106 protein-coding genes, 8 tRNA genes and 2 pseudogenes (2 of these 116 running past the window's edge) are annotated in these 115,343 nt (G+C 55.7%); 73 read left to right on the top strand and 43 right to left on the bottom strand.

Translation table 11 applies throughout. The features are described 5' to 3' along the window. The 10 genes from nagD to MUU46_RS17240 form a co-directional block, all read left to right on the top strand. Positions 1 to 451: the 3' portion of a ribonucleotide monophosphatase NagD gene (nagD, locus tag MUU46_RS17285; RefSeq protein WP_110510123.1), read on the top strand. 302 nt of this gene lie to the left of the window's left edge; only the last 451 of its 753 coding nucleotides appear in the window; the start codon falls outside the window, past its left edge; the stop codon is at positions 449 to 451. A gap of 256 nt (positions 452 to 707) precedes the next feature. Continuing rightward, positions 708 to 2,372: an asparagine synthase B gene (gene asnB, locus MUU46_RS17280; protein ID WP_258966158.1), complete on the top strand. Its 1,665-nt coding sequence runs from the start codon at positions 708 to 710 to the stop codon at positions 2,370 to 2,372. 229 nt (positions 2,373 to 2,601) lie between these two features. After that, positions 2,602 to 2,678 (top strand) — tRNA-Met (locus MUU46_RS17275). A 9-nt stretch (positions 2,679 to 2,687) separates the two neighbouring features. Further along, positions 2,688 to 2,772: transfer RNA gene (locus tag MUU46_RS17270), tRNA-Leu, on the top strand. A gap of 22 nt (positions 2,773 to 2,794) precedes the next feature. Next, positions 2,795 to 2,869, top strand: a tRNA-Gln gene (locus MUU46_RS17265). Between the two features lie 36 nt (positions 2,870 to 2,905). Further along, positions 2,906 to 2,980: transfer RNA gene (locus MUU46_RS17260), tRNA-Gln, on the top strand. 24 nt (positions 2,981 to 3,004) lie between these two features. After that, positions 3,005 to 3,081 (top strand) — tRNA-Met (locus MUU46_RS17255). Between the two features lie 6 nt (positions 3,082 to 3,087). Beyond that, a tRNA-Gln gene (locus MUU46_RS17250) sits at positions 3,088 to 3,162 on the top strand. Positions 3,163 to 3,201: 39 nt separating this feature from the next. Then, positions 3,202 to 3,276: transfer RNA gene (locus tag MUU46_RS17245), tRNA-Gln, on the top strand. A 37-nt stretch (positions 3,277 to 3,313) separates the two neighbouring features. After that, positions 3,314 to 3,388: transfer RNA gene (locus tag MUU46_RS17240), tRNA-Gln, on the top strand. A gap of 90 nt (positions 3,389 to 3,478) precedes the next feature. Here the strand turns inward: MUU46_RS17240 and ubiF are convergent. Then, positions 3,479 to 4,654, bottom strand: coding sequence for a 3-demethoxyubiquinol 3-hydroxylase (gene ubiF, locus MUU46_RS17235; RefSeq protein ID WP_159754406.1), 1,176 nt, complete (start codon positions 4,652 to 4,654; stop codon positions 3,479 to 3,481). A gap of 143 nt (positions 4,655 to 4,797) precedes the next feature. Between ubiF and miaB the strand changes: the two genes are divergently transcribed. From miaB to MUU46_RS17190, 9 genes are all read left to right on the top strand, one after another. Continuing rightward, complete coding sequence (gene miaB, locus MUU46_RS17230; RefSeq protein WP_159754409.1) at positions 4,798 to 6,231, top strand: tRNA (N6-isopentenyl adenosine(37)-C2)-methylthiotransferase MiaB; 1,434 nt, start codon at positions 4,798 to 4,800, stop codon at positions 6,229 to 6,231. A 152-nt stretch (positions 6,232 to 6,383) separates the two neighbouring features. Further along, positions 6,384 to 7,439, top strand: a complete 1,056-nt coding sequence (locus tag MUU46_RS17225; RefSeq protein WP_258966157.1) for a PhoH family protein — start codon at positions 6,384 to 6,386, stop codon at positions 7,437 to 7,439. Next, a complete protein-coding gene (gene ybeY, locus MUU46_RS17220) occupies positions 7,436 to 7,903 on the top strand; it encodes an rRNA maturation RNase YbeY (RefSeq protein WP_159754415.1) in 468 nt (155 codons plus the stop codon). The genes MUU46_RS17225 and ybeY overlap by 4 nt, the downstream gene beginning before the upstream one ends. A 102-nt stretch (positions 7,904 to 8,005) precedes the next feature. Then, positions 8,006 to 8,884: a CNNM family magnesium/cobalt transport protein CorC gene (gene corC / locus MUU46_RS17215; RefSeq protein WP_159754418.1), complete on the top strand. Its 879-nt coding sequence runs from the start codon at positions 8,006 to 8,008 to the stop codon at positions 8,882 to 8,884. A 22-nt stretch (positions 8,885 to 8,906) separates the two neighbouring features. Next, positions 8,907 to 10,445: an apolipoprotein N-acyltransferase gene (lnt, locus tag MUU46_RS17210; protein ID WP_258966156.1), complete on the top strand. Its 1,539-nt coding sequence runs from the start codon at positions 8,907 to 8,909 to the stop codon at positions 10,443 to 10,445. A gap of 374 nt (positions 10,446 to 10,819) precedes the next feature. Continuing rightward, positions 10,820 to 11,731, top strand: coding sequence for an amino acid ABC transporter substrate-binding protein (locus tag MUU46_RS17205; protein WP_258966155.1), 912 nt, complete (start codon positions 10,820 to 10,822; stop codon positions 11,729 to 11,731). Between the two features lie 286 nt (positions 11,732 to 12,017). Then, positions 12,018 to 12,758 carry an amino acid ABC transporter permease gene (locus MUU46_RS17200; protein ID WP_159754427.1) on the top strand — a complete coding sequence of 247 codons (741 nt, stop codon included), beginning with the start codon at positions 12,018 to 12,020 and terminating at the stop codon, positions 12,756 to 12,758. After that, positions 12,758 to 13,432, top strand: coding sequence for a glutamate/aspartate ABC transporter permease GltK (gltK, locus tag MUU46_RS17195; protein WP_159754430.1), 675 nt, complete (start codon positions 12,758 to 12,760; stop codon positions 13,430 to 13,432). Before MUU46_RS17200 ends, gltK begins: the two co-directional genes overlap by 1 nt. Further along, entirely contained in the window at positions 13,432 to 14,157 is a 726-nt protein-coding gene (locus MUU46_RS17190; protein WP_258966154.1) for an amino acid ABC transporter ATP-binding protein, read from the top strand. Before gltK ends, MUU46_RS17190 begins: the two co-directional genes overlap by 1 nt. Positions 14,158 to 14,248: 91 nt before the next feature. Here the strand turns inward: MUU46_RS17190 and MUU46_RS17185 are convergent, their stop codons facing one another. After that, positions 14,249 to 14,731 carry a zinc ribbon-containing protein gene (locus tag MUU46_RS17185; RefSeq protein WP_159754436.1) on the bottom strand — a complete coding sequence of 161 codons (483 nt, stop codon included), beginning with the start codon at positions 14,729 to 14,731 and terminating at the stop codon, positions 14,249 to 14,251. Positions 14,732 to 14,945: 214 nt separating this feature from the next. On the opposite strand from MUU46_RS17185, the gene leuS reads away from it, so the two are divergent. From leuS to MUU46_RS17105, 16 genes are all read left to right on the top strand, one after another. After that, positions 14,946 to 17,528: a leucine--tRNA ligase gene (gene leuS, locus MUU46_RS17180; RefSeq protein WP_258966153.1), complete on the top strand. Its 2,583-nt coding sequence runs from the start codon at positions 14,946 to 14,948 to the stop codon at positions 17,526 to 17,528. A 14-nt stretch (positions 17,529 to 17,542) separates the two neighbouring features. Further along, positions 17,543 to 18,136: an LPS assembly lipoprotein LptE gene (lptE, locus tag MUU46_RS17175; protein WP_258966152.1), complete on the top strand. Its 594-nt coding sequence runs from the start codon at positions 17,543 to 17,545 to the stop codon at positions 18,134 to 18,136. Beyond that, on the top strand, positions 18,136 to 19,167 hold the full coding sequence (gene holA, locus MUU46_RS17170; RefSeq protein WP_258966151.1) for a DNA polymerase III subunit delta: 1,032 nt from the start codon (positions 18,136 to 18,138) through the stop codon (positions 19,165 to 19,167). Before lptE ends, holA begins: the two co-directional genes overlap by 1 nt. Position 19,168: 1 nt before the next feature. Next, positions 19,169 to 19,810 carry a nicotinate-nucleotide adenylyltransferase gene (gene nadD, locus MUU46_RS17165; RefSeq protein ID WP_159754448.1) on the top strand — a complete coding sequence of 214 codons (642 nt, stop codon included), beginning with the start codon at positions 19,169 to 19,171 and terminating at the stop codon, positions 19,808 to 19,810. A 288-nt stretch (positions 19,811 to 20,098) separates the two neighbouring features. After that, positions 20,099 to 20,416, top strand: coding sequence for a ribosome silencing factor (gene rsfS / locus MUU46_RS17160; RefSeq protein ID WP_110512402.1), 318 nt, complete (start codon positions 20,099 to 20,101; stop codon positions 20,414 to 20,416). 3 nt (positions 20,417 to 20,419) lie between these two features. Next, a complete protein-coding gene (gene rlmH / locus MUU46_RS17155; protein ID WP_110512401.1) occupies positions 20,420 to 20,887 on the top strand; it encodes a 23S rRNA (pseudouridine(1915)-N(3))-methyltransferase RlmH in 468 nt (155 codons plus the stop codon). Positions 20,888 to 20,914: 27 nt separating this feature from the next. After that, entirely contained in the window at positions 20,915 to 22,816 is a 1,902-nt protein-coding gene (gene mrdA, locus MUU46_RS17150) for a peptidoglycan DD-transpeptidase MrdA (RefSeq protein ID WP_159754451.1), read from the top strand. A gap of 1 nt (position 22,817) precedes the next feature. After that, positions 22,818 to 23,930, top strand: a complete 1,113-nt coding sequence (gene mrdB, locus MUU46_RS17145; RefSeq protein WP_110512399.1) for a peptidoglycan glycosyltransferase MrdB — start codon at positions 22,818 to 22,820, stop codon at positions 23,928 to 23,930. 16 nt (positions 23,931 to 23,946) lie between these two features. Continuing rightward, positions 23,947 to 25,101 carry an endolytic peptidoglycan transglycosylase RlpA gene (gene rlpA / locus MUU46_RS17140; RefSeq protein ID WP_258966150.1) on the top strand — a complete coding sequence of 385 codons (1,155 nt, stop codon included), beginning with the start codon at positions 23,947 to 23,949 and terminating at the stop codon, positions 25,099 to 25,101. Between the two features lie 138 nt (positions 25,102 to 25,239). Then, complete coding sequence (dacA, locus tag MUU46_RS17135) at positions 25,240 to 26,439, top strand: D-alanyl-D-alanine carboxypeptidase DacA (protein WP_159754457.1); 1,200 nt, start codon at positions 25,240 to 25,242, stop codon at positions 26,437 to 26,439. Between the two features lie 107 nt (positions 26,440 to 26,546). Beyond that, positions 26,547 to 26,810 (top strand): DUF493 family protein YbeD, encoded by a 264-nt coding sequence (gene ybeD, locus MUU46_RS17130; protein WP_097164602.1) that lies wholly within the window; start codon positions 26,547 to 26,549, stop codon positions 26,808 to 26,810. 89 nt (positions 26,811 to 26,899) lie between these two features. After that, positions 26,900 to 27,541, top strand: coding sequence for a lipoyl(octanoyl) transferase LipB (lipB, locus tag MUU46_RS17125; protein WP_258966149.1), 642 nt, complete (start codon positions 26,900 to 26,902; stop codon positions 27,539 to 27,541). Positions 27,542 to 27,842: 301 nt separating this feature from the next. After that, a complete protein-coding gene (locus MUU46_RS17120) occupies positions 27,843 to 28,796 on the top strand; it encodes a YbeF family transcriptional regulator (protein WP_258966148.1) in 954 nt (317 codons plus the stop codon). A gap of 209 nt (positions 28,797 to 29,005) precedes the next feature. Continuing rightward, positions 29,006 to 29,971, top strand: a complete 966-nt coding sequence (gene lipA, locus MUU46_RS17115) for a lipoyl synthase (RefSeq protein ID WP_159754466.1) — start codon at positions 29,006 to 29,008, stop codon at positions 29,969 to 29,971. Between the two features lie 248 nt (positions 29,972 to 30,219). Next, positions 30,220 to 31,590, top strand: a complete 1,371-nt coding sequence (locus tag MUU46_RS17110) for a uracil-xanthine permease family protein (RefSeq protein ID WP_159754469.1) — start codon at positions 30,220 to 30,222, stop codon at positions 31,588 to 31,590. 82 nt (positions 31,591 to 31,672) lie between these two features. Continuing rightward, a complete protein-coding gene (locus MUU46_RS17105) occupies positions 31,673 to 33,031 on the top strand; it encodes an 8-oxoguanine deaminase (protein WP_258966147.1) in 1,359 nt (452 codons plus the stop codon). Between the two features lie 128 nt (positions 33,032 to 33,159). Here MUU46_RS17105 and tatE read toward each other — a convergent pair whose 3' ends face one another. Then, positions 33,160 to 33,363: a twin-arginine translocase subunit TatE gene (gene tatE / locus MUU46_RS17100; protein WP_110512391.1), complete on the bottom strand. Its 204-nt coding sequence runs from the start codon at positions 33,361 to 33,363 to the stop codon at positions 33,160 to 33,162. Positions 33,364 to 33,490: 127 nt separating this feature from the next. Next, positions 33,491 to 34,279 (bottom strand): deaminated glutathione amidase, encoded by a 789-nt coding sequence (locus tag MUU46_RS17095; protein WP_159754475.1) that lies wholly within the window; start codon positions 34,277 to 34,279, stop codon positions 33,491 to 33,493. 87 nt (positions 34,280 to 34,366) lie between these two features. On the opposite strand from MUU46_RS17095, the gene crcB reads away from it, so the two are divergent. Beyond that, complete coding sequence (gene crcB / locus MUU46_RS17090) at positions 34,367 to 34,744, top strand: fluoride efflux transporter CrcB (RefSeq protein WP_159754478.1); 378 nt, start codon at positions 34,367 to 34,369, stop codon at positions 34,742 to 34,744. An 86-nt stretch (positions 34,745 to 34,830) separates the two neighbouring features. Here crcB and cspE read toward each other — a convergent pair whose 3' ends face one another. The 7 genes from cspE to MUU46_RS17055 form a co-directional block, all read right to left on the bottom strand. After that, complete coding sequence (gene cspE / locus MUU46_RS17085) at positions 34,831 to 35,040, bottom strand: transcription antiterminator/RNA stability regulator CspE (RefSeq protein ID WP_004100146.1); 210 nt, start codon at positions 35,038 to 35,040, stop codon at positions 34,831 to 34,833. Positions 35,041 to 35,231: 191 nt separating this feature from the next. Continuing rightward, complete coding sequence (pagP, locus tag MUU46_RS17080; protein WP_159755255.1) at positions 35,232 to 35,783, bottom strand: lipid IV(A) palmitoyltransferase PagP; 552 nt, start codon at positions 35,781 to 35,783, stop codon at positions 35,232 to 35,234. 174 nt (positions 35,784 to 35,957) lie between these two features. After that, a complete protein-coding gene (locus MUU46_RS17075; RefSeq protein ID WP_258966146.1) occupies positions 35,958 to 39,074 on the bottom strand; it encodes an efflux RND transporter permease subunit in 3,117 nt (1,038 codons plus the stop codon). Next, positions 39,071 to 40,306, bottom strand: a complete 1,236-nt coding sequence (locus tag MUU46_RS17070) for an efflux RND transporter periplasmic adaptor subunit (protein ID WP_258966145.1) — start codon at positions 40,304 to 40,306, stop codon at positions 39,071 to 39,073. The genes MUU46_RS17075 and MUU46_RS17070 overlap by 4 nt, the downstream gene beginning before the upstream one ends. Further along, positions 40,303 to 41,559, bottom strand: a complete 1,257-nt coding sequence (locus MUU46_RS17065) for a TolC family protein (RefSeq protein ID WP_258966144.1) — start codon at positions 41,557 to 41,559, stop codon at positions 40,303 to 40,305. The genes MUU46_RS17070 and MUU46_RS17065 overlap by 4 nt, the downstream gene beginning before the upstream one ends. Before the next feature lie 13 nt (positions 41,560 to 41,572). Continuing rightward, positions 41,573 to 41,902, bottom strand: coding sequence for a copper-binding protein (locus MUU46_RS17060; RefSeq protein ID WP_258966143.1), 330 nt, complete (start codon positions 41,900 to 41,902; stop codon positions 41,573 to 41,575). 56 nt (positions 41,903 to 41,958) lie between these two features. Beyond that, positions 41,959 to 42,354 carry a DUF2946 domain-containing protein gene (locus tag MUU46_RS17055; protein ID WP_309582944.1) on the bottom strand — a complete coding sequence of 132 codons (396 nt, stop codon included), beginning with the start codon at positions 42,352 to 42,354 and terminating at the stop codon, positions 41,959 to 41,961. Positions 42,355 to 42,684: 330 nt separating this feature from the next. Between MUU46_RS17055 and dcuC the strand changes: the two genes are divergently transcribed. The 12 genes from dcuC (at position 42,685) to ptsP (ending at position 56,959) form a co-directional block, all read left to right on the top strand. After that, positions 42,685 to 44,064 (top strand): anaerobic C4-dicarboxylate transporter DcuC, encoded by a 1,380-nt coding sequence (gene dcuC, locus MUU46_RS17050; protein ID WP_258966142.1) that lies wholly within the window; start codon positions 42,685 to 42,687, stop codon positions 44,062 to 44,064. A gap of 261 nt (positions 44,065 to 44,325) precedes the next feature. Beyond that, the gene (gene citC, locus MUU46_RS17045; RefSeq protein WP_258966141.1) at positions 44,326 to 45,393 is read left to right on the top strand and encodes a [citrate (pro-3S)-lyase] ligase; all 1,068 of its coding nucleotides are present in this window, start codon (positions 44,326 to 44,328) and stop codon (positions 45,391 to 45,393) included. Continuing rightward, entirely contained in the window at positions 45,390 to 45,686 is a 297-nt protein-coding gene (gene citD, locus MUU46_RS17040) for a citrate lyase acyl carrier protein (RefSeq protein WP_159754499.1), read from the top strand. Before citC ends, citD begins: the two co-directional genes overlap by 4 nt. Next, positions 45,683 to 46,591 carry an aldolase/citrate lyase family protein gene (locus MUU46_RS17035; RefSeq protein WP_258966140.1) on the top strand — a complete coding sequence of 303 codons (909 nt, stop codon included), beginning with the start codon at positions 45,683 to 45,685 and terminating at the stop codon, positions 46,589 to 46,591. Before citD ends, MUU46_RS17035 begins: the two co-directional genes overlap by 4 nt. Before the next feature lie 9 nt (positions 46,592 to 46,600). Continuing rightward, on the top strand, positions 46,601 to 48,028 hold the full coding sequence (gene citF / locus MUU46_RS17030) for a citrate lyase subunit alpha (protein ID WP_258966139.1): 1,428 nt from the start codon (positions 46,601 to 46,603) through the stop codon (positions 48,026 to 48,028). 47 nt (positions 48,029 to 48,075) lie between these two features. Further along, positions 48,076 to 49,539: an anion permease gene (locus tag MUU46_RS17025; protein WP_159754508.1), complete on the top strand. Its 1,464-nt coding sequence runs from the start codon at positions 48,076 to 48,078 to the stop codon at positions 49,537 to 49,539. Between the two features lie 113 nt (positions 49,540 to 49,652). Continuing rightward, the gene (gene rna / locus MUU46_RS17020) at positions 49,653 to 50,459 is read left to right on the top strand and encodes a ribonuclease I (RefSeq protein WP_258966138.1); all 807 of its coding nucleotides are present in this window, start codon (positions 49,653 to 49,655) and stop codon (positions 50,457 to 50,459) included. Between the two features lie 241 nt (positions 50,460 to 50,700). Beyond that, entirely contained in the window at positions 50,701 to 51,027 is a 327-nt protein-coding gene (locus MUU46_RS17015; RefSeq protein WP_110512408.1) for a PTS fructose transporter subunit IIB, read from the top strand. Positions 51,028 to 51,051: 24 nt separating this feature from the next. Beyond that, positions 51,052 to 52,302 (top strand): PTS fructose transporter subunit IIC, encoded by a 1,251-nt coding sequence (locus MUU46_RS17010; RefSeq protein WP_159754514.1) that lies wholly within the window; start codon positions 51,052 to 51,054, stop codon positions 52,300 to 52,302. Positions 52,303 to 52,315: 13 nt separating this feature from the next. Continuing rightward, the gene (ypdF, locus tag MUU46_RS17005) at positions 52,316 to 53,401 is read left to right on the top strand and encodes an aminopeptidase (protein WP_258966137.1); all 1,086 of its coding nucleotides are present in this window, start codon (positions 52,316 to 52,318) and stop codon (positions 53,399 to 53,401) included. Then, the gene (gene ypdE, locus MUU46_RS17000; RefSeq protein WP_159754520.1) at positions 53,401 to 54,441 is read left to right on the top strand and encodes an aminopeptidase; all 1,041 of its coding nucleotides are present in this window, start codon (positions 53,401 to 53,403) and stop codon (positions 54,439 to 54,441) included. Before ypdF ends, ypdE begins: the two co-directional genes overlap by 1 nt. Positions 54,442 to 54,463: 22 nt before the next feature. Then, complete coding sequence (gene ptsP, locus MUU46_RS16995; protein WP_258966136.1) at positions 54,464 to 56,959, top strand: phosphoenolpyruvate--protein phosphotransferase; 2,496 nt, start codon at positions 54,464 to 54,466, stop codon at positions 56,957 to 56,959. A gap of 6 nt (positions 56,960 to 56,965) precedes the next feature. On the opposite strand, the gene MUU46_RS16990 is transcribed toward ptsP, so the two are convergent. Both MUU46_RS16990 and MUU46_RS16985 read right to left on the bottom strand, forming a co-directional pair. Next, entirely contained in the window at positions 56,966 to 57,820 is an 855-nt protein-coding gene (locus tag MUU46_RS16990) for a helix-turn-helix transcriptional regulator (RefSeq protein ID WP_258966135.1), read from the bottom strand. Between the two features lie 88 nt (positions 57,821 to 57,908). Then, a complete protein-coding gene (locus MUU46_RS16985) occupies positions 57,909 to 58,739 on the bottom strand; it encodes an alpha/beta fold hydrolase (protein WP_258966134.1) in 831 nt (276 codons plus the stop codon). 283 nt (positions 58,740 to 59,022) lie between these two features. Here MUU46_RS16985 and MUU46_RS16980 point away from each other — a divergent pair, with 283 nt between their 5' ends. From MUU46_RS16980 to uspG, 3 genes are all read left to right on the top strand, one after another. Beyond that, positions 59,023 to 60,399 (top strand): GntP family permease, encoded by a 1,377-nt coding sequence (locus tag MUU46_RS16980; RefSeq protein WP_159754531.1) that lies wholly within the window; start codon positions 59,023 to 59,025, stop codon positions 60,397 to 60,399. A gap of 259 nt (positions 60,400 to 60,658) precedes the next feature. Next, complete coding sequence (gene rnk, locus MUU46_RS16975) at positions 60,659 to 61,069, top strand: nucleoside diphosphate kinase regulator (protein WP_159754534.1); 411 nt, start codon at positions 60,659 to 60,661, stop codon at positions 61,067 to 61,069. Positions 61,070 to 61,370: 301 nt separating this feature from the next. Continuing rightward, complete coding sequence (gene uspG / locus MUU46_RS16970) at positions 61,371 to 61,799, top strand: universal stress protein UspG (RefSeq protein WP_258966133.1); 429 nt, start codon at positions 61,371 to 61,373, stop codon at positions 61,797 to 61,799. Between the two features lie 83 nt (positions 61,800 to 61,882). Here uspG and ahpF read toward each other — a convergent pair whose 3' ends face one another. Both ahpF and ahpC read right to left on the bottom strand, forming a co-directional pair. Further along, positions 61,883 to 63,448 carry an alkyl hydroperoxide reductase subunit F gene (gene ahpF / locus MUU46_RS16965; protein WP_258966132.1) on the bottom strand — a complete coding sequence of 522 codons (1,566 nt, stop codon included), beginning with the start codon at positions 63,446 to 63,448 and terminating at the stop codon, positions 61,883 to 61,885. Positions 63,449 to 63,695: 247 nt separating this feature from the next. Next, the gene (ahpC, locus tag MUU46_RS16960) at positions 63,696 to 64,259 is read right to left on the bottom strand and encodes an alkyl hydroperoxide reductase subunit C (protein WP_159754543.1); all 564 of its coding nucleotides are present in this window, start codon (positions 64,257 to 64,259) and stop codon (positions 63,696 to 63,698) included. Positions 64,260 to 64,627: 368 nt separating this feature from the next. On the opposite strand from ahpC, the gene dsbG reads away from it, so the two are divergent. From dsbG to MUU46_RS16945, 3 genes are all read left to right on the top strand, one after another. Beyond that, positions 64,628 to 65,374 carry a thiol:disulfide interchange protein DsbG gene (dsbG, locus tag MUU46_RS16955; RefSeq protein ID WP_258966131.1) on the top strand — a complete coding sequence of 249 codons (747 nt, stop codon included), beginning with the start codon at positions 64,628 to 64,630 and terminating at the stop codon, positions 65,372 to 65,374. 210 nt (positions 65,375 to 65,584) lie between these two features. Further along, positions 65,585 to 66,808 carry a phosphoadenosine phosphosulfate reductase gene (locus MUU46_RS16950; protein ID WP_258966130.1) on the top strand — a complete coding sequence of 408 codons (1,224 nt, stop codon included), beginning with the start codon at positions 65,585 to 65,587 and terminating at the stop codon, positions 66,806 to 66,808. Continuing rightward, positions 66,793 to 67,419, top strand: coding sequence for an IbrB-like domain-containing protein (locus MUU46_RS16945; RefSeq protein ID WP_258966129.1), 627 nt, complete (start codon positions 66,793 to 66,795; stop codon positions 67,417 to 67,419). The genes MUU46_RS16950 and MUU46_RS16945 overlap by 16 nt, the downstream gene beginning before the upstream one ends. On the opposite strand, the gene MUU46_RS16940 is transcribed toward MUU46_RS16945, so the two are convergent. Continuing rightward, positions 67,420 to 68,580, bottom strand: a complete 1,161-nt coding sequence (locus MUU46_RS16940; protein WP_258966128.1) for a pyridoxal phosphate-dependent aminotransferase — start codon at positions 68,578 to 68,580, stop codon at positions 67,420 to 67,422. 121 nt (positions 68,581 to 68,701) lie between these two features. On the opposite strand from MUU46_RS16940, the gene MUU46_RS16935 reads away from it, so the two are divergent. Genes MUU46_RS16935 through MUU46_RS16925 form a run of 3 tightly spaced genes read left to right on the top strand, consistent with a single transcriptional unit; the run spans position 68,702 to position 70,541 of the window. Next, the gene (locus tag MUU46_RS16935) at positions 68,702 to 69,316 is read left to right on the top strand and encodes a methylthioribulose 1-phosphate dehydratase (protein WP_258966127.1); all 615 of its coding nucleotides are present in this window, start codon (positions 68,702 to 68,704) and stop codon (positions 69,314 to 69,316) included. Then, positions 69,313 to 70,002 (top strand): acireductone synthase, encoded by a 690-nt coding sequence (mtnC, locus tag MUU46_RS16930; RefSeq protein ID WP_258966126.1) that lies wholly within the window; start codon positions 69,313 to 69,315, stop codon positions 70,000 to 70,002. Before MUU46_RS16935 ends, mtnC begins: the two co-directional genes overlap by 4 nt. Beyond that, positions 69,999 to 70,541, top strand: a complete 543-nt coding sequence (locus MUU46_RS16925) for a 1,2-dihydroxy-3-keto-5-methylthiopentene dioxygenase (RefSeq protein ID WP_258966125.1) — start codon at positions 69,999 to 70,001, stop codon at positions 70,539 to 70,541. Before mtnC ends, MUU46_RS16925 begins: the two co-directional genes overlap by 4 nt. A gap of 37 nt (positions 70,542 to 70,578) precedes the next feature. Here the strand turns inward: MUU46_RS16925 and MUU46_RS16920 are convergent. Further along, a pseudogene (locus tag MUU46_RS16920) lies at positions 70,579 to 70,716 on the bottom strand (polyketide cyclase); the annotation flags it as partial. 41 nt (positions 70,717 to 70,757) lie between these two features. After that, on the bottom strand, positions 70,758 to 71,774 hold the full coding sequence (gene mtnA, locus MUU46_RS16915) for an S-methyl-5-thioribose-1-phosphate isomerase (RefSeq protein WP_258966124.1): 1,017 nt from the start codon (positions 71,772 to 71,774) through the stop codon (positions 70,758 to 70,760). 119 nt (positions 71,775 to 71,893) lie between these two features. Between mtnA and mtnK the strand changes: the two genes are divergently transcribed. Then, on the top strand, positions 71,894 to 73,093 hold the full coding sequence (gene mtnK, locus MUU46_RS16910) for an S-methyl-5-thioribose kinase (protein ID WP_258966123.1): 1,200 nt from the start codon (positions 71,894 to 71,896) through the stop codon (positions 73,091 to 73,093). Positions 73,094 to 73,139: 46 nt separating this feature from the next. Here the strand turns inward: mtnK and MUU46_RS16905 are convergent, their stop codons facing one another. Genes MUU46_RS16905 through MUU46_RS16895 form a run of 3 tightly spaced genes read right to left on the bottom strand, consistent with a single transcriptional unit; the run spans position 73,140 to position 76,756 of the window. Continuing rightward, entirely contained in the window at positions 73,140 to 74,207 is a 1,068-nt protein-coding gene (locus tag MUU46_RS16905; RefSeq protein ID WP_159754572.1) for a sugar ABC transporter substrate-binding protein, read from the bottom strand. Positions 74,208 to 74,258: 51 nt separating this feature from the next. Beyond that, a complete protein-coding gene (locus MUU46_RS16900) occupies positions 74,259 to 75,257 on the bottom strand; it encodes an ABC transporter permease (RefSeq protein WP_159754575.1) in 999 nt (332 codons plus the stop codon). Beyond that, the gene (locus tag MUU46_RS16895) at positions 75,254 to 76,756 is read right to left on the bottom strand and encodes a sugar ABC transporter ATP-binding protein (RefSeq protein ID WP_258966122.1); all 1,503 of its coding nucleotides are present in this window, start codon (positions 76,754 to 76,756) and stop codon (positions 75,254 to 75,256) included. The genes MUU46_RS16900 and MUU46_RS16895 overlap by 4 nt, the downstream gene beginning before the upstream one ends. 161 nt (positions 76,757 to 76,917) lie before the next feature. Between MUU46_RS16895 and MUU46_RS16890 the strand changes: the two are divergent. Both MUU46_RS16890 and MUU46_RS16885 read left to right on the top strand, forming a co-directional pair. Continuing rightward, positions 76,918 to 77,001 (top strand): annotated as a pseudogene (locus MUU46_RS16890) (hypothetical protein); the annotation flags it as partial. Between the two features lie 132 nt (positions 77,002 to 77,133). Continuing rightward, the gene (locus tag MUU46_RS16885; protein ID WP_258966121.1) at positions 77,134 to 77,877 is read left to right on the top strand and encodes a 3-oxoacyl-ACP reductase family protein; all 744 of its coding nucleotides are present in this window, start codon (positions 77,134 to 77,136) and stop codon (positions 77,875 to 77,877) included. Positions 77,878 to 77,879: 2 nt separating this feature from the next. Here the strand turns inward: MUU46_RS16885 and MUU46_RS16880 are convergent, their stop codons facing one another. Continuing rightward, positions 77,880 to 78,077 carry a YbdD/YjiX family protein gene (locus MUU46_RS16880; protein ID WP_110511097.1) on the bottom strand — a complete coding sequence of 66 codons (198 nt, stop codon included), beginning with the start codon at positions 78,075 to 78,077 and terminating at the stop codon, positions 77,880 to 77,882. Positions 78,078 to 78,157: 80 nt separating this feature from the next. Continuing rightward, complete coding sequence (gene cstA, locus MUU46_RS16875) at positions 78,158 to 80,263, bottom strand: pyruvate/proton symporter CstA (RefSeq protein ID WP_159754584.1); 2,106 nt, start codon at positions 80,261 to 80,263, stop codon at positions 78,158 to 78,160. 283 nt (positions 80,264 to 80,546) lie between these two features. On the opposite strand from cstA, the gene MUU46_RS16870 reads away from it, so the two are divergent. From MUU46_RS16870 to MUU46_RS16860, 3 genes are read left to right on the top strand one after another with little or no spacing between them, the layout of a single operon-like run. Next, on the top strand, positions 80,547 to 81,281 hold the full coding sequence (locus MUU46_RS16870; RefSeq protein ID WP_185153729.1) for a nucleoside recognition domain-containing protein: 735 nt from the start codon (positions 80,547 to 80,549) through the stop codon (positions 81,279 to 81,281). After that, a complete protein-coding gene (locus MUU46_RS16865) occupies positions 81,278 to 81,742 on the top strand; it encodes a YjiG family protein (RefSeq protein WP_159754593.1) in 465 nt (154 codons plus the stop codon). The genes MUU46_RS16870 and MUU46_RS16865 overlap by 4 nt, the downstream gene beginning before the upstream one ends. Before the next feature lie 13 nt (positions 81,743 to 81,755). After that, positions 81,756 to 82,868, top strand: a complete 1,113-nt coding sequence (locus MUU46_RS16860; RefSeq protein ID WP_258966120.1) for a M20 family metallopeptidase — start codon at positions 81,756 to 81,758, stop codon at positions 82,866 to 82,868. Between the two features lie 51 nt (positions 82,869 to 82,919). Here MUU46_RS16860 and entH read toward each other — a convergent pair whose 3' ends face one another. Genes entH through entC form a run of 5 tightly spaced genes read right to left on the bottom strand, consistent with a single transcriptional unit; the run spans position 82,920 to position 87,746 of the window. Continuing rightward, the gene (entH, locus tag MUU46_RS16855) at positions 82,920 to 83,333 is read right to left on the bottom strand and encodes a proofreading thioesterase EntH (protein WP_258966119.1); all 414 of its coding nucleotides are present in this window, start codon (positions 83,331 to 83,333) and stop codon (positions 82,920 to 82,922) included. Beyond that, a complete protein-coding gene (gene entA / locus MUU46_RS16850) occupies positions 83,333 to 84,088 on the bottom strand; it encodes a 2,3-dihydro-2,3-dihydroxybenzoate dehydrogenase EntA (protein ID WP_258966118.1) in 756 nt (251 codons plus the stop codon). Before entA ends, entH begins: the two co-directional genes overlap by 1 nt. After that, positions 84,088 to 84,939, bottom strand: coding sequence for an isochorismatase (locus MUU46_RS16845; RefSeq protein WP_258966117.1), 852 nt, complete (start codon positions 84,937 to 84,939; stop codon positions 84,088 to 84,090). The genes entA and MUU46_RS16845 overlap by 1 nt, the downstream gene beginning before the upstream one ends. Before the next feature lie 11 nt (positions 84,940 to 84,950). Further along, positions 84,951 to 86,561: a (2,3-dihydroxybenzoyl)adenylate synthase EntE gene (gene entE / locus MUU46_RS16840; RefSeq protein ID WP_258966378.1), complete on the bottom strand. Its 1,611-nt coding sequence runs from the start codon at positions 86,559 to 86,561 to the stop codon at positions 84,951 to 84,953. Positions 86,562 to 86,570: 9 nt separating this feature from the next. Further along, positions 86,571 to 87,746, bottom strand: coding sequence for an isochorismate synthase EntC (entC, locus tag MUU46_RS16835; protein ID WP_258966116.1), 1,176 nt, complete (start codon positions 87,744 to 87,746; stop codon positions 86,571 to 86,573). A gap of 175 nt (positions 87,747 to 87,921) precedes the next feature. Between entC and fepB the strand changes: the two genes are divergently transcribed. Further along, entirely contained in the window at positions 87,922 to 88,881 is a 960-nt protein-coding gene (fepB, locus tag MUU46_RS16830) for a Fe2+-enterobactin ABC transporter substrate-binding protein (RefSeq protein WP_159754614.1), read from the top strand. 91 nt (positions 88,882 to 88,972) lie between these two features. Here fepB and entS read toward each other — a convergent pair whose 3' ends face one another. Then, complete coding sequence (entS, locus tag MUU46_RS16825; RefSeq protein WP_258966115.1) at positions 88,973 to 90,208, bottom strand: enterobactin transporter EntS; 1,236 nt, start codon at positions 90,206 to 90,208, stop codon at positions 88,973 to 88,975. A gap of 111 nt (positions 90,209 to 90,319) precedes the next feature. On the opposite strand from entS, the gene fepD reads away from it, so the two are divergent. Genes fepD through fepC form a run of 3 tightly spaced genes read left to right on the top strand, consistent with a single transcriptional unit; the run spans position 90,320 to position 93,110 of the window. Further along, the gene (gene fepD, locus MUU46_RS16820) at positions 90,320 to 91,330 is read left to right on the top strand and encodes a Fe(3+)-siderophore ABC transporter permease (RefSeq protein ID WP_159754620.1); all 1,011 of its coding nucleotides are present in this window, start codon (positions 90,320 to 90,322) and stop codon (positions 91,328 to 91,330) included. After that, positions 91,327 to 92,319 (top strand): iron-enterobactin ABC transporter permease, encoded by a 993-nt coding sequence (fepG, locus tag MUU46_RS16815; RefSeq protein WP_258966114.1) that lies wholly within the window; start codon positions 91,327 to 91,329, stop codon positions 92,317 to 92,319. Before fepD ends, fepG begins: the two co-directional genes overlap by 4 nt. Then, the gene (gene fepC, locus MUU46_RS16810) at positions 92,316 to 93,110 is read left to right on the top strand and encodes an iron-enterobactin ABC transporter ATP-binding protein (protein ID WP_159754626.1); all 795 of its coding nucleotides are present in this window, start codon (positions 92,316 to 92,318) and stop codon (positions 93,108 to 93,110) included. The genes fepG and fepC overlap by 4 nt, the downstream gene beginning before the upstream one ends. A gap of 146 nt (positions 93,111 to 93,256) precedes the next feature. On the opposite strand, the gene MUU46_RS16805 is transcribed toward fepC, so the two are convergent. The 6 genes from MUU46_RS16805 to MUU46_RS16780 form a co-directional block, all read right to left on the bottom strand. Beyond that, entirely contained in the window at positions 93,257 to 93,898 is a 642-nt protein-coding gene (locus tag MUU46_RS16805) for a LuxR C-terminal-related transcriptional regulator (protein WP_258966113.1), read from the bottom strand. Positions 93,899 to 93,949: 51 nt separating this feature from the next. Beyond that, complete coding sequence (locus tag MUU46_RS16800; RefSeq protein WP_159754632.1) at positions 93,950 to 94,459, bottom strand: fimbrial protein; 510 nt, start codon at positions 94,457 to 94,459, stop codon at positions 93,950 to 93,952. A gap of 49 nt (positions 94,460 to 94,508) precedes the next feature. After that, the gene (locus MUU46_RS16795) at positions 94,509 to 95,513 is read right to left on the bottom strand and encodes a fimbrial protein (protein WP_258966112.1); all 1,005 of its coding nucleotides are present in this window, start codon (positions 95,511 to 95,513) and stop codon (positions 94,509 to 94,511) included. 10 nt (positions 95,514 to 95,523) lie between these two features. Continuing rightward, entirely contained in the window at positions 95,524 to 98,076 is a 2,553-nt protein-coding gene (locus tag MUU46_RS16790; RefSeq protein WP_374685014.1) for a fimbria/pilus outer membrane usher protein, read from the bottom strand. A 110-nt stretch (positions 98,077 to 98,186) separates the two neighbouring features. After that, positions 98,187 to 98,864, bottom strand: a complete 678-nt coding sequence (locus MUU46_RS16785; protein WP_258966111.1) for a fimbrial biogenesis chaperone — start codon at positions 98,862 to 98,864, stop codon at positions 98,187 to 98,189. A gap of 86 nt (positions 98,865 to 98,950) precedes the next feature. Continuing rightward, the gene (locus MUU46_RS16780; RefSeq protein WP_159754643.1) at positions 98,951 to 99,478 is read right to left on the bottom strand and encodes a fimbrial protein; all 528 of its coding nucleotides are present in this window, start codon (positions 99,476 to 99,478) and stop codon (positions 98,951 to 98,953) included. A gap of 680 nt (positions 99,479 to 100,158) precedes the next feature. On the opposite strand from MUU46_RS16780, the gene MUU46_RS16775 reads away from it, so the two are divergent. Further along, the gene (locus MUU46_RS16775; protein ID WP_258966110.1) at positions 100,159 to 100,551 is read left to right on the top strand and encodes a helix-turn-helix domain-containing protein; all 393 of its coding nucleotides are present in this window, start codon (positions 100,159 to 100,161) and stop codon (positions 100,549 to 100,551) included. Between the two features lie 63 nt (positions 100,552 to 100,614). Beyond that, on the top strand, positions 100,615 to 101,256 hold the full coding sequence (locus MUU46_RS16770) for a winged helix-turn-helix transcriptional regulator (RefSeq protein ID WP_258966109.1): 642 nt from the start codon (positions 100,615 to 100,617) through the stop codon (positions 101,254 to 101,256). A 409-nt stretch (positions 101,257 to 101,665) separates the two neighbouring features. On the opposite strand, the gene MUU46_RS16765 is transcribed toward MUU46_RS16770, so the two are convergent. From MUU46_RS16765 to fes, 4 genes are read right to left on the bottom strand one after another with little or no spacing between them, the layout of a single operon-like run. Continuing rightward, positions 101,666 to 101,860 (bottom strand): DUF817 family protein, encoded by a 195-nt coding sequence (locus tag MUU46_RS16765; RefSeq protein ID WP_258966108.1) that lies wholly within the window; start codon positions 101,858 to 101,860, stop codon positions 101,666 to 101,668. A gap of 22 nt (positions 101,861 to 101,882) precedes the next feature. Then, entirely contained in the window at positions 101,883 to 105,749 is a 3,867-nt protein-coding gene (gene entF / locus MUU46_RS16760; RefSeq protein WP_258966107.1) for an enterobactin non-ribosomal peptide synthetase EntF, read from the bottom strand. Next, the gene (locus MUU46_RS16755; RefSeq protein ID WP_110511116.1) at positions 105,742 to 105,957 is read right to left on the bottom strand and encodes an MbtH family protein; all 216 of its coding nucleotides are present in this window, start codon (positions 105,955 to 105,957) and stop codon (positions 105,742 to 105,744) included. Before MUU46_RS16755 ends, entF begins: the two co-directional genes overlap by 8 nt. Positions 105,958 to 105,983: 26 nt before the next feature. Next, entirely contained in the window at positions 105,984 to 107,189 is a 1,206-nt protein-coding gene (fes, locus tag MUU46_RS16750; RefSeq protein WP_258966106.1) for an enterochelin esterase, read from the bottom strand. A gap of 164 nt (positions 107,190 to 107,353) precedes the next feature. Between fes and MUU46_RS16745 the strand changes: the two genes are divergently transcribed. Beyond that, positions 107,354 to 109,579: a TonB-dependent siderophore receptor gene (locus MUU46_RS16745; RefSeq protein WP_258966105.1), complete on the top strand. Its 2,226-nt coding sequence runs from the start codon at positions 107,354 to 107,356 to the stop codon at positions 109,577 to 109,579. A 38-nt stretch (positions 109,580 to 109,617) separates the two neighbouring features. Continuing rightward, complete coding sequence (gene entD, locus MUU46_RS16740; RefSeq protein WP_258966104.1) at positions 109,618 to 110,280, top strand: enterobactin synthase subunit EntD; 663 nt, start codon at positions 109,618 to 109,620, stop codon at positions 110,278 to 110,280. Here the strand turns inward: entD and MUU46_RS16735 are convergent. Beyond that, positions 110,251 to 110,952 (bottom strand): GNAT family N-acetyltransferase, encoded by a 702-nt coding sequence (locus tag MUU46_RS16735; protein ID WP_159754667.1) that lies wholly within the window; start codon positions 110,950 to 110,952, stop codon positions 110,251 to 110,253. The two genes, entD and MUU46_RS16735, sit on opposite strands and share 30 nt — an antisense overlap. 172 nt (positions 110,953 to 111,124) lie before the next feature. Here MUU46_RS16735 and MUU46_RS16730 point away from each other — a divergent pair, with 172 nt between their 5' ends. Together MUU46_RS16730 and MUU46_RS16725 are read left to right on the top strand one after the other, a co-directional pair. Beyond that, a complete protein-coding gene (locus MUU46_RS16730; protein ID WP_258966103.1) occupies positions 111,125 to 112,240 on the top strand; it encodes a YbdK family carboxylate-amine ligase in 1,116 nt (371 codons plus the stop codon). Between the two features lie 80 nt (positions 112,241 to 112,320). Next, a complete protein-coding gene (locus MUU46_RS16725; RefSeq protein ID WP_159754673.1) occupies positions 112,321 to 112,569 on the top strand; it encodes a DUF1158 domain-containing protein in 249 nt (82 codons plus the stop codon). Here the strand turns inward: MUU46_RS16725 and MUU46_RS16720 are convergent. The 3 genes from MUU46_RS16720 to MUU46_RS16710 all read right to left on the bottom strand — a co-directional run. Next, entirely contained in the window at positions 112,555 to 114,120 is a 1,566-nt protein-coding gene (locus MUU46_RS16720) for an alpha/beta hydrolase (RefSeq protein ID WP_258966102.1), read from the bottom strand. The two genes, MUU46_RS16725 and MUU46_RS16720, sit on opposite strands and share 15 nt — an antisense overlap. 158 nt (positions 114,121 to 114,278) lie before the next feature. Beyond that, entirely contained in the window at positions 114,279 to 114,620 is a 342-nt protein-coding gene (locus MUU46_RS16715) for a RamA family antibiotic efflux transcriptional regulator (RefSeq protein ID WP_159754679.1), read from the bottom strand. Between the two features lie 32 nt (positions 114,621 to 114,652). After that, positions 114,653 to 115,343, bottom strand: the 3' portion of a protein-coding gene (locus MUU46_RS16710; RefSeq protein ID WP_258966101.1) for an MBL fold metallo-hydrolase. It continues 410 nt past the right edge of the window; the window shows 691 of its 1,101 coding nt (coding positions 411-1,101); its start codon lies beyond the right edge, outside the window; it ends in the stop codon at positions 114,653 to 114,655.

Raw genomic sequence — 115,343 nt, 5'->3', positions numbered from 1 at the left:
AGCCGGGTTTACCATCACCGATGTGAATCCCGATTTTGTTATCGTGGGTGAGACGCGTTCCTTTAACTGGGAAATGATGCACAAAGCGGCATTCTTCGTGGCGAACGGCGCACGTTTCATTGCCACTAACCCGGACACCCACGGCCGTGGATTCTATCCGGCCTGTGGCGCATTGTGTGCAGGGATCGAGAAGATTTCCGGGCGCAAGCCGTTCTATGTCGGCAAACCCAGCCCGTGGATCATCCGCGCCGCACTGAACAAAATGCAGGCCCATTCAGAGCAGACTGTTATCGTCGGCGATAACCTGCGCACCGATATTTTGGCGGGCTTCCAGGCCGGTCTGGAAACCATTCTGGTGCTCTCTGGCGTGTCGACCGTGGATGACATCGATAGTATGCCGTTCCGACCGTCGTGGATTTATCCGTCGGTGGCCGAAATCGACGTAATCTGAATGAAAACCACGTCCCCGGGCGTGGTTTTCTGTTTTACACACCGCAAAACAGAGTCACATCTAATAAAACACGCTATAAATTGCACAATCGTTAATCTTGATGGCAATTAACTACCTGTTTTTCACTATTCCCTAATCCTCATTGCATTATTTCCTGTAACTCCGGTAATTCTCTTGCGCACTCGCCCGCTTTACGGCATTTTTTAAGTCATGCAACGCCACAACAACACGCAACAGAATTAACGGAGAAGTCGCTATGTGTTCTATTTTCGGTGTACTGGATATCAAAACGGACGCGGTTGAGCTGCGTAAAAAAGCGCTGGAGCTTTCTCGCCTGATGCGCCATCGCGGCCCGGACTGGTCAGGCGTATACGCCAGCGATAAAGCAATTCTGGCCCATGAGCGTCTGTCTATTGTCGACGTCAACGCCGGTGCCCAGCCGCTGTACAACGAAAAGAAAACCCACGCGCTGGCCGTAAACGGTGAAATCTACAATCACCAGGCGCTGCGTGCAGAATACGGCGACCGTTATCAGTTCCAGACCGGATCCGACTGTGAAGTCATCCTGGCGCTGTATCAGGAAAAAGGCCCGGAATTCCTCGACGAGCTGGAAGGTATGTTCGCTTTTGTGCTGTACGACAGTGAAAAAGATGCCTACCTGATCGGCCGCGATCACATCGGGATCATCCCGCTGTATATGGGTCATGACGAACACGGCAACCTGTACATTGCCTCTGAAATGAAAGCGCTGGTGCCGGTTTGCCGCTCCATTAAAGAATTCCCGGCAGGCAGCTACCTGTGGAGTCAGGACGGTGAAATTCGTCCTTATTACCAGCGTGACTGGTTCGATTACGACGCAGTAAAAGACAACGTCACTGACAAAGCCGAGCTGCGTCAGGCGCTGGAAGATTCCGTGAAAAGCCACCTGATGTCCGACGTGCCTTACGGCGTGCTGCTCTCGGGCGGTCTCGATTCTTCTGTGATTTCTGCTATCACCAAGAAATTTGCCGCCCGCCGCGTGGAAGATCAGGAACGTTCTGAAGCCTGGTGGCCGCAGCTGCACTCTTTCGCAGTCGGCCTCGACGGTTCACCGGACCTGAAAGCCGCACAGGAGGTGGCAAACCACCTGGGCACCGTGCACCATGAAATTCACTTCACCGTGCAGGAAGGTCTGGATGCCATCCGCGACGTGATTTATCACATCGAAACCTATGACGTCACTACCATCCGTGCCTCCACGCCGATGTACCTGATGTCACGTAAAATCAAAGCGATGGGCATCAAGATGGTGCTGTCCGGTGAAGGTGCTGACGAAGTGTTTGGTGGCTACCTGTACTTCCATAAAGCGCCAAACGCGAAAGAACTGCATGAAGAAACCGTGCGTAAACTGCAGGCGCTGCACATGTTTGACTGTGCTCGTGCCAACAAAGCGATGTCTGCCTGGGGCGTTGAGGCGCGCGTGCCTTTCCTCGACAAAAAATTCCTCGACGTGGCAATGCGTATTAACCCGCAGGATAAAATGTGCGGCAACGGCAAAATGGAAAAACACATTCTGCGTGAATGCTTTGAATCCTATCTGCCGGCAAGCGTGGCATGGCGCCAGAAAGAACAGTTCTCCGATGGCGTAGGCTACAGCTGGATTGATAGCCTGAAAGAAGTGGCTGCAAAGCAGATTACTGACAAGCAACTGGAAACCGCGAGCTTCCGCTTCCCGTACAACACGCCGTCTTCCAAAGAAGCGTATTTGTATCGTGAAATCTTCGAAGAGCAGTTCCCTCTGCCAAGTGCGGCAGAATGCGTTCCTGGAGGCCCGTCAGTCGCCTGCTCTTCCGCTAAGGCTATCGAATGGGATGACGCGTTCAAAAACATGAACGATCCGTCAGGCCGTGCGGTAGGCGTTCATCAGTCAGCCTACAAATAACGTCACGCTTTTAACAATGGGCCCTTCGGGGCCCATTTTGCGTTATGGTCGATAATCGGACGGATAAAAGACGTAATAATCAATTATTGCCGATAAATTCGCCTCGCTGTTCGCAACCTAACCAAACAGTCACATTCCGGCCATTTTCCTTGAAAAAGAAGTTGACGCTCATTGGCTCAATACGCATAATGCGCCCCGCAACGCCGATAAGGTAACGCGAAAAAAAGATGGCTACGTAGCTCAGTTGGTTAGAGCACATCACTCATAATGATGGGGTCACAGGTTCGAATCCCGTCGTAGCCACCATCTTTTTTTGCGGGAGTGGCGAAATTGGTAGACGCACCAGATTTAGGTTCTGGCGCCGCAAGGTGTGCGAGTTCAAGTCTCGCCTCCCGCACCATTTCCAATAAGCGTTGCACGGATGGGGTATCGCCAAGCGGTAAGGCACTGGTTTTTGATACCAGCATTCCCAGGTTCGAATCCTGGTACCCCAGCCATTTTTTCCCAGACTAAGCGTTTTCACGTGAGTCAATTGGGGTATCGCCAAGCGGTAAGGCACTGGTTTTTGATACCAGCATTCCCTGGTTCGAATCCAGGTACCCCAGCCAGTCTCACTGGCAAAACAAAATTCAGGCTACGTAGCTCAGTTGGTTAGAGCACATCACTCATAATGATGGGGTCACAGGTTCGAATCCCGTCGTAGCCACCATATTTTTGGGGTGTCGCCAAGCGGTAAGGCACTGGTTTCTGATACCAGCATTCCGGGGTTCGAATCCCTGCACCCCAGCCATTTAGTAAACGATGTACAAATACTGAAAAGAACACCTGATGGGGTGTCGCCAAGCGGTAAGGCACTGGTTTCTGATACCAGCATTCCGGGGTTCGAATCCCTGCACCCCAGCCACTTTTCAATCAGCATCGTAAAGCATCAAGAATTCTGTTGGGGTATCGCCAAGCGGTAAGGCACTGGTTTCTGATACCAGCATTCCGAGGTTCGAATCCTCGTACCCCAGCCACATAAACAAAAAGCTCGCTTCGGCGGGCTTTTTTGTTTTTGTCATTCTGCTGATTGATGGTTAATCGCGGCCTTTCGACCGCATCAGTTCTCACAATCCTAATGCATACTTCAGTGCCTGGCGTTTGAGTACGCCCGCGCGTTCTGCGGCCATCAAGCCGACGTTTCGCAGCATTCTGAGCGGTGCAAGATTATTACTGAAGCTTGCATAGAACAGGTCCATGCCCGACTGCATCAGGTAATTATCCGCCATCCGGCGCGTCTGATAGCGCTTAAGCACCGGCAAACTTGCCCAGTCTTCACCCTGACTATGGGCATTCGCCAGCACGTCCAGCAGCGCGTCGACATCACGATAGCCGAGATTCACGCCCTGCCCCGCCAACGGATGAATGGTGTGCGCCGCATCGCCCACCAGCGCTAAACCTGGCAGCACGTAACGCAATGCGTGACGACGCGTGAGAGGGAATGCACCCGCCGCAACGGGTTTTATTTGCCCAAGACGCGCCGGGAACGTACGTACAATTTCCTGTTCAAGCTGCGCCATCGACAGCGACTGAAGCTGGCGAATGCGCGCCGGAGTGTCGTACCACACCAACGATGCCCAGCGGTCGAACAGCGGCAGGAATGCACGTGGCCCAGTGGGCGTGAACTGCTGCCAGGTACTGTCGCCCGGTTCGTTCTCGCACTTCACGGTAATCAGCATGCAGGACTGCGGATACTGCCAGGCATGAACGCCGATCCCAGCCATTTGGCGAACCTGAGAATTTGCACCGTCGGCCCCAATCACCAATTTTGCCTTCAGCTCACTGCCGTCGGTAAAGCCCAGTTGATAGCCTTCGCTACCGTGCAGCATCGTTTCCAGCGACGACGGCATGCACAATCTGACGTTGTCATGTGCCTCCAGTGCCTGCCACAAGGCGAGCTGTAAAACGTTGTTCTCCACCATATAACCGAGTTCGGGCAATTTGAGCTCCGCGGCGTTAAACACCACGTGTGCGTTTTCCCATTCCCAGGTTTCCAGCTGGCAATAACGGTGAGTGCGCATAGCCTGAATCGCCTCCCACACGCCAAGCCCGCGCAGTAAACCGACCGACGACGCGCTGATGGCGGAGATCCTCACGTCTGGGTGGCTGGCTGCATCAAATGCGGGCGGTGCCGCCTGTTCAATCACGGTTACGCTGAATCCAAGCTGTGCCAGCCCCAGCGCCAGCGCGCCCCCGACCATCCCACCGCCAACGACGGCGACATCAGTATGTTGATTGCTCATGGCTCGTTTCCTTAAACCTCAATCCCTTAAGTTTACCGGATTTTTTTGTCCTTTGGGCGCCGGGTGGGTCATACTGGTCACACTCGCTACAAAGCATTACAATACGCGCCCTGCGTTTCCTGAGCATGAGCAAAGCTAAGTCGATGACAAAAAAACTCCATATTAAAACCTGGGGCTGTCAGATGAACGAATACGATTCATCAAAGATGGCCGATCTGCTGGATGCCACTCACGGCTATCAACTGACTGACATCGCGGAAGAAGCCGATGTACTGCTGCTGAACACCTGCTCGATTCGTGAGAAAGCGCAGGAAAAAGTGTTCCACCAGTTGGGACGCTGGAAACTTATCAAAGCCAAACGACCGGACGTGATCATCGGTGTTGGCGGTTGTGTCGCCTCACAGGAAGGCAAACTGATCCGCCAGCGCGCCCACTACGTCGATATTATTTTTGGCCCGCAGACGCTACACCGTTTGCCAGAAATGATCAGTTCCATTCGCGGTATGCGCGATCACCGCAAACCGATCGTTGACGTCAGCTTCCCTGAAATCGAAAAATTCGACCGCCTGCCAGAGCCACGCGCTGATGGCCCGACCGCGTTCGTGTCGATCATGGAAGGCTGCAACAAATACTGCACTTACTGCGTCGTGCCTTATACCCGCGGAGAAGAAGTCAGCCGTCCGTGCGACGACATTCTGTTTGAATGCGCCCAACTGGCGGCTCAGGGTGTGCGCGAAATACACCTGCTGGGCCAGAACGTCAACGCCTGGCGCGGTGAGAACTACGACGGTAGCACCGGTTCGTTTGCCGAACTGCTGCGCCTTGTGGCGGCTATCGACGGCGTCGACCGCATTCGTTTCACCACCAGCCATCCGATTGAGTTTACCGACGACATCATCGATGTGTACCGTGATACGCCGGAACTGGTGAGCTTCCTGCATTTGCCGATTCAGAGTGGCTCCGACCGCGTCCTGAATCTTATGGGACGTACCCACACCGCGCTGGAATACAAAGCCATTATTCGCAAGCTGTATGCCGCGCGCCCGGACATTCAAATCAGCTCTGACTTCATCGTCGGTTTCCCTGGCGAAACCGATGAAGACTTCGAGAAGACCATGAAGCTCATTGCCGACGTGAATATGGACGTCAGTTACAGCTTTATTTTCTCTGCGCGTCCTGGCACCCCTGCGGCAGATATGATCGATGACGTCTCAGACGACGATAAAAAGCAGCGTCTGTACATCCTACAGGAGCGTCTCAACCAGCAGGCCATGGCCTGGAGTCGCCGTATGGTCGGCACTGTCCAGCGCATTCTGGTGGAAGGCACGTCCCGTAAGAGCATCATGGAATTGACCGGGCGTACCGAGAATAACCGTGTGGTGAACTTCGAGGGCACGCCAGAGATGGTCGGTAAATTCGTTGATGTGGAAATCGTCGACGTTTACACCAACTCCCTGCGCGGCAAGCTCATCCGCACCGAAGCGGAAATGGGTCTGCGCGTGGTGGAATCTCCGGAATCCGTGATTGCCCGTACCCGCAAAGAGAACGATCTCGGCGTGGGTATTTTCCAGCCGTGATCCTGTGGCCTGCCCCGTCGGGCAGGCCCTTGCATTTTCCCGCCCTGCCCCCACATCAATCGCAGTGCTTGCGCCTTTAATCACTGGCGTGAATAATTTCCGTATACACGTTCAAAAACGCCCACCATGGCGCCTGGTAAAAGAGGAACAGCTTGAATACAGAAACCCGTGAAGTAACCCTCGAGCCGGCAGACAACGACCGCCTGCTGAGCCTCTGTGGCCCGTTTGATGACAACATCAAACATCTGGAGCGACGACTGGGTATCGAAATCAACCGCCGCGATAATCATTTCAAACTCACCGGACGCGCCATCTGCGTAAACGCAGCGGCAGATATCCTGCGCAGCCTGTATGTCGATACGGCCCCAATGCGTGGCCAGACTCAGGATATCGATCCGGAACAGATTCATCTGGCTATCAAAGAAGCCCGCGTGCTGGAGCAAAGCGCCGATAGCGTGCCGGACTACGGTAAAGCCATCAATATCAAGACCAAGCGTGGCGTGATTAAACCGCGCACGCCGAATCAGGCGCAGTACATCGCCAATATTCTTGACCATGACATCACCTTCGGCGTAGGCCCTGCGGGGACGGGTAAAACCTATCTGGCGGTTGCAGCCGCCGTCGATGCGCTGGAGCGACAAGAGATTCGGCGCATTCTGCTGACGCGTCCGGCGGTAGAAGCGGGTGAAAAACTCGGCTTCCTGCCAGGGGATCTCAGCCAGAAAGTCGACCCGTATTTGCGTCCGCTGTATGACGCACTGTTCGAGATGCTCGGCTTTGAAAAAGTAGAGAAGCTGATTGAGCGCAACGTGATTGAAGTCGCGCCGCTGGCCTACATGCGTGGGCGCACGCTCAACGATGCGTTCATCATCCTGGATGAAAGCCAGAACACCACCATCGAACAGATGAAGATGTTCCTGACCCGTATCGGCTTTAATTCGAAAGCGGTTATCACCGGTGACGTTACCCAGATTGACCTACCGCGCAATATGAAATCCGGCCTGCGCCACGCCGTTGAAGTGCTGGCGGAAGTCGACGAAATCAGCTTCAATTTCTTCCACAGCGAAGACGTGGTGCGCCACCCGGTGGTCGCCCGAATCGTTAACGCCTATGAGGCGTGGGAAGAGGCCGATCAAAAACGTAAAGCCGAGCAGTCCGCCGAGCGGAAACGCGAAGCGCTGGCATCGCAGGAGCAAGAGCACAAATGAGTTCGGTAATTCTGGATTTACAAGTTGCGACCGAGGACGAAAACGGACTGCCGCAGGAAGCGCAATTTCAGCGCTGGCTGGACGCCACCATTCCGGCGTTTCAGGCAGAGTCGGAGGTGACCATTCGTCTGGTCGATGAGGCAGAAAGCCACGAGCTGAACCTGACCTATCGTGGTAAAGATAAGTCGACCAACGTGCTCTCTTTCCCGTTTGAAGTCCCGCCAGGCATTGAACTGCCGCTGTTGGGCGACCTCATTATTTGCCGCCAGGTGGTTGAACGCGAGGCAGAAGAGCAAGGCAAACCGCTGGAAGCCCACTGGGCGCATATGGTGGTTCACGGCAGTCTTCATCTGCTGGGTTACGACCATATTGAAGACGAAGAAGCTGAAGAGATGGAAAGTCTGGAAACAGAGATAATGCTTGCTCTGAACTATGATGATCCGTACATTGCCGAGAAAGAGTAACCTGTGCGGCGGCTTGCCGCCGCGCTGGCATTTTATGCCGCCTAAGGCTGAATTTACGCCAGGCTGCAATCATTCTATTAACATGAGACCCCATACGACGCCATGAGCGACGACAACTCACACAGTAGCGACACCTTAAACAGCAAAAAGGGATTCTTCTCCCTCTTACTGAGCCAACTGTTCCACGGCGAACCTAAAAACCGTGATGAACTTCTGGCGCTAATCCGTGATTCCGGGCAAAACGACCTTATCGACGAAGATACGCGCGACATGCTCGAAGGGGTAATGGATATAGCAGACCAGCGCGTCCGCGACATCATGATCCCCCGTTCTCAAATGATTACCCTGAAACGCAACCAGACGCTGGACGAGTGTCTCGATGTCATTATCGAGTCCGCCCACTCTCGTTTCCCGGTGATCAGCGAAGATAAAGATCACATCGAAGGGATTCTGATGGCTAAAGATTTGCTGCCGTTTATGCGCAGCGATTCCGAAGCTTTCAGCATGGATAAGGTGTTACGCCAGGCGGTGGTGGTGCCGGAAAGCAAGCGGGTTGACCGCATGCTGAAAGAGTTCCGCTCTCAGCGCTACCACATGGCAATTGTGATTGACGAATTTGGCGGCGTCTCGGGTCTGGTGACCATCGAAGACATACTGGAATTGATCGTCGGCGAAATTGAAGACGAATACGATGAAGAAGACGACATCGATTTCCGTCAGCTGAGCCGTCACACCTGGACCGTTCGCGCGCTGGCCTCTATCGAAGACTTCAACGAAGCCTACGGCACGCACTTCAGCGACGATGAAGTCGATACCATCGGCGGTCTGGTGATGCAGGCGTTCGGGCATCTACCTGCTCGCGGCGAATCCATTGACATTGATGGTTACCAGTTCAAAGTTGCGATGGCTGACAGCCGCCGTATCATCCAGGTACACGTCAAACTTCCGGAAGATGCGCCACAGCCCAATCTGGAAGATTAATTTTACGGGACGACAACGCTAAATGGCATTTGCCTCTCTGATTGAACGCCAGCGCATTCGCCTGCTGCTGGCGCTACTTTTTGGTGCCTGCGGAACGCTGGCTTTTTCCCCTTATGATTTCTGGCCAGCGGCGATCGTTTCGCTGATTGGGCTTCAGGGATTAACCCTTAACCGCCGTCCGCTGCAAAGCGCCGGGATTGGTTACTTCTGGGGCCTCGGCTTATTCGGCTCCGGCATTAACTGGGTCTACGTCAGCATCGCGCAGTTTGGCGGTATGCCGGGTCCGGTGAATGTGTTCCTTGTGGTGCTCCTCGCCGCCTATCTTTCGCTGTATACCGGGCTTTTCGCCGGTGTGCTTGCGCGTCTGTGGCCAAAAGCCAACTGGGTCCGCGTGGCGATTGCTGCCCCTGCGATATGGCAAATCACCGAATTCCTGCGCGGCTGGGTCCTGACCGGATTCCCGTGGCTGCAGTTTGGCTATAGCCAGATTGATGGCCCACTGAAAGGCCTGGCGCCAGTGATGGGCGTGGAAACCATTAACTTCCTGCTGATGATGGTCAGCGGTCTGCTGGCGCTGGCGCTGGTAACCCGTAACTGGCGTCCGCTGGTGGTGGCCGTAGTGCTGTTCGCGCTGCCGTTCCCGCTGCGCTATATCCAGTGGTATCAGTTGCTGCCTGAGCGCACGACCCAGGTCTCGCTGGTGCAGGGCAATATTCCGCAGTCGCTGAAGTGGGATGAGAAAGAACTCATCAATACGCTGAAGATTTATCTTGATGCGACCGAAAAAGTGATGGGTAAATCGCAACTGATTATCTGGCCTGAGTCAGCGATCCCAGACCTGGAAATCAATCAGCAGCGCCTGCTCAGTATGATGGACGATATGCTGCGCGCCAAAAACAGCTCGCTGATTACCGGCGTGGTGGATTCCCGTCTTAACGCGAAAAACCGTTATGACACCTACAACACCATCATTACGCTAGGCAAAGATAACCCATACAGCTACAACTCTACCGACCGCTACAACAAGAATCACCTTGTGCCGTTTGGTGAGTTTGTGCCGCTGGAGTCGATTCTGCGTCCGCTGGCACCGTTCTTCGACCTGCCGATGTCATCGTTTAGCCGCGGGCCGTACGTTCAGCCGCAGCTTTCTGCGCATAATCTGAAGCTGACCCCTGCTATTTGCTACGAAGTTATTCTTGGCGAGCAGGTGCGCGACAACTTCCGTCCGGACACCGATTTCCTGCTGACCATTTCTAACGATGCGTGGTTCGGTAAATCGATTGGCCCATGGCAGCACTTCCAGATGGCGCGGATGCGTGCCCTGGAACTGGCACGTCCGCTGTTGCGTAGCACCAACAACGGGATTACGGCGGTTATCAACCCGCACGGTGACGTGCAGGCGATAATCCCGCAGTTCACCCGCGATGTGCTGACCACCACGGTGACGCCAACGACCGGTTTGACCCCGTACGCGCGTGCCGGAAACTGGCCACTGTGGGCACTTACCGTGCTGTTTGGCTTTGGCGCACTGGTGATGAGTCTTAGACAGCGTCGTCGCTAACGCCCTTCTCACTTCATGAATCTAAACGGCAATCCTTCGATTGCCGTTTTCGTCTTCCCCCGCGCCCCAACGCCCCTTTTCTGGCACGCCAATTGCTTAGTTACTTCAGTGAGCTGCGTAATTTGCCATAGTGCAACCCGGTCGCACCAGCAGCGCTCAACGGTGGCACCATTTTGGTGCGGCAGAGCATTTTTGCCTTAAAACGGTGCGGCGCACTTCGCAAAAACAAACAATAACGCAGCAAAATCTTTACATTAAGCCAAACTAAATGTTAACAAACTGGCTTAACACTGCACACTAAAGTTGCAGGCAATAACAACACAACACTCACATGGGTATCCGTGCGTCCCTGACGCTACGATAAGGAGTTGGATATGCAATTACGTAAACTGGCCGCAGCAATGCTGGTGATGGGAATATCCGCAGGCGTGGCGCACGCCGACGACGCAGCACAGGCTTCAGGCCAGAGCACGCTGGATAAAATCGCCAAAAACGGCGTGATTGTGGTTGGGCACCGTGAATCATCCGTACCGTTCTCTTATTACGACAACCAGCAAAAGGTTGTGGGCTACTCGCAGGATTACTCCAACGCTATCGTTGACGCTATCAAGAAGAAACTCAACAAGCCGGATCTGCAGGTTAAGCTGATCCCAATTACGTCCCAGAACCGTATTCCATTGCTGCAAAATGGCACCTTTGACTTCGAGTGTGGTTCCACCACGAACAACCTCGAGCGTCAGAAGCAGGCTGCATTCTCTGACACTATCTTCGTGGTCGGCACCCGTCTGCTGGCCAAGAAAGGCGGCGCAATCAAAGATTTCGCCGACCTGAAAGGCAAAGCGGTTGTTGTGACGTCCGGGACCACCTCTGAAATTCTGCTGCACAAGCTGAACGAAGAGAAAAAAATGGACATGCGCATCATCAGCGCCAAAGACCACGGCGACTCTTTCCGTACCCTGGAAAGCGGCCGTGCAGTGGCGTTCATGATGGATGACGCCTTGCTGGCAGGTGAGCGTGCGAAAGCGAAGAAACCTGACAACTGGGAAATCGTCGGTACCGCGCAGTCCAAAGAAGCCTACGGCTGCATGCTGCGCAAAGACGATCCGCAGTTCAAAAAGCTGATGGATGACACCATCGCTCAGGCGCAGACCTCCGGTGAAGCCGCGAAGTCGTTCGATAAATGGTTCAAAAATCCAATTCCGCCGAAGAACCTTAACATGAACTTCGAGCTGTCTGACGACATGAAAGCGCTGTTTAAGACACCAAACGACAAAGCACTTAACTAACTAGAACAATAATGGGCGGGCTCGCCTGCCCTCTCGATTGCGAGGAAATACGGACAGACTATATGGTGAATGGTCGTTCCCCATTCACCATGAACAACTAATTACACAAAATCATTCAGGCTGTATCGCGGCGGCAACTAAGCGAATCCGCAGGAGCTTACATCAGTAAGTGACTGTGGTGAGCGAAGGCGGCCAACAAAGATACAGTGTGAAGGATGACGTGTAATCGTTTCCTTAGCAGTCTTAGAGGGTAGCGCTGCTACCCTTTTTTTTTCGGAGTCCATTTATGTCAATCGACTGGAACTGGGGTATTTTTCTGCAACAAGCCCCGTTCGGCAACACCACCTATCTTGGCTGGCTGTGGAGCGGCTTTCAGGTCACGGTGGCACTGTCCATCACCGCCTGGATTATCGCGTTCTTCGTCGGCTCACTGTTCGGCATTCTGCGCACCGTACCAAATCGGTTCTTATCCGGGATCGGCACGCTGTACGTGGAACTGTTCCGCAACGTTCCGCTGATCGTTCAATTCTTTACCTGGTATCTGGTGATACCGGAACTGCTGCCGGAAGACCTCGGCATGTGGTTTAAGTCTGAGCTTGATCCTAACATTCAGTTCTTCGTTTCCTCGATGCTGTGCCTGGGGCTGTTTACCGCTGCCCGCGTATGCGAACAGGTGCGGGCGGCCATTCAGTCGCTGCCGCGCGGTCAGAAGAATGCTGGTCTGGCGATGGGCCTGACGCTGCCACAAACCTATCGTTATGTACTGCTGCCGAACGCCTATCGCGTGATTGTCCCACCGATGACGTCGGAGATGATGAACCTGGTGAAAAACTCAGCCATCGCCTCAACCATCGGGCTGGTGGATATGGCTGCTCAAGCGGGCAAACTGCTGGATTACTCGGCGCATGCCTGGGAATCCTTCACCGCAATTACCCTCGCTTACGTATTGATTAACACGGTTATCATGCTGGTAATGAATCTGGTTGAACGTAAGGTTCGCCTGCCGGGCAATATGGGAGGCAAATAATGTACGATTTTGACTGGAGTTCTATCGTTCCGTCGATGCCTTACCTGCTCGCAGGTCTGGTTATCACGCTGAAGATTACCGTCACGGCGATAATCATTGGTATCGTCTGGGGCACCCTGTTGGCGGTGATGCGTTTATCCACCTTCAAACCGTTGGCCTGGTTTGCGACCGCGTATGTGAACGTGTTCCGTTCTATTCCGCTGGTGATGGTACTGCTGTGGTTCTACCTGATTGTGCCGGGCTTCTTACAGCAGGTCCTTGGCCTGTCGCCGAAAGCCGATATTCGCCTGATCTCCGCGATGGTGGCTTTCTCGATGTTCGAAGCTGCCTACTATTCAGAAATTATTCGCGCCGGTATTCAGAGCGTTTCTCGCGGCCAGGGCAATGCAGCCTTAGCTCTGGGGATGACTCACTGGCAGTCGATGAAGCTCATTATTCTGCCGCAGGCTTTCCGCGCAATGGTGCCGTTACTACTGACTCAAGGGATTGTCCTGTTTCAGGATACGTCGCTGGTGTACGTGCTGAGTCTTGCCGATTTCTTCCGTACCGCCTCTACCATTGGCGAGCGTGACGGAACCCAGGTTGAGATGATCCTGTTCGCAGGAGCCGTCTATTTTGTTATCAGTTTAAGCGCCTCGCTGTTGGTCAGCTATTTGAAGAAAAGGACCGTGTAATGATTTCCCTGAAAAATGTTTCGAAATGGTATGGTCACTTTCAGGTGCTCACCGACTGCTCCACGGAAGTGAAAAAAGGCGAAGTGGTGGTAGTTTGTGGCCCGTCGGGGTCCGGTAAATCCACGCTGATTAAAACCGTTAACGGCCTTGAGCCGGTTCAGCAGGGCGAGATTCTGGTTAACGGCACGCAGGTGACCCACAAGAAAACCGATCTGGCAAAACTGCGTTCACACGTCGGCATGGTGTTCCAACATTTCGAGTTATTCCCCCATCTGTCGATTATCGAAAACCTGACCCTGGCGCAGGTCAAAGTACTGCGACGTGATAAAACTGCAGCGCGTACCAAAGGGCTGAAATTACTGGAACGCGTCGGACTGACTGCCCATGCCGATAAATTCCCGGCGCAGCTTTCCGGTGGCCAACAGCAACGTGTGGCGATCGCCCGCGCGCTGTGTATGGATCCAGTAGCAATGCTGTTTGATGAGCCCACATCGGCGCTTGATCCGGAGATGATCAACGAAGTGCTGGACGTCATGGTCGAACTGGCGCACGAAGGAATGACGATGATGGTGGTGACTCACGAAATGGGCTTTGCCCGTAAGGTGGCGAACCGCGTTATCTTTATGGACGAAGGCAAGATTGTGGAAGACTCCGATAAAGACGAGTTCTTTAATAATCCGAAATCCGACCGTGCGAAAGATTTCCTGGCGAAAATCCTGCACTAATACTTCATGCTGTTCCGGTCTGATGCCCTCTCCCACAGGGAGAGGGCACAAACATTAAAACGGCAATCCAGGGGTTGCCGTTTGCATTTACCTAGGGCTCAAACGCTTTGCGCTGGAACTGATCGTGACCGCATTTCGGGCACAACGGCAGCACATCCGGCGAATACACCGCTAAGTGGAAGTGGCATTTCTCGCACACCAGATTGCCCAACCCCACCACTTCCCCGCTGTGATACACCCCGTGGTGATTCAAGTCCTGGAATACCTCCCGCCACTCCAGTTGCGTTTTGTCAGTGATGTCCGCCAGTTCCTGCCAGATGCTCTCTTTAATCACCCGGAGAAACACACTGTCTTTCAGCTCATCCTGGCTTTCGTTATAACTGATGGCGAACTCTTCCAGATCCCGACGAACGGCTCTTGTCAGCTCCTCCACTTCGGTTCGGGTTAACTCCCCGGTCTGGCTAACGCGCAGACGCGCCTGCTCGACCAACGCGTCAATATCGCGGTCTCCATTACGCAGGCGTTCGGTTAGCGTCGTCACCAGTTCACGATAATATTGAGCGACCTTGTTCATTGTTTCATCTCCCGGGCGGTTAACGTCCTCTAATGATAGACCTTATTTCCTTATCGCTTTGTCAGGTAAGCCACAGACACGGTAAATAAACGCCAGCCTGGTGTGTGCGAAAGGCTGTTTTGACGTGCCCGTTTGGGCTATGCTATGCGGATCTGAATGACCACATCCATTGGCTACGTTTGTAGCTGTATTGAAAACAGGACCACTGGCTGCCATGCAAGAGCAATACCGCCCGGAAGAGATAGAATCGAAAGTCCAGCAACACTGGGACGATAAGCGCACATTTGAAGTAACTGAAGACAACAGCAAAGAGAAATACTACTGCCTGTCGATGCTCCCCTATCCTTCTGGCCGACTACACATGGGCCACGTGCGCAACTACACCATCGGTGATGTGATTGCCCGTTACCAGCGCATGCTGGGCAAAAACGTGCTGCAGCCAATCGGCTGGGATGCATTTGGTCTGCCGGCTGAAGGCGCCGCGGTAAAAAACAAGACCGCGCCTGCACCGTGGACCTACGACAACATCGCCTACATGAAGAACCAGCTCAAAATGCTGGGCTTCGGTTATGACTGGAGCCGCGAGCTGGCGACCTGCACCCCGGAATACTACCGCTGGGAGCAGAAGTTCTTCACCGAGCTCTACAAAAAAGGCCTGGTGTACAAGAAAACCTCCGCCGTTAACTGGTGCCCGAATGACCAGACCGTACTGGCGAACGAGCAGGTTATCGACGGCTGCTGCTGGCGCTGCGATACCAAAGTTGAGCGTAAAGAAATTCCACAGTGGTTTATCAAAATCACCGCTTACGCTGACGAACTGCTCAACGACCTGGATAAAATGGATCAGTGGCCTGACACGGTGAAAACCATGCAGCGTAACTGGATTGGCCGTTCTGAAGGCGTAGAAATCACCTTCGACGTTGCAGATTACGCTGACAAGCTGACCGTTTACACCACGCGTCCTGACACCTTTATGGGTGCAACTTATCTGGCCGTGGCTGCAGGTCACCCACTGGCACAGCAGGCCGCACTCAATAATCCTGAACTGGCAGCCTTCGTTGATGAATGCCGCAACACCAAAGTTGCTGAAGCTGAAATGGCGACGATGGAGAAGAAAGGCGTCGACACTGGATTCAAAGCGATTCATCCACTAACGGGCGAAGCGGTTCCAGTATGGGCGGCTAACTTCGTGCTGATGGAATACGGCACCGGTGCGGTGATGGCTGTTCCGGGCCACGACCAGCGCGACTACGAATTTGCGACCAAATACGGCCTGACCATTAAGCCTGTGATTCTGAAGGCTGATGGTTCCGAGCCGGACCTGTCTGAGCAAGCCCTGACCGAAAAAGGTACTCTGTTTAACTCCGGTGAATTTAGCGGCCTGAGCTTCCAGGAAGGCTTCAACGCCATTGCCGACAAGCTGGCAGAACTGGGCGTGGGTGAGCGTAAAGTCAACTTCCGTCTTCGCGACTGGGGGGTTTCCCGTCAGCGTTATTGGGGCGCGCCAATTCCGATGGTGACCCTGGAAGACGGTACTGTGATGCCAACCCCAGAAGATCAGCTGCCGGTTATCCTGCCGGAAGACGTAGTCATGGACGGCATCACCAGCCCAATCAAAGCCGATCCTGAGTGGGCGAAAACCACCGTTAACGGCCAGCCAGCGCTGCGTGAAACCGACACCTTTGACACCTTTATGGAGTCTTCCTGGTACTACGCGCGTTATACCTGCCCTGACTATCAGGAAGGAATGCTGGATTCCGACGCTGCCAACTACTGGCTGCCGGTGGATATTTATATCGGCGGGATCGAGCACGCCATCATGCACCTGCTGTACTTCCGCTTCTTCCACAAACTGATGCGTGATGCGGGCATGGTGAACTCTGACGAACCGGCAAAACAGCTGCTGTGTCAGGGTATGGTGCTGGCAGATGCTTTCTACTATCTGGGCGAAAGCGGCGAGCGTAACTGGGTTTCCCCGAAAGAAGCCATCGTTGAACGTGACGAGAAAGGCCGAATCGTGAAAGCGAAGGACGAAGCAGGCCATGAGCTGGTATATACCGGCATGAGCAAAATGTCTAAGTCCAAAAACAACGGCATCGACCCTCAGGAAATGGTTGAACGTTATGGCGCGGACACCGTTCGTCTGTTCATGATGTTCGCGTCTCCAGCAGACATGACCCTTGAGTGGCAGGAGTCTGGCGTTGAAGGCGCTAATCGCTTCCTGAAACGCGTGTGGAAACTGGTTTACGAACACACCTCGAAAGGCCCAACGGTTGCCCTTAACGTCGAAGCGTTAAGCGAAGATCAGCAGGCGCTGCGTCGTGACGTTCACAAAACCATCGCTAAAGTGACAGATGACATTGGTCGTCGTCAGACCTTCAACACTGCCATCGCGGCCGTGATGGAACTGATGAACAAACTGGCGAAAGCCCCTGCTGAAGAAGAGCAAGATCGCGCTCTGCTGCAGGAGGCTCTGCAATCAGTGGTACGTATGCTGAACCCGTTCACCCCTCATGTTAGCTTCACCTTGTGGCAGCTGCTGGGTGGCGAAGGTGATGTCGATACCGCACCATGGCCGGTAGCCGACGAGAAAGCGATGGTGGAAAACACCACCCTCATCGTGGTACAGGTTAACGGTAAAGTTCGCGGTAAAGTGACTGTGCCGGTGGATGCAACTGAAGAGCAGGTTCGTGAACGTGCAGGCCAGGAACATCTGGTCGCAAAATATCTGGATGGTATGACCGTGCGTAAAGTCATTTACGTGCCGGGCAAACTGCTCAACCTGGTCGTTGGCTAAGCGCGGGAGGAAGCGTGCGATTTCTGACAACGTTATTGGTATCTCTGGCGGTGCTTGTCACCGCTGGTTGTGGCTGGCACCTGCGCAGTTCGACGCAGGTTCCGGACAATATGAAAAAGATGATTTTTATCTCAGGCGATCCTAACGGACCGTTGAGCCGCTCGGTACGTAACCAGTTACGCCTGAACGGGATTGAGATTGTCGAAGCCAGCTCTATTCGCCAGGATATTCCATCCCTGCGTCTGGGCGGTGCATCGATTGGTAAAGATACCGCGTCCGTATTCCAGGACGGCAGAACGGCGGAATACCAGATGGTCATGACCGTCCATGCCAGCGTGCTTATCCCGGGTCACGACATCTATCCAATCAGCGCCAAGGTTTATCGTTCGTACTTCGATAACCCACAACAGGCGCTGGCGAAAGATGCCGAGCAGGAGATAATCGTCCAGGAGATGTACGACAAAGCCGCTCAACAGCTGATTCGTAAGCTGCCAAGCGTCAAGGTGGCGGATGCTGAAGCCACCAAAGAGGACGAGCAGTCTGCTACGGATGCTAACGCAACCGAAGCACCGGCCGGAACTCGCGTCTCCACGACTCTGGGTAACTGATGATTCGGCTGTACCCAGAACAACTCCGCGCGCAGCTCTCTGAAGGGCTGCGCGCGGCGTATTTACTGCTCGGAAACGACCCTCTTTTGCTTCAAGAAAGTCAGGATGCCATTCGCCTCGCGGCAGGGGCTCAGGGCTTTGATGAACACCACACCGTCACGATAGACGCAAGTACCGACTGGAATGCGCTGTTTGCGCTTAGCCAGGAACGCAGCCTGTTCGCCTCGCGTCAAACGCTGACGCTGGTCCTGCCGGATAATGGTCCGAATGCGGCCATTAATGAACAGTTCATGGCGCTGATTGGCCTGCTCCACGACGAATTGTTGCTGATTATCCGCGGTAATAAACTGACCAAAGCCCAAGAAAATGCGGCCTGGTATAACGCGCTTTCCGGACGTGCAGCGCAGGTTTCCTGCCAGACGCCTGAACAAGCACAGCTCCCGCGCTGGCTCGCCACGCGTGCTAAACAGCTAAATTTGCAGCTCGATGACGCCGCAAGCCAACTGCTTTGCTATTGCTATGAAGGCAACCTGCTGGCGCTGGCCCAGGCGCTTGAACGCCTGTCACTCCTGTGGCCAGACGGTAAACTGACGCTGCCGCGGGTTGAGCAGGCGGTAAATGATGCTGCGCACTTTACACCGTTTCACTGGCTGGATGCGCTGCTGGCAGGAAAAAGCAAACGCGCATTGCATATCCTGCAGCAGTTACGCCAGGAAGGCAGTGAGCCGGTTATTCTGCTGCGAACCCTTCAGCGCGAACTTCTGCTGCTGGTGAACATGAAGCGTCAATCGGTCAACACGCCGCTGCGTGCACTGTTCGATAAGCACCGCGTCTGGCAGAATCGTCGACCGTTATTTACTGAGGCGCTGAACCGCCTGAGCCCGGAGCAGCTGCGCCATGCGGTGTCTCTTCTGGCGCGAACTGAGCTCACGCTCAAACAGGATTACGGTCAGTCGGTCTGGGCTGAACTCGACGGTCTGTCGCTGCTGCTGTGTCACAAAAATCTGCCCGACGTTTTTTTTGAAGGATGATATGACGGCGTTAAAGGCACTCTACGGCGGCACGTTTGATCCCGTACATTATGGTCACCTCAAGCCGGTTGAAATTCTGGCAAACCTGATTGGCCTGTCAAAGGTCATCATCATGCCGAACAACGTCCCGCCGCATCGTCCACAGCCGGAAGCGACCAGCGCCCAGCGAACCGAAATGCTGGAGCTGGCTATCGCCAATAAACCCTTGTTTGAACTCGATGAACGCGAACTGCGCCGTGATACGCGTTCGTACACATCGGAAACACTGCGCGAATGGCGACAGGAACAGGGTCCAACGCAGCCGCTGGCCTTTATTATTGGTCAGGACTCGCTGATCAACTTCCCATCATGGCACGACTACGAAAGCATTCTGGATAATGCGCATCTGTTGGTTTGCCGTCGTCCAGGCTATCCGATGGCGATGAAAGAGGAAATGCATCAGCATTGGCTGGATCACCATCTGACGAACTGCGCGGATGATTTACACCGCACTCCCGCAGGGAAAATTTATATCGCTGAAACACCTTGGTTCAATATTTCCGCCACGCTGATTCGCGAGCGCCTCCAGCAGGGAGAATCCTGCGACGAAATGTTGCCACAAGCCGTGCTGCGTTATATCCACCAACAAGGGCTTTACCAATAACTTTCCGGGGCTTACTGTGTGTAAACTCTGCGATATTCCTATTTTCATCGCCAACCTCCCTTCAGACCATTGACACCCCCTGACAGGCTGTTATTCTCCGCAGCCAGACTTGTCCCACCACACTGATTTACAGAAATTGTTTTACAAAAATGGCGATGCAATCATAGCCATTGGGTGGGATGATAGCGCGCCGGTACTGTCCGGCAGGCGACATTTGTCCGACTTCGTCCTGGTTTCAGGTATACTTACGGGCTGTTTATATTTTTCATCACCTGACCAGGGGGAAACTTGCAGGGTAAAGAACTCCAGGATTTTGTCATCGACAAAATCGACGATCTTAAGGGCCAGGACATCATCACTATCGATGTTCACGGCAAATCCAGTATCACCGACTGCATGATTATCTGCACCGGTACGTCCACCCGTCATGTGGTGTCCATTGCCGATCACGTTGTCCAGGAATCTCGCGCTGCCGGTTTATACCCGCTGGGTGTAGAAGGCGAAAACGTCGCTGACTGGGTTGTGGTTGATCTCGGCGAAGTGATTGTTCACGTTATGCAGGAAGAAAGCCGTCGCCTGTATGAACTGGAAAAACTCTGGGGTTAATGCGTGAAGCTGCAGCTCATTGCCGTGGGAACCAAAATGCCGGACTGGGTTCAGACCGGTTTCACGGAATACCTGCGCCGCTTTCCGCGAGACATGCCGTTTGAACTAGTGGAAATTCCTGCTGGTAAACGCGGTAAGAATGCCGATATCGCTCGCATTCTGGAAAAAGAAGGTGAATTGATGCTGGCTGCGGCCGGCAAAAATCGCATTGTCACGCTGGATATCCCCGGAAAACCGTGGGATACACCGCAGCTGGCCCATGAGCTTGAGCGCTGGAAACAGGATGGGCGTGACGTCAGTCTGCTGATCGGTGGCCCCGAGGGGTTATCCCCTGCCTGTAAAGCTGCCGCAGAACAAAGTTGGTCGCTTTCCTCGCTCACTCTCCCTCACCCGTTGGTACGTGTGCTGGTTGCAGAAAGCCTTTATCGGGCGTGGAGTATTACCACCAACCACCCATACCACCGCGAGTAATGATGACCAGGTTAGATTAAGCAGCGGATGAAATTACAGAATTCTTTTCGCGACTACACGGCTGAGTCCGCGCTGTTTGTGCGCCGGGCGGTAATCGCATTTTTGGGCATACTCGCGCTCAGCGGCGTGCTGGTTGTTAATCTCTATAATCTGCAGATTGTCCGCTTTACCGACTACCAGACCCGCTCCAACGAAAACCGCATCAAGCTGGTGCCAATCCCACCGAGCCGCGGCATTATCTATGACCGCAACGGCACTCCGCTGGCGTTGAACCGCACCATTTATCAGTTAGAGCTGATGCCGGAAAAGGTCGATAACCTCCAGCAAACGTTGAACGATCTGCGAAGCGTGGTCGACCTTACCGACGACGATATCGCCAACTTCAAGAAAGAGCGCGCCCGCTCTCACCGTTTCACCTCCATTCCCGTCAAAGTTAACCTGACAGAAGTTCAGGTCGCTCGTTTTGCGGTGAATCAGTACCGTTTCCCTGGCGTGGAAGTGAAAGGCTACAAACGTCGCTACTATCCTTACGGCTCCGCACTGACGCATGTGATCGGCTACGTCTCGAAAATCAACGACAAAGACGTTGAACGCCTCGATAAAGAAGGCAAAACCGCTAACTACGCCGCAACCCACGATATCGGTAAGCTGGGCATTGAGCGCTATTACGAAGACGTGCTGCATGGAGAGACCGGTTATGAAGAGGTTGAAGTTAACAACCGCGGCCGCGTTATCCGTCAGCTGAAAGAAGTCTCGCCAACCGCCGGGCATGATATCCATCTGATGCTGGATCTGCAGTTACAGCAATATATTGAAACGCTGCTGGCGGGCAGCCGTGCAGCTGTGGTGGTCACCGATCCTCGCACTGGCGGCATCCTCGCTCTGGTTTCAATGCCAAGCTATGACCCGAACCTGTTCGTGGATGGCATCTCCAGTAAAGATTATTCCGGGCTATTGAACGACCCGAATACGCCACTGGTGAACCGCGCCACGCAGGGTGTTTATCCTCCAGCGTCGACGGTAAAACCCTACGTTGCGGTCTCCGCATTGACGGCTGGCGTGATCACCCGCAATACTGGCCTGTTTGACCCTGGCTGGTGGCAGCTACCGGGCTCTGACAAACGCTATCGTGACTGGAAAAGATGGGGCCACGGCCACCTGAACGTCACCAAAGCGCTGGAAGAATCTGCGGATACCTTCTTCTATCAGGTCGCCTATGACATGGGTATCGACCGCCTTTCTGAGTGGATGGGCAAATTTGGCTACGGCCACTATACCGGAGTCGATCTCTCCGAAGAGCGCTCCGGCAACATGCCAACCCGTGAATGGAAACTGAAACGCTTTAAGAAACCGTGGTACCAGGGTGACACTATTCCGGTCGGGATCGGCCAGGGCTACTGGACGGCCACGCCAATTCAGATGAGCAAAGCGCTGATGATCCTGATTAACGACGGCGTGGTAAAAGTGCCTCACCTGCTGATGAGCACCGCCGAAAATGGGAAACAGATTCCCTGGGACCAGCCCCACGAAGCCCCTGTCGGCGACGTGCACTCTGGCTTCTGGGAAATTGCCAAAGACGGGATGTACGGCGTGGCCAACCGTCCAAACGGGACGGCGCATAAATACTTTGCTGGCGCACCGTATAAAGTCGCTGCGAAATCCGGTACCGCACAGGTCTTTGGTCTGAAAGCCAACGAAACCTATAACGCCCACCGCATTGCGGAACGCCTGCGTGACCACAAGCTGATGACGGCGTTTGCGCCATACGATAATCCGAGAGTGGCAGTAGCGATAATCCTCGAAAACGGCGGCGCTGGCCCTGCAGTCGGGACACTCATGCGTCAAATTCTCGACCACATTATGCTCGGTGATAACAACACCGTACTGCCGGCAGAAAACCCGGCGGCCGCAGCCGCGGAGGACCAATAAAATGACGGATAATCCGAACAAACGTTCGATGTGGGACAAAATCCACCTTGACCCGACCATGCTGCTTATCCTGCTGGCGCTGTTGACCTACAGCGCGCTGGTTATCTGGAGCGCCAGTGGCCAGGATATGGGCATGATGGAACGTAAGATCGGCCAGATTGCAATGGGTGTTGTAATCATGGTCGTGATGGCGCAAATCCCGCCACGTGTTTACGAAGGCTGGGCGCCATGGCTCTATATCTTCTGTATCGTACTACTGGTCGCGGTTGACGCCTTCGGGGCTATCTCTAAAGGTGCTCAGCGCTGGCTGGATTTAGGTGTCGTCCGTTTTCAGCCCTCGGAGATTGCGAAAATCGCCGTACCGCTGATGGTGGCTCGCTTCATTAACCGTGACGTCTGCCCGCCAACGCTCAAAAATACCGCCATTGCGTTGATACTGATTTTCCTGCCAACACTGTTGGTTGCCGCACAGCCGGACCTCGGTACCTCAATCCTGATTGCGCTGTCTGGCCTGTTCGTTCTGTTCCTGGCAGGTCTGAGCTGGCGTCTGATTGGCGTCGCCGTGCTGATGGTCGCGGCCTTCATCCCGATCCTCTGGTTCTTCCTGATGCACGACTATCAGCGCCAGCGCGTGATGATGCTGCTTGATCCGGAAACCGATCCGCTGGGTGCGGGCTACCACATTATTCAGTCTAAAATTGCTATAGGCTCCGGCGGACTTCGCGGTAAAGGTTGGCTGCACGGCACCCAGTCCCAGTTGGAGTTCTTGCCCGAGCGCCATACTGACTTTATCTTCGCAGTATTAGCAGAAGAACTGGGCCTGATAGGCTTCCTGGTGTTGTTGGCGCTCTACGTCCTGCTGATCATGCGCGGATTGTGGATTGCCGCCCAGGCGCAAACCACTTTCGGCCGCGTCATGGCCGGTGGCTTAATGTTGATTTTATTCGTTTATGTCTTCGTAAATATTGGTATGGTGAGTGGGATCCTGCCGGTAGTTGGCGTACCCTTGCCGCTGGTCAGCTATGGGGGCTCTGCCCTGATCGTACTGATGGCCGGGTTTGGTATCGTCATGTCGATACACACCCACAGAAAAATGTTGTCGAAAAGCGTATAAGAAGGGGTGCGCAAAGATGCGTAAACAATGGCTTGGGATCTGCATCGCAGCTGGCTTACTGGCAGCGTGTTCGAGTGATGATGGGCAGCAACAGCAGACCGTCACCGCACCGACACCGGCGGTCTGTAACGGTCCTGTTGTAGAAATAAGTGGTGCCGACCCGCGCTTTGAACCCCTGAATCCGTCGGTGAATCAGGACTATCAGCGTGACGGGAAGAATTTCAAAATTGTGCAGGACCCATCGAACTTTAGTCAGGCTGGTCTGGCCGCAATTTATGATGCCGAGCCGGGCAGTAACCTGACCGCGTCCGGCGAACCGTTTGATGCCACGCAGCTGACCGCTGCACATCCAACACTGCCGGTGCCGAGCTATGCGCGAATCACCAACCTGGCGAATGGCCGCATGCTTATCGTGCGCATCAACGATCGTGGCCCTTACGGCAACGATCGTGTGATCTCGCTTTCTCGCGCCGCCTCCGATCGCCTGAATACGTCGAACAATACCAAAGTGCGAATTGACCCGATTATCGTGGCGCAGGACGGTACCATGTCCGGCCCGGGTACCGCCTGTACTACCATTGCGAAACAAACTTACGCCCTGCCCGCTCGCCCGGATTTGAATGGCGGCATGGGAAGCGTATCGTCAACGCCACAGGATGCAACGCCGCAAAGCGACGTCCGTGCCATCAGTAATGACACGCTGAAACCGGAGGACGCCACTGGCGCACCTGTTAACAGCACCGGCTTCCTTGGTGCACCGACTACGCTGAACAACGGCGTACTGGAAAGCAGCACTCCGGCGGAACAGCCTGCCGCTCAGCAGGCAGCCCCGGCAGCCACTCAGCAGCCGGCACCGTCGCAAAGCGCACCGGTGACGGCCCCGGGTTCCACTCAAGGAAGTGTTGCACCAGCCACTGCCGCAGCAGCAGCCTCTACGGCCGCCAGCGGCAGCTATGTGGTTCAGGTGGGTGCAGTGAGTGACCAGGCCCGTGCGCAGCAATATCAGCAGCGTCTGAGCCAGCAGTTTTCTGTGCCCGGTCGCGTCATGCAGAACGGCGCCGTCTGGCGTATTCAGTTGGGGCCGTTCAGCAACAAGACCGAAGCCAACACCGTACAACAGCGCCTGCAAAGCGAGGCGCAATTACAGTCATTTATTACTCGCGCCAACTAAAACAGGGCTGGCATCCTCAGCGCACTGCGTATGTTAAAACCATTAACACTCTCATACGCATTGCTGGATGCCGGGTTCCCTTGCATTTGCTATAGTTAGGCACTTTTTTAACTCATCACGGATGTCGTTGTTCTGACCATGAAGACCTCTTTTTCTGCTCGTTTACTTATCACGGCTCTGTCCGTCGCGGCACTGACCTCCGCTGCCCACGCTGATGACCTGAACATCAAAACCATGATCCCAGGCGTTCCGCAGATCGATGCGGAATCCTACATTCTGATCGACTACAACTCAGGCAAAGTCCTGGCCGAGCAGAGCGCTGACGAACGCCGTGACCCAGCAAGTCTGACCAAAATGATGACCAGCTACGTCATCGGTCAGGCAATGAAAGCGGGTAAATTCAAAGAATCTGACCTGGTCACCGTCGGTACCGACGCATGGGCCACCGGTAACCCAGTATTTAAAGGTTCATCCCTGATGTTCCTGAAACCAGGCATGCAGGTGCCGGTTTCCCAGCTGATTCGCGGGATTAACCTGCAGTCCGGTAACGATGCCTGTGTTGCAATGGCCGACTACGTCGCCGGCAGCCAGGACGCCTTCGTTGGCCTGATGAACAGCTACGTCACTGCCCTGGGCCTGAAAAACTCCCACTTCCAGACCGTTCACGGCCTTGATGCAGACGGCCAGTACAGCTCCGCGCGCGATATGGCGATGATTGGCCAGGCGTTGATCCGCGATGTACCGAACGAATACACCATCTATAAAGAGAAAGAATTCACCTTCAACGGCATCCGTCAGATGAACCGTAACGGTTTACTGTGGGACAACAGCCTGCAGGTCGACGGCATCAAAACCGGCCATACTGACAAAGCGGGCTACAACCTCGTGGCGTCGGCAACCGAAGGTCAGATGCGTCTGATCTCTGCGGTAATGGGCGGTCGTACTTATAAAGGCCGTGAAACCGAGAGCAAAAAGCTGCTGACCTGGGGCTTCCGCTTCTTCGAAACCGTGAATCCGCTGAAAGCAGGTAAAGAGTTTGCCTCTGAGCCCGCCTGGTTTGGCGACAACGATCGCGCATCCCTTGGTGTAGATAAAGACGTATACCTGACTATTCCACGCGGTCGCATGAAAGACCTGAAAGCCAGCTACACGCTGAACAACGTGGAACTGCACGCCCCACTGCAGAAAAACCAGGTTGTCGGCACCATTAACTTCCAGCTCGACGGTAAAACTATCGAACAGCGTCCGCTGGTGGTGCTGCAAGAAATTCCTGAAGGTAACTTCTTCGGTAAGATCATTGATTACATTAAATTAATGTTCCACCATTGGTTTGGTTAAAAATTGCACACTTGAAAGTGTGATTTCCATCCCCATATACTTAGCATGACAATAACTGCTCCCGTGCCCTGCGCGGGAGCAGTTCTTTTTAAACCACCGGAGCTGACATGAAAACCAAACTTAACGAACTGCTTGAATTCCCTACTTCATTTACCTACAAGGTAATGGGTCTGGCGAAGCCTGAGCTGGTTGACCAGGTGGTGGAAGTGGTGCAGCGCCATGCGCCAGGTGATTACTCTCCGCAGGTAAAACCAAGCAGCAAAGGCAACTACCACTCGGTATCCATCACCATTAACGCCACCCACATCGAGCAGGTCGAAACCCTGTACGAAGAGCTGGGGAATATCGAAATCGTTCGTATGGTGCTGTAACCCTGTTGCCCGGAGCTCTCCGGGCAATTCCTTTCCCACGCTGTGATATACTCTTCGCCCATGTTTTCCCGTCCCGCGGAGATGTCGTTTTGGATCTGAACACCCTCCTCGTCCGCCAGCTTGGCGTACAACCCTATGAGCCTGTTTCTCAGGCGATGCATGACTTCACCGACCGCCGTGATGAAACCACTCCAGACGAAATCTGGCTGGTTGAGCATCAGCCCGTCTTTACACAGGGTCAGGCTGGCAAAGCGGAACATGTGCTGGTTCCCGGTGATATTCCGGTCGTTCAAAGCGATCGCGGTGGCCAAGTGACCTATCACGGACCCGGCCAGCAGGTGATGTACGTCCTGTTAGATTTAAAACGCCGTAAGCTTGGGGTGCGTGAACTGGTGACACTGCTGGAACAGACGGTGGTTAACACGCTGGCTGAATTTGGAATCGAGTCGCATCCGCGTGCCGATGCGCCCGGAGTGTATGTCGGTGAGCAGAAAATTTGTTCATTAGGGTTACGTATTCGAAAAGGCTGTTCATTTCACGGGCTGGCGCTGAATGTCGCCATGGATTTATCGCCCTTTCTACGTATCAACCCTTGCGGTTATGCGGGGATGGAAATGACGCAAATGCAGCACTGGCATGCAGATTCAAAACCGGAAAATATTTCCCCCGTTTTAGTGTCGAAATTTTTAGCACTGCTAAACAATCCACCCCATCAATATATTGCTGCTTAATATATTATACACTTGGGCCTGATATTTTGTCGGGTCCAGGGCTCTTTCAGCTCGTTTTTCTTTACATTATTCACAACTTTCTATATTTTTTCTGCGCTCGACGGATAAAAGACTTCTTCGCATACAAAGATTTACGTTAACACACCACCAAAACATAAGGTAGTTTCGCAGTTCGCGATCTAACTCATTGTTAAAAATGGTGTAAATCCTGCCTCCGCGTAAAGTCGCCTCTCAAATGCATAATAACAATAAATATTTTTTCAACTATCATTCATATTATGAATGAATACGGAGCACAAGTGTGGAATATAACGAAAAGCCGGAAAGCCGAATAAACCCTCGAGTTGAGAGTGATACACCGCAAATCTTCCGAACTCTGCGAAATATCGACCTCAATTTGCTGACGATTTTCGAGGCTGTATATGTGCATAAAGGCATCGTTAATGCTGCGAAAATTCTGAATCTCACGCCTTCCGCTATTAGCCAATCAATTCAGAAGCTGCGCACCATATTTCCTGACCCGCTTTTCATCCGCAAAGGCCAGGGCGTGACCCCCACTGCCTATGCCACGCATTTGCACGAATACATCAGTCAGGGTCTGGAATCGATCCTTGGCGCATTAGATTTGACCGGAAGCTTTGACAAACAGCGCACTATCACCATCGGCACCTCGCCGACGGTCGGAGCAGTGGTTATGCCCGCTATTTATCAAACCATCAAAGACAAATTCCCACAGCTGCTGCTGCGCAACATTCCGGTTACCGACGTTGGCCTTCAACTGAGCCAGTTCCAGACTGATTTGATCATCGACAGCAACCTGCATAGTGCGCGAGCGTTAAGCCATCATGTACTTTATAGCGACAAAGTGGTGCTGGTCGCTCGCGAAGGTCACCCGGTCCTGAAAATGCCGCCTACCGTAGAATCGCTGAGCCGCTACGAATATACGTTGCTGATGATGGAAGGTGCCTCACACACAGAACTGCGTAAACGCGTGCATGAGATATTCCCTGAGCGACGCATCAGCTTCAGCAGTTACAACCTTGTGACCATTGCCGCGCTGATTGGCAGTAGCGATCTTATCGGGTTAATGCCAGCGCGATTCTTCACGCTATTCTCTCGCTGTTGGCCGCTTCAGGTTATTGATTTCGCGCCACTGCGTGAAGAATCGGTCGAATTTTCACTGCATTACAACAAACTCAGCATGCGTGACCCGTTGCTACAAAGTGTTATCACCGCTATTCGACAGGCGTTCTGAGAGATCCGGGGGCCACCCCGTTCTGCTGCTTTGCTCGTCAATAAGCACATAAAGCAACATCTGGTTTACAAATTGCCGGGCTGGCAGGCTGCTTTATCGCCCTGATTAATGCTATACTGCCACCCGTCTAATTCAAAAATAGTTGATAAATACAACATTCCTTGAATTGAAACGCTTTCTTCGTTACCCGCAACTGGAACACGCACGCTATGAGTAAACCCATTGTGATGGAACGCGGTGTTAAGTACCGCGATGCCGATAAAATGGCCCTTATCCCGGTTAAAAATGTGGCTACCGAGCGCGAAGCGCTGCTGAGGAAACCGGAATGGATGAAAATCAAACTTCCGGCCGACTCGACCCGTATTCAGGGTATCAAGGCTGCGATGCGCAAAAATGGCCTGCACTCGGTGTGCGAAGAAGCCTCTTGCCCTAACCTCGCAGAATGTTTTAACCACGGAACGGCCACCTTTATGATCCTCGGTGCGATTTGCACCCGCCGCTGCCCGTTCTGCGACGTTGCCCACGGTCGCCCTGTTGCGCCAGACGCCAACGAACCGCAGAAACTCGCACAGACCATCGCCGATATGGGTCTGCGCTACGTGGTAATTACCTCCGTTGACCGGGACGATTTGCGCGACGGTGGTGCACAGCACTTTGCAGATTGCATCGACGCCATCCGTGAGAAAAACCCAACCATCAAAATCGAAACCCTGGTCCCAGATTTCCGTGGACGCATGGATCGTGCGCTGGAAATTCTCACCGCCACGCCACCGGATGTGTTCAACCACAACCTGGAAAACGTGCCGCGCGTGTACCGCCATGTCCGTCCGGGCGCTGACTATAACTGGTCCCTGAAGCTGTTGGAGCGTTTTAAAGAAGCGCATCCGGAGATCCCGACCAAGTCAGGGCTGATGGTTGGCCTGGGTGAAACCAACGCCGAAATCATCGAGGTTATGCGCGACCTGCGTCGCCACGGCGTAACCATGCTGACTCTCGGTCAGTATCTGCAGCCAAGCCGTCACCACTTGCCGGTTCAGCGCTACGTCAGTCCGGATGAGTTCGAAGAAATGAAAGCAGAAGCACTGGCGATGGGCTTCACCCATGCGGCTTGCGGTCCTTTCGTGCGTTCTTCTTACCATGCCGATCTGCAAGCCAAAGGTCTCGAAGTTAAATAACCTTTGCCGCTGAGCACCTAGGCCGCCGCGTTATCGCCGCGGCCTTTTTATTTTGGCGCAATCCTCATGCCCTTTCGCACCATCAGAGTGCAAACATTTGGTCACTGAAACTTTTGACTCACAGCCTGACGCCCGTTGTTTCCTTTAAATCAGCGAACATCACAGGTATTGGTTCATTTCACCCTCTCTTTTAATTTCTGGATCGTTTCATGCATTACCTTCTTATCGAGAAAAGAAGGAGTGGCACAATGTCCGCACAAGAACCTGGCGATATGATTTACGGTCTGGAAGATAAACCCGCCCCGCTTCCGGCATTTTTAACCGCACTCCAGCACGTGCTTGCGAGCCTGGTTGGGATAATCACCCCGCCACTCATCGTCGGTTCGGTGCTGGGCCTCAATGCTTATTTGCCGTGGCTTATCAGTATGTCGCTGATTGTTTCCGGCATCGGCACATTCCTGCAAGCGAGGCGCCTCTTCGGGATTGGGGCGGGCATGATCTGCCTGCAAGGCACCAGCTTTGCATTTCTGAGTGTTATTCTCGCCGCCGGGTTTAGCGTCAAAAGCAAAGGTGGTGGGCCAGAGCAAATCATGGCGATGATTTTCGGCCTGACGCTGGTTGCCGCATTTATTCCGGTGGTAGTCAGCCGTTTTCTCGGCCAGCTTCGCAAGGTTATCACTCCGCTGGTCAGTGGCACCGTGGTTTGTCTGATTGGGATCAGCCTGATTAAAGTCAGCATCACCGACTGGGGTGGCGGTCATAATGTGAAAGATTTCGGCGCACCGGGCAATTTGCTGCTCGGCCTGCTGACGCTCGGCACAATCGTGCTGTTCAGCCGCGCGCAGAGCCGCTGGCTGCGTCTGGGCGCAGTCATTCTTGGGATTGCCATCGGCTGCATTGCCGCGTGGTTCAGCGGAAAACTAAGCTGGCAGCCTTACAACCAGGCGTGGATTGCGCTGCCGCAGCCCTTCCGTTTCGGCTTCGATTTCGACTACAGCCTCTTTTTACCGTTGGCGCTGATCTCGCTCATCAGCATTCTGGAAGCGGTCGGCGATCTCACCGCCAACTGCCTGCTATCCCGCCAGCCGATTGAAGGCGAGCGTTACGTGGCGCGCCTTAAGGGCGGCATTCTTGCCGACGGCGTGAGCTGCATTCTGGCGGCGATGTTCTCTGCTCTGCCGAGCACCACCTTTGCCCAGAACAACGGTGTTATTCAGATGACCGGCGTAGCCAGCCGCCACGTTGGTATCTGGATTGGCGCCCTGCTGGCGTTGCTCGGGCTGTTCCCGGTGTTTGGTGCCGTAGTACAACAAATTCCTGCCCCGGTATTGGGCGGCGCGACGCTGGTGATGTTTGGCAGCGTTCTGGCCGCTGGGATCCGCATCATGACCCAGTCTCCGCTGAACCGTCGTGACATGTTGATTATCGCCGTATCGTTTGGCATCGGCTTGGGCGTGGAGGCCGAGCCGGAATTTCTGAGTCATCTTCCGCCGGTGTGCAAAAGCCTGTTTGGGTCAGCAATCACCAGCGGTGGCTTGATGGCGATGCTGCTCAATCTGGTTCTGCCCGCAGAGCGGAGTGACGCCAGCGCAGCCAATCTGCCGGTGGTCGAAAAATAGCACTGCGCACTACGCGCCCCTGGATCAGCAGACAGGGCATAACTGAGCTGACTCTCTCATTCATCAACAGGAGGAGTTAGCGATGTGCGCTAGCCGTATCTGGATCAAAAACCCGCAAGCCATTTTCACCCCGGACGACGTGGATGCCCGGGGTGGTATTATCGTCGAAAACGGTAAAATCAGTGCCCTTCTCGCGGCCGGAGAAACCCCGCCCCAACCCTGCGATGCCGTATTCGATGCGCGCGAGCACGTTGTACTGCCGGGGCTTATCAATACTCATCACCATTTTTATCAGACCCTGACCCGCGCCTGGGCACCTGTCGTCAATGAACCGCTGTTCCCGTGGCTGAAAACGCTCTATCCGGTGTGGGCACGACTGACGCCGGAAGCGCTGAAGCTGGCGAGCCAGGTCGCAATGGCTGAGCTGCTGCTTTCCGGATGCACTACCACCAGCGATCACCACTACCTGTTCCCTGAAGGGATGGAAAACGCTATTGATGTGCAGGTTGAAGTGGTGAACGAGCTGGGGATGCGCGCGATGCTGACCCGAGGCTCGATGAGTCTCGGTGAAAATGATGGCGGCCTGCCACCGCAGCACACTGTGCAATCGGGTGAAGCTATTCTCGAAGACAGTCTGCGCCTGATTCGTCGCTATCATCAGCGCGGCGAAGGGGCGCGCATTCAGATTGCTCTCGCCCCGTGTTCACCGTTTTCAGTCACCGAAGAAATCATGCAGGAAAGTGCACGTCTGGCCGCGGTGGAAGATGTCCGGCTACATACCCATCTGGCGGAAACCCTCGACGAAGAAGATTTTTGTCTGGCGCATTTTGGCCTGCGTACCGTCGACTATCTGGAAAAAGTCGGCTGGCTGAGCGACAGAACCTGGCTTGCGCACGGCATTCATTTCAATGCCGATGAAATTCAGCGCCTCGGCGCAGGGGGGGTCGGGATTTGCCATTGCCCGGTGTCGAATATGCGTCTGGCATCCGGCATTTGCCCAACGCTCGACCTGGAAGACGCAGGGGCGATTATTGGCCTCGGCGTTGATGGTTCGGCCTCAAACGACGCTTCCAGCCTGATGTTTGAGACCCGTCAGGCGTTGTATCTGCAACGTTTACGCTACGGCGCAAAACGCATCACCCCGCAAAAAGTCCTCGGCTGGGCGACAGAAGGTTCTGCTCGTCTGTTAGGTCGGTCCGATCTCGGGGAAATTCGTGTGGGCAAACAGGCTGATCTGGCACTGTTCCGTCTTGACGATCTGCGTTTTAGCGGCAGCCACGATCCGCTTTCTGCAATGATCCTATGTGGCGCCGATCGTGCCGATCGGGTCATGGTGGGCGGGGAATGGCGAGTGGTCGACGGTGAAATTTGCGGACTGGATTGCGAACGTTTGAAAGTACTGCACCGCGAAGCGGCGAAACAGTTGGTTGCAACTTTCTAATCAGGCGGACGCTAAAATGACAAGAGGCCGCAACGGAACCTGTTGTGGCCTCTCTGGCTAACTCGTTGACGTGGGCGAAATGACCTGCATGAGCAAACGGCTACTGCACGTCGTTTCTGGCTGCGCCTTTACTCTTTATGAGAGAGTTTTTCTGCCGGGACGTCATCTTCAGCGCTTTTCTTGGCACTGGTGTCGTCTTCGTTCATGGCTTTCTTAAAGCCTTTGATTGCAGACCCCAGGTCTCCGCCCAGCGTACGCAATTTCTTGGTACCAAACACCAGGACAATCAGTGCGGCAACCACCAGCAGTTTGGTAATACTAATCTCACCCATAGATACCTTCTTGATTAAAACAGGCTACAAAACGCGCCAACAAAACCGTAGCTAATTAACGGTCATTTAGCGAGGGCACACAATAGCAATCTGTAACAAGGTGAATCAAGCATTGATTAAAAAAACATCACATTATTTGCGGTGGCGCAAAGCGACGGTTTTTAAGTACCGGTAATTGCGCACGTACCTGTTGCAAAACCTCGAGACTGATGTCTGCAAAAATCAGCTGTTGGGCATAGCCCGCCCCGGCCAGCGTGACCCCCAGCGGATCAACCACGCGGCTCTGACCAATGTTCTTGTTGCCGCACTCCCCCGCCGCCACGATGTAACAGGTGGTATCCAGCGCTCTCGCCGCCAACAGCGTCGCCCAATGATGCTCCTTCAGCGGCCCACGCACCCACGCCGTCGGCAATACCAACAGCTCTGCACCCTGCAAGGCATGCGCCAGCGCGATTTCAGGGAATCGCAGGTCGTAGCAGGTCATCAGGCCAATCTTCACGCCGTCGACCTCAATCAGCGGCGGCAATGCGTTTCCGGCATCGACGCGCTTTGATTCCTGAATGTTGAACGCGTCATACAGATGCAGCTTCTGGTACTCGGCAATAATCTCACCGCTGCGCAGTGCCACCAGCGTGTTGGCCGCTCGCCCTTCGGTAGTGGGGACATGAACAGTCAGGACCGTGGTCATGGTGTTATGGCGACTTTCATCAAGCAATAGCCGTAAAAAACCGCCATCGAGCGTCTGAGCGGATTTTACCGACATATCCGGGTCATTATCGTCCCGGGCTAACAACGCCTCAGGCAGCACCAGCAGCGCCGTCTGCGCCCCCGCAGCCTGCTGCATTAATGATACGCAGGTCCGGGCGTTCGTTGGCCAGTCCGGGGTAACAGCAAATTGTCCTGCAGCAACGCGCATAGTGTCTCCGCATGTTTATTGCCGTAGCCATGAACCAAGCCCGGCGCTAAGATGATATCTTCAGTATTCAAATAGCAGGAATTGGCGGTGTTACAAATACTTTTAGCAGTTTTTATAGGTGGCGGAACCGGGAGCGTGCTGCGCTGGTTGCTCGGGATGCGCTTAAACCCAATGCATCATGCGATTCCTGTTGGCACATTAACCGCCAATCTGCTGGGCGCGTTTATCATCGGTGCAGGGCTGGCGTGGTTCAATCGGATGACGCACATTGATCCCATGTGGAAACTGCTTATCACGACGGGTTTTTGCGGCGGTTTGACCACCTTCTCAACCTTTTCGGCGGAAGTGGTGTTTTTATTGCAGGATGGGCGTTTTGGCTGGGCGTTGCTGAACGTGGCTATCAACTTGCTCGGATCGTTTGCCATGACGGCCGCCGCCATGTGGATTTTCTCGGCGGCACGCTAACGCTTTTCTGCCTAACTCTTTTGGTTAAGCAGCAAGCAAAAAAAAACCCGTCATTGACGGGTTTTTGTATTCTACTGTCGAAATGCTTAGATAGGCATTACGTTTGCAGCAGATGGGCCTTTGGCACCGTTAGTGATTTCGAACTCTACACGCTGGCCTTCGGCCAGAGTTTTGAAACCGTTGGACTGGATTGCAGAGAAGTGTACGAATACATCTTTGCTGCCATCTTCCGGAGTAATGAAACCAAAGCCTTTGGACTCATTAAACCACTTAACGTTACCTTTAATCTTAGACATCAATATTACCTTTACATGAAAATGGACACAAATGCTGTGTCGGCTAACAGTACAGCAATTGTGGTGCGTTTTGTCCAGCTTAACTTAACGAAAAAGTGATAAATGTCGCTAAATTTTATTGAAGCTGAGAGTTAGTCGTTGTTTTTGCATACGACGCAAACACCACCGCTGTGAATCACCTCTTTTGTACACTAAAACTGGAAACGCATCCACGCAAAATAGACGTTCCCATTGTTATAAGTCCCTGGAATGTAAGTCATCTGGAACGTAACCGGACCATAACCGACAGAAGCCAGCGGCAGCACCACCGGAATGGGAATATAGTTCCAGTTGTCACGCGCGGTGGCCCCAACGGTGTAGCCAAGCCCTAAATGGAAGTTATCATCCGATAACGGACGCCAGGTTTTCTCCCAGCCATAACCGCCAATCGGTTCCCATTTGTTGAACGAGTCCTTAAAGGCCATCAGATACAGGCCGTGCCAGTTGCCTTTATCATCCCACCGCGACTGACCAAAACCTGCGCCCCACGGACGCTCGTTATACGTGTCCGTCTTCTCTTTGTCATAGGCAAAACGCGCATGCCAGGTAACAGAGGGAACGTACAGATCGTAATGTTCAGGTGACGCCCAGGTTTGCGCAATATTATCCCCGAGTGTTGAAAAAGCCTCACTGACCGTTGAAGTCATATTTGCCTTTGCGCAAGAGGAAAATAACACTTGAGTGGTTAATACCCCTGCAAGCATTAGGAGTTTAATGATTTTCGCCACGAAAATAACCACTTGTCGTTCATAGCTGTACAGAGTAACAAGCGTAAAATTAATAAAACCTTAACAGGAGCGGAATCGTCCTTTATGACAACGAAAATTCAGCGCCGGATAGGCGCTGAATATATTTTTTCAAGACAAAAACAACTAAGATTACTCTCGTTTATCGCGGTGCAATAATTTATAAACCGCCGGAATAACCAACATCGACAGTAGCGGCGCGGTAATCATTCCTCCAATCATCGGCGCGGCAATACGACTCATGACTTCAGACCCGGTTCCACTTCCCCACATGATAGGCAGTAGTCCCGCCATAATGGTTGCAACGGTCATTACCTTCGGGCGAACGCGGAGCACTGCGCCTTCATGAATAGCCCGCAGCAGCGAACCGTTATCCATTTCATCGACATGGCCTCGATATTTGGTTAATGCGGTGTTGAGATACAGCACCATAATAACGCCAAACTCTGCGGCCACACCTGCCAGGGCAATAAACCCGACGGCACTCGCCACCGATAAATTATATCCCAGCAGCCACAGCAACCAGACGCCACCAATCAGCGAAAACGGTAACGTCCCCATGATCAATAACACGTCGGAAATACGACGAAAAGTCAGCCACAGCAGCACAAAAATAATCATCAGCGTCACCGGTAAAACTATTTCCAGTTTGGCTATTGCGCGCTCAAGATATTCAAATTGCCCGGACCAGGCGAGTGAAACACCCTGAGGCAGTTTTACCTGCCGGGCAACCCGCTGCTGCATCTCCTCAACGGCAGATTTAAGGTCACGCCCGCGCAGGTCGACATAAATCCAGTTCGACAGCCGCGCGTTTTCACTCTTAAGCATCGGCGGACCTTCGCTGATGCTGACCTCCGCCAGCTCCCCGAGCGTCACCTGGCTGCCGTTAGCCGTCACCACCGGAAGCTGGCGCAGCTTTTCCACGTTGTCACGCAAATCCCGCGGATAGCGAACGTTAATCGGGAAGCGCTCCCGCCCTTCAAGGGTCTGCCCGACGTTTTCCCCACCGACCAGCGTGCTGACTAACGACTGCAACTCCTGCACCGATACCCCATAACGTGCAGCCTGCTGACGGTTAATCGCGATATCGACATAGCGCCCGCCAGAAAGCCGCTCCGCCAGCGCCGAGGTCACGCCCGGCACGTTTTTCACCACCTGTTCAATCTCACGCGCCACCCGCTCAATATCAGCCAGATTGTTGCCGTTCACCTTGATGCCCACCGGGCTTTTAATCCCGGTCGCCAGCATATCCAGTCGATTGCGAATGGGTGGCACCCACACGTTGGCAATTCCCGGCACCTGCACCGTTTTATCCAGCTCTTCGATGAGCTTCGCGGTGGTCATGCCCGGTCGCCACTGGCCACGCGGTTTAAAATGGATGGTGGTTTCCAGCATCGTTAGCGGCGCGGGATCGGTCGCGGTGTCCGCCCTGCCCGCTTTGCCGAACACGCTTTCGACTTCAGGCACCGTTTTGATCAGGCGATCGGTCTGTTGCAGTAATCGACTGGCCTCGCGCACCGAAATGCCCGGCAGCGTGGACGGCATATACAGCAGGTCGCCTTCGTCGAGCGGTGGCATAAACTCGCTGCCCAGTCGACTCAGCGGCCACAGGGTCAGCGCCAGCAGCGCCACTGCCAGCATCAGCGTGGTTTTCGGTCTGGCCAGCACCTTATCCAACAGCGGCTCGTAGGCGCGGATCAGCCATCGATTAATCGGGTTGGCATTTTCATCCGGGATCTTCCCGCGGATAAAATAGCCCATCAGCACCGGGATCAGGGTGATCCCAAGCCCAGCAGCCATCGCCATTGACCAGGTTTTGGTGAACGCCAGCGGGGAAAACATCCGTCCTTCCTGAGCCTGCAGCGAAAATACCGGGATGAACGACAGCGTAATGATGAGCAGACTGCAGAACAGTGCGGGCCCGACTTCCACCGCCGCCTTCTCCGCAAGATGCCAGTAATCCGGCTGTTTACCCGGATTATCGTGTCGCCACTGTTCCAGCACTTTGTGCATATTCTCGATCATCACAATCGCCGCATCAACCATCGCGCCGATGGCGATCGCAATCCCTCCGAGCGACATAATGTTGGCGTTGATCCCCTGATAATGCATAACGATAAACGCGCCGAGAATGCCCAACGGCAATGACACAATCGCCACCAGCGCCGAGCGGAAATGGAACAGGAACAGCGTGCAGACCAGCGCCACCACGATAAACTCCTCAATGAGTTTATGGGTCAGCGTGTCGATGGCGTTTTCGATAAGTCCCGAACGGTCGTACACCGGCACAATTTCCACACCGTCCGGCAGCGTTTTTTGCAGGCTGGCAAGTTTGGCTTTCACCGCGTGCAGCGTGTCGAGCGCGTTCTTACCGTAGCGCATCACGATGATGCCGCCCGCCACTTCGCCTTCGCCGTTCAGTTCTGCCACACCGCGCCGGATTTCTGGCCCAATTTGCACCGTCGCCACATCTGACAGCATCACCGGCACGCCTTCACGGCTGGTAATCACCACATGGCGAAAATCGTCGAGCTCTTTCAGGTAGCCAGTGGTACGCACCATATATTCGGCTTCGCCCATTTCAACGACAGCACCGCCGCTCTCCTGGTTCGCCGCTTTTAGCGCCACCACCAGTTGCTGATGGGTCACGTTGAGCGCTCGCAGCCGGTCAGGATTGACCACCACCTGATACTGACGCACCATGCCGCCGACGCTGGCGACTTCGGATACATTCGGCACCGTTTTCAGTTCGTACTTCAGCGTCCAGTCCTGAAGCGCGCGCAGGTCCGCGAGGCTGTGTTTGCCGCTCTTATCAACCAACGCATATTCATAAATCCAGCCCACGCCGGTGGCATCCGGCCCCAGTTCTGCCTTCACGCCCTCTGGCAGTTGTGACTGGATCTGACTTAAATATTCCAGTACCCGTGAACGCGCCCAATACAGATCGGTGCCGTCTTCAAACAACACGTACACGTAGGCGTCACCAAACATCGAAAAGCCGCGCACGGTTTTTGCGCCCGGTACCGATAGCATGGTCGTCGTCAACGGCCAGGTGACCTGATCCTCAATCACCTGAGGCGCTTTTCCCGGGTAGCTGGCGCGCACAATAACCTGTACGTCCGAAAGGTCAGGCAAGGCATCGAGCGGCGCGCGCTGCACCGACCACACGCCCCAGACCGCCATGCCAATCGCCGCCATAATCACCAGCAGACGGTTGCGTAAAGCACCACGAATAACAGCTGCAATCATTGTCCTGCCTCCACGCTGTGATGGGCGTGCTCATCGGCAGGCGCAGTCGGAAGCGCGCTGCGCAGGCTGGCTTCTGAATCAATCAGGAATTGACCGGAAGTCACCACCCGATCGCCTGCTTTCAGACCGCGGCGGATTTCGGTCCAGCCATCGGCACTCAGGCCCGGCGTGACGTTCACCGCCTGGAAATGCCCTTCTCCAGTGGCAACAATCACTCGATTACTGCTGCCGGTGGCGATCAGTGCCTCTTCCGGAACTGCCAGCAACGGCGCGGAAGCTCGTTTCTGCGCCAGCGCAACGCGCAGATACATTCCCGGCTTCAGCTTCTGCTGCGGGTTATCCAACACGATGCGCGCTTTCAGGGTACGGGTCGTGGTTTCCAGCTGTGGGAGCAACTCGCTAACGCGGCCGTGGAAAACGTCGCCAGGCCAGCTGTCGGACGAGGCGGTCACATCGCTGCCGACCGCCAGCGAGGCGGCCTGACTTTGCGGGTAATCCACTACCAGCCACACCGGATCGAGACTCGCTAATTCAAACAGCGGCGCAGTGGCAGTCACCTGCGCGCCTTCACGGGTATCAAGTTTCGCCACGTAGCTTGCCTTTTCGGCGTGTAATGTGAGCCGCGTTTGCGGCTGCCCGCTGCGTTCAACCTGGCGCACGACAGACTCTGGCATAAACTGCAGCGCCAGCCGTTCGCGAGCCGCACGCGTCAGGGCCGCATCGCCCAACTGGCGCACCGCCAGATACTCCTGCTGCGCAGTGGTCCACGTCGGGATCCACAATCGCGCCAGCGGTTCACCGGCCTTCACCCACTGCTGCGGGGCGCGAACGAATAGCTTTTCAACCACGCCATTGGCGGGTGATGGAATAGTTTGCAGGCTGCGTTCGTCGGTGGTGACCGTCGCCCACGCCTGAAACGCCGGTGCCAGGCTGCGCATCTGTGCGGTTTGTATCACCATGCCCAGATTCTGCTGCTGTTGTGGGCTGATGCTCACCCCGGTTTGCGTCTGGCCTTCATCGGCATAGCGCGGCACCAGCTGCATATCCATAAACGGGGATTTTCCCGGTTTATCAAAACGTTGCCCTGGCACCATAGGGTCATACCAGTAGAGCACTTTGCGCGCCGCTTTTGCGGTGTCGACAGGTTGAGTCGATCCATGCGAACCGGCGTAATAACCACTTGTCGCCGCCAGAATGGCAACGGCCAGCGTCGTCAGAATAATTTTTTTCACTGAGCAGTCTCCTGGGGGATCAGGAAGTGGATCGCGGCCCAGCTACGGGCCACGGTTTTTGCCGCAAGATTTGCGGCAAGCGTGGTATCGAGCAGATCACGACGGGCAGCCAGCAGCGCGGTCAGGTCCGATTGGCCGGCACGATACTGGGCATTCAGCAGTTTCACCCGCTGTTGCTGCAACGGCAGAACGTCGTCGCGCTGGCGTAACCACAGGGTTTGCGCCGCCTGATATTCGGCAATCAGCGTGCTGAGCTGGGCCGCATGGGCACGGGTGGTCAGCGCCAGTTGGTCGTTCGCCTGTAGGGTGCGCGAGACGTCGGCCGCGTGGTCTTTGTCCTGACGTTTTGACTGGAACAGCGGCAAATCGACGGTAAACATCACCCCGGCCATGTCGTCGTAATCCTCAGAGCGGTGCGCGTAATAGACCTCCACATCCACATCCGGGATCGCCGCAATCGCTGATTCCGAGGAACGCGCTTTAGCGGTATTCGCCTGCCGCGCCGCCGCAATCACTTCCGGATGCAGGGCGATCCCTTCATTCAGACTGGCTTCATCGGCGGGAAGCCGCTGCCACGCGGGCATTGGCCCGCTGACGCCGCTCACCTGTTCGCCGGTTAGCTGCAATAATCGCGCCTGCGCCAGACGCACATCACGTTCCGCGACGGTCACTTTGTCGCGCATCGCAATCAGGCCAACCCGCAGCGTCAGCACGCTGTCAGCCGTCGACGACCCCGCCCCTACGCTGGATTTCTGCACACTCAGCTGGCGCTCAGTTTCGTTAACCAGCCTGCGGGCCGCTTTCAGCGCCTGTTCGGAGAGCGTCAAGTCCAGCCACGCCTGTGCGGTGTCGCGCTGGAGATTAGCCAGCAAGGTTTGCGCCTGGGCATTCACACTTTGCGACTGCGCCTGTAGCGTTTGCGCTTTGCGGTCGCGTTTCTCTTCGCTGACGTAGCGCTGCATGATGCCTATCTTCTGCATGGTCATGCCTTCCCGGGTAAATCGGGCATCGTTATTGCCCTGCACCGGAACGTTTTCAATACCAAATTTCAGCTTCGGATCAGGCAATTCGCGGGCCGAATCGGCCATCGATTCGAGCGCTTTGGCCTCATTACGACTGGCCGAAAGCTCGGCGGAATAATTGCGTGCGGCGGTCAGGGTCTGGGCGAGCGTCCACGTTTCTGCATAAGCAGACGCGTGAACGAGCGCGAACAGCACCCCGCCGAGCCACAGGCTCAACGTTGGTTTGTTCATGGATTTCCCCGGCTTAGTGACGAACGGTCAGCGCGATAATTTCGTAGCGGCCATCAAGTAAACTGACGTCGAAATCCACCGGGTCATTGACGCTGAGCGCTGGCAGCTCAAGATTTTTCGCCAACGCAAACGGCATGGTCATGGGCGGCCATTGCAGTTCGGGCACCGCGTCATGGGACAGCGTCAGGGCATGAGGGGAAATGGATTTGATAACGCCTTTCACGTGATACACCGGGGCCGGGACGGCCTGGTTAACAGCGAAAACGGAATCAGCGGCCTGCGCCGGGGAAGAGACGAAGACGAGCAGCGCGCCTAACAGCGCAGTAGAAAGCGGAAATTTCATGGTGTTCTCCAGATAATCGTTAATAAGTTGAAAATTAAGCGAGTTATCGGGAGTGTTTATTCTCTGAACCGGCAAAAACGGATCGTTGCCGGGGGGCCTGCGGCGGGCGGAGTGAGAGTCCAGTCAGAGCGGGAGACTGACGGGCACGGGGTTTCGATGACCGCCAGGGCGACGGTGGTCGGCAGCGCGATGACGGGCGGATGATCGCCGGTTTTTTGGACGTTGTCCGGCACGCAGTGTTTTTCGCACAGCGGCGTTTTCATCATCACCGACGACATGCTCTGATGCTCCACATGTTGGAGCATCGCGCTGTCACCCAGCGGATTCAGGTCACACTGATGAGAGGCCAGCGCCAGCTGGCTTTGCAGAACAAGCACGCCAAACGCCACCAGCAGCATCGCAAGATGCCGCCGGAAGAAACGCAGGCGATAAGTCCATTGAGCGTTCATCATCAGTGCCGAAGAGAAAAAGTGGCCTGAGTATACCCAGCAGAAAATTATCATCGATAGCGATTTTTAAACTTTTTACACTTCGGGCTGAAGCTGCTGATTTTGATTAACTTTTTTGCTTCATTTTCGTATCAACAGAACACAAACATTCATCAAATAAATATATATAATGTGATAGCCGATTTGGTTTGGCTTCAAGGAAGACCATGGTTGTCGGTTTATTGATTTTCGTCAGTAAGTTTTGACCGTTAATTGGGCACATTTTCAGACTTCTTTTTTTGAAAACATTTTTGACAGAATTTTCTTTGGGCATCAGGAAGACAGGAATCCATCATGCTAACGTTGTTTGAGCTCCTTATCGGAGTGGTCGTCATTGCGGGTGTCGCTCGCTATATCATTAAAGGCTATTCCGCAACGGGCGTGCTGTTTGTCGGCGGCCTGGCTCTGTTAATTGCCAGCGCCCTGATGGGCCATAAAATCCTGCCGGCCAGCGCCAGCAGCACCGGCTACTCCGCCACCGATATTGTCGAATATATAAAAATCCTGCTGATGAGCCGCGGTGGCGACCTCGGCATGATGATTATGATGCTGTGCGGTTTTGCAGCCTATATGACCCACATCGGTGCCAACGACATGGTGGTGAAACTCACCTCCAAGCCGCTGCGCTACATTAACTCGCCGTACATCCTGATGATTGCCGCTTATTTCGTGGCATGTCTGATGTCGCTGGCGGTTTCTTCTGCCACCGGCCTCGGCGTACTGCTGATGGGTACGCTGTTCCCGGTGATGGTGAACGTCGGTATCAGTCGCGGCGCGGCGGCGGCTATCTGCGCCTCACCGGCAGCAATCATTCTTTCACCCACCTCCGGTGACGTGGTGCTGGCTGCAAAAGCGGCCGAAATGCCGCTGATCGACTTTGCCTTCAAAACGACCCTGCCGATTTCGATTGCGGCGATTGTCTGTATGGCCGTGGCGCATTTCTTCTGGCAGCGCTATCTCGATAAGAAAGAGAACATTTCCCACGAGATGCTCGACGTCAGCGAAATCACCACCAATGCGCCATCGTTCTACGCCATTTTGCCATTCACTCCGATTATCGGCGTGCTGATTTTTGACGGCAAATGGGGCCCGGAGCTGCACATCATCACCATTCTGGTTATCTGTATGCTGCTGGCCGCGATCCTTGAATTCTTCCGCGGCTTTAACACTCAGAAAGTCTTCTCCGGACTGGAAGTGGCCTATCGCGGGATGGCCGACGCCTTTGCAGGCGTGGTCATGCTGCTGGTCGCGGCAGGCGTCTTTGCTCAGGGTCTTAGCACCATCGGCTTTATCGACAGCCTGATTTCCATCGCCACCTCGTTCGGCTCTGCCAGTATCATTCTGATGCTGGTCCTGGTGATCCTGACGATGCTAGCGGCGATGACGACCGGTTCCGGGAATGCACCGTTCTACGCCTTCGTCGAAATGATCCCGAAACTGGCGCACAGCTCCGGCATCAACCCGGCATACCTGTCGATTCCAATGCTGCAAGCCTCCAACCTCGGCCGTACCATTTCACCGGTATCCGGAGTGGTTGTCGCGGTTTCCGGGATGGCAAAAATTTCGCCGTTTGAAGTGGTGAAACGCACCTCCGTGCCTGTGCTGGTCGGTCTGGTGGTGGTGATTATTGCCACCGAACTGATGGTCGCTTCTGCGAGCGTCGTCGCAGGCTAATTCCGCGCGTGAACGTATTATCAGGGGAAGCCACGGCTTCCCTTTTTTATTTCGCTTCCCGACGCCCAATTGTAACCAGCTTGTTTATTTTATTTTTCCTTGATGTAAACAAAATAATTATTTCTGTCGCGTATTTCCGCAAATTAATTAAACCCATTAAAACCACAAAACCGTTTGTGAATCAGTTCATATCTCCCGTCGTCATTCCTCTTTACGATCCTTTCTAAATCTGAGAAACGTCAGCAGAGACAGGATCGACCTATGTTCAGCAATACCGTATTCACCCGGGTCAGGCGTGCGGAGAATAATAAAGTCGCCGTTATCACCCAATTTCTCCATGATAATTCGCTGAACATCGATACCACGGTTGAAATATTTATCACCGCCACCCGCAACGGCACAATGATTGCCTGCGGTGGGCTCGCCGGAAATATTATTAAATGCGTGGCTATCTGTGAATCAGTGCGGGGCGAAGGTCTGGCGCTGACATTAGCCACAGAACTTATACAACTCGCCTATGAATTAAATCGCCCGCATCTTTTCCTTTATACAAAAATAGAAAACGAAGCCTTGTTTTCCCAGTGCGGATTTTACCCCCTGACCCGCGTGCCAGGCCTGATGGTGCTAATGGAAAATAGTGCCACTCGTATTAGCCGTTATGCCCAGGAACTTTCACCCTTCCGTCGTTCGGGAAATAATATTGGCAGCATCGTAATGAACGCCAATCCTTTTACCAACGGGCATCGTTATCTGGTGGAAAAAGCAGCCGCGCAGTGCGACTGGCTGCATCTATTTCTGGTCAAAGAAGACACCTCGCGCTTTCCCTATGCCGACCGACTGGCATTAGTGCGGGCCGGAACGCGGGATATTCCCCGCCTGACGGTGCATCAGGGCTCGGACTACATCATCTCCAGGGCGACGTTCCCGTGCTATTTCATCAAAGAGCAGGCGGTGATTAACCACTGCTACACCGAAATCGACCTCAAAATTTTCCGCCAGCATCTGGCGCCGGCGCTCGGCATTACGCATCGCTTTGTTGGCACCGAACCCTTCTGCCAGGTCACCGCACAGTACAACTGCGATATGCGCCACTGGCTGCAAACCCCGGAACTGGCCGCTCCGCCCATTGAACTGGTGGAAATCGAACGGCTGCGCTACGGCGATGAGCCGATCTCCGCCTCGCGGGTGCGCAAACTGTTAGTCAAAAAAGAATTTGACGCCATCGCCCCGCTGGTGCCCGCCGACACGCTGGCCTGGCTGCGGGCGTTCTCCGCCCCGCGCCCGACCGCCTCACAGAATCTTCCCGAACTGGTTACAGGTGAAAAATGAAAATAACCCAACCCGCCGTTGCAGGCACGCTGGAGTCGGGCGATGTGATGATCCGCATCGCGCCGCTTGAGTCACAGGACATCGACCTGCAAATCCACAGCAGCGTAGAGAAGCAGTTTGGCGACGCCATTCGCGCCACGGTGCTGGAAACGCTGGCGCGCTACAGCGTGCGCGGCGTACAGCTGACTCTCGACGACAAAGGCGCACTGGACTGCGTGATCCGCGCCCGACTGGAAACGGTGTTAGTGCGCGCCAGTGACGTCACCGCCCTGCCCTGGGAGCGTGCCCAATGATGACCCTCTCCTTGAGCCAACGAAAACAGCGCACCCGCCGCAGCATGCTGTTCGTGCCTGGCGCTAACGCCGCCATGGTCAGCAACGCATTTATCTATCCGGCTGACGCACTGATGTTTGACCTGGAAGACTCCGTCGCCCTGCGCGAAAAAGATGCCGCGCGCCGCCTGGTATTTCACGCCTTGCAGCACCCGCTATATCAGGAGGTTGAAACTATCGTGCGCGTGAACGCACTCGATTCAGAATACGGCTTGCAGGATTTGAATGCGGTCGTGCGTGGCGGGGCGGATATCGTGCGCTTACCGAAAACCGACACCCCGCAGGATGTGCTGGATATTGAAGCGGAAATTCTGCGCATTGAGTGTGAATGCGGGCGCGAACCGGGCAGCACCGGTCTTTTGGCCGCCATCGAGTCGCCCCTGGGAATAACTCAGGCCACCGCCATCGCTTTCTCCTCTCCGCGACTGATCGGCATTGCGCTGGGTGCCGAAGACTACGTGCGCAATCTGCGAACCGAACGTTCAGCGGAAGGAACTGAACTGCTGTTTGCTCGCTGTGCCATTTTGCAGGCCGCGCGCGCCGCCGGTATTCAGGCGTTCGATACCGTTTATTCCGATGCCAATAACGACGCCGGATTCCTGCACGAAGCCGCTCACATCAAACAGCTCGGCTTCGATGGCAAATCGTTAATCAACCCGCGCCAGATTGATCTGTTGCACAACCTGTTCGCGCCGACGCAGCAGGAAGTGGATCACGCCCGCCTGGTTATCGACGCCGCTGAAGCCTCCGCCCGGGAAGGTCGCGGCGTAGTGTCGCTGAACGGGAAAATGGTCGACCAGCCGATTATCGAGCGTGCCCGCGTGGTGCTCTCGCGCGTCGCCCTTTCCGGCCTTCGAGAAGAATAAGGAATACTCATGACTGAAATCACACAGCCGAAACTTTGCGCCTCGCTGGAAGAGGCCATTCGCCGCAGCGGCCTGCGTGACGGCATGACCGTCTCGTTTCACCACGCCTTTCGCGGCGGGGATCTCACCGTCAATCAGGTAATGGACGCCATCGCCCGGCTCGGGATTAAAAACCTGACGCTGGCTTCCAGTTCGCTCAGCGACTGCCATGCGCCGCTGGTGGAACACATTCGTCACGGCATCGTTTCGAAAATCTACACCTCTGGCCTGCGGGGTCCCTTGGCCGACGCTATTTCCCACGGGCTGCTCGATGAACCGGTGCAGATCCACTCCCACGGCGGGCGCGTGCAGCTGGTTCAAAGCGGAGAACTGCACATCGACGTGGCGTTTCTCGGCGTACCCGCTTGCGATGATTTTGGTAACGCCAACGGCACCAGCGGCCCCGCCAACTGTGGCTCGCTGGGCTACGCCAAAGTCGATGCCGCCCACGCTGATTGCGTGGTTCTGCTGACCGAAGCACTGCGGCCATATCCCCACTATCCGGCGAGCATTTCCCAGGACGAAGTGAATTTGATCGTGCAGGTCGAACGCGTGGGGGATGCGGAAAAAATCGGTGCCGGTGCGACCCGCCTGACGACTAACCCACGCGAGCTGCTAATTGCCCGCCGCGCCGCCGACGTCATTGCTGAATCCGGTTATTTCAAGGACGGTTTCTCCCTGCAAACCGGCACCGGTGGAGCATCTTTAGCGGTCACGCGTTTCCTGCACGACAAAATGCGCCGCCAGAACGTGCACGCTTCGTTCGCGCTGGGTGGTATCACCGCCTCGATTGTCGACCTGCACGAAAAAGGCTTCATCACCACGCTGCTCGACGTGCAAAGCTTTGACCGCACCGCCGCAGATTCACTGGCCCGTAATCCCGGTCATCGCGAAATCAGCGCCAACCAGTATGCCAATGGCGATTCGAAAGGCGCGTCGGTCAACCGGCTCGACGTGGTGGTGCTGAGCGCGCTGGAAATCGACACGCAGTTTAACGTCAACGTGCTGACCGGCTCCGACGGCGTTCTGCGCGGCGCGTCCGGCGGACATTGCGATACCGCCGCCGGTGCTGCGCTGGCGATTATCGTCGCCCCACTGGTACGCGGGCGCATTCCAACTCTGGTCGACAAGGTCATCACTTGCGTCACACCGGGTTCCAGCGTGGACATTCTGGTGACCGACCACGGCATCGCCGTGAATCCAGCACGACCTGAACTTACTGAGCGCCTGTTTACTGCGGGCATTCCCATTGTGCCCATCGCCAAGCTTCGACAGCGCGCCCGGCTGCTCACCGGCGATCCACGCCCCATAGAAGTGACCGACAAGGTGGTGGCCGTGGTTCGCTATCGCGACGGATCTGTTATCGACAATGTGCTTCAGGTGAAGGAATCAACCTGAGGTTCGGCGTCGCCCTTACATAAAAAATGCTTACCGGAGAATCGGTTATGTCGATTACAAAAGATAAGATATGGAAGTTAATTGCGCCGCTGCTCGTGATGCTGGTGCTGTTCTTAATACCGGTTCCCGACGGGATGCCGCCGCAGGCGTGGCACTATTTCGCGGTGTTTGTGGCGATGATTGTCGGCATGATCCTCGAACCCATTCCGGCAACTGCCATCAGCTTTATCGCTGTCACCCTTTGCGTTATCGGCAATCAGTTTTTGCTGTTTGACGCCTCGGAACTGGCCAACCCCGATTTTGAAGCCAGCTCGCAGGCATTGAAATGGGGGCTGGCGGGCTTCTCCAGCACCACCGTCTGGTTGGTGTTCGGGGCGTTCATTTTTGCACTGGGTTATGAAGTCACCGGGCTGGGACGTCGTATCGCGCTGTTTATGGTCAAGTTTATGGGCAAACGAACCCTGACACTCGGCTATGCGATCGTTATCATCGATATTCTTCTGGCCCCGTTTACGCCGTCGAATACCGCCCGCACCGGCGGCACCGTTTTCCCGGTGATTAAAAACCTGCCGCCGCTGTTCCAGTCATTCCCCAACGATAAATCGTCGCGGCGCATCGGCGGGTATCTGATGTGGATGATGGTTATCAGTACCAGCCTGAGTTCCTCGATGTTCGTGACCGGCGCGGCACCCAACGTGCTAGGGCTGGAATTCGTCAACAAAATCGCCGGAGTGAACATCAGCTGGCTGCAATGGTTTCTGAGCTTTTTACCGGTAGGGCTGATTCTGCTGGTGGTGGCGCCGTGGCTGTCGTATGTGCTGTATAAACCGGAAGTGACGCACAGCGAGGAAGTCTCGGGCTGGGCGGCCAACGCGCTGCGTGAAATGGGCGCCCTGACCCGCAAAGAGAAAACCCTGATTGGCCTGGTGATCCTGAGTCTGGGGCTGTGGGTGTTTGGCGGGGAATACATTGAAGCCACCGCCGTTGGCCTGCTGGCGGTGTCGCTGATGTTGGCGCTACACGTGGTGCCGTGGAAAGAGGTCACCAAATACACCGGGGCGTGGAACACGCTGGTGAACCTTTCGACGCTGGTGGTCATGGCCAACGGCCTGACCCGTTCCGGTTTCATCAAATGGTTTGCCGATACCATGAGCATTCATCTGGAAGGGTTCTCGCCGAACGCCACAGTCGTGGTGCTGGTGCTGGTGTTCTATTTTGCACACTACCTGTTTGCCAGCCTCTCAGCGCATACCGCCACCATGCTGCCAGTGATTCTGGCCATCGGGAAAGGCATTCCGGGCGTACCGATGGAACATCTGTGCATTCTGCTGGTGCTGTCGATTGGTATCATGGGCTGCCTGACGCCGTACGCCACCGGACCCGGCGTCATCATCTACGGCTGCGGCTACGTAAAGTCGAAAGATTACTGGCGGCTGGGGGCGATTTTCGGGGTAATTTATATCTCCATGCTCCTGTTGGTTGGCTGGCCGATCCTCGCCATGTGGAGCTAAATGATTTTTCAGTGCTCACAGTCGCTATCACAATGCCAGTCAATTAAACCTGATTGGCATTTTTATGATTAAATAGAAGGTATTCGGCGTTTCAATTACCCACGGACCCTCCTATGAAAAGCTTATGGAAAATGCTGCCCATGCTGGCTGCGATCAGCCTCCCTGTGCTGGCCGCAGACAGCATGCCGTTACAACCTGCAAAGTACCCTGATTTCGACAGCTATGTGCTGGCGCTCTCCTGGCAAACCGGCTTTTGCCAGAGCATGCAGGATAATCACCGTAACGAACCGAGCGAATGCCGGACCCAGAAAGAAGTGGCCGATAAAACAAATTATCTGACGGTGCACGGCCTGTGGCCGAGCCTGCCTAAATCCATCGCCGCCCGTGGCGTGGACAATCGTCGCTGGATGCGTTTCGGCTGTGCGACGCGCCCGGAGCCGAACATGCCCGAAGTCCGTGGTAACCGGAAATGCTCGGCGGCAGAAACGGGCCTCTCGCTGGAAATGGCCAACAAGCTGAACAATGTGATGCCAGGCAGCGGCGGCGGCTCGTGTCTGGAACGCTATGAATACGCCAAGCACGGCGTCTGCTTTGGCTTCGATCCGGATGCCTATTTCGGCACCATGGTGCGCCTGAATGGCGAGATCAAGCAGGGCGCTTTAGGCTCTTTCCTCGCGCAACACTACGGCAAAACCGTCAGCCGGAGTGACTTCAACGCCGCCGTGGCCAAAAGCTATGGCAAAGAAGGTGTGAAAGCGTTCAAGCTAACCTGCAACGGCAAACCGGCCTACCTGACCGAAATGCAGATTGCTATCAAATCCAGCGCCATCAATGCACCGCTGTCAGAAGGCTCGCTGCTGCCACAGCCGCATCCGGGCAACTGCGGTTCTCAGTTCGTGATTGATAAAGCCGGAAACTAACCTCGACGCCGGGCATTGCATGTTTGCCCGGCTCGCTTCACCACCCGTACTCTCCCCTTCTCCTTTTAGCTTTCAGCACGTTAATCCTTCGTCTTATTCCATCGATTTTGCTTATAAGCGGACACGCATCACATTTCCCCGCTCGCGCATCAAAAATCCAGAAAATGCATTATTTGTCTGGTAACGGAACCCAGAAGGCTCTGAGCATAATCAGTTCCGACTTTAATAAATGGAGTTCACCATGGCGAAGAAACTGATTGCACTTTGTGCCTGTCCGATGGGACTGGCCCACACCTTTATGGCGGCGCAGGCGCTGGAAGATGCCGCAACCGAAGCCGGTTACGAGGTCAAGATTGAAACCCAGGGGGCCGATGGCATCCAGAACCGGCTGACGGCGCAGGATATCGCCACCGCCGATATCATCATTCACGCCATCGCTATTACCCCGGAAGACAACGAGCGCTTTGAAACGCGCGACGTATATGAGATTTCCCTCCAGGACGCCATTAAAAATGCCGCGGGCACCCTGAAAGAAATCGAAGAGCTGATAGCCGCCGAGCAACAATAATCCTCAACAGCAAGGGTGTGTGAAATGGCAATAAAAAAACGCAGCGCCATTCGTCCTGTCTCGTCTGACGGCGAGACCATTGCACTGGCAACAACGCCCGTAGAATCGGGCTCTTCCTTCTGGAAAGAACTCCCTCAGCATATTATGTCGGGCATTTCCCGCATGGTGCCGACGCTTATCATGGGCGGGGTTATTCTCGCCATTTCGCAGCTGATTGCTTACGTCTGGCTGGAAATTCCGCCGGACACCGGGATTATGGACGCGCTGAATTCCGGCAAATTCACCGGGTTTAATCTGTCGGTGCTGAAGTTCGGTTACCTGACGGAATCGTTCGGCGGGCTGCTGTTCAGCTTCGCCATCCCGATGTTTTCCGCCTTTGTGGCGAACTCCATCGGCGGCAAGCTGGCGTTTCCGGCGGGCTTTATCGGTGGACTGGTTGCCACTCAGCCGACGCTGGTGCTGAATTTCGACCCGGAAAAACTGAGCTGGCTGGCCAGCAAACCGGTGCCATCGACCTTTATCGGCGCACTGATTATCGCTATCGCCGCCGGGTATCTGGTGAAATGGTTGAACGCCCGAATCGCCGTGCCGCAGTATCTGCTGGCGTTCAAAAGTACCTTCTTAATTCCAATCCTCTCCGCGCTGTTCGTGATGCTGGCGATGTATTACGTCATCACCCCGATTGGTGGCTGGCTGAACGGCGGTATGCGTACGCTGCTGCTGGCGGCAGGTCAGGCTGGCTCAATGATGTACGCCATCGGCATGGCGGCGGCCACGGCCATTGACCTCGGCGGTCCGATTAATAAAGCGGCCGGATTTGTGGCGCTCGGTTTCACCACCGACCACGTGCTGCCGATCACCTCCCGCGCGGTGGCGATTGTGATCCCGCCGATTGGTCTGGGCCTTGCCACGTTGATTGACCGCCGTCTGACCGGCAAACGCCTGTTCAGCCCGCAGCTTTATCCGCAGGGTAAAACCGCGATGTTCCTCGCTTTTATGGGCATCAGTGAAGGTGCAATTCCGTTCCTGCTGGAAAACCCAATCGCCACCCTGCCCGCCTATATGACTGGAGCCATCGCAGGTGCAATGACTGCTTCGGCGCTCGGCGCGGTGCAATGGTTCCCGGAATCAGCCATCTGGGCGTGGCCGCTGGTGACCAACCTCAGTGCCTATATGCTGAGTATTGCGGTCGGCGCGGTGATCACCGCCTTGCTGGTGGTACTTATCCGCAACAGCCTGCACAAACGTGGCAAGCTGGCCATCGACGCGATGTAAGAGGAAAACGGATATGGCTTTACTGTCGGCGATACGTGACTGGATGACACATCAACGGATAGACGCGTTGCTCCTCTCGTCACGCCAAAACAAGCTCGCGCATCTGGGCTTTTCGAGCGGTTCGGGCTACGTGCTGGTGACCCGGCGACACGCGCACATTTTGGTGGATTTTCGCTACTACAGCGACGTCGTCACCCGCACTCACGGCTACCAACTACACCGGCTGGAAAGCGGTCGCCCGATGAGCGCCATCGTCAATCAAATTGCGGAAGAAGAAGGGTTGCAGCGCATCGGTTTTGAAGGTGAACAGGTCAGTTGGCAAACGGCGAGCGAATGGCATGATTCGCTGGGCACGACGCTGGTTAGTGTGTCGCCTGATACGCTGCGGCAGGTAAAAACCGCTGAGGAAATCGCAACGATTCGCGAGGCCTGTCGCATTGCAGACGCCACTGCCAGCCATATCCGTCGTTTTATCCAGCCCGGTATGCGGGAACGCGAAGTCGCCGCCGAGCTGGAATGGTTTATGAAACAACAAGGGGCGGAGAAACCCTCGTTCGATACTATCGTTGCCAGTGGCCCTCGCGGCGCGCTTCCTCACGGCAAAGCGTCCGAGAAAATCATCGTGGCCGGCGAACTGGTGACGCTCGATTTTGGCGCCCAATACCAGGGATATTGTTCCGACATGACCCGCACCTTTCTGGTCGCGGGCCGTTATTTCAACGTGGAAACGTCACCGCTGTACGCGGTGTACCAGACGGTGCTTGAGGCGCAACTGGCGGCCATTGCCGCCGTGCGTCCGGGTGTCGCGTGTCAGACCGTCGACGCCACCGCCCGGGAACACATTACCCAAGCAGGCTACGGGCCGAAATTTGGTCACAACACCGGACACGCAATCGGCATTGACGTGCATGAAAATCCACGCTTTTCGCCGACCGACACCACCCTGCTGCGCCCCGGAATGCTGCTCACCATTGAACCGGGCATTTACCTGGAAGGCGAAGGCGGCGTACGCATTGAAGACGTAGTGCTGGTCACCGAGGACGGTGCGGAAGTGCTGTATCACACCCCGAAAACGCTGCTAATGACAGGAGAAGCGTAATGGATTTCGCGTTACTGAAAGCGCTAAGTGAAGCCGATGCCATCGCCGCTTCCGAACAGGAAGTCCGACAAATTCTGCTGCGCGAAGCTGACGCATTGGGTAAAGAAGTGCAGTTTGACGGACTCGGTTCAGTGCTTATCCGCCTGAACGAAAGCCACGGCCCGAAGGTCATGGTCTGCGCGCACATGGATGAAGTGGGCTTTATGGTGCGCAGCATTTCATCGACCGGCGCTATCGACGTTATCCCCATTGGCAATGTGCGCATGACCGCGCGTGAACTGCAGCCGGTAAGGATAACCACCCGCAGCGGCGGCAAAATCAACGGGCTACTGGATGGCGAGCGTTACGGAAACGATGTGGCAAAACTGCGCGTCGATATAGGGGCCTGCAGCGCAGACGAAGTGGTCGAAGCAGGCGTGGAACCTGGCGATCGCGTCACATTCGCCACACCGTTTAGCGAATTGCCGCACAACCGCGTAATGGGCAAAGCCTTCGACGATCGCCTCGGCTGTTATCTGTTGATTACGCTGCTGCGCGAGTTACATTCCACGCCGCTGAATGCCGAAGTGTGGCTGGTCGCAAGCTCAAGCGAAGAGGTTGGCCTGCGTGGCGGGCAAACCGCCACCCGCAAACTTCAACCCGATCTTGCGCTGATACTCGACACCGCCTGCTGGGCGAAAAACTTTGATTACGGCAGCGACAACCATCGCCAGATTGGCGAAGGCCCGATGCTGGTGATGTACGATAAAACGCTGATTGCGCCACCGAAACTCACCGGCTGGGTAGAAGACACGGCTGCGCAGCAGGCCATTTCCCTGCAACGGGATATGTTCAGCAACGGCGGTACCGACGGCGGCGCGGTGCATCTTTGCGGCAACGGCATTCCAACGGTGGTGCTCGGCCCGCCAACCCGCCACGGCCACTGCGCCGCCTCCATTGCCGACGCCGGAGACATTGACCTCACCCACCAGCTGCTGGTGGCGCTGCTTCACGATATCAACGCCAAAACCGTTTCTCGTCTGATGGATTTCAGATGCTGATTTTGCGCTTACAGGAACCGCTATGCTGACTCTCGATTTTCTCTGTCCGTTGCCCAACGGCCTGCATGCTCGCCCGGCCTGGGCGCTGAAGGAACAATGTAGTGCATGGCAAAGCGATATTCGCTTTATCAACCACCGTCTGAGCACTCACGCCGACGGCAAAAGCTCACTGGCGCTGGTCAGCACCGGCACATTATTCAACGACAGCTGCTCACTGGAAATCAGCGGCAGCGATGAAGAACCGGCCCGCCGTGCGCTGGAAATTTATCTCGAACAGCACTTTATCGACAGCGATAGCGTGCTGCCCGCCGTGGCCTCGCCTACAGCGCACCCGCTACCGCGTTCGCTTTCGCGCCTGAATCCACGTTTACTGACCGGCAACGTACTTGCAAGCGGCATCGGATTTGGGGAAATCAACCTCTGGCGCAGTGACAGCCTCGATGGCTACCGCGCTATTGCGGCAAGCCCGGAAGACATGACCCGACTGGAGCACAGCCTGGCGGAACTCGCCGACAGCCTGAACCAGCAACTGCGGGTGCTCGGCGGCGAAAGCAAAACTATTCTCAGCGCCCATTTATCGCTGATTCAGGATGAAGAGTTTGCCAGCAATATCCGCCGTATTATGCGTGACAATAAGCAGGGCCTGGCGGCGGCGATTATCGATAACATGGACGCTATTTGCGACAAACTACTGGCATCGAGCAGCGATTATCTGCGTGAGCGCGCCAGTGACATTCGCGATATCAGCGAGCGCTTACTGCACATCACCTGGCCGCAACAGCGCAATCAGGACGTACTGCACCTGACCCAGCCGACCATTCTGGTGGCGGAAGATTTAACGCCCAGTCAGTTTCTCGGCCTTGACCTGACGCAGCTCAAAGGAATGGTGCTGGAGAAAACCGGTCGCACCTCGCACACATTGATCCTTGCCCGCGCCTCGTCCATCCCGGTACTCAACGGCTTTAGCATGGCGGAACTCAGCGGGCTTGAGCATCGCCAGGCGGTGCTCGACGGACAGTGTGGTGTGCTGGTTCCGGAACCGGACGACGCGGTAATGGGCTATTACTCCCTCGCACAGGAACTCGACGACAAACGCATGGCGCGCCAGACGCAGGACGCCGCGTTAACTGCGCTGTCACGCGATGGACAGCGCATCGAAGTGGCCGCCAACATTGGCAGCGCGCTGGAAGCGCCAGGCGCATTCAGTAACGGTGCGGAAGGCGTGGGCCTGTTTCGCAGTGAAATGCTGTACATGGACCGCCAAACCCCGCCGGATGAGCAGGAACAATTTGAGGCCTATCAGCAAGTGCTGCTGGCAGCGGGCGATAAACCGGTTATTTTCCGCACCATGGATATCGGCGGCGATAAGCCACTAAGCTATCTGAACATTCCGCATGAGGAAAACCCGTTCCTCGGCTACCGCGCGGTGCGGATTTACCCGGAATTTGCCGGGCTGATTCGTACCCAGTTGCGGGCTATTCTGCGGGCGGGCGCTTACGGAAACGCGCAGTTGATGATCCCGATGGTACACAGTCTCGACCAAATCCTGTGGATCAAAAGCCAACTGCAGCAGGTTAAAGCCGAACTTCAGGCGGAGGGATTGCGCTTTGCCGCCAGCCTGCCACTGGGGATCATGGTTGAGGTGCCGTCGGTGTGTTACATCATCGACCATTTCTGCGACGAGGTGGATTTCTTCAGCATCGGCTCCAACGATATGACGCAATATTTATACGCCGTGGATCGCAATAATCCCCGTGTGTCGACGCTGTACAACCCAATAACGCCGTCGTTCCTGCGGATGCTGCGCCAGATTGTCAGCGTCGCCCATCGACACGGAAAATGGGTTGGCATTTGCGGCGAGTTGGGCGGCGAAAGCCGTTATCTTCCGCTTTTGCTCGGGCTGGAACTGGATGAGCTGAGCATGAGCGGGCCGCGCATTCCAGGGGTGAAAAGCCTGCTGCGCCAGCTCGACAGCGCTGCCTGCCGCGAACTGGCCAACAAAGCCTGTGAATGTCGCAGCGCCGAGGACATTGAAGCTTTGCTACACGAATTCACACTGGAGGATGACGCACGTCCGCTGCTGGCACTGGAGAACATTCTGTTCACCGACCGTTCTTTGTGCAAAGAGCAGATTATCCAGCTGCTGTGCGGCAATCTGGCGATCAACGGACGCACCGAGCATCCGCTCGAGCTGGAAGAGGATATCTGGCAGCGCGAAGAAATCGTCACTACCGGCGTAGGGTTTGGTGTGGCGATCCCGCACACCAAGTCGGCATGGATCCGCCACTCCAGCATCAGCATCGCGCGGCTTCCGACGCTGACTGACTGGCAGTCGGATATGGGCGACGTTGAACTGGTGATTATGCTGACGCTTGGCGAGCATGAAGGCATTAACCATGTGAAAGTCTTTTCCCAGCTGGCGCGCAAGCTGGTCAACAAAACCTTCCGTCAGTCTTTGCTGGAAGCCACCGATGCGCAGGCAATTCTGACGCTATTGAGCGAAGAGCTGAGCCTGTAATCGCGCTTACTGGAAGCGTGCGCGGTACTCTCCCGGCGTCAGCCCAAACTGACGCCGGAACAATCGACTGAAATAGTCCCCATCCGGATAACCACAGCGCAGCGCCACATCGCCAATCGACAGCTGGTATTTCTGCAAAATCATTCGCGCTTTCGCCATTCTCACCCAGCGCAGATAATCGACAAAACTCATGGTGCCCTGCTGGCTAAACAGTCGCGACAAGTGATTTGGCGTGATATTGAAAAATGCCGCCACGTCTTCGCGCGTCAGGGGTCTGGCGTAGTTATCCTGGATCCAGTTGCAGATACTTTGATAGAGAAACTGCGTGCGTGACGGCACGGCATTCATTTCCGTGACCGTGCTTTTTCGACACAGATGTAAAAAGCTTAACATCAGCGGCTGGATAATTTGCTGCTCCAGCGGAGAACGGCTGAGCAACGTCAGCGCAGTCAGCATCGCCTCCCCTTCACCGTGCTGCTGATGCACAAACTCCACCTTACGCAGCGGCGCGGGCGTGTTGTCATTGCGGCTGTCGTAAAACGCCATCCCGGTCCACGCCGGGGCGAAAACCATACTTAGCACCATCGCCGAACGCCTAAAGATCGGCTGATTGGCGGCGCGCGGTGGAATGAACAACATTTCGCCCTGAGCCAGCGTATGCTGCGATTCATCCAGCGCATTGCCGTATTCTCCGCGCAGCACGATTTCAAGGCGCGGCATGTCCAGACACAACGCTCCTGCGGGCAGTGATTTCGCCGAACTGGCAAACCATATGCGGCCCAGACGCTGTGGATTGAGCACCAACCCACTGAGCAAATCAGCAAAGAAACGGCGGTCGGCTGGAAGGAGGGACACTGGCATCATCTGGCCCTGAAAAAGGGGAAAAGAAGAGTGTAACCCGATGGTGATAAATGTGAACGCCCGGCACGTCACGTACCGGGCTGAGTGATTACGATTTGAGGAACGTCAGCAAATTTTCGTTAATTTGCTGTTTATGGGTGGTGCAGATGCCATGAGAGCCGCCTTTGTAGACCTTAAGCTCAGCGTCCGGCAGAATTTCCGCCGCCACTTTGCCACAGGTTTCGAACGGCACAATCTGATCGTCATCACCGTGAATGACCAGCGTCGGGATGGTCATGCGCTTTAAATCTTCCCGCAGATCGGTTTCTGAAAACGCTTTAATGCAGTCATAAAGCCCTTTGATAGAGCCCTGTAACCCCTGCGCCGCAAAGCTCGCCCGCACCGCTTCCGAGACGCTTGCCCCTGAGCGGTTATAGCCATAAAACGCCATCGACAGCTCATGGAAGAATGCGCCGCGATCGTTCACGACGCCCTGACGGATACCGTCGAACACCTCAATGGGCACACCGTTGGGGTTAAAATCAGTTTTCACCATAATTGGCGTCACCGCGCTGATCAGCACCGCTTTTTCCACCCGCGCTGTACCGTGACGGCCAATGTAGCGCGCCACTTCGCCACCGCCGGTGGAATGCCCGACGTGTACGGCATTCTTCAAATTAAGATGGGCCGTGAGTTCCGCCAGATCGTCGGCATACTGATCCATGTTATTTCCGTCCCATGATTGCGAGGATCGCCCGTGACCGCGCCTGTCGTGGGCTATCACCCGGAAGCCTTTCTCGCCCAAAAAAAGCATCTGGTCTTCAAACGCATCCGCCGTCAGAGGCCAGCCGTGGCTGAATACCACGGGCTGCCCGCTCCCCCAATCTTTGAAATAGAGAGTGCTGCCATCTTTTAGGGTCAATTTGTCGTAACCACTCATGGGATCTCCTGCTTGCTGGTCATGCTGGCGCCGGATGGCGCAGCGGTGCTTAACAAGAATATGCCAGATTTGAAATCGATCACGTTTATCGAACAAATATTGTCCAAATCGATAATTCTTTCGGATATTTGAAGTGGCTCCCAAAGTGTTAATAAATGTGTCGAAGCATATTTACAACACCCGCTATGTTACCAGTATCATGTTACCGGTATCAGTGATAAACGCAGGGATTAAGCCAGACTATCACTACCCTTTTCGCTGTCACGTTACAGAGGATATAAAGATGACAGAAGTTACGAACGCATTGGGAGCCGGTACGCTGCTCGGCATCGCAGCAGGGGCAGTCGCCCTGTTGCTGGTCTTGATCATGCGCTTCAAAGTGCATGCCTTTTTAGCCTTAACCCTGGTCAGCATCGTGGTGGCACTGCTGACGAAAGTGCCTTTCGACAAAGTGGTGCCGACGCTGCTGACCGGCTTCGGCGGTACGCTGGCTGGCGTTGCGCTGCTGGTGGGTCTGGGGGCGATGATTGGCCGACTGCTGGAGGTCTCCGGCGGTGCAAAAGTGCTGGCTGATACGCTGATTAACAAATTTGGTGCGCACCGCGCGCCGTTCGCGCTGGGTGTGGCGTCGCTGCTGTTCGGCTTCCCTATCTTCTTCGACGCCGGTCTGGTGGTGATGCTGCCGATTATCTTCAGCGTCGCCAAACAGTTTGGCGGTTCTACGCTGAAATATGCCTTCCCGGCAGCGGGTGCGTTTGCGGTCATGCACGCGCTGGTTCCACCACATCCAGGCCCCGTTGCCGCGGCTGAACTGCTCGGCGCGAACATTGGCCTGCTGGTGATTGTCGGCCTGATTATCGCCCTGCCAACCTGGTACCTCGGCGCATACCTGTACGGTCTGTACGCCGGGAAAAAATTCGACATTAAACTGCCGTCTTCTTTCCTCGGTGCGGTCGAAGCCGATCCCAACCACAAGCCGCCTTCATTCGGTATGGTGCTGACCATTCTGCTGATGCCGCTGGTGCTGATTTTCCTGGAAACTGGCCTCAATACCGCCATTGTGCTGGGTTGGGTGGCGAAAGACGATACGCTGGTCAACTTCCTGCGTATGCTCGGTAAAACGCCGGTGGCGCTGCTGATTACCGTCTTCTTCGCCCTGATGGTATTCAGCCGTCAGCACAGTCGTAAGCATCTGGAAAAAATCTGTGATGGGGCATTAGGCCCAATCTGCGGCATCATTCTGGTCACGGGTGCAGGCGGTATGTTCGGTGGCGTTCTCCGCGCCAGCGGGATTGGCGATGCGCTGGCAGGCGTATTGTCCAATACCGGAATGCCGGTCATCGTAGCCGCGTTCGTGATTGCGACAGCGCTGCGCGTGGCGCAAGGTTCTGCCACGGTTGCGTTGACCACTACCGCCGCGCTGGTTGCGCCGATGGTCCACGCCACTACCGGTATCAGCCAGCTCGACCTGTGCTTTATCGTGGTCGCTATCGCCGGTGGCGCAACGGTGCTGTCCCACGTGAACGATTCCGGTTTCTGGCTGGTCGGTCGCTTCCTCGAAATGGATGAAAAGACCACGCTGAAAACCTGGACGGTGATGGAAACGCTGCTTGGCGGCCTCGCCTTCCTGTTCGCGCTGATTGGTAGCCTGATCTTCTAATGTGAGCTATACCCAAAATAATTCGAGTTGCATCGCGGCGGCAAGAGAATGCGTCCCGATGAACTTAGTAACCTAAGTGATTCGGGCGCGTGAACATAGCCAACAAAGATGCAGCTTGAAGAATGACGGGTATAAATCACTTCAAAGATCCGACCACAGTCAGTATCATGATCAGACCCTAAACCCTCGTCCTGTACGACGAGGGTTTTCTTTTGGAAACAAGTAGCTGGATCTCACCCTGGAAAACATGGAGTCAACAATGACCAGACCCGCCATCATCATTAATGAGTTAGATGCCGAACGCATCGACCGCCTGCTGGAACGACCAGAGTGGGCAACCTCCCCGGTTGCGGCTGCGCTGAATGACGAACTGGATCGGGCGCAAATGTGCTCCCCGCAGGAGATGCCGCACAATGTGGTCAGCATGAATAGCCAGGTCCGCTTCCGCGATTTGAGCACCCAGGAAGAACGCGTGCGCACGCTGGTATTCCCGGTCAATATGACCGACAGCGCGACGCAGCTATCGGTTCTGGCACCGGTCGGGGCAGCCCTGCTTGGCCTTCGCGTGGGCGATTCCATTCACTGGTCGCTGCCGAACGGCACCGAAACGCATTTAGAAGTGCTGGAGTTGCTGTATCAGCCCGAAGCCGCCGGTGAATTTAACCGATAAGCGCGTCTGACCCGCCTTTTTCAGAGGATGTTCCCCACATCCTCTTTCCGTTTTCCTCCCCCACAAAACTTTACCCTCCCAGCACCGTCTGAAGGTGATATTTGCGACGTGAATGGCACAAAGAAGTCGACGAATATGCTTGTATATACCCAAAATAATTCGAGTTGCATCGCGGCGGCAAGAGAATGAGTCCCGATGAGCTTAGTAAACTAAGTGATTCAGGCGAGTGACCGTAGCCAACAAAGATGCAGCCTGAATGATGCCAGGTATCTAAGCCGTATCGTTACATGGAGGCCATTGTATGTATAACACCATCATAATGCCGGTTGATGTCTTCGAAATGGCGCTGAGTGACAAGGCCGTACGTCATGCGGAATTTCTCGCCCAGCAGGAAGGCATTATCCATCTTTTGCATGTCCTGCCCGGTTCCGCAAGCCTGACCATGAGCCGCTTCGCCGCCGATTTACGTCGTTTTGAAGAACATCTTTACCATGAGGCGGAAACGCGCCTGAAAACCATGGTTGACCATTTCAGCATCGACCCTTCGCGGATCAAAACCCATGTGTTGATGGGCAACGTGCGTGACGTGGTGAACGAACTGGCCAAAGATCTCAAGGCCGACGTGGTGGTGATTGGCTCGCGCAATCCGTCAATTGCCACGCACCTGCTCGGCTCCAATGCTTCGAGCGTGATTCGTCACGCGCATGTGCCAGTGTTGGTAGTGCGGTAATCCCCTGCCAGTCCACGCGTAAAAAAAGAGGCTACCTTTCGGTAGCCTCTTTACATTGCAGGTGTGGTCTTACTTTTTTTGTATTACGCCGTTTTGGTGCGTATCAGGTAATCAAACGAACTCAGAGAGGCTTTGGCACCTTCGCCGGTAGCGATAATAATTTGTTTGTACGGCACGGTGGTGCAGTCGCCCGCCGCAAACACGCCTTTCACGCTGGTTTCGCATTTAGCATCAATGATGATTTCGCCCATGCGGTTGCGCTCAATCGCGCCTTCCAGCCAAGTGGTGTTCGGCAGCAGACCAATCTGCACAAAGATGCCGGACAGCGGGATCTGATGCGTGTCGCCGCTGACGCGGTCGCGATACTCCAGCCCAACCACGCGGGTACCGTCGCCTTTCACTTCAGTCGTTTGCGCGTTCAGAATGATGTCGACGTTTTTCAGGCTGCGCACTTTGTCCTGCAACACCTGGTCGGCTTTCATTTCTGGGGCAAATTCCAGCAGCGTAACGTGCTCAACAATACCCGCCAGATCGATAGCCGCTTCAACACCGGAGTTACCGCCGCCGACCACCGCCACGCGTTTGCCTTTAAACAGCGGGCCATCGCAGTGCGGGCAGTAGGTCACGCCTTTGGTACGATATTGGTCTTCGCCCGGGACGTTCATGTTGCGCCATTTCGCACCGGTGGCAATGATAACGCTGCGCGCTTTCAGCACCGCGCCAGACGCCGTTTCAATCTGATGCAAACCGCCTTCTACTGCCGCAGGCACCAGTTTACTGGCGCTCTGGGAATCAATAACGTCCACATCATAGTCTGAAACATGCTGCTTGAGCGCGCCCGCCAGTTTCTGACCTTCGGTTTTCGGCACGGAAATGTAGTTTTCGATGTCGACGGTGTCGAGCACCTGGCCACCAAAACGCTCGCCCATCAGGCCAGTGCGGATGCCTTTACGGGCAGAGTACACCGCCGCCGCCGCGCCCGCCGGACCGGAGCCAACAATCAGCACATCGTAGTTATCACGTTTGTTCAGCTCTTCCGCCGCACGTTTTTCCGCGCCAGTGTCCACTTTCGCCACGATGTCCGCCAGCGTCATGCGACCCTGACCAAACTCCTGACCGTTCACAAACACCGCCGGAACGCCCATCACATTGCGATCGGTAATTTCATTCTGGAACACGCCACCGTCAATGGCGGTGTGCTTGATCCGCGGGTTCAGCACCGCCATCAGGTTCAGCGCCTGAACGACATCCGGGCAGTTGTGGCAGGAGAGCGAGTAATAGGTTTCGAATTCGAAATCGCCGTCCAAATCACGGATTTGCTCCAGCAGCGCCTGCGCTTCTTTTGACGGATGACCGCCGGTCCACAGCAGTGCCAGCACCAGCGAAGTAAATTCATGACCCAGCGGGGAGCCTGCAAAGCGCGGCCCGTGGGTGGAGCCCGGGTTGGTAATCAGGAAAGAAGGCTTGCGCACCGGCAGGCTGTTATCTTCTTTGAAGGTTACCTTCGGGGAGAGTTCGGCGATTTCCGCCAGCAGTTCCTTGATTTCTGCCGATTTAGCGCTGTCATCCAGCGTGGCAATCAGCTCAACAGGTTTCGTCAGTTTCTCAAGGTAGGCCTTGAGCTGGGTTTTCATGGTTGTGTCGAGCATCGTTCTTCCCTCTCATAAAACATCATCATGCAAGCAGCCTTAAACGGGCAGCCTGAATGCAGCTTGCATCATGGGATTTGGATTGAAACGGGTGCATAACAGCACCCGTTTCGGAGAATCAATTTCCACGTATTTCGCGTCACAGGAAGGCGTCTAGCTTGTGAAACCCCGGGAGCTTACAAACAGTAAGTGACCAGGGTGAACACGTGACGCCAACGCATCTGTGCCGTGAAAGACACCGGAAATTTTAGATTTTGCCAACGAGATCTAATGAAGGCGCTAATGTGGCGTCACCTTCTTTCCATTTCGCCGGACACACTTCGCCTGGGTGGGAAGCGACGTACTGTGCCGCTTTCACTTTGCGCAGCAGGTCAGATGCGTCACGGCCGATGCCTTCAGCGGTAACTTCAATGGCCTGAATGATGCCCTGCGGATCAACGATGAAGGTGCCACGGTCGGCCAGGCCTTCGTCTTCACGCATGTTTTCGAAGTTACGGGTCAGGGCGCCAGTTGGATCGCCGATCATCGCGTATTTGATTTTGGCGATGGTGTCGGAACTGCTGTGCCACGCTTTATGGGTAAAGTGGGTGTCAGTAGAAACGGAGTAAATATCGACACCCAGTTTCTGGAATTCTTCGTAATGGTCGGCCACGTCGCCCAGTTCGGTCGGGCAAACGAAAGTAAAGTCAGCCGGATAGAAGAAGAACACACTCCAGCGACCTTCGGTGTCTTTCTCCGTGATTTCTACGAATTCGCCGTTTTTGAAAGCCTGGTTTTTGAAAGGTTTGATTTTGGTGTTAATTAAGGACATCTGTACTTCCTCCGTGTTGTCGTTGGGAAGTAAGGTAACTAACTTTGACTCAACGGGCTAATGCGTTTCCTTTATCAAATCAATAAGCGTTAGCTAACAAACCGCCACAACAATTTTAATGAACCCTGAACGTAAAAAGGCCACCTTTTCAGGCGGCCTTGTTACCTGAAAGCCCCTGGGGGTGTTCAGTGCCAGCAAGCTGGCTGTGCGTTGCGCTCTACAAAACCTCGTTAAAGGTCGTAATAGCAGGAAGGATTAGACCACTCCCCTTTTGTAAGAGCAATTGCACCACGCCTGGGTCTTATCTATGGTTGTGATAGGCTCTACCATTCATTGGATATCACCCACTTATTTTACAAGGAGTTACTATGCGTAAGCTCGCCCTGCTGCTCACTCTCGCCCCCTTTCTGACCACAGCTGAAGAGCTGCCCGCGCCGGTAAAAGCGATAGAGAAACAAGGGATTACGATAATCAAACCTTTCGACGCGCCGGGCGGTATGAAAGGCTATCTCGGTAAATATCAGGACATGGGTGTGACCATCTATGTCACGCCGGACGGCAAGCACGCCATTTCGGGTTACATGTATGACGACAAAGGCACTAACCTCAGTGAACAATTGATTCAGAAGGATCTTTACGCCCCGGCGGGCCGCGAGTTGTGGCAGAAGATGGAGAAAGCGAGCTGGATCCTTGACGGTAAAAAATCGGCGCCACGCGTGATTTATGTCTTCGCCGATCCGTTCTGCCCGTACTGCAAACAGTTCTGGCAACAGGCGCGTCCGTGGGTTGAATCCGGCAAAGTGCAACTGCGTACGCTAATGGTGGGCGTAATCAAACCAGAAAGTCCGGCGACGGCCGCCGCGATCATGACCAGCAAGGATCCGGCGAAAACGTGGCATGATTACGAACAATCCGGCGGCAAACTGAAGCTCGACGTGCCGACATCGGTCGATCCGGCGCAGATGAAAATATTGAACGATAACCAGAAAATCATGGACGAATTAGGCGCCAACGCCACGCCAGCGATTTATTATCTCAACGCGGATAATACGCTCCAGCAGGTTGTCGGCCTGCCTGATGCTGAAAACCTGAAAGCGATGATGGGCGAAAAATAAATGAAAGGGTAAGGCGAGAGCTTAATTGCCTTACCCTATTTACCTTCCATGCTATACATCTATTACCCTGCCCACCTTAATATTCATAAAGTGTATACTTAATAAATTATTATACAGACAATATATATTTAAAGTTGCAGAACACAATTTACTAAAATGCTTATTTTATATATATTGCTTTTATAAAAGGACACAAATAAAGGCAATTGAATGTCGATGTATAAATTCCCTCTTCAGCAAAACGTCTTAACCGCAGCAACAGACAGAATAAATTGGATGATCAATAATTTTGACCGTGTTTGCATCTCATTTTCCGGTGGGAAAGATTCTACGGTTATGCTGCACCTGGCCGGAATAATAGCCAGAAAACAGAATAAGAAGTTCAGTGTTTTATTTATTGACTGGGAAGCGCAGTTCAGCAGCACAATTCAACATTGTAAGGACATGCGGGCGGAATATGCCGATGTCATCGACACTTTTTATTGGGTTGCGCTGCCGTTGACGACCCCCAATGCTTTAACGCAATTCACACCGGAGTGGTGTTGTTGGGAACCCAATACGCCGTGGGTACGCCAGCCACCCGCCGATGCAATAACGGATCCGGCGTTTTTCCCGTTTTACCAATCGGGCATGACGTTCGAAGAATTTGTCACTCATTTTGCCGGTTGGTTCTCTCAGAATCGTCCCGCAGCAATCAGTATCGGGATCCGTGCTGATGAATCCTACACCCGCTTTTTAGCCGTAGCCGCAAAGGACAAACTGCGATTTGCCGATGACAAACCCTGGACCAGCATGGCACGGGGCGGCCACAGCTGGTATGTCTACCCCATCTATGACTGGAAAACGGCCGACATCTGGACATGGTTTTCACGCACCACGCTGCGCTATAACCCATTGTACAACCTGATGTATCAGGCCGGCGTCCCGCTGCGCTATATGCGTATTTGCGAACCGTTTGGCCCCGAGCAGCGCCAGGGGTTGTGGCTCTATCACGTTCTCGAGCCAGGGCGCTGGGCCGCTATGTGCCAGCGTGTCGGAGGCATCAACTGCGGCGGGATTTACGCTGGCCGCGACAATCAGTTTTACGGCCACCGAAAGATGGAAAAACCCGAAGGTTACAACTGGGAAACCTACGCCCTTTTTTTGCTCGAAACCATGCCGCCCTCAACCGCAAACCACTATCGTAATAAAATTGCCGTGTACCTTCAGTGGTACAAAAAGCATGGAATGGACGTCATCCCCGATACACAGCCGAAGGATATTGCGGCGAAAGATACCCCTTCCTGGCGACGGATCTGCAAGGTGCTGCTGAACAACGATTACTGGTGCCGAATGCTGTCGTTCAGCCCAACAAAGGCCAAACACTATCAGCGCTATAACCAGCGCATCGCGACTAAACGTCAGGAATGGGGAATTTTATGCAACAGCAAATGATTGAACAGATGACGGCCTGGCTGACCACGCTTCCGGAAAAAGCACGTATTGAGGCAATCAATAATGTCCGTCGAGCGCTGCATCGGGAAAGTCCATTCCGCGATGAGCCCGTGGACTGCGTATTATGGATAAAACAGGAGAACATCGCCCCGAATGATTACAACCCCAATAATGTCGCCCCGCCTGAAAAACGGCTGCTGCTGAAATCGCTGGAAACCGACGGATTTACTCAGCCGATTGTGGTGCATGGCCCGCATAATAATCAGTACGAAATTGTGGATGGTTTTCACCGACATCAGCTGGTGAAATCAAAACCCGTGCTCAAAAAGCGGCTGAAAGGCTATGTGCCCGTCAGCATCCTGCATTCAGAAATCGAGGATGAGCCCGCGCGTATGGCATCGACTATCCGTCACAACCGGGCGCGCGGCCGCCATCAAATCAACGCCATGGCAGAAATCGTGCGGGAGCTCACCCAGCTTGGCTGGACGGATGAAAAAATGGGGGTGGAACTTGGGATGGATGCCGATGAAGTCCTGCGCTTACGGCAAATTAACGGTCTGCTGGATATGTTCAGCGACCGCCAATTCTCCGAAGCGTGGACGGTAAAATAATCAGAGTTTGCACAGCCGTTCAGCGGCAGCCAGCAGCGTCGATTCCTGTTTAGCGAAGCACAGTCGGATAAGCTTGTGTGGGAAAGGATCGGCGCAGAATACCGACAGCGGGATCGCCGCCACCCCCACTTCTTTGGTCAACCACTGACAGAAACTCACATCATCGAGGCTGGAAATGGCGCTGTAGTCCGCGAGCAGGAAATAGGTGCCTTCGCAGGGCAGAATTTCGAGACGACTGCTGCCGAGCGCTTCAATAAACAGATCGCGACGTGCGCGGTAGAAATCCGGCAGTTCCCGGTAATGTTCCGGCTCGTTGCGCAGCATATCCGCCAGCGCCAGCTGTGCCGGGGTATTCACCGCAAACGTCAGATACTGATGCACTTTTCGCAGCTCGGCACTGATTTCCGCCGGAGCCACACAGTACCCGACTTTCCAGCCGGTCATGTGGAAGGTTTTACCGAATGACGACACCGCCACAGAGCGCTCGCGCAACTGAGGATGCGCCAACACGCTGGCGTGCCCTTCAGCGGCAAAACAGATGTGCTCGTACACTTCGTCGCTCAGGACGTAGATTTCATGCTCGGCAATCGCCTGCCACAGCGCCTCAAAATCACTTTTCTGCCAAACAGTGCCCGACGGATTGTGCGGCGTGTTAAGAATAACCAGCCGGGTTTTGTCGCTCAGCAGTTCGGCAAACGCCTGCCAGTCCACGCGAAAATGCGGTGGCTGCAGGGCAATACGCTTGAGAATGCCGCCGGACAGTTCCACCGCAGGCGCATAGCTGTCATAGCTCGGGTCAAAGCAGATAACTTCATCACCTTCACGCACCAGCGCGGTGATCGCCGCATACAGCGCTTCGGTCGCCCCGGCGGTGACGGTGATGTCGGTATTGGCATCCGGCGTGTGTCCGTAAAGCTCCGCCGTTTTCGCCGCAATCGCCTCACGCAGTGCCGGCACACCGGTCATCGGCGCATACTGATTTGCACCCTGAGCCACGTGGCACGCCAGGCGTTCTTGCAAATAGCGTGGGCCGTCGAAATCAGGGAACCCTTGAGACAGGTTAATCGCCTGATATTCGTGCGCCAGGGCGCTCATCTGCGTAAATATCGTGGTGCCCAAATTAGGGAGTTTACTCTGCGGAATCAGTCGGTTATGGATCATTATCGTTTTACCCGAATGTAATGCGGTTGTTGCTGACACTATAACACGATGTTAGTATTTGGCAATCAAGACGCTTAGACGTCTAAACAACAACGCACTCACCGGCCCGGAGAATGGCAAGATGATTGAAAACCTGCAACTCGATGCCCTCGTCGACGCCTGTCGTTGGATAGGCGCTAAAGGCTGGGCTCCCGCCACCGGCGGAAACATGTCCGTACGCGAAAATGCTAACCGGTGCTGGTTGAGCGAGTCCGGCAAAGACAAAGGCAGCCTCACTGGCGACGATTTTTTGCAGGTGGACATCGCCACTCATCAGGCGCCATCCGGGCGTAAACCGTCTGCCGAAACCGGGCTTCATACCCTGATTTATCGTCTGTTCCCGGAAGCCGGCGCGGTGCTACACGTTCACACCGTGAATGCGACGGTGCTGTCACGGGTCGAAAAATCTGCCGAACTGGTGCTTCGCGGCTATGAAATGCAAAAATCCCTGCGCGGTCAACGCAGCCACCTCGACGGCGTGGCGATCCCGGTATTTGATAACGACCAGGATATTGACGCCCTCGCCCGCCGCATCGAACATTACGCCACAGAGCGCCCGCTCAGCTACGGTTTTCTGCTGCGCGGTCACGGCCTGACCTGCTGGGGACGCGACGTCGCAGAAGCGCGTCGTCACCTCGAAGGGCTGGAATTTTTATTTGAGTGCGAACTGCGACTACGCCAACTGGAGAAACCATGATCCGCGCTATTGTGACCGACATTGAAGGCACCACCAGCGATATTCGCTTCGTCCATGACGTGCTGTTTCCCTATGCACGCGCGCGCCTGGCGGCGTTTATCAACGCGCAGCAGTTTGCCGAACCGGTGAAGTCAGCTCTCGACACACTGCGTGCCGAAATCGCGCAGCCCGAAGCCAGTGCGGAAGCATTGACGCAAACATTATTCGCGTTTATGGATGAAGACCGCAAATCAACCGCGCTGAAAGCGTTGCAAGGACTCATCTGGCGCGACGGTTATGTGAACGGCGACTTTACCGGTCATCTCTACCCGGACGTGCTGCCGACGCTCGAAAAATGGAAATCGCAGGGCATTGATCTGTATGTTTATTCCTCCGGGTCGGTGGCGGCGCAAAAACTGTTATTTGGCTACAGCGATGAAGGTGATATTACTCATCTGTTCAGCGGCTATTTTGACACCCACGTCGGCGCCAAACGCGAAGTGCAGTCTTACCAGAATATTGCACAGCAGATTGGGCAGTCGGCCGGGCAAATCCTGTTCCTCTCCGATATTCACCAGGAGCTGGATGCCGCCGAACAGGCCGGTTTCCGTACCGTGCAATTAATTCGTGGCGACGGCGACACCGCCAGTCACCATCATCAGGTTTCCCGTTTCGACGACATTCATCCGGAGCAGATCCCCTCATGAGCGCCCTGACTATTTTCTCTGCTAAAAACGCCAACGAGCCAACCTGGCACAGTACCGATGGCCATGCCATTCAGCAGCAGTTGAACGCCAAAGACGTGCGTTTTGAGCGCTGGGAAGCCGACCGGGATCTGGGCCTAAACCCGACGCCGGAGACGGTGATTAACGCGTATCAGCACGCCATCGACAAACTGGTTGAGGAGAAAGGCTATCAGAGCTGGGATGTGATTAGCCTGCGCGCCGATAACCCGCAGAAAGACGCGCTACGGGCGAAGTTTCTCAACGAACATACTCATGGCGAAGACGAAGTGCGCTTCTTTGTCGAAGGCGCGGGGCTGTTCTGCCTGCACATCGGCGATGAGGTGTATCAGGTGCTGTGTGAGAAAAACGATTTAATTTCGGTGCCAGCGGGTACGCCGCACTGGTTTGATATGGGTTCAGAGCCGAACTTTACGGCTATCCGCATTTTCGATAACCCGGAAGGCTGGATTGCGCAGTTCACCGGGAGTGAGATTGCGACCGGGTATCCGACGCTGGCTTAAGCTCTGCCTTTTATTTTGCCCTTTCCCCCGGGAAAGGGCATTCGACCACCTTATGCGGCACGAGAATGAAGACGTTCTTGATGTGCTCCGCCGTGGTCCAGCAGGTCGACAGCAGCTCGCGTGGTGCATCCACCACGCGCTCCAGCTTCAGGAAAGTATTCGGGTCAAGAGTCACGATAATCTCCTCTGTAAGGGAACCCCTTAAAGCGAGACGATTCAGGCGAATTTCCCTGCGGCGACCTCTTCTGGCGTGACCACCCCGATGTCCAGCACCCAACCGCTGATTAACGCGGCGGGAGTGACGTCGAACGCCGGGTTATACACGCGGGCATTTTCGGGCGCCCACTGCACATCGCCGAAACTACCCGCCACCCCGGTGACTTCCGCCGCCGCGCGCTGCTCAATCGGGATTGCCTCGCCGTTCGGACAGTTCGGATCAAGCGTGGTCTGCGGGGCGGCAACGTAGAACGGAATACCGTGGAATTTCGCCAGTACCGCCAGCGAATAGGTGCCGATTTTATTGGCCACATCGCCGTTGGCAGCAATGCGATCCGCGCCCACCCAAACGGCGTCGACCAGCCCTTTCGCCATCAGGCTTGCAGCCATCGAATCGGTAATGAGCTGATACGGCACGCCCAGTTCACCCAATTCCCACACGGTGAGCCGCCCCCCCTGCAATAGCGGACGCGTTTCATCGACCCAGACGTTAGCGACGTTGCCCTGCTGATGGGCAAAATTAATCACGCCCAGCGCCGTACCCACGCCCGCCGTCGCCAGCCCGCCGGTGTTACAGTGCGTCAGCAGACGGCTGCCAGGTTTTACCAGTTGGCTGCCCGCGATGGCGATGCGCTCGCAAAGCTGCTTGTCTTCCTCAATCAGTCGCAGTGCCTCGGCCACCAGCGCCGGAACGACGTCTTCCTGCGCCAGCGCAAGCTTCATGCGGTCGAGATTGTTCATCAGGTTGACCGCCGTCGGGCGCGAGGCCCGCAGCGTTTCCAGCGCATTGAGCAGCGCATCGCGATTCAGGCCGCGCTCAGCCAGCAGCGCCAGCAGCAGGCTGGCGGAAAGGCCAATCAACGGCGCACCGCGCACCCGCAAAGCATGAATATGGCCGACCAGCGCCTCAACGCTGTTGGCGTCCAGCCAACGTGACGTCTGAGGCAGCGCCTGCTGATCCAGAATAAAAAGCTGATTGTCGCGCACCCACAGGCTGGTGGTCTGTAATGTCTGCATATCGTTAAATCCCTGTTGCGTTGTTGTGTCACATTGTGTCAGGATGAATTACAGATGTATAGACGTCTGAATGGCTTTATTTCTGGCTATCTCATCACGAGAACATGAGGATCGAGGCAATGTCGCAATACCATACCTTCACAGCCCACGATGCCGTGGCTTATGCGCAACAATTTGGCGGACTCGACGACCCGTCCGAGCTGGTTTCAGCGCAGGAGGTCGGCGACGGCAATCTCAACCTGGTGTTTAAAATCTTCGACACCCACGGCGTGAGCCGCGTTATCGTCAAACAGGCGCTGCCGTACGTACGCTGCGTGGGCGAATCCTGGCCATTAACGCTGGATCGCGCGCGCCTCGAAGCGCAAACGCTGGTCGAGCATTATCAGCACGCGCCGGAACACACGGTGAAAATCCACCATTTCGACGCGGAACTGGCGGTGATGGTGATGGAAGATTTATCCAACCACCGCATCTGGCGCGGCGAGCTGATTCAGGGCGCATATTACCCACAGGCGGCGCAGCAGCTGGGGCATTACCTGGCGCAAACGTTGTTCCACACCAGCGATTTCTACCTGCATCCGCATCAGAAAAAGGCCCAGGTGGCGAATTTCATCAACCCGGAAATGTGCGAAATTACGGAAGACCTGTTTTTCAACGACCCGTATCAGGTGCACGAGCGCAATAATTATCCGGCAGAGATTGAAGCCGACGTGGCCGCCCTGCGTGACGATGCACAGCTGAAACTGGCGGTAGCATCACTCAAGCACCGCTTCTTCTCACAGGCGGAAGCGCTGCTGCACGGCGATATTCACAGCGGTTCTATTTTTGTCGCCGAAGGCAGTTTGAAGGCCATCGACGCAGAGTTTGGCTACTTCGGCCCGATCGGTTTTGACATCGGCACGGCGGTGGGCAACCTGCTGCTGAACTACTGCGGATTACCGGGCCACTTAGGCATTCGTGATGCCGCCGCAGGGCGCGAGCAGCGTCTGGTGGATATTCAGGAACTGTGGAATACCTTTGCCGAACATTTCCAGGCGCTGGCGACGGAAAAGACCCAGGATACCGCGCTGGCTTACCCGGGTTATGCGAGCGAGTTTCTGAAAAAGGTGTGGCATGACGCGGTGGGCTTCTGCGGCACCGAGTTGATTCGCCGTAGCGTCGGGTTGTCTCACGTGGCAGATATCGAGACCATCAAAGATGACACCATGCGCCATGCGTGTTTGCGCCATGCGATTTCGCTGGGGCGCGCACTGATTGTGCTGGCGGAGCGAATTGACAATGTTGATGAGCTGATTGCGCGGATTCGGCAGTACAGTTAACCCCCTGCCCCGCCTCTCCCGCGCAACGGGAGAGGCGTTTCTCACTTTATTGCTTGTTTTTCGCTTCTAGCGTCGCAAACCACGGCGCGACGAAATCTTCGGTCTGCCCCCAACCTGGAACGATTTTACCAAGGCTTGCCACGTTCACCGCCCCCGGCTGAGCCGCCAGCAGCGCCTGAGGAATCGCCGCCGCTTTGAAATCGTAGGTCGCAGGCGTAGGTTCTCCGGCGATTTTATTGGCAATCAGGCGCACGTTGGTGGCACCAATCAGCTTAGGATCCACCGCCACGCTCACTTTCCACGGGCTGTTCGCTTCACGCATCAGCTGTAAATCCTGGTTAGAGACATCGATGCTGTAGAGTTTAATTTCAGTGCGACCGTTCTCTTTCAGCGCCTTATACGCACCCTGGCTGAACGCATCCCAGGTGCCCCAGATAGCATCGATTTTGCCTTTCGGATACTTCGCCAGCACCGCACCGACTTTATTGGCGGTGTCGCCCTGCACATCAGAAGAGACCGCGCCGATAGACTCCAGTTCGTGAATGCCTGGATTCTGCTTCAGCAGCGTCTGGTACTGCGCCTGGCGGCGTTCCATCGGCGGGAATCCTGCCACCCACAGTTTGATGATGTTGGCTTTGCCGTTGAAATCTTTCACCAGTTGGCCGAAAGAGAGATCGGTCAGCGAGCCATCATCCTGCTGAGTGACGGTCACTCCCGGGATGTCGCCGTTCACCGCGGTATCGAACACCGCCACTTTGATGCCTGCATCGACCGCTTTTTTCACCAGTTCGGTGGAGTACGGATCGCGCCCCTGCGACAGGATGATCCCGTCATATTTCTGGCTGATGGCCTGGTTGACGAAGTCCTGGAATTTGGCGTCGTCGCCGTTGCTCAAAAAGGTACTGACTTTGAAGCCGAGCTTTTTTCCTTCCTGAATGGCACCGGAGACGAACTGTGTGGTGTTGTCGTCTGAACCGAGATTACGCACAATCGCGATGCGGATTGGGCCGCTGTGGTTGGCGATCGCCGCCGGAACTGGGGTTGGCGTTTCGGCATAGGCAGCGACGGAATTGAGCAACCCGAGCGCGATGAGTGACAGCGTGATTTTTTTCATTATGTTTACCCTGATTGTTGTTATGTCTGAACTTTTGTTATCTACCAATGGTTATGTCCGACGCTGGAAATAGGTCAGCGCCAACGCGCCAGCCAGCACCAGACCTTTGATGATGTCCATCGCGTAATACGGCACCGACAACATCACCAGTCCGTTTGACAGCACGCCGAGAATCACCGCCCCCACCAGCGTGCCGAGCGCGTTCGGTTTACCCGAACCTGCCAGCGAGAAGCCAATCCACGCCGCCGCGACCGCGTCCATCAGGTAGCCGCTGCCCGCATTCACCTGCGACGAACCAATGCGCGACGCCAGCAGAATGCCGCCCAGTCCGGCGAGCAACGAAGCAATCACGTAGGCTGCCACTTTGTAGCGCGTGGTGCGAAGGCCCGACAGGCGCGCCGCTTCCGGGTTGCCGCCAATCGCATACATCCGGCGCCCGTGAGTGGTCAGCGACAGCACCAGCTGCGCCACCACTGTAACCACCAGCATGATAATCACGATCGTCGGCACCTGGCCGAGCAGGCCAAACGCCGCTGGAATCGTGCCTTCCGCCATATCGCCGCTCGGAAGCACCATGTTTTCAGTTATCGAACCGCCGAAGCTGTAGGTCGCCGCCACGCCCTGTACCACGAACAGACTGGCGAGCGTCGCAAGCATGTCCGGAATGCGCAGAATGACAATCAAAAAGGCGTTAAACAGCCCCACCAGCGTGCACAGCAGCAGCGTGACCACAATCGCTTCGGTAGTGCCAAAGCCGTGCCAGACGAACAGCGAAATCACCAGCGCATTCGCCAGCGACGCGGTCGAACCGACGGACAAATCAAAACCGCCGACGGTGAGGGAAATCGACACGCCAACGGCAATTACCGTCACGATGGCAATCGAACGCAGAATGTTGATGATGTTGAACGGATCGAGGAAATTGTCCGACGCAAGGCCGAAAATGGCCACCAGCGCCACCACGGTCAGCAACATGCCCCACTTATAGAGAAAATCGAAAAACTGCTGACGGCCTGATACCGCCGCTTTAACTGTCAGGGCCTTGCTCACGACGCCGCTCCTCCGGTGGAGTAATAAAGTAGGGTTTCTTCACGGGCTTCAGCGCCCGCCACTTCTGCCACAATTCGTCCGTCCCACAACACGCAGATCCGGTCGCATAAACCGACCAGCTCCGCAAATTCGCCGGAGGCGTAAATCACCCCTTTGCCTTCGCGGGCCAGGCCGTCAATCAGATTGAACAAATCGGTTTTGGCTTTAACGTCCACGCCTTTGGTCGGCTCGTCAAAAATCAGTACGTTGGCGTTGCCGCGCAGCCATTTGCCAATCGCCACTTTTTGCTGATTACCGCCCGACAACCTGCGCAGCGTCTGCCCCGGGCCAGTGGTACGAATGCCGACGCGGGCGATAACCTCTTCCGCCCAGCGCCAGGCTTTTCGATGCCCGAACATGCTCCAGCGGGAAAAGCTGTTATCCGCCCCCACCGCCAGATTCATGCCGATAGACTCATCGATGAAAATACCCTCTTTGCGTCGCTCTTCCGGCACTAACGCCAGCCCGCGCAGCACCGAATCCGCCGGATCACGCGGCCGCCACGGTTGCCCGTTCAGCTCGGCGCGCTCAACGCGGCTTTTACTGGCGCCAAACAGCGCCTTGCACAGTTCGGTTTTCCCGGCCCCCGCCAGCCCGGCGATGCCCAGAATCTCGCCTTTGCGCAGCCGCAAAGAGATGTCCTGCAACCGCTGTTCGTCATGTAATCCGTCGACCTGCAACACCACTTCGTCGCTGTGAACCGGGCGCGCCGCCGGAAAAATATCGGTCAGCTCGTGGCCGAGCATTTTTTCCACAATCTGCTCGCCGCTCAGCGCCGCCATCGGTCCACTTTCGATTAAGCGTCCATCGCGCAATACCGTCAGGGTGTCGCAAATGGCTTTTAATTCGTGAATGCGGTGAGAGATAAACACCATGCCAATCCCCTGCAATTGCAGACGTCTGACCACCGTAAACAAGCGTTCGCTTTCGTGACTGTCGAGCGGGGCGGTCGGCTCGTCGAGGATCAGAAAACGGCAATGGTGCGACAGTGCGCGTGCCAGTAAAATTTGCTGTTTCTCTGCCAGAGAACAGCTGTCGATGGTGCGCTTCACATCGAGTTGCACGTCGAGCTGCGCTAACGCTGCTTTCGCCTGCTGACGCACCTGCCGCCAGCTAAAGCGGTATCCCGGCCCGGCCAGATGGTCGAGCATAATGTTCTCTGCCACTGACAGACCCGGCACCAGCGCCACGTCCACTTCCTGCTGCACCAGATGAATACCCGCTTTTTTTGCATCGCGCGGGGAGCGAATAATCACCGGCTCATTGTCGAGAAAAATCTCGCCGTCATAGTGGTCGTACGTGCCACACAACACGGCCATCAGCGTCGATTTGCCTGCGCCGTTGGCCCCCGTCAGGGCATGCACAGACCCGCCGGTGAGGGTAAAGGTCACCTGCGTCAGGGCCTTAAAACCGGAAAAGGCCAGGCTGATGTCGCGCATCTCGAGGCAATTGGCTGCCATTCGCTGAAAACCTTCTTGTTAATCGTCTGATTCGAGGACTCTTTCACAGCCGTACTTAACTGACAACGGCGTAAAAGGCATAAGATAAAGCAAAATAATATTAGCCATCCGGATGTCCAGACATACTATCCGGATAGCGATAATACACAAGAAAATAACAAATGAGCAACACCGATATTCGTGTGGTTGTTGGGCCAGCCAACCACTTCTCGCATCGCGGCAGCTTCCAGCGGCTGGCCGACTTCTGTCGACGCGCTAAGCGCTTCATTCTGAACGTCTCGCTTAATCTCCCCCGTCTGGCGCATTGACGGGGGAAGTTTGCCCTCTATACCTAATGATGACTCTCATCCATGTTCATCACTCTCTCTGGGGCAACTATGCATATCTCTCTGACAGGTAAACGCGCGCTGGTGACCGGGGCCAGCCGCGGGCTTGGGCGTGCTATCGCGCTTTCACTGGCGAACGCTGGCGCTGACGTGGTTATTACTTACGAAAAATCAGCCGATAAGGCGCAGGCGGTGGTGGAAGAAATCCGCGCTCTGGGCCGCAAAGGCCATGCTATTCAGGCAGACAGCAGCAATGCACAGGCTATCGTGCAGGCGGTTAATGCGTCAGCCGAAACCCTGGGCGGGCTGGATATTCTGGTCAACAACGCAGGGATCGCCCGCGACGGCCCGCTGGAATCGATGTCGCTGGAAGATATTGATGCGGTGATTGGGGTGAATATTCGAGGCGTGGTGATTGCGACCCAGGCCGCGCTGGCCCATCTAGGTCAGGGGGGACGAATCATTAATATCGGCAGTTGTCTGGCGAACCGCGTGCCGTTTGGCGGCATCTCGGTCTATTCGATGAGCAAATCGGCGCTGAACTCGTTCACCCGTGGGCTGGCCCGCGATTTAGGCCCGAGAGGCATCACCGTCAATCTGGTGCATCCTGGTCCGACCGACAGTGACATGAACCCGGCCGACGGCGAACAGGCAGAGGGCCAGCGCCAGCAAATTGCGATTGGTCATTACGGTAAACCGGAAGATATCGCCGCCGCCGTTACGTTCCTCGTCAGCCCCGCCGCCGGGCAAATCACCGGCACTGGACTCGACGTTGATGGTGGTCTGAACGCCTGACGCTAACAGCACTTCGCGCCGCCTTTGCCGCCGTAGCGTGCATCCTGGCGTTCACGGAAAAATTCTTCATAAGTCATCGGCGTCTGATCCGGATGGGTCAGGCGCACATGTGCGACGTAGTTGTCGTAATCAGGTACGCCAATCATCATTTTGGCTGCCTGCCCGAGGTATTTACCGGCTTTTGAGAGGGTGTCGAACATGGTAGCTCCTGTGCGGTTTGCCCCTCACCCTAACCCTCTCCCCAAAGAGGTGAAGGCCGGGATGAGGGGCGTTAAACGACTTAATGCGCGTTTTTCGCCTGAGCGACAATCTGCCCGACGTTCTCCGGCATCGGTTCATACGGCGTCTCTTTCGCGGTCGGTTTATCTTCCTTCAGCGCCGCCAGTGCGGTTTTCACCGAATAGAGCGCCAGCACCACGACCACCACCATAAAGAAGATAGTCAGCCCGGCATCGAGCCGGTTATTGAACACCAGCTGTGAGAGCTGAGATTCAGTGTATTGCGCCGGAATTTTACCACTGTCGATCATCGCCTGGAACTTGTTCGCAATCGCGAGGAAGCCCACTTTGGTATCCGCACTAAACGCTTTCTGCCAGCCCGCCGCGAGGGTACAAATCAGCAGCCACGCGGTCGGCACCAGCGCCACCCAGGCATATCGCTGACGTTTCATTTTGAACAGCACCACCGCGCAAAGCATCAGCGCCATTCCGGCCAGCATCTGGTTGGCGATGCCAAACAGCGGCCACAGGGTATTAATGCCGCCTAACGGATCAACCACGCCCTGATGCAGGAAGTAACCCCAGGCCAGCACGCACAGCGCTGTTGCCAGCAGGTTCGCGGGCAGCGAGTCGGTGCGTTTCAGGTTCGGGCTGATAACGCCGAGTAGATCCTGAAGCATAAAGCGGGCCGCGCGCGTTCCGGCATCGACCGCGGTGAGAATAAACAGCGCTTCAAACAGAATCGCGAAGTGATACCAGAAGGAGATGTCCATCAGCCCGCCAAGCGAACCGTGCAGGATGTACGCCATGCCAACCGCCAGCGTCGGCGCCCCGCCCGCGCGGGAAATAATCGACTGCTCACCAACTTCTTTTGCAATCTGCGTAAGCGTATCCGGCGTGACCACAAAGCCCCAGCTACTGACAACCTGTGCGGCTGACGCCACCACATCCGTGGTTCCGGCCGGCGCCAGCACCGCCATCGGGCTGTTCATCGCGAAGTAAACGCCCGGATCAATAATACAGGCCGCCACCAGTGCCATGATCGCCACGAAGGATTCCATCAGCATCCCGCCGTAGCCGATAAAGCAGGCCTGGCCTTCATTCGCCAGCATCTTCGGCGTGGTCCCGGAGGCAATCAGCGCGTGGAAGCCCGATACCGCCCCACAGGCGATAGTGATAAACAGGAACGGGAACAGGCTACCGGTCCAGACCGGGCCGGTGCCGTCGATAAATTTCGTCAGCGCAGGCATGGTCAGCGTCGGACGCAGGATCAGAATGCCGATTGCCAGGCCGAGAATGGTGCCGATTTTCAGGAAGGTAGACAGGTAATCACGCGGGGCCAGTAGCAGCCACACCGGCAGCACCGCCGCCACGAAACCGTAGCCCACCAGCATCCAGGTCAGTTGCACGCCGGTGAAATCAAACCACGGCGCCCACGTCGGGCTTTCCGCAACCCAGCCACCCGAAATAATGGCGAACACCAGCATCACCAGGCCAATCACCGACACTTCACCAATGCGACCCGGGCGCAGATAGCGAATGTAGATCCCCATGAAAATCGCCAGCGGTATGGTGAAGATCACGGTATACGTGCCCCACGGGCTATGAGTCAGGGCTTTCACCACGATCATCGCCAGCACCGCGAGGATGATCACCATAATGATAAAAGTGGCGATTAACGCGATAACGCCCGCGGTGGCCCCCATTTCCTCTTTTACCAGTTCGCCGAGCGAACGCCCGTCGCGGCGCGTGGAGACAAACAGCACCATAAAGTCCTGCACCGCCCCGGCCAGCACTACACCCGCCAGGATCCAAATCATCCCCGGTAGATAGCCCATTTGTGCCGCCAGCACCGGGCCGACCAGCGGTCCCGCTCCGGCAATCGCCGCAAAATGGTGACCGAACAGCACTTTTTTGTCGGTCGGAACGTAGTCGAGCCCGTCGTTATGGCGCACCGCAGGCGTCATCCGCGTCGGGTCAACCTCCAGCACTTTTTTAGCGATGAACTGGCCGTAAAAACGGTAGGCAATGAGATAAATACAGACTGCCGCCACGACAATCCATAAGGCATTTATCTGTTCACCGCGGTTAAGCGCAATATAGCCAAGGGCGAAGGCTCCCACGATCGAGAGAACGGCCCATATCAGGTATTTCCCTGGGTTATTCATGGTCTAATTCCGTCAGTGGAGGGGAAGTTGTTACATTTTGTATCTATAACACCCCTTCCGGATTTAACAACCTGATAACCGAGGAAAACAGAGATAATGGGGGGTATTTACATGACATTGTTAAGTCGATCACTCTCCGCCGCTGCGCTTCCCCTTCCGGGAAAACTCTGAACATCACACTTTTCGCATTTGCTTTCTCTCCCGCCATTATCAAATGATTTGTATCATTTTTTTTCAGCATCTTATCGCCAGAATGAAGCGGCAACATACACACTACAAGGAAATGGAGATGAGTTCACAAGCGCAGGAAAACAGAGTTGGACCCGGTGCGTACTTCGCTCTGGCTTTTGCCGCCGTTTTTTTCTCAGGCTTGCTCGGCGGTAAAGAATGGTATGGCGTGTTTGATTTCACCACTCTCAACGGCGCCTTCGGCAAAGTCGTCAGCGGGGTGAATCAACAAGGAGAAACGATAACCACAACGACTTCCGCGTTTCGCGGTAGCGGCGGTCATGGCGCAATGGACGGATTCCTGTTCGCTCTGGGGCTGATCCCCGCCGTGATGTTCGCCCTCGGCATGATCAACGTGCTGGAACATTACGGCGCGCTGCGGGCCGCGCGTCGCCTGCTGACCCCGCTATTACGCCCGCTGATGGGTATCCCCGGCACCACCGGGCTGGCGCTGATTGGCAGCCTGCAGAGTACCGATGTCGGCGCCTCCCTGACCCGCAATCTTGCCGATGAAGGACAGATAACCGAGAAAGAGAAAGATATCTTTGCTATGTTCCAGTTCTCTGCTGGCGCGATGATCACCAACTTTTTCTCCTCAGGTGCGATCCTGTTTACCCTGGTCGCTCTTGACGGTAGCTCAGCAGTTCCCACCTCGATTGGCGCCTGTGTCGCCGTGATGTTCATTATGAAAATTGTCGGTGCCAATATCATGCGGCTGATCCTGACCTTTACAGAGAAGAAAGCCACAACCCCAACTAGCGCGACCGCCGCACAAGGAGAAGCCTCATGAGCGCCCCCACTGCAAACCCGGTCATTACCGATGTATTCGTCGCTGGCGCCCGCAAGGGCTGGAATATCGCGACAACCAGTACCCTGCCTAATGTGGTGATGGCGTTCATCATCATCAAAGCGCTCGAAATCACTGGCGCACTGAAGGGGCTGGGGATCGTCTTCGCACCGCTGATGGGGTTGTTTGGTCTGCCAGGAGAAGCCGCCGCAGTGCTGATTGGCGGCTGGATGTCGATGGGCGGCGCTATCGGTGTCGCTATCGGGCTATTTGATAAAGGTATTCTCACCGGCGAACACCTGGCGATTCTGGCCCCTGCTATCTATCTGATGGGTTCGCAGGTTCAGTACCTGGGCCGCATTCTCGGGGTCATAGGCACCCGCGCCAAACGTATCCCTCTGATGATTGCTATCTCGGTCATCAATGCCTTTTTAGCCATGCTGCTGATGCGCATTATTCTCTGAACAGGACGTCACAATGAATCTGAATCAATACATTGAAGAACTGAAAACACTGGTAAATGTCGATTGCGGCACCCGCACACTGGACGGTGTCGCCACGGTAGCAGGGATTATGCAATCGCTCTGGCAGGCTGAAGGCTGGCATACCAAGCGCGTGGATTTGGGCGATAAAGTCGGCCCGGGCCTGTTTGTCAGCAACAAGCCACACGCTGAGCAATTCGATGTCCTGCTGGTGGGCCACCTGGATACGGTTTTTGCCGCCGGTACCGTCGCCGAACGGCCAATGAGTGCAGATGAGAACCGCCTGTACGGCCCAGGCGTTTCGGATATGAAAAGTGGACTGCTGAATATTCTGTGGGCTATGCGCGGGCTGAATGAAGCTGATAAAGAAAGGCTGGCAATTGCAGTGGCGATGAACCCGGATGAGGAGACCGGGTCAGTCTGGTCGCATGAATGGATAGGCTCGCTCGCCAAACGCTCACGCTGCGTGCTGGTGTGCGAAGCTGCTCGCGCCGATGGGTCGCTGGTGAAAGCACGTAAAGGGATGGCCGGTTATCACCTCACCTTTACTGGCGTGGCAGCGCATGCGGGCAACGAACCAGAGAAAGGCCGCTCGGCCATTAACGCTCTTGCCCAAAGCATCCTCGCCATCAATGCGCTGGCAGACACCGCTCGCGGCACCACGCTCAATGTTGGCGTGATTCAGGGGGGCAGCGCAGCAAATGTAGTTGCGGACAGCGCGGGAGCGGAACTGGATGTCCGCTTCTGGGAAAACGACGAATATGATCGGGTGCATTACGCCCTGAGATCACTGTGCGAAAAAGGGTTTCTCGACGGTGTAACCACCACGCTGACCCGCGTGAACCATAAACCGGCGATGGCGGCGAGCGAGGGGACGCAATACCTGATGCAGCATGTTGAAGCGGCGGGAAAAGAGGAAGGCATCGCCATTAGCTGGCAGGCCGTGGGCGGCGGCAGTGATGCCAACCATACCGCAGCACTCGGTATCCCAACGCTCGATGGTTTAGGGCCGATTGGTGCAGGTTTCCACAGCCCGGCAGAGTGGCTGGATAAAGCGTCGATTGAACCACGAATTCGCTTACTGAAACGGGTGGTCTCAATGCTGTAAAGTTCTGTCCCGGCCCTTTTACTTATGCGTATGGAGCCGGGACCGTACAGGTTACCCCAATACCCGGGTACTCAACCGGCAGGTACAGCAGCGCCGCCCTTGCTCGTCGAACACCACAATCTCCCAGCTTTGGGTCTGCTTACCGAGGTGTAGCGGCTGGCACACGCCGCGCACTTTCCCCTGTGACACCGCGCGATGATGGGTGGCGTTAAGCTCGGTACCCACGACACACTCACCTTCACGGGTCATCAGATAACCCGCCATCGACCCCAGCGTTTCCGCCAGCGCGGCTGATGCGCCGCCGTGCAGTAGACCAAACGGCTGATGCGTACGCGCATCCACCGGCATGTCGGCCTCCAGCGTGTCGTCGCCGAGCCGGGTATACACGATGCCCAGATGTGCCACCATCGTCGCCGCACTGGTGGTGTTCAGCTCTTCAAGCGATAAATGTCGAATCCAGATCATCACGCCCCCAGCGTCGAGCCGCCGTCCACCACGATATCCTGCAACGTGATGTGGCTGGCGCTATCCGAGGCGAGGAACAGAATGGTACTGGCAATCTCCTGCGGGCGCGCAATTTTACCCAGCGGAATGCCGAGCTTAAACTGCTCGCCGAAGCCGCGAATACGTTGCTGTTCCGCGTCGTCACTGACCCACAGCGTACGCTGCATATCGGTATCGGTCGAACCCGGTGAAACCAGATTACAGCGCACGCCGCTGGCCGAAAGCTCCAGTCCGACGGTCAGCGCGAGGCTTTTCAACGCCGCTTTTGACGCGCCGTACGCGCTCATGCCGATGCGTGGCGTGTGTGCGGCATCCGACGCCACGGTAACAATCGCCCCGCCCTGCTGCTGGCGAAACTTCGCCATCGTCTGCTGGAACAGGTTGAACGCCCCGCCGACGTTAACCGCAAACGTCTGCTGCCAGTCGGACAGGCTCAGGGTATCCGTGTCACCCATGCGCAAAATCCCGGCGGCATTCACCAGCACGTCAAGGCGCGCCAAATCATGCAGCAGCGGCGCGCAAACCAGCATCACCTGCTGCGAGTCCGCCACGTCCATTTTTATCGTGGTGAACGGATAGTCGGCCTGGTCGAATGCCAGATCAAACCCGGTCACCTCTGCGCCCGCCTCAGCAAACGCCTGCGCAGTGGCGAAGCCAATGCCTTTGCCCGCGCCGGTGACCCATACGGTTTTGCCGTGAAAATCGAATCCGGCCATCACTTAACCTCGCGGGACAGCAGCGCCCACCAGGCATCAATCGTGGGTTTTTTGGCTAACATCACAAAGTCGATATCCGCATGGACTTTGCGCCAGCGCGTCGCCAGGGCCATCATCCGCACTGAATCCAGACCGTAATCAATCAGGTTTTCGTCATCCTGCGGCTCGTCGGATTCATCCAGCAGCGGCAGAATGGCAGCCCGCAGCGCCGCTTTTGACGCAGGCAACGGCAGCAGTTCTTCGGTCATCACTACCCGACCGGAACGGCCCGCGACGTATTTCAGCGACATCAGATGTTCTTCGCGGCTGAAATCCGCCAGCGCATCGGCAACGAAAAACGGTTTGATGTCGCGCATAAACGCGTCGGTGGCGGTCGTCATGCAGCCGATGTGCGCGTAAACGCCGGTGATAATCAGCTGATTACGCCCGGTCTCTTTCAGCATTTCTTCCAGCGGCGAACGATGGAATGCGCTGTAGCGCCATTTCACCAGCACGGTGTCGGCTTCATCCGGGGCGAGTGCGGTAATCACGCGCTGCTGCTCCGGCGAGCGGGTCAAACCCGGCCCCCACATGTCGTTCAGCAGTGCCCGGTCTTCGTCGCTCTGCTCTTTCGGCTGGGCGGTGTAATAGACCGGAATGTTGTTCTTTTTGGCGAAGTCGCGCAGGGCTTTGATGTTCGCCACCACGGTTTCCATCATCGCGCTATTTTCACCCCAGAAATTGAGGAAATACTCCTGCATATCGTGGATCAGCAGCGCCGCACGGGCAGGTTCAAACACCCAGTTAACTTTGTTGGCCGGAATATCAGCGGCGGTTGGCAGTGCGTAGGCCTGCAGTTTTGGAATTGCCATACTCTTCTCCTTCAGGCCAGGGTGCGGTTCGCAATCCACTGACGTAATTGTTTTTTATCAACTTTCCCGACCGGCGTCAGCGGCAGTGCGTCCACGCACTCCACGCGATCCGGCAGTTTGAATTCTGCGACGCCCTGTTCACGCAGGAAGCGGCGTACCGCCACCGCCCGTAATGGCGTTTTGGTCACCAGCCAGGCGCAGCTCTTTTCGCCGAGCAGGCTGTCTTCCATGCTGACCAGCGCCGCATGAATCACCTCGTCGTGGCGCAGCAGCAGGTTTTCAACCTCTTCGGCGGCGATCTTTTCACCCCCACGGTTGATCTGATCTTTCTCGCGGCCCTGCACGGTGACGTAGCCGTGTTCATCGATCGAAATCAGATCGCCGGAGCCGTAAAATCCGTTGGCATCAAAGGCGCTGGCGTTGTGCTCCGGGCTTTTGTAATAGCCACGGAAGGTGTACGGCCCTCGGGTCATCAGGCGACCCACTTCGCCGCGCGGCAATGGATTACCGTCAGCATCGGCCACCCACACTTCGTCGTCGGGCGACATCGGGCAGCCCTGGGTGTTGATAATGCGTTCCGGAGGATCGTCGAGCCGGGTATAGTTCACCAGCCCTTCCGCCATGCCAAATACCTGCTGTAACTGACAGCCAATTTCTGCTGGGATACGCGCCGCCAGCGTGGCCGACAGACGCGCGCCGCCCACTTGCAGCAGCGTCAGCGAGGCTAATGCCGCATTGCTGTTCCATTCGTGAATCGCCTGTAGCCACAGGCTTACTGCCGGAGGCACCAGCGCCGCGACGGTAATCTGATGCTGTTCAATCAGCGGGAAACAGAGTGTGGCGCTTGGGTCCGCCGCCAGAATCACGCAGCCCTGGGCGAGGAAAACGCCGAGCGCACCAGGGGAACTTAACGCGTAGTTATGCGCCGCAGGGAGCGCACACAGGTAGCGCGTGTTCTGGTCAAAGGCGCAAATCTCATTGCTGCGACGAATGCTGTAGGCGTAATCGTTGTGGGTGCGCGGGATAAGCTTCGGCGTCCCGGTACTGCCGCCGGAGAGCTGGAAGAATGCCACTTCACCCGCGCCGGTCGGCGTCGCCACGAAGTTGTCAGCCGGATGCGCTATCGCCGCCGCCAGATTGTGCTCGCCGTCGTCATTATGCAGCAAAACCGCTCGCACGGAACGGTGCGCATCGACGAAGGCGTTGAGGAACACGTCGTCGGCAAACAGCGCATGCTGGCGGTCAGCAATCAAAATGGCCGGTTCGATTTGCGCGGCATAGGCCTGCAGTTCGCTGCGCTGATGGCTGAACAGCGCATTCACCGGCGCCACGCCGATGCGCAGTAAAGCGAAAAAAGTGACGTAAAATTCTGCCACGTTGCCCAGTTGCACCAGCGCGGTATCGCCCGTTTTCAGCCCCTGACGCTGCAACGAAGACGCGAGGTTATCCACTCGCTCGTTGAGTTCGCGATAGCTAAAACAACGAGCGCCGTCGATCACCGCCACGCTTTCGCAGTCTGCATGACGCGTCAGAAAATCGGTCAGCGGTCGATCCTGCCAGTAGCCTTTCTCGCGGTAGCGGGCCGCTAAATCGTCCGGCCAGGGCGTAAATGCAACACTCATCATTAATCCTTAATTAAGGCCAAACACATTCAGCATGGTGGTGAGTTTGACGCCGGTTTCGCGCCATTCACCGAGCGGTGAAGAGGCAGGCACAATGCCCGCGCCAGCAAACAGACGAATGTGGTTGGCGCGCACTTTCGCGCAGCGGATGGTGACCACCCATTCGCCGTTGCCTTCGGCATCGCACCAGCCGACGATGCCGCCGAAAAGCTCGCGTTCGAATGGCTCCAGTTCGGCGATCAATTGTTTGGCGACGTCATGCGGGAAGCCGCTCAGCGCCGGAGTCGGGTGCAGCAAACAGGCCAGTGACAGCGCGTTTTCATCCGCTTTCGCTTCGCCTTCAATCGGCGTCGCCAGATGCCACAGCGTCGGGGTGGTGATGAGCTGCGGTGAGGACGGCAGCGACAGCATTTCACTGCGCGGCGTCAGGACGTTCTTCATCGCCTGGGTCACTAAATCGTGCTCATGGCGATCTTTCTGTGAAGCCAACAGACGGTTGCCCGCTTCCCGGTCCAGCACGTTATCAGGCTGACGACGGGCAGAACCCGCCAGCGGCAGCGAGCTGAAATGCGCCCCCTCTTTGCGCAGCAGCAGCTCTGGGCTCGCGCCCAGCAACACACCGCCGTCGGGCAGCGGCACGTGGAAGTTGAAGCTCGCCGGGTTCTGCGCAATCAGGCGTTCCAGCAGTGCGCCGGTGTCCACATTCACGTCGGTGGTCAGTTCAATCAGACGCGACAGCACCACTTTGTCAACTTTCGGGGTGGCGGTCAGCTCCGCAGCGCTCGCCACCATTGCCATAAACAGCTCCTGCTCAGGAATGTCCTGACGCGCCTCTACCTGCATCGGTTTCATGCTGGCGGCATACGGCGCGGAGTGCTGCTTAGCGGTGCGGGAAAACGCCGCGCTGCGTTGGGGAATAAACAGCGCGGAAGGCTGAGTGGTATCAAACGGAATGGCACCGACCAACATCGGGCGGGCGATACCGGCCGCTTTGGCGTCAGCAAAGGCGCTGGCGAGGGTGCGCTGGAACGCGCCCGTCAGATCTTCACCGCCTTCCACGGGCTGTTCGATACGACGAAAACAGCCGGAGGTGGTGAAACTGCGGTACGGCGACATAAAAAAGAAGCTATCAGGTGACAGCGTTGGTGCGACTTCCTGCCCGGCGTCGGCCAGTGACGTTTCCATATCATCCTCCAAAACGATAAAGATATTACGAATAATTATCATTTATATTTTGGTTCGGTAAGCTAAAAGTAAAACGCCCCCTTGTCAACTTCAGACTGATCATTCGGCTTGCATCTGTGGCACACTGAAGTGAAAATGAGATTCATTAACATCAACCAAACAGGACTTTGACGTCGTGAAATTCCCCGTTTTCCTCCGTAATACCCTGCTGTTTTCCGGGCTTTGCCTTTTAGGATTAACCTCATCCTTCGCCGCCGACTGGCCGCGTCAGGTCACCGATAGCCGAGGCGCGCATACGCTAGAGCACAAACCACTGCGCATTGTTTCCACCAGCGTAACCCTCACCGGCTCGCTGCTGGCGATTGACGCACCGGTTGTAGCCAGCGGGGCAACCACCCCGAACAACCGCGTGGCCGACGAGCAGGGTTTTCTGCGTCAATGGGGCGAGGTGGCGAAACAGCGCAAACTCACCCGGCTGTATATCGGTGAGCCAAACGCCGAAGCGGTTGCCGCGCAAATGCCGGATTTAATCCTCATCAGCGCCACCGGTGGGGATTCTGCGCTGGCCCTGTACGATCAGCTGTCGACCATCGCCCCAACGCTTATCATTAACTACGACGACCAGAGCTGGCAGGGTTTGTTGACTCAGCTTGGGACCATCACCGGACAGGAAAAACAGGCCACCCAACGCATTGCGCAATTTGATAAGCAGCTCGCGACGCTCAAACAGCAGATGAAACTGCCGCCGCAGCCGGTCAGCGCGCTGGTGTACACCGCCGCAGCGCACAGCGCCAACCTGTGGACGCCGGAATCCGCGCAGGGAAAATTGCTCGAACAGTTAGGCTTTACCCTTGCGCCGCTGCCTGCCGGGCTGCACACCAGTCAGAGTCAGGGCAAACGGCATGACATCATTCAGCTTGGCGGGGAAAATCTGGCGGAAGGCTTGAACGGTCAGTCGCTGTTCGTGTTTGCCGGGGATCAGAAAGATACCGACGCCATCGAAGCGAATCCGCTGTTGTCGCACCTCTCCGCCGTGCAAAACAAGCGGGTGTATGCGCTCGGCACCGAAACATTCCGCCTCGATTATTACAGCGCGATGCGGGTATTGCAGCGCCTGGAAACCTTATTTGGCTGATGACCGTGCCCGGTGGCGCTACGCTTACACGGGCCGACAAGACACCTTCTGGAAGCCCGGCAGCTGGCGCCGCCGGGCAAATATCCGCCATTCAGGCCGTTGCCGTTTGCTGGCGGAAGCGGCGCAACTCACCCAGCAATAGCACCAATATTACGCCGACAATCGCTAACGCCCATCCGCTGGCGGATGCCGCCGCGACCGGTGTGAGCATTGCGCCAAACCCGCCTAAAATCGCCGCGCCGATGGCATCGCCGGTGACGTTCTGCGCCGTCCACAAACCGTTAATTCGGCCGAGCATCGCTTCCGGGGTTTGCGTCTGAATCAGGGTGTATTGCAGCAGCGAACTGATGGCGCTCAACCAGCCAAACAGCGCCAGACACAGCGCGCCCAGCGCCCACACTGGCATCAGGCTGAACATCCCAATCGCCACAAACGAGCCCACCGTGGTGAACAACATGATTTGCCCCGGCTTTTCGCTACGCGCCAGATTGCCGCTGGTCAAGGCGCCAAACGCCGCGCCGAGCGGGATCGCCGCATACAGCAAGCCAATCTGCGCCGCCGACATCTGCCAGCTCATCGCCAGCGCCGGATACAGAACGCGTACCGCGCTGGCCATGGTCACAAGAGCGCCGAGCAGCGCGATACCGCCAATCAGCGGGCTGTTAAACAGGAAACGCAGCCCGGCCATAAGGGATTTCAGCGGATGCTCTCGCGGCGATGGCGGCGGGGGCAACTGCGGCAGGCGCAGTAATGTCAGGGTGGTGATAAAGGTGCCGAGCGCGGCCAACAGGTAGTTCCAGGAGAAACCGCCGCTCGCCAGCAGCAGCCCGCCGACCATCGGTGAAATCACCGAACCCAGACGCACGGTGAGCATCGTAATCGCCCCCGCCTGCATCAGGTTCTCGCGCCCGACCAGCGCAGGCGTCGCCGCCAACAGCGCGGTCACGCCAATCGATGCAAACAAGCCGTCCCAAATGCCAAGCAGATAAATCGCCAGCAGCGACGGTTCAGGCAACAGCGCATTGAGCCACAGGCCTAGAAAACCAATGCCGCAGGTGCCGCGCGCCAGCAGAATCAGCTTTTTGCGTTCGTAGCGATCAGCCAGCACGCCGCCAAGCATCAGGCCAATAAACATCGCCGCGCCGGTGAGCGTCACCGCCAGCCCGACGTGCCAGGTGGAATGGGTCAACGACTGGATTTGTACCGGCACGGCAACGCCGAGCAGGCCAAGAGAAAGAATGGAGATAAAACGGGCAATAAAGACGGCGCGAAACGCCGGATGAGTCTTGAGCAGGCTGAGATTCAACAGCCAGGATTGTCTTTGCATGACGGGGCCTTCAACGAACTTTCGGTACCATTTCCGGGGCCGCACATGCTAACATAGGCGAATAAGATCGAGAACGATAATTACTATCATTATCACATCATGGACGTTGCTATGTCGTTTTCTCCCGCCGCGCTGCGCGCCGTCGCCGTGCCCGGATTACTCATTCTGCTTATTGTCGCTGCCGCGATCAGCCTGCTGATTGGCGCTAAACCGCTGCCGCTGAATGTGGTTTTCGACGCCCTGTCCGGCAGCTGCCAAAGCGCCGATTGCACCATTGTTCTCGAGGCACGATTACCGCGCACCCTCGCCGGTCTGTTAGCGGGCGGAGCACTCGGCCTCGCGGGGGCGCTGATGCAAACCCTCACCCGTAACCCCCTGGCCGACCCCGGCATTCTTGGCGTTAACGCCGGAGCCAGCTTTGCGATTGTGCTGGGTGCCGCACTGTTTGGTTTCACGCTGCCGCAGGAACAGCTACTACTCGCCTTTTGCGGCGCGCTGATTGCCTCGCTGCTGGTGGCGTTCACCGGCAGTCAGGGCGCTGGCCAGCTTAGCCCGGTACGTCTGACACTGGCGGGCGTTGCGCTCGGCGCGGTGCTGGAAGGTCTGTCAAACGGCATCGCGCTGCTCAATCCCGATGTCTACGATCAGCTGCGTTTCTGGCAGGCCGGGTCGCTGGATATTCGCTCCCTCGACACGCTGAAAGTGGTGCTGGTGCCGGTGGTTATCGCCACCGCCGTGGCGCTCGCTTTAAGTCGTTCACTGAATAGCCTGAGCCTCGGTGCGGATACCGCCACCGCACTCGGCAATAAAGTGGCGCGCACCCAAATTCTTGGCCTGCTGGTGATAACCGTCCTGAGCGGCAGCGCCACTGCTCTGGTGGGGCCAATTGCGTTTATCGGGCTGATGGTGCCGCATATTTCGCGCTGGCTGGTTGGGGGCGATCACCGTTGGTCACTTCCGGTCACACTACTCGCTACGCCTGCCCTGCTGTTGTTTGCCGATATTATTGGCCGTCTGCTGGTGCCGGGTGAGCTGCGCGTGTCGGTGGTGAGCGCCTTTATCGGCGCGCCGATGCTTATCTGGCTGGTGCGCCGCCAGCCGTCGCGCGGAGGTGTCGCATGATGGCCCCTTCCCGCCGACTGGTTGTTAGCATTGGGTTGCTGATTGTGGCGAGCCTGGCTATCAGCCTCTGGAGCCTGCGCAGCGGCGTGGTCACGCTGGATTTCAGTCAGGTTATCGCCGCCCTGTTCGGCGACGCGCCGCGCAACGTGACGATGGTCGTCACCGAATGGCGTTTGCCACGGGTGCTGATGGCGCTACTGGTCGGCGCTGCACTGGGCGTCAGCGGCGCAATTTTCCAGTCGCTGATGCGCAACCCGCTTGGCAGCCCGGACGTAATGGGCTTTAACACCGGCGCCTGGAGCGGCGTGCTGGTGGCGATGGTGCTGTTTGGTCAGCATCAGACAGCGATTGTTTTCGCTGCGATGGCGGGTGGAATTGTCACGTCTTTGCTGGTCTGGCTGCTGGCGTGGCGCAACGGAATTGATACCTTCCGGCTGATCATTATCGGCATTGGCATCCGCGCGATGCTGATGGCGTTCAACACCTGGCTGTTGCTGAAGGCCTCACTGGAAACTGCGCAGTCTGCCGGGCTGTGGTTCTCCGGGTCACTCAACGGCCTGACGTGGGCAAAAACTACTCCCGCAGCGCCCATTCTGCTGGTGATGCTGGTCTTTTCCGCGCTGCTGGTGCGCCGTATGCGGCTGCTGGAAATGGGCGACGACAGCGCCTGCGCGCTCGGCGTACGAGTCGAGCGGTCGCGCTTATTGATGATGCTGGTGGCGGTCATACTGACCGCAGCCGCCACCGCGCTGGCGGGGCCAATTTCCTTTATTGCGCTGGTGGCCCCGCATATTGCGCGGCGCGTCAGCGGCACCACGCGTTGGGGTTTGACTCAGTCGGCGCTGTGTGGCGCGCTGCTGCTAACGCTTGCTGATTTCAGCGCGCAGCGGCTGTTTATGCCTTACCAGTTGCCAGTGGGTGTGGTGACCGTCAGCCTGGGCGGTCTGTATCTCATCGCCTTGCTTATTCAGGAGTCCCGTAAAAAATGACCGCTTCCACCGCCCGCCTGCGTGGCGAAGAACTAACGCTGAGCTACGGCAAAAAAGTGATTGCCGAGGGGCTTAACGTTGCCATTCCAGACGGTCATTTTACCGCGATCATTGGTCCCAACGGCTGCGGAAAATCGACGTTGTTGCGCACCCTAAGCCGCCTGATGACGCCGCAGCACGGCCAGGTTTTTCTCGACGGCGAACAGATCCAGCGTTTTGCCAGCAAAGAAGTGGCGCGGCGAATCGGCCTGTTGGCGCAAAACGCCACGACGCCGGGAGACATCACGGTGCAGGAGCTGGTGGCACGCGGCCGTTATCCCCACCAGCCGTTGTTCACCCGCTGGCGCAAGGAAGACGACGACGCGGTGAACCATGCGATGCAGGCCACCGGCATGGTAGAACTGGCGAATCAGAGTGTGGACACGCTGTCGGGTGGCCAACGTCAGCGGGCATGGATTGCGATGGTTCTGGCGCAGGAAACGGCGATCATGCTGCTCGACGAGCCGACGACCTGGCTGGACATCAGTCACCAAATTGATTTACTGGAACTGCTGAGCGAACTCAATCGTGAGCGCGGATATACGCTGGCGGCGGTGCTGCATGATCTCAATCAGGCGTGTCGCTATGCCACGCATTTGATTGCCCTGCGTGACGGGCAGATTGTCGCCGAGGGTGCGCCGAAAGAGATTGTGACTGCGGAGCTTATCGAGCGGATTTACGGTTTGCGCAGTCTGATTATTGAAGACCCGGTGGCAGGTACACCCCTGGTTGTACCGTTGGGAAAACGGTAGTCCCTCAACAGAACCTTCATCCCGGCTCTCTCCTCAACGTGGCGAAGAAGAAAAACAGCGCTCCGGTATCCGGGGGAGAAAGCCGTGACTCATCGCGAGCGTGAAAAACGGCACCGGGCGATCCTTTCCCCTTTTCATTCCGTGAATTAAAATAAGCACTCGTTGCCTGCCAGACACTCTGAAAATAAATTCTGGGTCAGCTTTTGATCTTTTAATCCATTGAGGAAATGCAGTAATTCACAATCGGAATAAAGATTAAATTTGGTCATGATCATCCGTTTATGCGCGTATACGGTTTTCACGTTGAGCTGCAAATCGCTCGCGATTTTTTCCGTATTATACCCGCGATAAAAATGGGCGGCGACTTTAACCTGCTGCGGCGAGAGCGTTCGGTGCAGGCAATACTGGCAATTACGCCTGATATTTTTACAGCCAGCCAGAGTGCTATCCCCCCAGCCACGGACAATTGCCGCCCGGGTTTTAATCAGGCTTTCGGCCCGGTTGATAAACACAATATTATTGACGCATAACGGCAATTCACCAATATGTGGGTTGGTATTCCCTTCATAAATGCCGAGCAATAAACTGTCTGGTTTGCGCTCGCGTAATATCGGATTGCAAATATAGCTCTCTCCTGGTTCAAAGTATTTCACGATAATATCCGCGATGGCCACGTGCGCTTCGGTCAGGGTCAGGAGTTCAATCAGCCTACCTTCTTCATGCAAAAAAATCTGTTCAAGAAAATTCTCCATTCCTTTTTGGTATAATGTGTTTTTATCGCCTATCACTATCTGTAACATTTCCCCCTCCTTACAAACAGCACGATCAAATAAGACCCATTATTGATAAACAAATGTCGCCTGAAGTGTCGCGATAATGGTTCCCGACGTCGATTGCCCCTTGGCATACACCCGACTTTGTAGATTAAAGGTTGCGGTACGGTCCGCCTGAATAGGCAGTGTTATTGTGGTGCCAGGCCCTTGTAAGGTGCTGGCTTGAAAAACTTCTACCGCAACGTTGGTTGCCGTCCCGGTGTTCAGATAGCGGCCTGGCGCGTCAGCATCTTCTGTTCCACCAAAGGTCAATATCGCGTTAGTGGTGGCCGCCGGGCAAGACTTCACAACGAGATGAAAAGGAACCGCGGTCGACACCTGCCCGGGAGTCGCGAGATCGGTAGATGGAACAGCCCCCAGATTGACATTCTGGTCTGAGTTGGCTGTATCCAGAGTGCAAGGCGAGGCAAGGACTCTTCCGGTGATATTCACCACCACCGTATCGGCATACGCCATTGAACTCAGACAACTTAGTGTGAGCAGTGCTACCCCGACGAATAAACAGCTATTTTTCATCACTCTTTCCTTTGTTCTGTCTGGTCCGTCATAGCTAAATCCATCAATCTTACTGATAGGTCATCGTTAATGTGGCGGTAGCATTAGCGCTCCCCGCAGCCATATTTGCAGTTGTACGGAAATAACGTGCCGTGAAAGGTAAATTTTCCGTCCCACCATTGGAAAACCTAACGGGCATATGCGTACCCAGTGGCATAGGGGTCGTCCCATTTAATATTTGAATTCCCACCCCCTGAGAAGCACTGGCGGTCCCATAATTATCTATTTGCAGCACACCATCCGCTGTGGAATTATTATCCTGAACACCATTGAGCTGAGCGTAAATATACACCCCGGACTGACAATTCAGCCCCACATTAAATAATTGTTCTTTTGCAGTGCTTCCTGTTACGGGCAAATCTTCTGGCGAGACGTCGGCCAGTCTAACATTCAGGCTTGCCGTTGTTACATTACAAGTACTGGCTGTTATATTTAATGTAAAACTGCTGGACTGAGCAAACCCTTGCCCCATTTTCGTACCTATCGAATCTAACATATAAGCACCGACCAGATACAATGGTGGAATAGTATATACTCCCGGAGTTAACGTTCCCGTGGAGATGAATTTTATTTTTACATCAACATTAATAGCATTGCCTTCAGACTGCCCGGTGTTAGATAAAAGCGTAAAAGTGCCAGTCCCTGGAATGGGCACAAAAACACCGCTGGTGCCTGCTTTAATAGCAGCAATAAATCCTACCCCCGTAACCCCTGAAACTAAAACAGGATAGGTGATCCCATTTTCAGTATAGGTCATACCGGTTGATGAATTATAGGAATTAGCGCTAATCGAATAGATAGGCGAAGGGCAATTAGATGCAAAAGGCGAATTCATTTCAATCCAGTCACTAATAACAGCCCCCATTGGCACACCCGCAGATGGCATATTATAGGTTTCGGTAGGCACGGTAACTAATGCTGTATTTGCTGTGCAGCCTTCAGCCTGGGCTATATTTACAATCAGCCCACCACTCAGTAACACGAGAACAAATATAAAATGTATTAATCGTTTCACACTCTCGACCTCAGTGACAACGCGCTGTCAGCGTCTGAACACTCGCAGCATCAGTTGTTGTTTGCGCCAAGGTGAAGCTCACTTGGCATTTTTGATCCGCGCTGTTGCCCCATTTCGCCGCCAGCGTTCCGCTGTTCGCGAGCCCGGTCAAATACACTTGCCCCGCGTCTCCGACGATAAATCCCTGCGCATTATTTTGTGCCAGGTCCGTCACCAGGGTGCCAAAGGGAACCGGCATACCATTTGGTTTTAACAACGTCATCAGCGCCCGTTGTCCAACATTGGCAATGTAGCGTGCCCGGACGACAGCCCCCCGCGTGGGCACTACGCTCTGGGTGGTCAATGTGAGATCAACGTTATCGGGCAGCGTTTCCGTATTGAGCTGTATGGCATTCCGGCGATATGGGCTGGTGTAAGGCACAATGGCATAACCTCTCCAGTCCGTTTTCACCCCAGTCTGGTTAACGATGCCAATTGCTTTTGCACCCGGAGCCTCAACTAGCGTCACGGTCTCACCCATCGGTTGGCCAAAGGTCACGCCATTCTCGTGCACCACAATTCCACCCTGTAAGCCGTAGTTAACGCGCTGTGTATTGTTGTCGTAGGCGTATCCACCGGTTACTTCGCCATAAGTAGCCCGATAATCAGCATTGAGGTTGCCGCTATTGCCCACGCCCTGGCTGCCGTACCCTTCCTGAACGCTCCAGCTCAAATTCTTGTCTTCCAACGCCGTGCCATTCAGACCCACGCTTTGGGTCGTATTGCCCTTTTTGCTGGTGTTGAGTGTATAGCTGGCATAGGTATTCGGCATAAATGCGCTGAGCGGCACGTTAATATTGAGGCTAAAGACCTGATCGCGGTCGTACACGCGACTGACTTGCGTCCCGTCGGTGGTGACCGAGTTCTCGTTATAGCTATAGTTCAGGCCGTAACTGACGCCGTTCCACGAATTGTTGTACCCCGCACCGATCGAACGCATGGTCCGGTCGCTATTCCAGTAGTTTTCGCTGATCCAGCTCACGGATAACGAACCGGCGTTTTCCCACAGGTTCTGACTAATGGTCAGCTCACTGCGGTTGCGTCGACGCTCCGGTAATGACAGCGCGTTATTGCCTTCGTCACGCCAGGTATTCAGCACTTCCTGCAGGCTGTAGAAGCCACTCGTCGAGTAGCGATAACCCGCAATCGCAAAGTTAGTGCCGGTCTGGACGATATTTTTGCTGTAACGCACCCGCCATGACTGACCGCTGTCTTTGCCCTGATCGTGTAAATCGGACCATGCCTGAGTGACATCGGTGGACAATGCCCCGAAGTCACCGAGGTTTTTACCTACGCCGAGCGCCATGGAGCGATAGTGATTTGCGAACTGGCTCCCACCGTAGGCGGTAAACCCTTTCGGCAAACCATAAATTAATGTGGCCTGGCTGAAAGACGTATTGTCGACGCTGTGGTCATAGGAACGATACTGTCCACCGGTGATGCTGTATTTCAGGCGACCTTCGCGTTGCAATACCGGCAGTGAGGCAAACGGCACCACGGTGATATGTTCGCTGCCATCTGCTTCTTTGATGGTCACGTACAAATCGCCGGAGCCACCGGTCGGGTACATGTCGTTGATTTCAAACGCACCGGGCGACACGTAGCTTTGGTAAATGATGTAGCCGTTCTGACGGATGATGACCTGCGCGTTAGTACGGGCGATGCCGCGCACCACAGGGGCATAACCTTTCTGGCTGTCAGGCAACATATCATCATCAGAGGCAAGCTGAGCGCCCCGGAAAGGCACGCTGTCAAACACATCAGACGGTGATGTGCTGTCGCCCATCACTAGCTGACTTTTCAGCGAAACAATGCTGCGTGCGGCATAGGTATAAACCGTATCCCACTTGTCCTGACCACTGCTGTCGCGACTCCAGGTGGTGTAGTTTCGCAACCGCCACGGACCGATGTTGATACCTGGACGCAGGTTGGCATATTGGCTGTCGTTATCCCGCCCGTTACCGCTTCGGGCATAATTATTCGCCCCGCTCACACTGTAATTGAGCAAAAAAGCGGGGATGCCGTTGTCCCATTGCGTTTCAGGCACGTAGCCGCGAGCACTCTGTGATACCGCCATCTGCGGAATACTCAGCAACAGCTGCTGGCCGCTGAAGCGGAACTCCGCTTTAGCCTGGGGAATCGCCCCGAGCTGAGCGCATTTGGCGCTGTTATCGCCCAATCCCGGGAATAACGCGGTTTTGACCCCCATCTCATTCAGTTCAGCCACGCTCAGGCATGGCTGCAAACTCGTGTTACCCGAGATGTCTTTTTGCAGGCTGAATTCAACGTCACGTGTATCCTGAAAATCGTTGTTCAGATAAATATCGACGTGATAAATACCCGGCGGCTGGCCTGCTCCGTTTTCAAAAACGGAGAGATCCGTCGTCCCCTGGTGAGGCGCGTCCACTTCCAGCAGCGCCGGGTTAAATACATCACGCGCCAGGGCGCTGAACGGAAAACAGCCCATCAGCACAAACTGCCCGGCAATCAAATACGCCAGCTTGCTTACTCTGAGTTCGGGCATGTGCCTGCCCTGTTTAATATTGCTATTCATCCATTCACTCCTGCCCCGCAGGGACTGTCCTGACAAAACATCTTTTGCTTTTCAGCTGTGTTTTTATGGGGTCGTTGCTTTTACATTGAGCTCTTGTGTTCCGGGCCGATGGCGCCGTAATCACTGATAATTTTCCAGCTGACGCTGCCGCCGCTAACGCCGGATGGCAGATCAAATTTCGCCGTACTTTGAGGGCCGACCCACGTCACGTTTTTCAGCGCCTTCCCCGCCACGCTGATTTGCATAAAGTTCATGTAAAACGGCGTTGGGTTGGTGACCAGCACGCTGTCACCGCTGTGCTGCCATGTGAGCTGGTGGGTCACGTCTTCAGGCGTGCCTTTCAGACCTGTCGGGCGGTAGATGAGCTTGATTCGCGTTTTGACCGCAATTTGCAGGGTGTTCTGATTAGGAGTGACCTCTGCGGCAGGAATCGCTTTGATGTTCATCCAGTACAGGGATTCTCTGTCGTTTGGCAGATTGCCGCCCGCACGGACCACGCGCAGAACGTTCTGCTGTCCGCCATCCAGACGAAACAGCGGAGGGGTCACCATAAAGGGGGCTTTCTCAACGCCACCGGAGGTGGTATCAACCCAGGACTGCACCAAATAAGGTGCCTTGTCGGGGTTACTGACGCTCAGTGAAGACTCCTTCTTACTCCCGTCATAAATCAGACGTGTGCCGCCCACAATCACACCCGCCTGCGCGAAGGTTGATGTGACCAGCAGTGCCGTCAGTATCAAACCCGTAAAAATTTTCATATCCGTTTCCTGTCGAGGAGATAAAAAATGGCCGGCACTGTTACCGCCGGCCAGTGAACTAATCTCCAGCCCTGACGGGCGTCGTATTAGTTGTAAATAACGCTGAAGTTAGCGACAGAGTTGGCTGGGCCTGCGGTTACGGTCGCGGCTACGGATTTGTAGCGAGCGGTGAACGGCAGGTTATTCATGGTGCTGCCAGACTGCAGCGAGTAGGCCATTGATTGCTGGGCCAGAGGCAGTACCCCACTTTGGTCAGAGATCTGGATGCCCACGCCCGTTGCCACTCCTACGCCTTGAGTCAGCGCCAATACGCTGTTATCGCCATTCAGCGCCGCGCCGTCGAACTTGATGCTGGCGGTAGAAACGGAGATCGGGCAGTTTGTCAGCTGAATGTTGAAACCTGTCACTGCGGCGGTATCGCCGGCGTTCACAAACTCAGATTTAGCCACCTGCCCCAGGTTCACCTGCAGTGGGTTAGAGACGGTGTTGATAACATCGCAACCCGCATCGATAATTTCGCCAGTGAAATTAACCTGGCCAGACGTAGCGAATGAGTTAGCCGCAGACAGCACAGCGGTCGCCGCGATAGCCATAGCGATTACATTATTTTTCATAATAATTTCCTTTATTGTATAAGTTGTGCCAACGAATTCAGGCAATACAATGCCGTTCAATTACAGGAGAGTAATTGACCATTATGTTGAGCACTTCCTTGCATCATCAATTGAGGCGTGCAGCAAACCCTTATTAATGAGAATAAAATAAACCTACCGCAAAATACTTTCAGCCGGTCAAATAAGAACCTTTGGCGCAAACTGATATGCATTCAAGATTAATCTAACTCACCAATCACTAATTCACCGCATGAATCAATTTTCATTAAATGGCACAATAAACTCAAGGTATTTTTCGGTGTAATTTTACACCGCAACATTTATTCACTTAATAAAAGTTCTTTACCATAATGCAGCCACTTATTAACGTCGAAAGAATGTTCCTGGGTTTGCGAGAGGTGACATAAATGACTGTAAATGAACAACAAAAGTTCTTTTTCTCTGATGATGCGTATCTCAGAAACAAAAAGCCCACCGCTGAAATAGAAAAAATGCTTTATCACCTCACGCCATTTTCTAACAAATTTGAAACACAAGATCGCCAGATAATTAACTATGTGGATGACGAAAAGCGTAAATGCTTTTTGTTGCATAAAGGTTGCGTGTCGCTTTACCGTAGCGTTGATGGGATGGTACTGAATACCGAATCTGCGCCCTTTATTTTCGGAATGAGTACGCAAATGACGGATCCTGAATATCTTTTCATTCGCACCCATGACGTGTCCGAAGTGAGCTGGATGCCGCTGGAGGTTGCCAATCAGATTATTGCCGACAATAATCTCTGGCGATCATTATCGCAGATGCTGATATATACCGTGACGCGGGTTTACGATCACTGCACTAAAATATCGTCACTGTCGTCATACGATATTATTCGTTATCAGCTGTATGAATTAATGAGCGAACCGGAAGTGATTCGCCAGAGCGTGACTATCGCTAACTATGTGCAAAGCAGAACCTTTTTGTCGCGCAGTAGCATCATGAAAATCCTGGCGCAGTTGAAAACCGGGGGCTACATCACGACCGACAAAGGGTTACTGCTGGATATCCATAACATTCCGCTGAAGTATTGATGTACGCAAGCGCACGCTGTTGCTAAATTTAAGGTAATAAATTGCAACCTGATACGTGCTGATATGAAAGAGTCTTTTCTGCAAGGCATGACGACGCAGGCAAAGTCGCAGGCAACGCATGATCTCATCGACCTGATCACGCCCTATGTCGTGTTTGAAGATGTTCCGGCCCGCACACAGCTGCACTTTTCCGTTAATAACGTGAATATGTGCTACATCCTGCGTTCTGGTCTCGTGAAGATGGGCAGAAGCACGGATGACTTTGTTCTCTCGTCAATCCCAACGCCAAACATCATAGGCATTACTGACCGAGTTCCGCATGAGTCAGGCCTGTTTCTGGAGACGCTGAGCGCCGCTCAGATAGCCACCCTGACCACAGAAAGGGCGCATCACATCATTGGGCAAAATAACGCCTGGGAGCTGTTGGTCAAACACATGACCGCCGTCGCCACCAATCTCTTTAAAAAAAACGTAATTATGACCGCCCCCAGTACCTACGACGTGATGAAGTTTCAGCTGGTGACGCTGATGCGGGAGCCCGCAGACCTGCGTGAATCGATCTCAACGGCAAAATACATTCTCGAAAGAACGCGTCTGTCACGCAGCACGGTGATGAAAATGCTCTCACAGCTTAAGCAAGGTGGATATATCGAAATGGAAGACGGTGTACTAAAAGCGGTGCATCGTTTGCCGGATAAGTATTGAGCCCTTTGCCCCTCACCCCGGCCCTCTCCAGGGGGCGAGGGAGAAAGCCAGCGCCGAGCGGTCCTCTCTCCAAAGGGCGAGGGAGAAAAGCAGTATCGAGCGGTCCCCTCTCCAAGGGACGAGGGAGATAACCAGCGCCGAGCGGTCCCCTCTCCAAGGGGCGAGGGGAAAACCAGTGCCGAGCGGTCCCCTCTCCAAGGGACGAGGGAGAAAGCCAGCGCCGATCGATCCCTCTCCAAGGGACGAGAGAGAAAGCCAGCGCCGATTGATCCCCTTTCCAAGGGGTGAGGGAGAAAGCCAGCTCCGGTCGGTCCCCTCTCCAAGGGACGAGGGAGAAAGCCAGCGCCGAGCGGTCCCCTCTCCCTTTTAGGGAGAGGGTTAGGGTGAGGGTAAAGGTCTGATGAATGGCTCAATCCCCACTACTGCGCCACATGGATCCGCTGAATAATGGCACGCCGCCCATTTTACTCCAGCCCGCCTGCAGGTAACTCCACGATCCAATCGTCGACGAGGTTTTGAATAATTCCAGCCCATAACGCTTCACGCCAGTCAGACGCGTAGCGGGTTGGTGCCATAAGGGCAATAGAAGTATAGCGGGCAGCATACTGGCTACCCGCCGTTTCAGCCTACCCCAATATTTCCCTCAGCACCGGGCCGATGGCCTCAAACGCCTGCGGGGAGATGATGTCCACGTGAGCGCAGTTCTGGCGATAAACCTCAAGTTCTTTCACCCACGGGCCCCAGGCGCGATGCGGGTCCTGTCCCGGCGTCAACGTTTTTTCCGCCACAAACAGTGTCGCTTTGCCGTCGAACGTCACGCTGTGTGCGGTGGTTAACAGGCGCACCGCATCGGCGTAATTGCCTTCAATCGCATTGAACAATTCACCGGACGCTTGTCCCTGTTGCGCCGCCAGAAACGCTTCACGCTCGCGGTTAATTTCCGCCAGCACTTCCGGATCCAGGCCGTTGGCTTCCTTTTCCGACCAGTTCTGCGTTTCCGGCGGCCAGGTATCCAGTAACCCGAGGAACGCCACCGCTTCACCGCGCTGACGTAAACGCGCCGCAATACCCTGCGCCAGCGTGCCGCCGAGCGAGTAGCCGAACAGATAATACGGGCCGTGCGGCTGCTGTTGCAGTAGTGTCGTCAGATGGTGCTCGCACAGCGCATCCAGATTTTCTGCGCTGACCATTGGTCCTTCCGGACGAGGCGATTGAATGCCAGTTATCGACCAGTGCGGGCTCAGCCAGCGGGCCAGCACGCTGAACTGCCAGGCAAAACCGGACGCCGGATGGAAACACCACAGGGTTGGCCCACTGCTTTCACGCAGCGGTAGAATCGCCTCATAACCCAGACGCTGAGCCTGCGCATCGTTCACCGAATCCAGCAGATGACTGAGCTTACCGACTGTCGAGGCGACCATCACCTGTCCCGGCGTGACCTGACGCGCAAAGGTTCGGCTGAGCTGCGCCGCCAGACGCATCGCCAGCAGCGAATGGCCGCCGAGCGCGAAGAAATCAGCATCGACGTCGCCAATCTCACAGCCCAGCAGCGCTTCGAACGCTTTAGCCACCGCGTGCTCAGTGGTGCTTTCCAGCGCACGCCCCGGTGCTTTTTGCGTCAGTTCCGGCAGCGGCAAGGCTTTACGGTCCAGTTTGCCGTTGGCGCTCAGCGGTAGCGAGGCCAACGAGATAATCGTGACCGGCACCATGTGTGGCGGCAGTTTGTCACGCAGACTTTCCAGTAGCAGGTCACACACTATCGGCAACCCGGAATCGGACACCACATAGCCCACCAGTTGACGCGCATCGCCTCCCACCGCCGCGGCCTGATTCAACACACAGGCATGTGCCACAGCCTGAGCCACGCCCGGCAAACTCAGCATCATGCGCTCAATTTCACCGAGCTCTATACGTTGCCCGCGAATTTTGAGCTGATCGTCGCTGCGGCCCAAATATTCCACCGCGCCGTTATCGAGCCAGCGCGCCACGTCACCGGTGCGATACATGCGCTCACCCGGCGCAAACGGATCGGCGATAAAGCGGCTGGCGGTCAGGTCCGGACGCCCCATGTAGCCCTGCGCCAGCTGAATGCCGGTGAGGTATAAATCTCCCGCCACGCTGAACGGAACCGGGCGCATTTGCGCGTCGAGAATGCGTAACCCGGTATTCCACACCGGGAAACCAATCGGCACACTATTGCCGCTGACCGCCACCAGTTCAGGGCCAAATGCCGGATACCAACTGACGTCCACTGCCGCTTCCGTCGGGCCGTATAAATTGTGCAGCGGCGCATGAGTGAGCGCTTCCCATTCGCGGCACAGCGTGGTTGGCAGCGCTTCGCCGCTACAAAAGACCTGCTTCAACATGCGGCACGATGCCACGTTTTCGTCCGTTAATGAGGCCACGAACGCCGCCAGCATCGACGGGACAAAGTGGGTGGTGGTCACGCCGAAATCAGCGAAGAACCGTTGCAGCGCCTGCGGATCGCGATGGGCGTCCGGCTCGGCCATCACCAGTTTTGCACCGGTGATAAACGGCCACCAAAATTCCCACACCGAGACGTCAAAACTGCACGGCGTTTTCTGCGCTACCACGTCGGCGGCAGTCAGCGGATAGTGATCCTGCATCCACAGCAGGCGGTTGACGATCGCCGTCTGCCCAACCATTACCCCTTTCGGGCGGCCGGTCGATCCGGAGGTAAAGATAATGTAGGCGGTGTGATCTGGCTGCGACAACGCCAGCGGTGTGTCGTTCCCCGCGGCCAACGGCGTGCTGTAGCACAGCGTGTCGATCCCGGGAAAACGGCTGAGCTGATCCTCAGACGTAATAAGCAATGACGGCTGCGCATCTTCGAGCATCATGTGCAGACGATCGTCCGGATAGCCGGTGTCGAGCGGCAGCCAGGCCGCGCCCGCTTCCACGATCCCGTGCAGCGCCAGGGTCAAAAAGACCGAACGGGGCAGCGCCACCGCCACGCTGTCGCCGGGTTTGACTCCGCGCTCACGCAGCAGATTCGCCAGGGCGACCACCTGCTGGCGCATTTCGCGATAGCTGAACTGCAGCCGGGCATCTGCCAGCGCGGGCGCGTCAGGCGTTTTCACCGCCTGGGCCGCCACCAGCGCACTGAGCGTGCTTTCCGGTAGCATCATACCGGTTTCATTAATCTGTTCGAGGCGCTGATATTCCGTGTCTGACACCAAATCCACGTCGCCGCAGCGAAGCGCAGGATTGGCGGCAAACTGTGTGAGCATCGCACTTAATCGCGCCATATGCTGGCGTAACGTCAGCTCGTCGTAGCGCTGTTGGTTAGCCAGCACTTCAATGGTCAGGCCGCCCTCTTCGTCCGGGAACAGCGCCAATTCCAGGTCATTCACCGGCCCGGTGGCGAGTGTATGCGTGGTGGTGTGAACGCCGTCGATCTCAAGCTGATAATCGAACACTTTGACGTTAAAAACGGGGCCAAACAGGGGGGCGTCACCCGCAACCTTTCCGGCATCGCGTACGATTTGTTCAGCGTCATAGCGCTGATGGCGCCGCATTTTTTTCAGTTGCGCCCCCAGACGATTGGCCAACTCGGACAGGGTTTCTTCCGGTTTGAGAGTGACCGCCAGCGGCAGCACGTTCAACACCGGTCCGGTGGCGGTGAGCGCCGCCGAACCTAAACGGCGCATGAAAATGTAGCCCGCCGCGTAGTCGTTACGGCCACACAGTCGGCCCAACCACAGCGCCGCCAGCGCAAGGGCTAAATCGGTGCGCGGGCTGGCGGTGGCAGCCGATAAACGGCTAAACGCCTGTTTGTCGGCACTGAGTTTTAAACGCCAGATGGCGGTGGTCGAGGCGCGGCCCGGCAACGGTACAGCAGATAGCGAGGCCGGAGACGGCAACTGCTGGCGCTGCTCAGCCCAGAAAGCACCGTCGCGGGTCCAGGCGTCGCTGTCGCGATAGTGCTGATATTCATCGACCACTTCCGCAAAGGGCGTAAACGGTGATGCCGGCAACGTTTCGCCTTTCAGCAACGCGCGATATATGTGTACGATCTGTCGGGTGATGGCGGGAAAACTGAAGCCATCAACCAGCAAATGGTGATATCGCTGATACCAGTACCAGCGGTTGTCGGCCACACGTAACAGCTGATGACACACCAGCGGGTTGCCGCTGTCGACGCGGGTGTTTTGCGCTAAATCAGCCTGCATGTGTGCGAGTGCGGCGGCGTGCGCGTCGGCTTCATGACGTAAATCCTGCACCGCTGAAACACCCGGCGTGAGCGCGTCATCCACCCTTTGCCACGGTTCACCATTTTCTTCGGTGAAGCACATACGCAGAGTATCGGCCTGCGCCAGCCCCATCGTTATGGCCTGCTGTAACAGTGACGCGTCAATCGCGCCGTCGAGTTCAACGTAATGGGCGACGCTCCAGGCATTTGGCAGCGTGGAGAGCTGTTCCGCCATCCAAATCCCGGGCTGGGCCGCAACCAGCGGTAACCGTTCAGTCATGGCGACCTCCGGCAAAATGGGCAGGGTTCAGCGTGGTCCAGCGCGCCGCCAGCCAGGCGTTGCAGACCTCGGCGCTTTGCGGTTCACAGACGATTTCCCAGCCCGCCGGGAGGGCGCACTGCTGCGGCCAAAGGCTGTACTGCTGGCGAGAATTTTGCAGGATATAAAACTGCCCTTGCGCATCATCGAAAGGGTTACTGATTTGCATACCAAACTCCTGTCGTAAAGCGCGCTTTATGCATCGACCAGCGGCTGCCAGAGCGCAATCAGCCCCGCAGTAAGCCCGCCACGCCAACACAGCGCATCGTGTCCGCCGTCAACCTGACGCCAGAAAACCGGCTGCTGTTGTAGTTGTTGTAAGAGGGCCTGATTGGCCTCAAAGATGACCGGCTCGCGACGTCCGGCTTCAAGCCAGATGCGCAGGCCTTGCGCTGAAAATTCACCGCGAGAAAGTTTTTCAAGAATAACGCCGCCATGGCGATCGCCACGTTTCGGCCACCAGTAGGAGCCGGACTGGCTCAGCACGCAGCCAAAACGCCGCGGCCAACTGAGCCCGGCGAACATGGCTGCCAGTCCGCCGAAGCTTTGCCCGGCGACAAGCGTGCGTTCCGGCTGCTCGCTGAACGGCGCGATGCGCTGAATCTGTGGCAGTAATTCTGCCTGTAACGCCTGCCAGAAATCGGTGTTGCACGGCATTTCCGCGCTGCGATGGGCGGTGTCGATGGCATCCACCAGCACGTACACCGCTGCGGGAAGCTGCCCTTCGCTGGTCAGTCGGGCGAGCGGAGACCACACCGGCATACTTTCAGCCCAGAATTGACCATCAAGCAAAATCGCCAGCGGCCGCGCATGCTGCGACGGTTTTCCGGTGGTGTAAATCCACACCCGGCGGACGTTCCCAAGACGCTGACTGCGCCATTGAATACACACCGGCGGCGTGTACGGTTCGTCAGGGCGGTCCCAGCCTGGCTGTTCAGGGGCATCGGGCAGTGACAATGCCGATACCGCATGCCCGCGTCCACCGCGCCAGCTGTGCTTATTGCGCGGATCGGCCATCGCCTGCGGCAACAATTTTCGCCAGCCTTCGCGCAACAAAATGCGATTTGGCGCGTCGCCGTTAAACAGCGCTGCATCGAAATCATCGTCACGTTCGGAAGGAATAAAACAGTAGCTGCCGCGCCAGCTGGCAGGTAGCCGCGTGTGCCACTGCCAGACGTCGGTGCCCGGCACACGGGACAGCGTCTGCGGCACTGAATTCTGGTGATGATCGGTCACGCCGGTGATGTAAAGCCACACCCGCTTGAGAGTCGAATGCTGCTCGCTGCCCGCCGGATCGCGCCAGAAAAACGTGACGTGGCAAAACTCCCCTTCCCGCCGCCATTGTGGCCCGTCAATGCGTTCCCACCAGGCAGCACTCCCTGTCGTTACCGTCTGCGCCACGTCAACCCCGCGTTATGTGTGGAATTTTGTTACACCTCAAAATTTATTGATAATATTATTGATAACTATTTGCATTTGCAATAGCGTATTGGCGCGCGTTTAGAACATTTACAGCCTCAGAAGTATGCCGGGGCTTTACACTTACAGCAGGACGTTGGCTCACAATGAATAACAAACTCAAATCTCTGGCCTTACTGGTCAATCTGGGTATTTACGGGGTGGCATTACCAGCATTCGCAGAAGAGACCGCAAAGGCAAAAACTGCAGACGCTGAAGAAACCATGGTGGTTACCGCGGCGCAGCAGAACCTTCAGGCGCCAGGTGTTTCAACCATTACCGCCGATGAAATCCGTAAACGCCCGCCCGCTCGTGACGTTTCCGAAATTATCCGTACCATGCCTGGCGTTAACCTGACCGGTAACTCCACCAGCGGCCAGCGCGGGAATAACCGCCAGATTGATATTCGCGGCATGGGCCCGGAAAATACCCTGATCCTGATTGACGGTAAGCCTGTCACCAGCCGTAACTCCATTCGTCTGGGCTGGCGCGGCGAGCGTGATACCCGTGGCGACACCAGTTGGGTTCCGCCAGAGATGATTGAGCGTATCGACGTTATTCGTGGCCCAGCGGCGGCACGCTACGGCAATGGCGCAGCAGGCGGCGTGGTGAACATCATCACTAAGAAAGCCAGCAATGAGTGGCACGGGACATGGGACACTTACATGAACCTGCCGGAGCATAAAGATGAAGGCTCCACGAAGCGCACCAACTTCAGCCTGACCGGCCCGATGGGCGGCGATTTCAGCTTCCGCCTGAACGGCAACCTGGATAAAACTCAGGCCGATGCCTGGGACATTAACCAGGGCCATCAGTCTGAGCGTACCGGAATTTACCAGAACACCCTGCCCGCCGGGCGCGAAGGGGTGGAAAATAAAGACATCAATGGCGTGCTGCGTTGGGACTTTGCGCCGATGCAGTCACTGGAACTGCAGGCGGGCTATAGCCGTCAGAACAACCTGTACTCGGGTGATACCCAGAACACCAACACCAATGATTTCGTCAAAGAGAACTACGGCAAAGAGACCAACCGTCTGTACCGTCAAACCTACTCTCTGACCTGGAACGGCGGCTGGGATAACGGCATCACCACCAGCACCTGGGCGCAGTACGAACACACCCGCAACTCGCGTAAAGGTGAAGGCCTTGCGGGCGGCACGGAAGGTATCTTCAACTCAGATAAATTCGTCGATATCGATCTGGACGATGTGCTGCTACACAGCGAAATCAACCTGCCTATCGACTTCGTGTTCAACCAGACGCTGACTGTGGGCACCGAGTGGAACCAGCAGCGCATGAAGGATATGGCGTCGAACACCCAGACCTTTATGGGCGGCACCGTTCCGGGCTACAGCAGCACCAACCGTAGCCCGTATTCGCAGGCCGAAATCTTCTCGCTGTTCGCGGAAGACAACATTGAAGTGACCGACACGACGATGTTAACTCCGGCGCTGCGTTTCGATCATCACAGTATTGTCGGCGATAACTGGAGCCCGTCCCTGAACCTGTCGCAAGGGTTGTGGGATGATTTCACACTGAAAATGGGGATCGCCCGCGCCTATAAAGCGCCGAGCCTGTACCAGACCAACCCGAACTACATTCTCTACAGTAAAGGCCAGGGCTGCTACGCCAGCGCCAGCGGCTGCTACCTGCAAGGGAATGAAGACCTGAAAGCGGAAACCAGCATCAACAAAGAAATTGGTCTGGAATTCAAGCATGATGGCTGGCTGGCGGGTGCCACCTGGTTCCGTAACGACTATCGCGACAAAATTGAAGCAGGCTATGCACCGGTGTACACCAACGGTTCCGGGACCGATCTCTACAAGTGGGAGAACGTACCAAAAGCCGTGGTTGAAGGCCTGGAAGGCACCTTGAACGTCCCGGTGAGCGAGACCGTAAACTGGACCAACAACATCACCTACATGCTGCAAAGTAAGAACAAAGAGACCGGCGATCGTCTGTCTATCATCCCGGAATACACCCTCAACTCGACCCTGAGCTGGCAGGTGTATCAGGACTTCTCCGTGCAGTCGACCTTCACCTGGTACGGCAAGCAGCAGCCGAAGAAGTACAACTACAAAGGCCAACCGGCGACCGGTACTGAGCTGAACGAAGTGAGCCCTTACAGCATTCTTGGCCTGAGCGGCACCTGGGATGCGACCAAATACGTAAGCTTCACCGCGGGTATCGATAACCTGTTCGACAAACGCCACTGGCGCGCGGGTAACGCCCAGACCACCGGCGGCGCGACGGGCTATATGTACGGCGCGGGTGCAGAGACCTATAACGAGTCTGGCCGCACTTACTACATGAGCGTGAATACACACTTCTGATAACGAGGCAGCCCTCTCCTGCGGGAGAGGGTATCGCGATGAAAACAGAGCACAGCACCTTCTCCCTCAGCGGTTATACGCTTCACCGGATTGATTTCGACCCCGCGACCTTCACCGACACCGATTTACTGTGGCTACCCCATCACGCTCAGCTTTCGCCTGCTGGCAAAAAGCGAAAAGCGGAACATCTGGCGGGTCGACTGGCAGCATTTTATGCCTTACAGCAACATGACCTTCGATACATCCCGGCTATCGGCGATAACCGACAACCGCTGTGGCCCTACGGCTGGTACGGGGGCATCAGCCATAGCGGCACGACTGCGCTGGCGGTGGTGTCACGGGAACCGGTTGGGGTGGATCTGGAAACGGTATGTAGTACGGAGATTTGTGACGAGATTGCTGACAGTATTCTTTCGTCCGCAGAACATGAATTGCTGAAAAGTTCTGAGCTTCCTTTCCCGTTGGCGCTGACGCTGGCGTTTAGCGCCAAAGAGAGCGTGTATAAGGCGTTAAGTTTCGCGACCAACGACATCCCCAGTTTTACGGCCGCCCACGTTGTGGCGATTAACGGGCAACACATCACGGTGCAGCTGACCGCCGCCTTTGCCCCCGCGCTGGCGGGGCGAATTTGTCGGCTGGCATGGCTGCGGATCAATAATCAGCTCGTGACCCTACTGCCAAAAACTCTCCAGTCGGCGTAGCTGCTGACCTTTATCATCAAAGTTGCTTTCACCAAGCCAGGCCTGAAGCGCGGTATTAATCGCGGGCCATTCGCCGTCAATTATTGATAGCCAGTCGCTGTCGCGGTTACGGCCTTTGCGCACCATTTTTTGACGGACACGGCCCTCGAAGGTGAAGCCGAGGCGCTCCGCAGCCTGTCGCGACGCGGTGTTCAGGGAATCACATTTCCATTCCACACGGCGATAGCCACAGGCGAAGGCTTCGCGCAGCAGCAGCCAGACCACTTCGGTGCTGATGACGCTGCGCTTCATGCGCAGTGACCAGCTGACATGACCGATTTCCACCGTGCCGTTGGCGTGGTCGATTGCCATCAGGCACACCAAGCCTGCAGCGCGTTCGCTACGTAAATCAATGACCGCGAATGGCACTAGCGCAGCATCATCCACTTTGCCCTGTAGCCAGGCATTGGCTGCTGCAACGGACGCAGGGCGCTCGCTGCCGAGCCATGTCCAGTCGCTTTCATCCACCGCCAGGGCGAAAGCCTCGAACAAATCGGCGGCATGATGCGCAGCGTTCAGTGGTTCCAGTCGACAGGTTCGGCCCGTTAACGGTTTACGTTCCAGGATTCCCGCGCCCTGCCAGTCAGGCAGTGAATCACCCACTAATTGTCCGTACTCGTTGATTTCCGCCACGCCGCCTCCCAATAATGATTCATCAAGGTTATATCACTTAACCCTACGGCTTCGCATCTTCCCTGGCTGGCGGCGTCCTGCTGCCGGGCAGGTTTTTTGTCATTCCGAATGAGCGTCTCGCTGAACTGATTTTTTGTCGCCTATACTGACAAAAAAACTGCCGGACGTTGCCATGTCACTACCTGACTTTCATATTTCCGATCCCTACACCCTCGGCATTGAGCTTGAGATGCAGATTGTTAACCCGCCGGGTTTCGACCTGAGTCAGGACTCTTCGAGGCTGATTGATGAGATTGGCGAGACGGCTTCGGCAGGTGAGGTCAAACACGACATCACCGAGAGTATGCTGGAGATTGCCACCGGCGTGTGCCACGACATCCACCAGGCCAGCAGCCAGTTTTCCGCACTTCGCCAGACGGTGCTGAAAGCCGCGTCGAATCAGCACCTGCAAATTTGCGGCGGCGGGACCCATCCGTTCCAGAAATGGCAGCGCCAGGAGGTGTGCGATAACGAGCGCTACCTGCGCACCCTGGAACAGTTCGGTTATCTTATTCAGCAGGCGACGGTGTTTGGCCAGCATGTTCACGTCGGCTGTCCCAACGGGGATGACGCCATTTACCTGCTGCACGGCCTGTCGCGTTTTGTGCCACACCTGATTGCCCTCAGCGCCGCATCGCCCTATTTACAGGGCGCAGACAGCAAATTCGCCTCGTCGCGTCTTAACGTTTTTTCGGCTTTCCCGGACATGGGCCCGATGCCGTGGGTCGCCAACTGGCAGGAGTTTAAAGGATTGTTTCGCCGCCTGAGCTATACCAGCCTCATCGACAGCATCAAAGATTTGCACTGGGATATTCGCCCCAGCCCGCATTTTGGCACGGTTGAAGTGCGGGTGATGGACACGCCGCTGACCCTGGCACACGCGGTGAACATAGCCGGGCTGATTCAGGCCATTTCCAGTTGGCTGTTGGAAACACGGCCATTCAAGCACATGCCGCAGGATTACCTGCTGTACAAATTTAATCGTTTCCAGGCCTGTCGTTACGGGCTGGCGGGGGTGCTAACCGACGTGCATTCGGGGGAACAGTCGACGATATCCGATGACATTCAGCGCCTGCTGGAGAAAGTCGCGCCGTGGGCCGATACGCTACAGGCCAGCAGCGCGATTGACGATCTTGCGCGGAGGGTACAACAAGGCTACAGCGAGGCAGACCGGATGCGTGAATTTATCGCCGACGGTGGCTCGTTGATATCGCTTGTGGAAAGGCACTGTGAAATCTGGGCGGCGTGAACCAGAACCGGGCCAGCAGGGTTGCCGTCAGCGGGCGTTTCCAGGACAATGTCCTTTTTTAACTGCTGATTAACAATACCATGAAGCATCCGCTTGAATCTCTGGTCACCGCTGGCGGCATTTTGCTGATGGCCTTTTTGTCCTGTTTGCTGCTGCCCGCCCCTTCCCTGGGGCTGACATTGGCGCAAAAATTAGTGTCCGTGTTCCATCTGATGGATCTCAGTCAGCTGTACACCATCCTGTTCTGCATCTGGTTTTTGGTGCTCGGCGCGCTGGAGTTTTTCCTGCTGCGCTTCGTCTGGCGTCGCTGGTTCTCACTTGCGGACTAGCCCGGTAAAATCACGCATCCCTTCCACCAACGCTTCGCACCACGCGGCATAATCATGGCCGCTGGACGACGGGTGGAAGCTGACGCGATACCCTTTGTCACGCAGCACCTGCTCAAACTCCCGCGTGTTCGGGTAATTTCCGCCGCCGGGACCGCGCGTTTCAAACGTGCCAGCCTGGAGCCAGAAACGAATCGGATAGCGCGGCGCCTGCTGATATTGGCGCGTCAGCCAGTCAGTGGCTTCGCCTTTTGGCGCCCACCAGTACGAACCGGACAGGCTTAGCACATTGCCAAACAGGTTCGGATAACGCAGCGCCACCCACGCCGATGCCAGCCCGCCGTAGCTCGACCCCGCCAGCACCGTTTTATCCCGTTGCAGACTCAAACCTTTACGATGCAGCCATGGCAGAAGTTCGTGCGCCATAAAATCGGCAAAGCGCGGATTCGGCGGCAGCTCTGCTCCGCGTCGGGCGTTATCCAGCGTATCGATAAACACCACGTTGACCGGTGGCAGCACGTGCCGCGCAATCAGATCGTCGAGCACGTTGGCAAAATGGTAATCGTCCTGATACTGCTTACCGTCAAACAGCAAAAGCGTCCAGCGCGCGGGCTGCGATACGCGTGGGCGATAAATTTTGATTTCGCGCGTGTTGCCGAGAAAATCGCTGTCAATCTGATGGCGCGTCAGCTGCCCGTACTGAATCGGCTTTTTCATGCGCTGTAAGGTGCAATAACGCACCGGATCCAGCGCCAGTAGCGAATAACGGTTCCAGCGATCGCTGGCAGGATTGAGGCTGTCAGGATTGAACGGATCGGCCTGCGCACTGACCAGGATCGCCCGCTGCTGTTCGTGCGGATTACCCTCGATTTTCGGCACGTCCGGGGCCAACTGGTATTGCATCAGCGTGTCAGTGGGGACGACATAGCTGCGAAACCAGACGTCAGAATTGCCGAGCCGGAAAAGTGGATCGTGCTCGCCCGCAGGCGATCCGAGCAGGAACACATTCTTATGCGCCCCGCGCCACAGGAACGTCACCCGTTTATGCCGCGAATCGACCGGCTCCACCAGCGGTGTGCCCTCAAGCTGGCGCGCCTGCCAGAAGGCTTCAGTCGTGGCACCGCGATCAAGCTGTTTCGCCAGGGTTTGCAGTAGCGGGCTGGCAGGGTCCGGTTTGTCGCCGCTGGGAATTGCCGATGTTTCTTTCATGCGCCACTGAAAATGCCAACGGTCGCCTTCATTACCCTGCAGCACGAGCGTGGTGGTTTGGTTTGGCGGGAGTGAAAAAAGCAGCGTTTGCGTACCGTCCGCCGGGCCGCCTTCAATCAACGCGCGGATTCGGCGGTTGTCACGGTCGAGTAAACGGGCATCCGTTACGCCTGAAAGCGTCGCCTGCACATAGTTTTCGCCCAGCTCTGGCAGCTCAAAACAGACCTCCCCGCTGGCATCAAATTTTCCCTTTTGCTCTCCCTGAACGGAAGGCGACTCGCAGGCCACCGCCGCGGTGGGCACCGTACTCAGCCCAATCAACAGACCTCTCCATGCCATCTTCATTACGTGCTTTTTCCTGTAGAAATGGGAAAACAACGTTAATGCAAATGGGAATGGTTTTCAATATTACATAAAAGAGGGGTAATAAAATCCTCGCCGTCGATGTGCTTGAATGGGCCTACCGTGCTGAATCGTAAGCCCATTCAATAACGCGCGGCCAGCTAATGCGCGCGGCTTTGGTTCTCTTTACGCCACGCACCAGGCGGCTGCTTGAAGGTGCGCGTAAACACGCGAGTAAACGTCTGCTGTGAGTCAAAACCGTACTTCAGGCAAATGTCGTACACCTTCTGATCGGTATCGCGTAATTCCTGTGCCGCTAACCGCAATTTGCGCTCGCGAATATAGCGGCCAAGGCTTTCCCCTTTTTGCTGCATAAACAGGCGCTGCAAATGCCATTTCGAATATCCCGCATGTCGGGCGATATCGTCAATGCGCAGCGGCTGATGCAGGTTGTCGTCAATCCACTCGACGATGGTGTCAATAACCTGAGCGGAAATCGTCATACCTTCCTCCCCTTTTCTGAACTGTAAGGTGGTTATTCCCACCAGGCACGGAACTGCTGATCACGATTGGCAACCCACACTGGCTCACCCTGAACCGGCGTTAGCAGGCGATAATCTTTCCCTTCGCTGAAGGTGCTCAGCTGTTTGTACGGGTCATCCCAGGTATGTTTCGCCAGAACAAATCGCCCTGCATGGCCCGGTAACACCGCCCGAGCGTTCAGGTCGACCGCAGCCTGCGCTGTTTCTTCCGGGAGCATATGAATGTATTTCCAGTCCTGGTCGTACTGGCCGTTTTCCATAATGGCTAAATCAACGTGACCAAACTGCTCGCCGATGGCCTTGAAGTGCGGGCCATAGCCGCTGTCACCGCTGTAATAAATATTCTGCTCTGGCGTTACGAACATGAAACTGCCCCATAACGTCTGATTGCGCTTCAGACCACGGCCGGAGAAATGGCGCGCCGGAAGCACATGCACGGTCAGTTCATCGCTGATGTCGACCTGTTGCTGCCAGTCCGCTTCGGTAATGATCGCGCTGTCCATTCCCCAGTAACGAAGGTGCGATCCGACGCCCAGCGGGGTGACAACGCGTTTAATCTTCGGCATCAGCGCCTTGATAGTGGCGTGATCCAGATGATCGTAATGGTCGTGAGAGATGATGAGCAGATCGATGTCCGGCATCGCTGCGGCGGTCCACGGGTACTCCCCTTCAAATGCTTTATTG

Source organism: Scandinavium tedordense, from assembly GCF_024764965.1.
GTDB classification, from domain to species: Bacteria; Pseudomonadota; Gammaproteobacteria; order Enterobacterales; family Enterobacteriaceae; genus Scandinavium; species Scandinavium tedordense.
Note: the sequence above shows the minus strand (reverse complement) of the source record. Positions and strands in the feature narration are given on the sequence as shown.

Coding starts and splice junctions, on each gene's coding strand:
- MUU46_RS16845 (WP_258966117.1), bottom strand. CDS start 84,939: ATGGCAATTCCAAAACTGCAGGCCTACGCACTGCCAACCGCCGCTGAT.
- MUU46_RS16770 (WP_258966109.1), top strand. CDS start 100,615: ATGAAAGAGTCTTTTCTGCAAGGCATGACGACGCAGGCAAAGTCGCAG.
- ubiF (WP_159754406.1), bottom strand. CDS start 4,654: ATGAGCAATCAACATACTGATGTCGCCGTCGTTGGCGGTGGGATGGTC.
- ybeY (WP_159754415.1), top strand. CDS start 7,436: ATGAGTTCGGTAATTCTGGATTTACAAGTTGCGACCGAGGACGAAAAC.
- fepD (WP_159754620.1), top strand. CDS start 90,320: ATGTCGTTTTCTCCCGCCGCGCTGCGCGCCGTCGCCGTGCCCGGATTA.
- MUU46_RS17015 (WP_110512408.1), top strand. CDS start 50,701: ATGGCGAAGAAACTGATTGCACTTTGTGCCTGTCCGATGGGACTGGCC.
- ybeD (WP_097164602.1), top strand. CDS start 26,547: ATGAAAACCAAACTTAACGAACTGCTTGAATTCCCTACTTCATTTACC.
- rlpA (WP_258966150.1), top strand. CDS start 23,947: ATGCGTAAACAATGGCTTGGGATCTGCATCGCAGCTGGCTTACTGGCA.
- MUU46_RS17060 (WP_258966143.1), bottom strand. CDS start 41,902: ATGAAATTTCCGCTTTCTACTGCGCTGTTAGGCGCGCTGCTCGTCTTC.
- MUU46_RS16935 (WP_258966127.1), top strand. CDS start 68,702: ATGATTGAAAACCTGCAACTCGATGCCCTCGTCGACGCCTGTCGTTGG.
- corC (WP_159754418.1), top strand. CDS start 8,006: ATGAGCGACGACAACTCACACAGTAGCGACACCTTAAACAGCAAAAAG.
- entF (WP_258966107.1), bottom strand. CDS start 105,749: ATGACTGAACGGTTACCGCTGGTTGCGGCCCAGCCCGGGATTTGGATG.
- MUU46_RS16730 (WP_258966103.1), top strand. CDS start 111,125: ATGTCACTACCTGACTTTCATATTTCCGATCCCTACACCCTCGGCATT.
- MUU46_RS17025 (WP_159754508.1), top strand. CDS start 48,076: ATGTCGATTACAAAAGATAAGATATGGAAGTTAATTGCGCCGCTGCTC.
- entS (WP_258966115.1), bottom strand. CDS start 90,208: ATGCAAAGACAATCCTGGCTGTTGAATCTCAGCCTGCTCAAGACTCAT.
- MUU46_RS16940 (WP_258966128.1), bottom strand. CDS start 68,580: ATGATCCATAACCGACTGATTCCGCAGAGTAAACTCCCTAATTTGGGC.
- entH (WP_258966119.1), bottom strand. CDS start 83,333: ATGATCTGGATTCGACATTTATCGCTTGAAGAGCTGAACACCACCAGT.
- MUU46_RS16780 (WP_159754643.1), bottom strand. CDS start 99,478: ATGAAAAATAATGTAATCGCTATGGCTATCGCGGCGACCGCTGTGCTG.
- MUU46_RS17205 (WP_258966155.1), top strand. CDS start 10,820: ATGCAATTACGTAAACTGGCCGCAGCAATGCTGGTGATGGGAATATCC.
- MUU46_RS16945 (WP_258966129.1), top strand. CDS start 66,793: ATGCAACAGCAAATGATTGAACAGATGACGGCCTGGCTGACCACGCTT.
- cstA (WP_159754584.1), bottom strand. CDS start 80,263: ATGAATAACCCAGGGAAATACCTGATATGGGCCGTTCTCTCGATCGTG.
- ahpC (WP_159754543.1), bottom strand. CDS start 64,259: ATGTCCTTAATTAACACCAAAATCAAACCTTTCAAAAACCAGGCTTTC.
- fepG (WP_258966114.1), top strand. CDS start 91,327: ATGATGGCCCCTTCCCGCCGACTGGTTGTTAGCATTGGGTTGCTGATT.
- MUU46_RS17065 (WP_258966144.1), bottom strand. CDS start 41,559: ATGAACAAACCAACGTTGAGCCTGTGGCTCGGCGGGGTGCTGTTCGCG.
- MUU46_RS16775 (WP_258966110.1), top strand. CDS start 100,159: ATGACGGATCCTGAATATCTTTTCATTCGCACCCATGACGTGTCCGAA.
- ypdF (WP_258966137.1), top strand. CDS start 52,316: ATGGCTTTACTGTCGGCGATACGTGACTGGATGACACATCAACGGATA.
- MUU46_RS16800 (WP_159754632.1), bottom strand. CDS start 94,459: ATGAAAAATAGCTGTTTATTCGTCGGGGTAGCACTGCTCACACTAAGT.
- citF (WP_258966139.1), top strand. CDS start 46,601: ATGACTGAAATCACACAGCCGAAACTTTGCGCCTCGCTGGAAGAGGCC.
- entC (WP_258966116.1), bottom strand. CDS start 87,746: ATGGAAACGTCACTGGCCGACGCCGGGCAGGAAGTCGCACCAACGCTG.
- rna (WP_258966138.1), top strand. CDS start 49,653: ATGAAAAGCTTATGGAAAATGCTGCCCATGCTGGCTGCGATCAGCCTC.
- dsbG (WP_258966131.1), top strand. CDS start 64,628: ATGCGTAAGCTCGCCCTGCTGCTCACTCTCGCCCCCTTTCTGACCACA.
- MUU46_RS16980 (WP_159754531.1), top strand. CDS start 59,023: ATGACAGAAGTTACGAACGCATTGGGAGCCGGTACGCTGCTCGGCATC.
- MUU46_RS17105 (WP_258966147.1), top strand. CDS start 31,673: ATGTGCGCTAGCCGTATCTGGATCAAAAACCCGCAAGCCATTTTCACC.
- dcuC (WP_258966142.1), top strand. CDS start 42,685: ATGCTAACGTTGTTTGAGCTCCTTATCGGAGTGGTCGTCATTGCGGGT.
- miaB (WP_159754409.1), top strand. CDS start 4,798: ATGACAAAAAAACTCCATATTAAAACCTGGGGCTGTCAGATGAACGAA.
- MUU46_RS16860 (WP_258966120.1), top strand. CDS start 81,756: ATGAATCTGAATCAATACATTGAAGAACTGAAAACACTGGTAAATGTC.
- MUU46_RS16925 (WP_258966125.1), top strand. CDS start 69,999: ATGAGCGCCCTGACTATTTTCTCTGCTAAAAACGCCAACGAGCCAACC.
- citD (WP_159754499.1), top strand. CDS start 45,390: ATGAAAATAACCCAACCCGCCGTTGCAGGCACGCTGGAGTCGGGCGAT.
- MUU46_RS17035 (WP_258966140.1), top strand. CDS start 45,683: ATGATGACCCTCTCCTTGAGCCAACGAAAACAGCGCACCCGCCGCAGC.
- MUU46_RS16880 (WP_110511097.1), bottom strand. CDS start 78,077: ATGTTCGACACCCTCTCAAAAGCCGGTAAATACCTCGGGCAGGCAGCC.
- dacA (WP_159754457.1), top strand. CDS start 25,240: ATGAAGACCTCTTTTTCTGCTCGTTTACTTATCACGGCTCTGTCCGTC.
- ahpF (WP_258966132.1), bottom strand. CDS start 63,448: ATGCTCGACACAACCATGAAAACCCAGCTCAAGGCCTACCTTGAGAAA.
- lnt (WP_258966156.1), top strand. CDS start 8,907: ATGGCATTTGCCTCTCTGATTGAACGCCAGCGCATTCGCCTGCTGCTG.
- entE (WP_258966378.1), bottom strand. CDS start 86,561: ATGAGTGTTGCATTTACGCCCTGGCCGGACGATTTAGCGGCCCGCTAC.
- rnk (WP_159754534.1), top strand. CDS start 60,659: ATGACCAGACCCGCCATCATCATTAATGAGTTAGATGCCGAACGCATC.
- MUU46_RS17010 (WP_159754514.1), top strand. CDS start 51,052: ATGGCAATAAAAAAACGCAGCGCCATTCGTCCTGTCTCGTCTGACGGC.
- tatE (WP_110512391.1), bottom strand. CDS start 33,363: ATGGGTGAGATTAGTATTACCAAACTGCTGGTGGTTGCCGCACTGATT.
- citC (WP_258966141.1), top strand. CDS start 44,326: ATGTTCAGCAATACCGTATTCACCCGGGTCAGGCGTGCGGAGAATAAT.
- MUU46_RS16785 (WP_258966111.1), bottom strand. CDS start 98,864: ATGAAAATTTTTACGGGTTTGATACTGACGGCACTGCTGGTCACATCA.
- uspG (WP_258966133.1), top strand. CDS start 61,371: ATGTATAACACCATCATAATGCCGGTTGATGTCTTCGAAATGGCGCTG.
- ypdE (WP_159754520.1), top strand. CDS start 53,401: ATGGATTTCGCGTTACTGAAAGCGCTAAGTGAAGCCGATGCCATCGCC.
- lipA (WP_159754466.1), top strand. CDS start 29,006: ATGAGTAAACCCATTGTGATGGAACGCGGTGTTAAGTACCGCGATGCC.
- MUU46_RS16885 (WP_258966121.1), top strand. CDS start 77,134: ATGCATATCTCTCTGACAGGTAAACGCGCGCTGGTGACCGGGGCCAGC.
- fepC (WP_159754626.1), top strand. CDS start 92,316: ATGACCGCTTCCACCGCCCGCCTGCGTGGCGAAGAACTAACGCTGAGC.
- mrdB (WP_110512399.1), top strand. CDS start 22,818: ATGACGGATAATCCGAACAAACGTTCGATGTGGGACAAAATCCACCTT.
- mrdA (WP_159754451.1), top strand. CDS start 20,915: ATGAAATTACAGAATTCTTTTCGCGACTACACGGCTGAGTCCGCGCTG.
- MUU46_RS16755 (WP_110511116.1), bottom strand. CDS start 105,957: ATGCAAATCAGTAACCCTTTCGATGATGCGCAAGGGCAGTTTTATATC.
- MUU46_RS16985 (WP_258966134.1), bottom strand. CDS start 58,739: ATGAGTGGTTACGACAAATTGACCCTAAAAGATGGCAGCACTCTCTAT.
- MUU46_RS16865 (WP_159754593.1), top strand. CDS start 81,278: ATGAGCGCCCCCACTGCAAACCCGGTCATTACCGATGTATTCGTCGCT.
- MUU46_RS17095 (WP_159754475.1), bottom strand. CDS start 34,279: ATGCGCGTTGCTGCAGGACAATTTGCTGTTACCCCGGACTGGCCAACG.
- cspE (WP_004100146.1), bottom strand. CDS start 35,040: ATGTCTAAGATTAAAGGTAACGTTAAGTGGTTTAATGAGTCCAAAGGC.
- MUU46_RS16895 (WP_258966122.1), bottom strand. CDS start 76,756: ATGGCAGCCAATTGCCTCGAGATGCGCGACATCAGCCTGGCCTTTTCC.
- gltK (WP_159754430.1), top strand. CDS start 12,758: ATGTACGATTTTGACTGGAGTTCTATCGTTCCGTCGATGCCTTACCTG.
- MUU46_RS17110 (WP_159754469.1), top strand. CDS start 30,220: ATGTCCGCACAAGAACCTGGCGATATGATTTACGGTCTGGAAGATAAA.
- MUU46_RS16715 (WP_159754679.1), bottom strand. CDS start 114,620: ATGACGATTTCCGCTCAGGTTATTGACACCATCGTCGAGTGGATTGAC.
- MUU46_RS17075 (WP_258966146.1), bottom strand. CDS start 39,074: ATGATTGCAGCTGTTATTCGTGGTGCTTTACGCAACCGTCTGCTGGTG.
- leuS (WP_258966153.1), top strand. CDS start 14,946: ATGCAAGAGCAATACCGCCCGGAAGAGATAGAATCGAAAGTCCAGCAA.
- nadD (WP_159754448.1), top strand. CDS start 19,169: ATGACGGCGTTAAAGGCACTCTACGGCGGCACGTTTGATCCCGTACAT.
- MUU46_RS16745 (WP_258966105.1), top strand. CDS start 107,354: ATGAATAACAAACTCAAATCTCTGGCCTTACTGGTCAATCTGGGTATT.
- MUU46_RS16720 (WP_258966102.1), bottom strand. CDS start 114,120: ATGAAGATGGCATGGAGAGGTCTGTTGATTGGGCTGAGTACGGTGCCC.
- MUU46_RS16905 (WP_159754572.1), bottom strand. CDS start 74,207: ATGAAAAAAATCACGCTGTCACTCATCGCGCTCGGGTTGCTCAATTCC.
- mtnK (WP_258966123.1), top strand. CDS start 71,894: ATGTCGCAATACCATACCTTCACAGCCCACGATGCCGTGGCTTATGCG.
- entD (WP_258966104.1), top strand. CDS start 109,618: ATGAAAACAGAGCACAGCACCTTCTCCCTCAGCGGTTATACGCTTCAC.
- MUU46_RS17200 (WP_159754427.1), top strand. CDS start 12,018: ATGTCAATCGACTGGAACTGGGGTATTTTTCTGCAACAAGCCCCGTTC.
- mtnC (WP_258966126.1), top strand. CDS start 69,313: ATGATCCGCGCTATTGTGACCGACATTGAAGGCACCACCAGCGATATT.
- holA (WP_258966151.1), top strand. CDS start 18,136: ATGATTCGGCTGTACCCAGAACAACTCCGCGCGCAGCTCTCTGAAGGG.
- MUU46_RS17190 (WP_258966154.1), top strand. CDS start 13,432: ATGATTTCCCTGAAAAATGTTTCGAAATGGTATGGTCACTTTCAGGTG.
- MUU46_RS16870 (WP_185153729.1), top strand. CDS start 80,547: ATGGAGATGAGTTCACAAGCGCAGGAAAACAGAGTTGGACCCGGTGCG.
- MUU46_RS16990 (WP_258966135.1), bottom strand. CDS start 57,820: ATGCCAGTGTCCCTCCTTCCAGCCGACCGCCGTTTCTTTGCTGATTTG.
- MUU46_RS16765 (WP_258966108.1), bottom strand. CDS start 101,860: ATGCTGCCCGCTATACTTCTATTGCCCTTATGGCACCAACCCGCTACG.
- MUU46_RS16790 (WP_374685014.1), bottom strand. CDS start 98,076: ATGCCCGAACTCAGAGTAAGCAAGCTGGCGTATTTGATTGCCGGGCAG.
- MUU46_RS17055 (WP_309582944.1), bottom strand. CDS start 42,354: ATGATGAACGCTCAATGGACTTATCGCCTGCGTTTCTTCCGGCGGCAT.
- entA (WP_258966118.1), bottom strand. CDS start 84,088: ATGGCCGGATTCGATTTTCACGGCAAAACCGTATGGGTCACCGGCGCG.
- ptsP (WP_258966136.1), top strand. CDS start 54,464: ATGCTGACTCTCGATTTTCTCTGTCCGTTGCCCAACGGCCTGCATGCT.
- MUU46_RS17185 (WP_159754436.1), bottom strand. CDS start 14,731: ATGAACAAGGTCGCTCAATATTATCGTGAACTGGTGACGACGCTAACC.
- MUU46_RS16725 (WP_159754673.1), top strand. CDS start 112,321: ATGAAGCATCCGCTTGAATCTCTGGTCACCGCTGGCGGCATTTTGCTG.
- MUU46_RS16950 (WP_258966130.1), top strand. CDS start 65,585: ATGTCGATGTATAAATTCCCTCTTCAGCAAAACGTCTTAACCGCAGCA.
- mtnA (WP_258966124.1), bottom strand. CDS start 71,774: ATGCAGACATTACAGACCACCAGCCTGTGGGTGCGCGACAATCAGCTT.
- asnB (WP_258966158.1), top strand. CDS start 708: ATGTGTTCTATTTTCGGTGTACTGGATATCAAAACGGACGCGGTTGAG.
- pagP (WP_159755255.1), bottom strand. CDS start 35,783: ATGCTTGCAGGGGTATTAACCACTCAAGTGTTATTTTCCTCTTGCGCA.